Below are 115343 nucleotides of genomic sequence, written 5' to 3'. Positions count from 1 at the left end.
TCAAAGTTTTTACCGCCGTCTGTGCTTCTTGCCACCTGCCCGTTATTGCCGCTTACCCATATTACATTATCATCAACAGCGCTTAAGCCGCGTAATGAAATTTTGTCTTTTGAGGTTAATACTTTTATATGCTGCGCTTTACAAACAAATACGCATAAAAAGAAAGCAGCAAACAGTGCGAGGTTCTTCATAATATATTCTTTGATTGATGCAAGTTTGCAACCTTCGTACCATTTTAGCAAATGCTACTTATAAACATACGTGTATTACTATGCGTACAACGTTTTTTTTGAAAACTTTAAATTGCTTTGGTGCGTGTAATATTATTTTTGCCCGCATTGGTTTGTTAAAGTCTTGAGACTTTGCGCATACAACCTGCGAAGTCCGGAGACTTCACAGAGCACAAGCTTGGCAGCGTGTGAGCGTTTGCCCAATAGCATTTATGCAGTTGAAGGGAGTGACACAACCGTGATGCCACAACGTATCAACTGCTGGTATCATAACAATAAAATTGAGCCAATTGAAAATTGGCATTAAAATATTATGGCAGAGATGAATTTTGATTATACGGAAGAGAGTATTCGCAGCCTCGACTGGCGGGAACATATTCGTTTGAGGCCGGGTATGTATATTGGTAAATTAGGTGATGGCTCATCACCGGACGATGGTATTTATGTGCTGGTGAAAGAAGTGATTGATAACTGTATTGATGAGCACACAATGGGTTATGGCAAACATGTTGACATAACTATTCAGGGCAAAACGGTAACCATTCGCGACTATGGCCGTGGCATTCCGCTGGGCAAAGTGGTTGACGTGGTAAGCAAGATAAATACCGGCGCTAAATACGACAGTAAAGCGTTTCAGAAAAGTGTGGGCTTGAATGGTGTGGGCACAAAAGCAGTGAATGCTTTGAGCACTTATTTTAAAGTAGATAGTTTTCGTGAGGGTAAAGTAAAGACAGCAGAGTTTGAAAAAGGCGTTTTAATTAAAGAACATAAAGAGGCAAAAAGCACAGAAGATAATGGTACGCTGATAACGTTTATTCCTGATGAAACGGTGTTTAAGAATTTTCATTTTATACATGAATATTTGGATAACCAGCTTTGGAATTATTGTTATCTGAATGCCGGCCTGGTTATTAATTTAAACGGCAAGCGTTATGTAAGTAAAAATGGTTTGCTCGATTTGCTTACACGCAAAACCAATCCTGATGAATTGCGTTACCCGGTTATTCATTTAAAAGGTGATGATATTGAAGTAGCGCTTTCGCATAACAACGATTATGGCGAAGATTTATTTTCGTTTGTGAATGGCCAGTACACAACACAAGGTGGCACACACCAGCAGGCTTTTCGGGAAGCGTATGTAAAAACTATTCGTGATTTTTTTAAGAAAGATTATGAAGCGGCGGATATACGGCAGAGTATTGTGGCCGCTATATCTGTGCGTGTGCAGGAACCCGTTTTTGAAAGCCAGACAAAAACCAAACTGGGCTCGCAAACCGTGTATGAAGGCGGGCCAAGCATGAAGAATTTTGTGCAGGATTTTTTATCGAGGGAATTAGATAATTTTTTACACCGGAATTCGCAGATAGCTGAATCATTAAAAAAACGTATTGAGCAAAGTGAACGTGAAAGAAAGGAACTGGCCGGCATTAAAAAGCTGGCGAATGAACGTGCAAAAAAAGCCAACCTGCATAATAAAAAATTACGCGATTGTCATGTGCATTTGAATGAGGAACCGCCTGCTAAAAATAAGGATGCTTTTATTGAACAGCAGAATAATTCAACCATATTTATTACGGAAGGTGACAGTGCCAGCGGTTCTATAACCAAGGCACGCAATGTGGAAACGCAGGCTGTATTCAGTTTACGCGGCAAGCCATTGAACAGTTATGGATTGACCAAGAAGATAGTGTATGAAAATGAAGAATTCAATTTGCTGCAACATGCATTGAATATTGAAGATGGGCTGGAAGGGTTGCGTTATAATAATATCGTAATTGCCACCGATGCGGATGTGGATGGCATGCACATTCGCTTACTGATAATGACCTTCTTTTTGCAGTTCTTTCCAGATCTTGTAAAACGTGGCCATGTTCATATTTTAGAAACGCCTTTATTCCGTGTGCGTGATAAAAAGGAAACGATTTATTGTTATGATGAAAGCGAAAAACAGGCCGCTATTAAAAAGCTGGGCGGCAAACCTGAGATAACCCGCTTTAAAGGTTTGGGCGAAATATCGCCGGAAGAATTTGAACGTTTCATTGCAGCCGATATGCGCCTGCAGCCGGTAATTTTGGAACAGGGTGAACACATTCAGCAATTGCTTGAATACTATATGGGTAAAAACACGCAGCAGCGCCAGGAATTTATTATTGATAATTTGAGGGTAGAGCTGGATTTGGTAGAGGAAACTCTCACCCGCTGAATGGAGATTATGAAACTCCCGGCTTTATTATTTGAATTAAATTTGTAAAAATGTTTTGTTATGGAAGCGCTTAGAATAAGAGGTGTTGCAAAAGAAGGGATACTGACAATACCTGTTCCTGATAAGTTTGAAGGAAAAGACCTTGAAGTAATAGTTTTAACTCCTGATGAAAATGATACTGCTGCATTACAAGAAGATTTGCAAAGCAAAAAAGTAGAACGGTTATTTAAAGTTATAGGAACAGCAAAAGATACAACCACAACCTTTGATAAACACGATGTTTACAACCAGTAGAATATTTGTTGACAGCTCTGTGTTGGTAGAACCGTTACAAAACAGAAAAGTTGAGTTTTATAAAGATCTAATTTTAAACCACACATTTACATGCTGCATTAACACCATAGAAGTTAGTGAATATCTATACAAATATATTGGGTTGCAAAATTTAGGATCGCCGCAAACAGTGCAGGAAAATAAAAAAACCGCTGAAGCTTTACAGCCATATTTTATTACAAGAACGTTGGAGGAATTTCAACTGCTTGAAATAAATAGTACAGTTCTGTCCCAGGTTCCTGAACTCATGTCCAAATATAATCTTCTTCCAAACGATGCCATTATTTTAGCAACATGCAAAATACATGGTATTAAGCAGCTTGCCAGCCACGATACAGATTTTGAAGAAGCATGTAAAACAGAAGGAATTGAATTACTTACGGAAAAAGATTAATCAATCATTATTCTTTCTAACCCTTTCAAAAACGCCTCATCCACATCTGCGCCAATACCAATATCATCAGGCAGTTCCACACAAAAATTATTATAGGTAACACCGCCAATAACGGGATCTGTTTTATGACCGAGCAGGCAGGTATCCATATCATAAAATTGTACGTTATCATAAGCTGTTGCGAAATGTGCAAAAGCCGTTAATGCAACGCGGCTTTCGAGCATGCCGCCCATCATGCAGGGGATATTGCTGGCTTCACAAACTTCATTAATCTTTATAGCTTCCAGTATGCCGCCGCTTTTGGCAAATTTTATATTCACATAATCGCAGGCATTGGCGGCAATGATCCGCTCTGCATCATGATGATCGAATACGCTTTCATCTGCCATAATTTTTACAGGTGAAAGCTGTACAAGCTCAGGCAATTTACCGTCATCATAACGGCGCATAGGTTGCTCGCAAAACTCAATATTATAATCTTTAAATGCGGTTAATACTTTTAAAGCATCTTCATAAGTCCAGCCCTGGTTGGCATCAATGCGGATCTTTATATCCGGGCCAACGGTTTTTATTATCAAGCCGATGGCTTCCATATCATTCGCTGCATTTTTGCCAAGTTTTACTTTTAAAATTTCTACGCCCTGTTCCACAAATGCTTCGGCCTGCAATGCCATTTGCTGCGGCGCATTAATGCCCACGGTAACATCTGTTTTTAGTTCTTTCTTTTTTTCGCCGCCAAGAAATTTATATAAAGGAAGATTAGCATGCTTTGCGGCTATATCATATAAAGCCATATCAAAAGCGCTTTTAATGGTATAATTACCCGCAGTAAATGCATGCAGTTCATTCATTCTTGCAGTAATATCAAGCGCCTCTTTATCTTTCCATAACTGCGCAAAATCTTTCGCCATTTCAAAGCATGTGGCTTGTGTTTCACCAACGATCATTGGAAAGGCAGAACATTCTCCCACTCCAACAATATTTTCATCGGTGTAAATACGTATAAAAATGTTTTGCGCAAAATGCATGGTGCCGGTTGCAATAGTGAATGGCACCATCGGAATGCTGTATTTATAAATTTCTGTTTTGGTTATCTTCATGAATTGTAGTTATGATGCTTCATCTTTTGGTTGCCATAATTCAATTTTATTGCCTTCGGGATCCATTGTCCAGCCGAAGATTCCATAATCATAATCTTCCGTTTTATCTGCAACCTAAATGCCTTTCTCTTTTAATGATTGTAACAAGGCCTGCAAATCTTTTACACGAAAATTAATCATGAATTGGCTTTGCGATGGGCTAAAATATTCACTGCTTTCTTCAAAGAAAGAGAAAACCGTGGTGCCCGGGTTATCCGGTTTTTCATTTATCCATGGAAAGGCTGCATAATTGCCTTCCATAAAATCAATGCCCAGGTTTCCTTTATACCATTTGGCAAGGCTTTCAGGATCTTTTGCTTTTATAAATACGCCGCCAATGCCGGTTACATTTTCCATAAGTTATTATTTAAAAAATTATAGTCTTTTTTTCAAATTTTCCTTTACGCCATCAAACCATTCATCTTTTAAAATACTTAATACAATTGAATCACGCCTTACATCGCCTTCCATTGTGGGCATATTGCGGCGCAAAATGCCATCTACCTTGCAGCCAAGAGATTTCATGGCCGCAATGCTTCGTTCATTTCTTGCATCGGCGCGAAACTCAACCCTTTCCATGCTCAATTGCTCAAAAGCAAATTGCAGCAACAAGGATTTACAGTGCTTATTCAAACCCGTTCCGTGAAATTTTTTTCCATACCAGGTATAACCAAGCTGCAATGTTTTATAGGGAAAATTAATATCATAAAATCTTGTGCTGCCTGCATATTCGTTTGTTTGTTTATCAAACACGATAAAAGGAAATTCTTTTCCGGCAGCTTTTTCAGTCATTGCAATGCTGATATAATTCTTCAAGCCATCTTCCCCTTCCGGCCTCACAAGCGAATAAAACCAAAGCCCTTTTTCATTTAACGAAAACGGCAACAAATTGTTATAATCACTTTCTTCAAGCGGTCTTAATATAACACGGTCATCTTCTAACGTTATGTTGGGAAACTTTTCCGGTGATGATTGCATATTTTCGTGCTGATTATTTTTTCAAATATAATGCTAAGCACTTGTTTGAATTAATTATATGCAGGCAACTATGAACAGCACGCCTAAGCTGCCATAAAAACATGCAGCACAAGTGTTGCGATCCGCCACGTCGGACAAGCTGCAACCGTGCTCAATCTAAGTTCATTAGCTGGTTACATAAATATTCATCAAATAATTTGCGAAGCAAAGCATTTAATTATTATGTGCGGAATAGTTGGTTATATAGGTTCTAAAGATGCATACCCGGTAGTATTAAAAGGCTTGAAGCGACTGGAATACCGCGGTTATGACAGCGCCGGGGTGGCATTAATTAACGGCGGTTTAAAAGTGTATAAAAAGAAAGGCCGCGTTGCAGACCTTGAAGAAACACTGATTGGTAAAGATGTAAGCGGGCATATTGGCATTGGCCATACACGCTGGGCCACACATGGCGAACCCAGCGACCGTAATGCACATCCGCATGTAAGCAACAGCGGCAATTTTGCTATGATACATAACGGCATTATTGAAAATTATGCACAGATAAAAAATGAGTTGCTTAAAAAAGGTTACACGTTTAAAAGTGATACCGATACAGAAGTGCTGCTGAATTTTATTGAAGACATTAAAAAAAATAATGAAGGCACACTGGAAGAAGCGTTGCGATATGCTTTAAAAAGAATTACCGGCGCTTATTGTATTTTATTAATTGATAAAGATGATCCGCATACAATAATCGCGGCACGAAAAGGCAGCCCGCTGGTAATAGGTATTGGAAAGAATGAACATTTTTTGGCAAGCGATGCGTCGCCGATTGTTGAATACACCAAAGAAGTGGTGTATGTAAACGATTATGAAATTGCGATTGTTCGTGCAGATGAACTGATATTAAAAAATCTCGGCAACGAAAAACAAACACCATTTATAACAAAGCTTGATGTGGAACTGGCCGCTATTGAAAAAGGCGGGTATGACCATTTTATGCTGAAAGAAATTTTTGAGCAGCCTCAAACTATTTATGATTGTTTACGCGGAAGACTTGATGCAGATAAAGGAACGATAACCATGAGCGGCATTCAACAATATGCGGAACAAATTATGCATGCGCCGCGCATTATAATGATTGCCTGCGGCACAAGCTGGCATGCGGGTTTGGTGGCCGAATATATTTTTGAAGAACTTTGCCGCATTCCTGTTGAAGTGGAATATGCATCTGAGTTTCGATACCGCAATCCTGTAATAAATAAAGGCGATGTTATTATTGCTATATCGCAAAGTGGCGAAACAGCCGATACTTTAGTAGCAATTGAAAAAGCTAAAGAACAGGGCGCCATTATTTTGGGTGTATTGAATGTTGTGGGCTCATCCATTGCCCGCGTTTCACATGCAGGCGCTTATACGCATGCCGGCCCTGAAATTGGCGTGGCCAGCACCAAAGCATTTACAGCACAACTGGCGGTATTAACGATGATTGCTTTAAAGATTGCACATCAAAAGCAAACGATTGATGAAGAACGCTACCATGTTTTATGCAAAGAATTAATGGCTGTTCCTGATAAAGTGGCAACGGTGCTTGAACAGAATGATAACATTAAAACACTTGCTCAAAAATATAAGGATGCACATGATTTTTTATACCTCGGCCGTGGTTACAATTTTCCGGTTGCGCTGGAAGGCGCATTAAAGCTGAAAGAGATTTCTTATATACATGCCGAAGGTTATCCCGCTGCGGAAATGAAACACGGCCCCATAGCACTGGTGGATGAAACTTTACCTGTTGTTTTTGTGGCAACGAAAGATGCCTATCATCAAAAAATTGTGAGCAATATGCAGGAAATAAAAGCGCGGAAAGGAAAAGTTATTTCCGTTATAACGGAAGGCGATACGGTTTCTCCAACGCTTTCGGATGATGTGATTATTGTGCCGGAAGCTGATGAAATTGTTGCGCCAATGTTGAGCGTAATTCCATTGCAGTTGCTGGCCTATTATGTTGGCGTTGCCAAGGGTTATGATGTGGATAAACCGAGAAACCTGGCAAAGAGTGTAACAGTGGAATAAACTCTCACCATCGTTCCCTCTTCATAAATGGCGAGGGATGTCTCTGTGCGAGAAGCTTATTAATTGCTTATAAGGAACGGTTTACTTAGCCGGGCGCTTCAATTCCGTCGGCCGGGTTTTGTAAAGGCCTTACTTTAATCTTTCTGCCTGCTGCATTACAAATGCTACAATATTTTCCGTTGAATGCTGAAGCTGCAATTGTTTTGGCTGCTGTTGCTGCAACCAGTTTATGATTATTTCAACAAAGTTTTTATCAATATTCTCAATAACAGGAACATTAAAATCTTTTAAAGCAGCAGCATTGCATTTTTGTTCGTACTGGCCTTTAATGGGAATGCACAAAAGTTTTTTACCGAGATAAAGAATTTCTGCAGGCGTTTCAAAACCAGCGCCGGTAATTACACCGGAACAATTTATTATGCTTTTATTGAAGGCATCATTATCCACTGGCTGTATGGTTATGTTTTTTTTGGTTGACAGCAATTTCGCCGTTTTGGAAAAAAGATGAAACTGCACATCTTTCAGGTTTACGAAATAATTTATCAGTAAATCATCACTGTATTGCGGAAGATATACGGTTATATGATTTTTATTATCCGGCTGAGCTTTTAAAATAACATCTTTAATAACCGGGTTGAAAATAAAATTATCGTATTGTTTAAAATGCAATCCGGTATAAACAGTTGACGGCGCATAATATTTTAATATCCATTCGCCCGCCATATTTTTTGTTGCAGGCTTCGGCACTTTTGCCGATTGAAAGCTTGCCTGGTGGCCAAAGCCTATGCAAGGTATTTTTTTCAGCCTGCAGCTTAAAGCGGCTATGCTTTCAAAATCTATCAGCACACAATCATAGTTTTCAACCGGCAGGTCTTTTGCTTCTTTCCACACACGTCTTGCACTGAATTCTTTCATCATTCTTACATAATCAAGACCACCGCCCTGCGTGTAATAAAGGCTTACACCTTTGCTTTTATAACGCACGGGCAAGCTGGTTTGCAGGCTGCTGTTATTGCCGCTTAAAAAAATATCCACCGTTCCGTATTGCTGTAAATAAGGCAATAATTCTATGGCTCTTGCAATGTGCCCGTTGCCTGTGGCCTGAACCGCGTAAAAGATTTTCACGAAGAAGCTGTTTGAGTTAATAAAGCGAATATTACCATCATTTACCGGTCTGACGCCTTTAAGTGGTAAATATGAATTAAGCAATTTGCGGAAGCGCCTGGCCGTTATTTATGATCAATCTTAAAAATAACTTAAGCAGCTTCTTATAATTATCCTGTTTTTTTTCTGGGGTTATTATTGGCCGGAAAATTAAGGGAATTAATAAACATGGTTACTTCATTACTGATTACATTGAGCTCCGGTATTTTTTGTACATCGGGCTGAAAATGCTGAGCGGCATATTCACCGGCATTATACTGATATATTTTCCACTCGTTTTTATTAAATTCAAGTGCGGTTAAGTTTTCAATCCAATCGCCACTGTTCAGGTACGTAACTTTTCCTGTTTTGTTTTGAATTATTTTGTTTTGGGGCTGATGAATATGGCCGCAAATAACGTAGTCATAATTTTTTTCAATGGCCAGTTCGGCGGCCGTTTGTTCAAAATTAGATATCCATTTTACAGCTTTCTTTACGCTGTTCTTCACCCTTTTGCTGAAGCTCATTTTTTCGTGCCCGGCCAAAACCAGCCACCAGTTTATAAAGTTATTAAGTATTATCAGGAGGTCGTAGCCTTTACCGCCAAGCTTTGCCAGCAGTTTTGCGCTCCCTTTTGTAGTAGCGTCAAAAACATCGCCATGAAATATCCATGTTTTTTTGCCGTTTATTTCAAGCAATAATTTATCGGTAAGCGAAAAATTGCCCATGTTTAAAGGGCTCCACCGCCGCAGCACCTCATCGTGGTTGCCGGTTATATACACAACCTGCGTTCCCTTCGACAACATGGAAAAAATTTCCTTTATAACCTGCATGTGGGTGGGTGGGAAGTAGTGTTTGGAAAACTGCCAGCAGTCTATTATATCACCATTCAGTATCAGTATTTTTGGCTGAATACTCCGGAGATAGTTGACGGCTTCCTGTGCCCGGCAACCGTAAGTGCCTAAATGAAGATCGCTTAAAACGGCAATTTCGAGGTTTCGTTTTTGCATGAAATCGGGTTTTCCAAAGGTTGAAACCAAATGTTACCCAAGTGTAATTCCAATATGAAGAAATTATGTTCTTTTTGTAAACATTTGGTAAATGCTACATGCGTAAGCTATTAATTTTAAATTAAATTATAAGCTTAGATTGTGTTATCAAATTATTATGTAAAAAATACGCAACTTTTTCAGCTTTACAACAATTACTTTTGCGGCAAAATTCAAACGCAATGAGAAAATTTTTCCAAATTCTTTTGGTACTTCTTTTCCCTTTTTTCGTAAAAGCCCAGGTAACAACGAGTAATATTACAGGTACTGTTACCTCAACCGACAATGCAAAACTTCAGGGTGCCACGGTTACGGCTACCCACGTACCCACCGGAACCATATATAAAACGATGGTATCGGACAAAGGTGATTACGGACTCTTTAACCTGCGTTCAGGCGGACCCTATACTATAAAAGTTGATTATGTTGGGTACACATCGTCTGACAAAAAAGATATTTATTTGTCGTTGGGTGAATATTTAAACCTCGATTTTAAACTGTCGCAACAGAATACAACTTTAAACGACGTAGTTGTATCGGCTTACAGCAATCAAAAAACAGGCGCAGCAGGCGGCGACGAAACAAATATCGGACGTGATAAAATGGCTAATCTCCCAACAGTTGGCCGCAATATGAGCGATTATCTGCGTTATGTGCCGCAGGCTAAAGTAACTGCAGATGGTGGCATTTCAATTGCCGGCCAGAACAACCGGTACAATTCATTTTATATAGATGGCGCTGTAAATAATGATGCATTCGGGCTTGCCGCCAGCGGTACGAATGGCGGCCAGGCAGGCATTGCACCCATTTCAATTGACGCGATTGACCAGTTCCAGGTAGTAGTTTCTCCTTATGATGCCTCTCTCGGAAATTTTACCGGTGGTGGTATTAATGCTATTACCAAAAGCGGAACGAATAATGAAGAAGCCTCTGTTTATTATTTCTTCAGAAACCAAAACCTGTCAGGCAAAACACCCGGCGCCGATAAAGCAGATGCAACGAAGCTTCCAGATTTCAGCAATAAAACCTATGGCGCCCGTGTGGGCGGAGCCATCATCAAAAACAAATTATTCTACTTTGCCAATGTTGAATGGCAACGTGACGAAAGGCCACAACCTCAAATAGATCCTTACAGCGGGGCTATAACAAGTGCACAGATTCAGGAACTGTCAAATTATTTGCAAAAAACTTATAATTATAATCCCGGCAGCTATTTGGATAACCCCGAAAAAGTTCAGGCAAACAGGGTGGTTGCAAAAGTTGACTGGAATATTAATGATGCCAATAAGCTAAGTGTAAGTTTTCGCCATACGGATGGCTTCAGGAATAATGTTAGCCGCAGCAGCAGCAGTACAATAAATTTTTATAATGCCGGCTATGTAATGCCTAATAAAACCAATTCCGGTTCAATTGAACTGAACTCACGGTTTAGCAACAGTAACAGCAACAGGCTGTTGCTCACTTTCACAAACGTAAAAGACGACCGGGGGCCATTGGGTGGCGCATTTCCCCGTGTGCAAATAAAAGATGGATCAAATAATGTTTATTTAGGAACAGAAGAGTTTTCTACGGCCAACCTGTTAAAGCAAAATAATTATGCCTTGTTTGATGTATATAAAATATTTAAAGGCAATCACACCTTATCGTTCGGAACTGATGATGAATTAAGCTATTCCTATAATATCTTCATCAGGCAGAATTACGGGTCGTACATCTTTAACAGCCTTGATGATTTTTATGCAGGCAATGCAGCAACCTATAACAGGTCATATTCCCTGGTTGATCCAGGTGTAACTGGTGACGCTGCTGTAAATGCAGCTGCTGAATTCAATACGCTGCGGTTAGGATTGTTTGCTTCAGATGAGTTTAAAGTAAACAACAGGTTTACTTTAACTTTTGGAGTTCGTCTCGATAATACGAGCTTTCTTACCACTCCTAAAGAAGATAAATTTTTTAATGATACCGCCTTATCTAAAATATCACAATATTATGACTTGGAAGGCGCAAAATCCGGGCAAATTTCAAGCCCCAAACTGGCTATCAATCCCCGCGTAGGATTTACTTACAAAATTCCTGAATCAGGGCTCACCATTCGAGGCGGTCTCGGTACATTCAGTGGCCGTGTGCCGCTTGTATGGCCTGGCGGCGTGTACAACAACAATGGCATAAGCATAGCAGGTATCCGTGGCAGTAATGTAGAATTCAGGCCTGATCCGTTTGATCAATATACTGCTGCAGATTTTGGCGCAACTGTATCAGTGCCTTCCGGAGAAATAAACCTTATTTCAAAAGATTTTAAAATGAATAAGGTGTTTAGAACTTCACTGGCAGTAGATAAAACTTTTGGCAAAGGCTGGAGAGCTACTATTGAAGGAATATATACAGCCAATATCAATGAAATAAAATATACCCGCGTGGATATACTTCCTCCAACAGAAAAATCTGAGGGTGCAGATCAAAGGAATGTATATGCGCTTAGCGGAAGTTTCCCTCAATCAATCGGCGTGCGTGAAGATGGCAGCACACCTTATACAGGTATTTACCTGCTTTCAAATAACGATGGTAAAAAAGGTTATTCTTATAACATTTCTGCCACGCTTAATAAAAACTGGGCAAACGGTTTTTCTGCAAACGTAAACTATGTTTATGGCCGTTCCATGATATTGAACGAAGGAACAAGCTCGCAAAACAGTTCGCAATGGCGTTATATGGAAACTGTTAATGGAAGAAACTATATGGGACTTTCCCGCAGCGATTTTGATTTGGGCCATCGCGTTTTTGCTTATGTATCAAAGAAATTTACTTATGCCAATAAAGCCCTGGCTACTACTGTGTCATTGGTTTATAACGGGCAAAGTGGAGCGCCTTACAGTTTTGTAATGGCAAACGGTATGGTGCGTGATTATGATAACAGTGAATCAAACGATCTTATTTATATTCCTAAAAGCGCTTCTGAGATTACATTTGTTCAAAATGGGGATTATACACCTGAACAGCAATGGCAGATGTTTAATGATTATATCCAAAACGATAAGTATCTCAGCAAACATCGTGGTGAATATGCTGAAAGAAATGGTGCAAGATTACCTTTTGTAAATATTGTTGATTTGAAGCTGCAGCAGGATTTCAACTTAAAGATTGGAGGTAAAACATACCAATTACAGCTTACTTACGATATATTTAATCTCACTAACCTGATAAATAGAAACTGGGGCAAACAATACTTTATGTCAAACGACCAGGCTTCTATTCTGAATATGAAAGGTTATGTTTCATCTACTGACCTCACACCTACATTTACCTTTACACCGCCCACCGGCAGAGATGGTAAAGTGTACGATTTGAGCGATGGTGTTTATAACAGTTCAAGGTGGACAAGCCAAATTGGTGTAAGGCTGAGTTTATTTTAATTGTATTATTATTTATAACATTATAAGCATTTTAAAAGCCCCGCACACATGCGGGGCTTTTTCTTTATTAAAGGATCAAATATATGTTCAACAGGAAAGCCAGATGCTGATATAATAACCGGGAATGGTTTCCCTTTGAAAGAATTTCCCGATTCATTCCATTATTAACTTCTAAAAAATAACCTATGGCTTTCAAAGCAACCTTGAAAATCGGCAGCAAAGAGTTTGATGTACTCAAATGCGATTATGAATTACGCAGAGACGTTGATTCAAAAGGCAGGCCTTCTTCCGGCGTTTACGGAGGCACTATTAATCTTACAGTAGAGTCTACCGACGATACTTCTATTGTTGAATCGCTGGTAAACCAGTTTAAACCCGTTGACGGTAACATAACTTTTAAGAAAAGCGATGAAGATGCCAAAATGAAAGAATTATCCTGGGAAAAAGGGTATTTCGTTTATTTTAAAGAAGGCATTGATGTTACGGGCAAACAACCTATGCGAATTGACTTTGCAGTTTCTGCACAAACTATTAAAATGGGCAATGCAGAACACAAAAACGATTGGCCTGCATAAACCTGTTTATTACATCTTTTAAATTCCTCTCATGGTTTTGCATGAGAGGAATCAGCTTATTTGTATCAGGGCTTCTGCAGCATTTCACCTGAAATAGCAGCCTGCATTTATTTTAACCCACCGTAACATTTTTTATGGAGAAAGTAATTGCTGATATAGAAATTGAAGATCAGAAAATAGAACATTACAGCACTGTAACGATTAATCAAAAATTTAATGAGCATCATACTTTTTCCATCCGGATAAAATATGATGTGCTTGAAAAAACCGGCTCCTTCAATTTAAGCAATGCGCAAAAGCTTATTGGTAAATCGGCGGTTATTAAATTGCTGTATGCCAATACGCATGAAATTGCCTATGAATTTCATGGCCTCGTTTGCGGCATTGATATTGAGCAGGCGGATAATTTTTCCAGTGATCTTGTAATAAAAGGATTTAGCCCAACCATACTTTTGGAGAACGGCCAGAACTTCAATTCTTTTTATAATAAAAAACTGCAGCAAATTGTTGATGCTTTAACCGGCAGTTTATCGCAGGTAAACTGCAGTGTAAACAACAGCCCCCAATATAAAACGCCGATTGCTTACGTTTCCCAATACCGCGAAAGCGCTTTTCATTTTTTAAACCGGTTGTCTTCACAGTTTGGCGAATGGTTTTATTATGATGGGCAAAAATTATACTTTGGCAAGCCTTCCGGCTCCCCAAATATCGAAGTGATTTATGGCATTGATGTGCGCAGCATGCAAATGAAACTGCAGATTCTGCCATTAACCTTTAGTGGTTATTCTTATCTGTCAAAAGATGATAAGCTTATTACGGCAGATGCGCCTTCCACTATTGATGGCCTTGATCAATATGCCAGCTTTGTTTTAAATGAATCAAACAAGATTTTTTCCGAACCGGTTAGTTTTCCTGTTAAGCAAAGAATTGAAAGCAAATCAGATCTTGATGGTTTTCTTACACAAAAGAAAAAAGCTATGGCCGCCAATCTTGAAGTGCTTACTGCTACCAGCGATAATCCTGCAGTGTGCATTGGCGCTATTGCCGATTTAAAAGTATCAGTTTTATCCGGCGCAGATTTTAAAAAGGAAGATGGCGGCAAGTTTTTAATAACAGCTATTGAACATCATGTTTCAGGCAACGGGAAATATTATAACAGCTTTGAAGGTATTCCTTCAGGCATAGATGTAATACCGGTTGATAATGTGATTGTGCCACTGGCCGAACCGCAGGTGGCAACAGTAAAAGATAATAAAGACCCTGATAATATGGGCCGGGTGCGCGTGCAAATGTTATGGCAGCAGGCCGGCAATGAAATGACGGACTGGCTGCGTGTAATGACGCCCGATGCCGGCGGTGGCAAAGGCGGCGCAAAAAACCGAGGCCTTGTGGTTGTTCCTGAGCCCGGCGACCAGGTATTGGTTTGTTTCCGCTATAATGATCCGGACAGGCCTTTTGTGCTGGGCAGCATGTTTCATGGAAAAACGGGTGGCGGTGGCGGACAGGGCAATAAAGTAAAAAGCCTTACCGCGCTTTCGGGCAGTGTGGTTAGTTTAGATGGCGATGCCATTAATATAATTGATGCAGCGGGTAATAAAGTAACGCTCGATGGTGGTGGTAAAATAAATATTAACTGCACAGCAAACATTACGCTCGAATGCGGCAGTTCAAAAATAACGATGGATTCAGGTGGTAAAATTGAAATATCAGGCACTGAAATCACCGTTAGCGGCAGCACAAAAGCAGAAATGAAAAGCACCGCTTCATTTAAAGCAGAAGGCACGGCGGCAACGGTTAAAGGCGCTACTGCAGAAGTAAGCGGGGATACAAAAGTTGATGTAAAAAGTGGCGCTGCAGTTGAAGTGGGTTCACCGGCTACAACCGTTAAGGGCGATGCAAATCTTAAACTTCAAAGTGCAACCGTTGACGTGGAAGGCTCTGCCATGACTAATGTAAAAGGTGGTGTTGTAAATCTTAATTAAAGCGTATGGCCTCTGAACATAATCCAATAGCCGGGCTCATTCATCAGATACAGCAAAAATGGATAGATGAAGTTTCTCCTTATCCGCAAATAAAAATAGCACGCTGGCTTATTCAGCCTGACCAGGCAAGATTATTCGAAGGTTTTTTAAAACTTGAATCAACAGAACATGGTGCTTTGCCTGAAGTTTTGGTAACCATGTTAACGCCCTTTAAAAATGAAAGAATATATGCTGCGGATTTAATAAAAGATTGGATTGAGGCTTATACAAGAGATGAGAAAACACAGCAGAAATTAGTATCGGTTAATAAAACAATTGACTGGAATGCTGAAAGCTTTTTGCCGGAGAATGCTGAACATAATAGCATAGACCAAACTGATCAGCTTATAAAAATGCTTACGGCCTTTCATGCAAAAATGATTGGCAATAATATGCGGCTTATAGTGGCATTATTTCCTTACAGCATTCATGATATGGAAGGCTTGAAACGCTGGCTGGTTTCTCTTTTAAAAAAAGATATTCCTGAAAACATAACCTTTATGCTTTTCGACCATGTTGGCGAATATTATTTCGACAGCGTTTTTGCAAGATTCCCCGATAGCACAAAATCATTGCACATCAGTCTCGACCTTGACGGCGCCATCAACAAAATCACTAAAATGGGCGACCCCAATTCGCCCGAAATACAGTTCAGGGAATGCATGCTGGAAATGGGCAAAGCCGTTCAGCATAAGAATATAACACAAGTGAATAAATGGGGTGAAAAAGGTTTAACTGTAACGCAACGAAGTGGTATGAGAAGCATGTTTGCCACGGCGCATATTATTTATGCGGGCATGCTTTTTAATTTTAAAGTGCATGATAAAATTGATGCATTATTATCTTCAGGTTTGACAATTGCAAAACAAGGTTTACAAACAGAAGCAGCAACATGCAGGCCGCTCATCATACAGTTTTACGGATATACCGGCGCCAGTAAGCAGGTTCAGAAAAAAATGAAGGATGCTATAACCGCTTATGAAAAACAAGGTGACCTTGCAATGGAATATCAACTGGCGGCAATGGCATTAACGCCTTACTGGCAGGCATACAATCTCAGTAAAAAAAATGAACCACTTCGTTATAAAGAGCTTTTAAAGAAGGCTTATTCCATTAAAGATTTTATGCAGAAAGAAGAGCTGGAGAACAGCAGTTTTGCTGTAATAGCTTATGATTATATGAAATGGCTGGAAGATAACCAGCAATGGGAAGAGGCAAAACAAACGGATAATGAGTTTAAAGAAATTTATGGCGATGATTGGAAAGAGCAGGTTAAAAAACCTGGCGCATCATCCATAAAAATGCGGGAATCTTTTGTTGTACAGTAGATGTTAAGTTAAAAATTATGCTGCCTGCGAATAAACATTTATTACCGGTTATAGGAATTGACGTGCACATGATAGTGATACTGGGTGCACCGGTTCCTGTACCGCATCCTTTTATTGGCCTGGTATTCGACCCGATGGACTGGATACCGAAGATAGGCGCAACGGTAAACGTAAATTCTATTCCGAGGGGAAATTCGGGCACCAGCGGTATGCTTGGCACCAAAGCGCATATACCCATTGGCGGGCCTTTTGCTATGGCGCCCATGATTGGTCATGATGCAAAGAATTTCTTTGGCAGCCCGCGTGTAAAAGCAGAAGGTTCTTATTTCAGCGCAGGTGGTTTTATGCTGATGACGTGTAACGATATTGGTATTCCGCTTTCGCTTTCAGCAGGAAAAAAATTCAAACCCGTTCCATCTTTGTATGCGCCAACTTCTGCCACCATTCCTATACCCGGCGGCAAACCTGTAATTGTTGGGGGGCCTTATGTTCCCGATTTAATGGGCATGATAATGGCGCTTGTAATGTCGTATGGTTTTAGCGCGTTAATGAAAGTGGGCGGTGCATTGATAAAGAAAGCGCTGACGAAGCTTAACCAACTGCTTAAAAAGAAACTTGGTTCAACCAACAGCCTTTCAAAATTCCTTTGCAAACATGGGTTTGAACCTGTAAATCTTATTAACGGCAGTGTTTTATATGAGGGCTGCGATTTTGAACTGCCCGGCCCCATTCCAATTAAATGGGAGAGAAGCTGGTATTCAGATTCTGATTATACAGGCTTGCTCGGCCATGGCACACATTTAAGCTATGATCTTTCATTACACGTATTTGAGGAAGATAAAGGAATAGGCGTTTATTTACCTGATGGAAGGGTTACTGCTTTTCCTTTAATAGTAGCAGAAGAAGAAACATTTTATAACAGGTTTGAGAAATTAACACTCACCTGTAAAAACAGGAATAATTATGAATTGTTCGATCATAAAACTCAATTGAGATACTTGTTCAAAAGAATGCAGGCTAACGTTTTTAAACAGGTAAGTATTCGCAGCGCTACAGGCCTTTCGATAAAATTTCATTACAATGCTAATTATATACTTAATAAGATTACAGATACAGCAGGCCGTGAAATTTTACTTGAGTTAGACAACTTCAATCGCATTACAAAAGTTACAGCACAACATAAAGGTTTTAAAAGAACCATGGTTGAATATGGTTACAACGAAGCTGGCGACCTTATTGCCATAACCGATGCAAAAGAACAAACTACTTCTATTGTTTACCAAAACCATTTAATGATTGAAAAAACTGACCGGAACGGTCAAACCTTCTACTGGAAATATGATGGTTTAAAAACAGGTGCAAGATGTGTGCATACCTGGGGCGATGGCGGCATACTGGAAGGGCGTATTGAATATCATAAAGGCTTTAATGTAGTAACGAATTCTTTGGGTGAACAAAAGACTTATTACTACGATGAGAATGATTTATGTGTGCAGGAGACAGATGCATTGGGCAATTCAGTGTTTCATCAATATACAGAGTTCATGGAACCTTACCGTGATATTGATGAAGAAGGCAATATAACCGGTTATGTGTATGACGACCGTGGTAATATGATTGCTGTACAAAAGCCCGATGGCACTGCTATTAATTATTTATATGATAATAATGGCAAGCTGAAAATGATAACGGATGCTGAAGGTAAATCCACCGTATATGTAAATAAAGATGGCTTATTAAAAGCTGTTGTTGCGCCTGATAGCGCCGTTACGGCGTATGAATATGATGCTGAAGGCCTGATAAAAACAATTACAAATAATAAAGGCCAGCAAACGCAGTTGCAATATGATGATGATCACAATCTCGTTAAAATGATTTTGCCGGATAGCGTTGAAGCAAGCTGGGAATATGATGCCTGGGGAAGATGCGTTAGGGCAATAAACCCTGAAAGGCAATCTGAAGATTTTGTGTATGATGTTTTGGACCGTGTGGTAAGAATTAAAAAATATGATGGCAATAAAGTTCAGTTGCAATACAATGCTTATGAAGAAGTGTTGTATGCTGAAGATGCACACCACCGCGTAAAGTTTGAATATACGCCGTTGGGCAGTTTGCAGTCAAGGGAAGAAAATGGAACAAGGATACAATTCAATTATAATACTGAGGAACGCTTGGTTTCATTGCTGAATGAACAAAATGAAGTCTATCGTTTTAAATATGATGAAAGAGGCAAAATTGTGCGGGAGATTGGTTTTGATGGAATAGCCCGCGATTATGTTCGCGACAGGGCAGGTAAAGTTATCCGCGTAAACAGGCCCGGTAACAGGTTCACAGAATATGAATATGATGTTGCAGGCCGCCTTACCCGTGCCGAATACAGCGATGGCAGTTGGGAAATATATGGTTATAATAAAAACGGCCAGTTGATTGAAGCTGCAAATGAAAGCAGCAATGTTATAATTGAACGCGATGCGCTGGGCAGGGTTATAAAAGACAGCCAGGATGAATACTTTGTAGAAAGCATATATGACAAGCTGGGTAAGCGTATTGAAGTTAAAAGTTCTCTTGGCGCATCGATAAAACTGGAAAGAAATAAAGCCGGTTTTGTAAGCAGCATGATTGCAGGCAATGCAGCCGGTGAAAACTGGGAAGCGCAATTCAAATACAACGCACTTGGCTTTGAAACAGAGCGATTGCTGCCGGGCAATATTATTTCTTCATTTGAATACGACCATGCAGGTCGCCCGCTTGATCAGAAAGTAAGAAATAGCTCAAAGTTATTGCGGCATCGCAGCTATTCATGGAATGTGAACGACCGGCTGCAAAGCATGGTGAATAATCTTACACGAGGCACTGTGCAATATGGTCATGATGATTTCGGCAATCTTGCATGGGCCAGGTATGAAGATAATTTTTACGATTACCGCATGCCTGATAAAGTGGGCAATCTTTATAAAACAAAAGAACAGAAAGATAGAAAATATGGAAACAGCGGCAGGTTGCTTGAAAGTGATGGTGTAAAGTATAACTATGATGAAGAAGGCAACCTTATTTCAAAAACTTCACAGGATGGCGTTAAATGGTTATATAAATGGAATGGTAATGGCATGCTGAAACAGGTTATAAAACCTGATGGAAAAGAAGTTCATTTTGAATATGATGCTTTGGGCAGAAGGACTGTAAAAATTTGCAATGGCAATATTACCCGCTGGGTTTGGGATGGCAACACGCCTTTGCATGAATGGAAGTATGCTGTAAAAGAAAGGCCGCAAACAATCATTGATGAATATGGAGAAGTAAGTAAGAACAAAACGGAGCCCATTGATAATTTAATAACCTGGATATTTGATGAAGGAACATTCAAGCCTGCAGCCAAAATAGAAAATGGAAAACAGCAAAGCATTATTACAGATTATCTTGGCACGCCGGTAGAAATGTATGATGCAAACGGTAAGCAAACCTGGAGTGTTGAATATGATATTTATGGAAAGCTAAGGAAGCAGTATATTGGAGGTTTAACGGATTGCCCGTTCAGGTACCAGGGGCAATATGAAGATGAAGAAACGGGATTGTATTATAACAGGTTTAGGTATTATAGTGCGGAGGAAGGGTTGTATATTTCTAAAGACCCGATAAGAATTAATGGCGGCCTTGGATTATATAGCTATGTTGTAGATACTCTTGTTTGGTTTGATGTGATTGGGTTAATTCCCGTTTATAGAAATTTGCGGCCTGACGAAGATATAAGCGAAGGCTTATCGGCAAAAAATCCAGGGAGGGACATGTCGCCAGGCGGTCATATCATGAATGGGAGTAAAGAAAACTTTGGGGGTTCGCAATATATGTCAACGACTACAGATCCTACTGTTGCAGAAAAGTGGAGACAGGAAGGACAAACTACAGTTATGTTTGACACTGATGATGTTATTGAAGACGCTATGGGAAATAGAAGTATTGTGGATGTTTCTACTGCTGAAAAAGCAGAGCAGGCAGGATTAAAAGGAAGACCATATTCCAGAGCAGTTAATTCGCAGGAAGTTTTAGTTGAAGGTCATGTTCCTTCAACTAAAATTACAGTTATAAAATGTAGTTAAACGTAAAGGTCATGAATGAGCAGGATGCATTATTTATAGTTTATGAGAATATATTAGGGATGAATTCTTTGTCCAATAAACTTAGCGATAGATTAGGGTTGGATGAAGAACAATTTCAAGAAACGGTTCGTGCATTAGAGTTATTAATTGATCATTACAAAAATGAATTAGCTGTTCCTAAAAAATTAGCTCTTTGTATGGTTGATATTTATGGGGCATTTGATTTTGACCGAAGTTATTACACTGATAAATCTGATAGGGAAAAAATAGAAGATGCTGGGATCAAGCTTCAACAACTAGCTATGGAATTGTTTAGCTAAAAATGTTTTATTTATAACATTCCAATGTATGCGAAACATACTAATAAATTATTGCCCTGATGAACACCAAACAAATCAAAACCACTGCCATCTGTTTATTATGCATTTTGATTGTTTGGGCATGCTTTAACCAAAACGCCCGCCTCACTATAAAATATTTCTTCAGAGAATTAATAAAATCTATTACCTGATTTTTATAGGCAACTTTCTTATTCAAAAAAATAACAGGGCAAAGCAAACCATGCACAATTACTTGCCTTTTGCAAGTAAAAAAGGAGTATTCTGAAAAAATTACTTCTTAAAATTTGGTAGTATGAAACTAATAATGCGATCTTTGCAGTTGAAAAATTATCATGCAACGACAATCATTACATATTGATTTTACAAATAAGTGTAGCTCAACAATGAGCTATACCATTTGCGGGGCATGCAATTCATATAATTTGTAAAGAACGAATTAAAACATAAAAATGCCCCGCAAAAAATGCGGGGCTTTTTTTATGTTTTTTGCAGATTTGAATGGATAGTAATAATGTATAAAAAATTATAAAATATTAAAATACAAGTACTGAAACCTAAGCAACATACACGATTTACAATGTTTGATTACATGCTGTTATCAATGCAACGCTATTGGTGTATATCGCTTAACAGTAGTATTAAAAATTCAGAAAAAACATCTAAGGGCATTTATAGGCGACCGGATTATATCCAGCATAAATAACAGGTGTTTATGGAAAGGAAAACCGGTCGCAAAAACGACCGGTTTTTTTATGCTTCGCTACGGCAAAATGTATAACAAAAAAGGAGGGATTAATAATGAACAACAATTTTTTAATTAAAACGCTTGTAAAGTATTTCGGTGAAACCAAAACTATTAAGATGCTGAACCTGGTACACAGGAGGAGTATTAATAAGAGGGCAAGAAAATATAAAGCGCTGCTGAAAGGAATTTAAATAACTCCTTACAGCATAAATGAATGGTTCGCTTCAGGCAATGACACATCAGCGTTGAACGGGGTAATAATTTATTCCCAGCAACAAATGCTGTCTTTAACTTTTATAGTAAAGCGTCACAGCAGGAAAAAGAAAGGAGAAATTACGGGCGAATAAGCACGCTGCTTTCTTGTTAGTGCGTGATTATTAGATAAAAAATCGCCTTAAAATAATTTTATAAGCTTATATAATTGTTGCCATAAGATGCAGGATAAATACCTGCGTATTTATGGCAATAACTTTAATTCCCGCCTAAGCCTAAAAATCATTTTTCATCAGTTCGTCGGGAGAATAAATCATTCAACGATAAATCTGGCCCATTCAACGATTAAGATTAAGCAGGCCTCTGTGCCGGACTATTTTCGCATTACAAATTCAATAACACATGAAAATTCTGATGGTTTGTAAGGGAAATATCTGCAGGTCGCCACTTGCTGAAGGCATATTAAAAACCAAAGCCCAGGCTGAAAACTTAAACTGGTTTGTTGACAGTGCGGCTATCGCGGCTTATCATATTGGCAAAGCGCCGCATGAGCTTTCACAAAAAGTTGCTTTGATGAATAGTGTTGATATATCAGATCAGAAGGCCAGGCTTTTTACTGAAGAAGACCTTGAGAACTTTGATATTATTTATGCAATGTCTGCCGATATAAAAGATATTATTGAAACAAGATATCCTGAAAATATCAATCTCGGTAAAGTAAAACTCATAATGAATGAAATGAACGCTGGCAGCAATGAAAATGTTCCTGATCCTTTTCATTACGGCGAGAAAGAATTTCACGAAGTATTTCACATGCTTGATAAATGCAGTAATGTTATTATAGAGAAATATAACAAGGTTGCATAGCTGAAAGCGAGTAAAGCCAACTGCTCCCAAAACCAAATCTAATAACACGATAAACCAATTTCAATGGCAAAAAAACCACCCTACGGCATTGTGTTGCTTATATTAAACTTTAGCGGCATTCTCCTGTTTGCATTGATTTCTTTAAACCTAACCGGCAGCAGCGCACAGGATGTTAGCCAGGCAGCATCTGCAGCAAAATTGCTTATGTATGGTTTTAGCATAAGCCTGGTTTTCTCTTTTTTATCATACATAACTGCTATCCTGTTAAAGCCGGCTTTATCAATCAAAATAAATTTTCTGAATAAAATTTTTCTTGCAGAATTTTTTGGCTTCTTAACCATTTTTTTATCTGCCTGTTATTACTTAGTCCGTTTTTAAATCCGTACCGTTTCCATGTTATTTAGTCCGTTTTATCCGTATCCTCAAAACCACATGTAAAAGTCCGTTCTTAATCCGTATCTCCATGAAAACAAGCATTATTTATCCCGTTTTTATCCGTACAATATGAATTAAATCAATTCTTACCCTAAACATTAATTTCCGGTTATTTGAACAGGCACAGGCATTCCAAAAGGAATGCTTTGTGCTTTAATGCAATAAGAGTTAATTGCAATTCGCTAAAACATGCCTGTGCACAATAATTAAGTAAAACATATATAGTTTTATAACCACGAATTGTTTAAAAGGATAATTTTACCGCTTTGAAAAAGTTCATATTACAAGTGGCTTTGGCCTTAAAAATCCAATATTAATGACTTCGATAAACGAGCCGGAAATTGTTCTGAAACAGAAAACAAAGTTGTTTCGTTTTGCAGCTTTTGCCTTGTTTGTTATATTAATGAACGCTGGAATTAATTTTTTCAGGGGCCATATCATCTCTTTCTTACTGGGCTTATTATTTGCCCTCACATTGTGCATTGTATTATTTTTTATACGCCAGGGACAAACAAAACATATCATCAGCATCCTTATTATTTCTTCTGATATATTTATGGGCCTGCTCGTTTTTGCGGAAGGCCTTGATATGGGCGGCTTTCTTTATTATTTCGCCCTGCTTTTTGCCATCCCTTTTGTATTAAGCAACAGCAAGAGCATGCAAACAGAAACTATCATCTATCTCACTTTTACAGTTCTATCGTTTTGCATTTGCATTTTGTTTTGCAAGCGCACCAGCACCTGGCAGCATTTATCACTCAGGACTTTCCCTTCCCGTTTTACTTTTAACAGCATAACCGCTGCTATTCTATGCAGTGTTTTTGCTTATATAGGTATATATTTTGAAAGAAAAACCAAAGAAGAACTGGTAGAAGCCAAAAGCAGGGCTGAAAAGCAGGAACAGCAAGTATCTGAACAAAATGCCCGGCTTAAAGACATAGCTTATTTGAATGCGCATATAGTAAGGGCGCCCCTGGCAAACATACTGGCTTTAACCAGTTTGATTGATGAAACCAAAGTGCCCGATGAAGAAACCAAAGAACTGATACATTATTTGCAGGAATCTGCTGAGATACTCGATAATAACATTAAGGAAATTATTTCTAAAGCCACTTATATCAATTCTTAAGCTTTTGTTCTAACCAATTGTTTTAATGCGTTCTTTCAAAAATTATCAGCAGCTTTGCGGCACTTCAATTATTAAAAGCAACGCTGATGTTTAAACGTTATTCATTTCTCTTTTTCGCTATTCCTTTTTTTGCTTCAGCCCAAAACAATCATGAAAATTATGTGCAGTATGTAAAACCGATAATCGGCACACAGCGCATGGGGCATACTTTTCCCGGTGCAACTGTTCCGTTCGGCATGGTGCAGTTAAGCCCGGATACAGATACCATTCCGTATGAAATGAATGGAAAATATAATCCCGACGTGTATAAATATTGCGCCGGTTACCAATACGATGATAAAACTATTGTAGGCTTTAGCCACACGCATTTTAACGGTACCGGCCATTCTGATTTGGGTGATTTTTTGGTAATGCCAACAGTGGGCGCGTTGCAGCTAAATCCCGGCACGGCAAGCGATCCGGCATCAGGGTTTCGCTCGCCGTTTTCTCATGATAATGAAGTAGCCGAAGCAGATTATTATAAAGTAAAATTAGACCGGTATAATATTCTTGCAGAACTTACATCAACCACAAGGGTCGGCTTTCATCAATATACTTTTCCTAAAAGCGACAACGCTCATATCATCCTCGATTTAATGAGCGGTATTTATAATTATGAAGGCAAAAATGTATGGACTTATTTACGCATTGAAAACGATACATTGGTTACAGGCTTTCGCCAAACCAATGGCTGGGGCAGAACAAGGTATTTATATTTTGCCATGAGTTTTTCAAAGCCATTTATTGCTTACGGCAATAAAAATTTTTCCAAACAGCAGGTGTACCGCGGGTTTTGGAGAAGATGGGACCAGTCAAAAAACTTCCCTGAAATAGCAGGCCAGCAAATACGCGCCTATTTCGATTTTAAAACAGAAGAAGGTGAAAAAATAAAGATAAAATTTGCTTTATCGCCGGTAAGCACCAATAATGCATTAATGAATTTAAGGGCTGAAGCGCCAGGCTGGGATTTTGATGCCGTTAAAAATGCAGGACAACAACAATGGCAAAACGAATTAAGCAAAATTGCCATTCAGTCAAAAAGCAATGAGGAGAAAATAAATTTTTACACGGCTATGTATCACGCCTTCATCAATCCAACAACTTATATGGATGTGGATGGCTCTTACCGCGGGCTTGATCAAAACATTCATAAAGCAGATGGCTTTACCAACTACACTACTTTTTCTTTGTGGGACACTTACCGCGCCTTGCACCCGTTTCTCAATTTAATTCAACCCAAACGCAATGCAGATATGATCAATTCCATGCTGGCGCATTACAACCAAAGCGCCGAACACATGCTGCCGGTATGGAGCAATTCTGCCAATGAAAACTGGTGCATGACCGGCTATCACAGTGTGCCTGTAATTGCAGAAGCTATTGTTGAAGGAAACACACAAGGCTTTGATGCGAATAAAGCATTAGATGCCTGTATTGCCACCAGCAGCAACCGCAATTATGATGGTTTAAATTATTATCTTGATAAAGGCTATATTCCTATTGATAAAAACGGAACTGCTGTTTCAACAACGCTTGAATATGCTTTTGACGACTGGAGTTTGGCGCAGGCTGCAAAGAAGCTTGGCAGGATGAATGTTTACAACGAATACATGAAGCGTTCTGAAAATTTTAAAAATGTATTCGATTCTTCTGTTCATTTTATGCGGCCAAGATTAAGTGATGGAAGTTTCAGAAAAGAATTTGATGTGCTTACTACAAACGGCCAGGGTTTTATTGAAGGCAATGCATGGAATTACAGTTTATATGTGCCGCATCAGCCGGAACAATTAATAGCAATGATGGGCGGCAAAAAACGTTTTGTTGAGCACCTTGATTCTTTATTCACCATGCATTTGCCCGATGAATTTTTTGCAGAGACGGAAGATATAACCCGCGATGGCATTATCGGCAATTATGTGCATGGCAACGAGCCTTCTCATCACGTAGCTTATTTATATAATTATGCGGGCATGCCTTGGAAAACACAGGAACGTGTGCGCATGATTTTACAAAAGCAATATCACACCGGCCCTGATGGTTTGGGTGGCAATGATGATTGCGGCCAGATGAGTGCATGGTATATTTTTACTACACTTGGCTTCTATCCTATGGCACCGGGCAGCGGGCAGTATTCACTTGGCAGCCCTGCCATTGATGGTGCTGTATTGCAACTGGAAAATGGTAAAACATTCGAAGTGCAGGCCATCAATCAAAGCGATAAAAACGTTTACGTAAAAAAAGTATTATTAAATGATAAACCGCTTGACCGTTTATACATCACATACAATGAAATTATGAATGGCGGAAAGCTCGTGTTTTATATGAGTGATAAGAAATAGCTGAGCTATCAGGCTTCAGCTGTGAGCTATTGAACCGGTTGTCAAAAACCATCATTACATATACAAATTAACTATTCTTCAAATAAATTTTCAGCTATCTTCACGCATCTAAAAATGAATAATTATGGCACTTTTTCAATCAGATAATCCAACCTTATCTCAAAAAATTTTCAGCCGTTCGCTGGATCAAAGCGATACCGGCGTTATGACTGTCCGCGGCTCTATTGGAAAATTCGGGTTTCTTTTATTTATGGTGCTGGCCGCAGCTTCTTATACGTGGTATTTGTATTATAACAACCAGTCGCAAACCATGACCACTTTAATGTGGGTTGGTATAATTGGCGGTTTAATTTCTGTATTGGCTATTTGTTTTAAGCCAACACTGGCGCCTTATCTTTCACCGGCTTACGGAATATTGGAAGGCCTCTTTCTTGGCGCCATATCGGCTGTATTGAATGATGCTTTCAGCGAAAAATATCCCGGCCTTGTTATGCAGGCTGTGGGCTTAACTTTTGGCGTGGCACTCGCCATGTTCCTGCTGTATAATTTCAGGGTGATAAAAGCAACCGAAAAATTCAAATCAACCATATTTGCCGCCACTGCAGGCATTGCAATATTTTATGTTATTACATTGCTGTTAAGAGTATTTGGCGTGAATATTCCATTCATGTACGACAGCTCTTTATTAGGCATTGGCATTTCATTGTTTATTGTTGCTATTGCTGCTTTAAACCTTATCATAGATTTTGATATGATAGAAAAAGGCGCTGAGATGGGCGCTCCCAAATATATGGAATGGTACGGCGCTTTTGGTTTGCTCGTAACCATGGTTTGGTTGTACATTGAAATTTTAAAATTATTAAGCCGCTTCGCCGGCAGGAAATAAATAGTAGAAGTCTCACCAAAAACCGCGTTGAAAAACTCAGCGCGGTTTTTTATTGCGCATATTGAATGCATTAATGTGCACTAATCTTAAAGCTTTTACGCTAATCAATATTTGAGTCAATATTAACTGGCCGGTATAATTTATTTACTTAATGGTTTAACTATTTTTGCGCCGTGAAAAAATGGCTCTGCTCCATATTACTTTTATATATTTTGTTCAGCATAATTGTGCCCTGCTCTTTTTTTGACAAATGTGAAGAGAAACAGCAAATCCAACAGGCTGCAAACAATAAGCAAAAAAACAATTGCGATAATTGTTCACCTTTCTGTGTTTGCTCATCTGCACACAATTTTACCAATAATATTATCGCTGCAATAGAGCCTGCTATTTTCAGGAAAGAGATTGTTTATAACGATTACTACCTTTCTTCTTCATCAGAATATCATCCATCGCTTTTTCAGCCTCCGCGGTTAGGTTAATAATTCAGCGCAATCCAGCATTTATTAACCAACTTTTTTTACATGAAGAAACTATTATTATTAATCATGGTAATGTTATATGCGCATATAGCATATTCTCAATACACCATTAAATTATCCATACAAACTACTGAAGATAAAACGCCGCTTGCAGGCGCCACGGCTACTATTGTTCCCATCAATAAAACATTAGTAGCAGACAGCCTTGGCATGATTGCTTTTACAAACATTGCAAAGGGTGTTTACAATATTAAAATCTCTTATATAGGCTTTGAAGAAAAAACAATAAAGCTCAACGTGCCAAATGAAAATGTTGTAATGATATTGCTGGATGAAGCGGAAGAACAGGAAGATGATGTAGTGGTAACTGCAACAAGAACCAGCCGCACCATCGGCGATATTCCAACACGCGTTGAAACCATATCGGGCGAAGAACTGGAAGAAAAGGCTAATATGAAACCTGGTGATATACGCATGATGCTGAATGAAAGTACCGGCATTCAAACGCAGCAAACATCTGCCACATCTGCCAATTCAAGTATAAGGATACAAGGGCTTGACGGCAGATATACACAACTGTTGCGCGATGGTTTTCCTTTATATGCCGGATTCTCCGGGGGCTTAAGTTTGATGCAGGTGGCGCCGCTCGATCTTAAACAGGCAGAAGTAATTAAAGGTTCGCTTTCTCCTTTATATGGCGGCGGCGCTATCGCAGGCCTCGTAAACCTCGTTTCCAAAACGCCGCGTGAAAAAGGGAGCTGAGTTTTCTTGCCAACGCAACATCAGCAAAAGGCCTGGACCTCAGCAGCTTTTACAGCCAGCGGTTTAAGCATATTGGCATTACATTGTTTGGCTCGGCAAACGCAGGCGCCGCTTATGATCCAGCAGGCATTGAATTAACCGCTATTCCAAAGTTTAAACGTTACACCATCAATCCAAAGCTTTTTTTATATGGCGATAAAACCAATGCCAATATTGGGTTTAGTTATATAACCGAGAACAGAACAGGCGGCAATATGAATTATATAAAGCACAACACGCCCGGCTATTTTGAAAAGAATAATACAGACCGTTTTTCAACCCAGTTAGATATTCAGCATAAACTGAATGATAATTCAACGCTTCAATTTAAAAACAGTTATTCCGGGTTTAACCGGTTAATAGCAATTCCCGGTTACATCTTCCAGGGCAGGCAGCAATCATCTTATTCTGAATTGAATTTTACTGCAAAAAAAGAAAAGGCTTTGTGGATAGCAGGATTGAATTTCCTGACAGATGATTTTAAAGAGAAGCAGCATAACACAATGCTTTTAAGAAATTATCATTATAATACTTATGGTGTATTTGTGCAAAACACCTGGACACCGGCAAGCCACTTTAGCCTCGAAACAGGATTGCGCGGCGACTATGTAAAACAATATGGTTTTGAATTGTTGCCACGCATTTCAGCCATGTTTAAAGTATCGCCTGCATTTACAGCAAGACTGGGCGGCGGCTTGGGGTATAAAACACCAACAGTATTTACAGAAGATGCGGAGCGGATACAGTTTCAGCATATTCTTCCAATAAATGAAGCAACAGCCATTAACGAAAAATCGGTGGGCGGCAATGTTGATTTCAATTACAAAACCCATATTGGCAGGCTCGGTTTTAGTGCCAATGTTTTGTTGTTTTATACGAAGCTGCATAACCCGCAGGTATTAAAAGATACAAGTGAAGGCAATAAAGCATTTGTAAATGCCAATGGCCATATTGATACAAAAGGGCTTGAAACCAACCTGCGTTTTACATACAGCAATTTCAAACTGTTTATTGGTTATACGTATGCTGGTGTGAATAGCCATTATAACAATACTGAAAGCTGGTTTCCGCTTACGCCGAGGCATCGTTTAAATAATGTATTGATGTATGAAAAGGAAGATGATATAAAGATTGGCCTTGAAGCCTATTATTACAGCCCGCAAAAGTTAACCGATGGTGCGATGGGAAAATCATACTGGATGTGTGGCGCTATGGCTGAAAAATGCTGGGATAAGTTTTCTGTGTTCATCAATTTTGAGAATATTCTCGATGTAAGGCAAACAAAATTTGATACGATTTATACCGGGACTATCGATAACCCAATCTTCCGTGATATTTATGCACCATTGGATGGCTTTGTGGTGAATGGCGGCATTAAACTAAAATTTTAGTTATAAAGGTTTTGCCCTATTTTCGATGCATGAGGGCATTGTTCATATTCTGTTTAATGTTAATTGCACAAAGCCTTTTTGCGCAATTAACATTGCAGGGAAAGGTTATTGATTCGGCTACCAGCCAGCCACTTGCCAACGTTAGTGTTTTTATAAGCAATACCAGCGCAGGCACCATAACAAAACAGGATGGAAGTTTTAGCTTATCCATTCCGCAGGGCGCCTATCAAATAGTTTTTTCATATATTGGATATGCAACAAAAACTTATGCTACCAATACAATAAGCAACCCCTTTAATGTTTATCTTTCTCCTTCCGATCACCAGCTTGAAGATGTTGTGCTCGTACCTTTTGAAAAAGATGGCTGGGCCAACTGGGGCAAATTTTTTATTGACCTTTTTATTGGAACAACAGATGAAGCCCGGCAATGCGTTATACAAAACACCAAAACAATCAGGTTCAGGCATGATAAGAAAGCTAAAACGCTCCAGGCAATTGCATTTGAGCCATTAACCATCATTAATAAAGCGCTGGGTTATAAAATTCAATACCAGCTTGAAGAGTTTACATACGACTTTACTAACAAATATCTTTTTTACCAGGGCTATCCTTTATTTACAGAAATGCGGGGTAGCGGTTACAGGCAAAAAAGGTGGCAGGCAAAAAGAAAAGAAGTATATGAAGGGTCGCAAATGCATTTTATGCGAAGCCTGTGCAGAAATGTTATTGTTGAAGAAGGCTTTGATGTATTCAGGATGCGTAAAATAGAAAATGAAGAAAAGAAAAGAATAAGGTTGATGCTGAAATACAACCCGATGCCTGAAGACAGTTCGAAATATTATGAAAATATTCTTGCAGAACCAGATGAAAAATCAATTATATACTCAGGCAAGTTAACCGGCGACAGCATTGCGTTTGGTATTAATGATATAACCGCAGGCTTTGAATTTGATAATTATCTTTATATCAACTACAATAAAAAGAAAGTACCCGATGCTTTTCTCAGAAGTTTTCCGCGCAGCAGTGCAAACATGGCTTCAGAAATAACACTGCTGGAAAAAGTTACTTTGCAGGTTGATGCGAATGGTAATTTCCATCCGCAGTTGGCGCTGTTAAATACAGGTTATTGGGGATGGAGCGAAAAAATTTCAAGAATGCTGCCGTTTGATTATAAGTATGGCAAATAGCCATCATAAAGCGGGCGAGGTTTAATAATGATTTATTATATTACAATATGCTTTTAATTTAATACCGCCTGCCATGAAATTCTCACTGATTATAGCTGCCTTAATAATGCATTATAACATTTATTCCCAAAACAAAGAATGGCTTGTGAAGCCAGGCGAAGATGTAAAAAATGCTTTAGGTGACAGTGTTATTTATCAATACCCGCAATTTAAAGCAGGCATTGTTTATTTTAAAAATGGTACTGCTTCAAGCGGTAATCTTAATTTAAACATCTTCAACGGCGAAATGCAGTTTATACAATATTCAGGCGATACAATGGCGCTTGCCGACGAAGGGCTTATTAAATACATAACCATACAAAACGATACGTTTTATTATAATAAAGTTTATGTACAATTAATATACGGAAATGCGGCGGCCAAATTTGGAAAGATTGAGGTTTTAAAAAAAGTTGATGAAATAAAGAAAAGTGGATACGGTCAAATGACTTCAACTTCTTCTATTAGTAACATAAGCTATTATGGTGCAAACAACCAGGTTTCAAAGCTTGAAATAGCCAACAAAATTTTATTGCATAAAGAAACCTATTATTTTATAGCTGATAGATTCAACAACTTTAACCCTGCTTTAAAAAAGAATATTTTCACCATGTTCAATGCCAATAAAACAGCGATTGAAACATTTATGAATGATAATAATATTAACCTGGATAAAAAAGAAGACCTTATAAAGCTTATTGATTTTATAAAGCAAATACAACAATAATATTTATCGCAACTTGTACGTAAGCCGCTTCATTTCAATTTCAGCAGCCTTAGCAGCATAGCTCATGTTTACCAAAAGATAACCTGCATTGGCAAAACTTTCCTGCGCATTCTTTACATCAACAATAGTGGCAACACGTGCCTGGAATTTCAGTAACACAAGATCAAGCAATTGTTTGGCAAGTGCATAACTCTCCTGCTGCGTTTGCAATTGCTGCAAAGATTTCTGATAGGCCTGGTAATTCTTCACAGCATTGGAAGTGTTGTCACGCACTATAATGTCCTCCTGCAGCCGTGCATTCTCTGTATTTATCGCCGCTATTTTTTGCTGGCGTTTATAAACAGACCCATTATAAATAGGTATGGTCAGGCTCACGCCCACATACGGCCCGTATGTTTGATTAAGTAATACATTGCCCGCAGCCGTTTGCGAACGGTTATAGTTGTATCCTGCGTTGGCATACAATGAAGGATATCGCTGCGCTGCGGTTTCTTTTTCTATTAACCGGTTTATTGTAACCTGCATGCTGGCTGCCGTAATATCGGGGCTTTGATAAATATTGTTCATTACATCTTCCAGCATCAGGCTTTGGTCAACGGTTATTGAATCAGTAATTACAATATTGCTGTCTGGTTTTAAAGTAAGTGAGGTTAATAAACTTGTTTTGGCCTGTTCAATAGCAAGCTCCTGTAATTTTCTGGATTGTATCAATGCATTCAAATCAAGCTGCGATTGAAAAAGGTCCGCATTATTTGCCAGCCCAACATCTAATTGCGTTTTTATAATATCCACACGTTGCTGGCTTACTGCAATGGAAGTATCAAGCGTAGTTAAATAGCTCTGCTGGCGCACTACATCGTAGTACTGCGTCATTACCGTGGCAATGGTGTTTATAATATTTGCATTCAGGTATTCCTGGCTTTGCTTCTCCAGTTCCTCCAGGCGGTGTTTGGTTGCCACCACCTGCATGCCGTTATATAAAAGAATACTGCCCTGCACCCCAGCCGTGGCGCTGTTGCCTGCAGCAGATTTACGGTTAATATGTTCCCCGGTGCTTATTCTTTGATTTACGGCATTCAGTTGCTCCCTGTCGGTAGCCGTGCCCGTAACAACAGGCAGCCCGCCTGCCATACCATAACTGTTACTAATGTCTGCAGCTTCAACATTATTTCTTGCTATTTCAATATCATAACTGTTGCGCAATGCAATAGCTATAGCACTGTCAAGCGTTAGTGTTTGCTGCCCGAAACAAGTAATGCCTGCCGTGAACAGCAAAGCAGCCAGTAAACTTCGCTTTACTGATATAATTTTTATATAACGGGTTTTAGAGCTTTGCGGCAGCATAGTTAGCCTGTCCCGTTTTTTTCGGGAGCCACTCACTTGTACAGTTGATTTGTTTTTCGGCAAAAGGTGCATCTGTTTTGTAAAGTGTAACTATTAAACAAATAAATTCGCGGTTGCTAAAATACAATTAGTATTTACCGGCGAAATAAATTTTGTATAGCTATTCCTGTTTATTTAGGAAGCTTTAACATTAAGCAACCTGTTATTAAATTTTATGCAAACAAAAGCTTTACGCATTCACCCGAAAGATAATGTAGCCGTTGCATTAACGGTTTTGTACAAAGGAGAGCAAATTAACCAGCCTGCTTTGCCACAGGTTGAAATACAGGAGAACATTCCCGCCAAGCATAAGTATGCCCTGGTTGATTTAAATGAGGGCGATGAAATATTTATGTATGGCGTATTGGTAGGCAAAGCCATGAGCTTTATACCAAAGGGTGGCCTGCTTTCCATAAAAAATGTAAAACACGCTTCAGGCAGTTTTGAATTAAAGGAAAGGCACACAGAATGGCACAAGCCTGATGTTGCCGCTTTTGAAAACAAAACCTTTAATGGCTATCACCGCGCAGATGGCGCTGTTGGCACAAGAAATTTTTGGATAGTAATTCCAATGGTTTTTTGCGAAAACAAAAATGTGGACGTATTGCAGGAAGCCTTTATGAAAGCGCTCGGATATGCTCCAAAAGAATCGCCTTATGAAGCTATGGTGCAGCGTATGATACGCGAATATGAGAGCGGCAATAAGGAATATGATCTGATGTTTGCAGATGAAGATGAATTTGTGTTGGAAAATAAAAAGGTATTCCCAAACGTTGACGGTATAAAATTTTTAACCCACACTATGGGCTGCGGCGGCACACGCGATGATGCAAGGGCTTTATGCGGCCTGCTGGCCGGTTATATTACACATCCCAATGTGGCTGGTGCAACAGTTTTAAGCCTGGGCTGCCAAAACGCCCAGTTGGCAACGTTAAAAGAAGAAATTGAAAAACGTGATGCAAATTTTTCAAAGCCTTTAATATTACTTGAACAGCAAAAGATCGGCAACGAAAAAAAATTGTTGGGCGAAGCCATTAAAAAAACGTTTGAAGGCCTTGCAATGGCAAATGAACTCGAACGCAAACCGGCGCCTTTAAGCAAATTGTGCATTGGCCTGGAATGTGGTGGCTCAGATGGTTTTTCAGGCATTTCCGCCAATCCTGCTATCGGTTATACTTCTGATATATTGGTGGCATTGGGCGGCACTGTTATCTTATCTGAATTTCCTGAGCTCTGCGGCGTGGAACAGGAACTCAGCGACCGTTGCGTTGATGATAATACAGCAGAAAATTTCATGCAACTAATGACTACTTATAACCAGCGTGCTGTGGATGTTGGCTCCGGTTTTTATGCCAATCCTTCGCCGGGTAATATTAAAGACGGGCTTATAACAGATGCTATAAAATCTGCAGGCGCTGCAAAAAAAGGCGGCACTTCTCCTGTAACCGATGTGCTGGATTATCCCGGTAAAGTTTCGAAACCCGGTTTAAATTTATTATGCACGCCCGGCAGCGATGTGGAATCCACCACGGCAGAAGTGGGGGCAGGCGCCAATATTGTTTTGTTTACAACAGGCTTGGGCACGCCAACCGGCAACCCTGTAACGCCGGTATTAAAGCTATCTACCAATACTGCCCTGTATAATAAAATGACCGATATAATTGACATTGACACCGGCCCCATTATAGAAGGCAATGAAACGATTGAACAGGCCGGTGAAAGAATTTTGAATTACATAATTGATGTTGCCAATGGCAATGTGCAGGCTAAAGCAGAAGCAGGTTTGCATGATGATTTTATTCCGTGGAAACGCGGAATATCTTTATAAATTTAAATACGGCCAGATGCCTCCGGTGCGCCAGGCTGATAGCAGTAAATGATCAATGCTCAATATTCAATATTCATTTTGCAAAAGATTATAATTGAACATTCCTGCCTGTCCTTCAGGCGGGGATTATTGCATATTGATTATTGAATATTTCTTAAGTATACGAGATTGAGTGAATAACAATAACAACATACAGCAAACGGCCTCTCTTAAGCACTTTATTAAATAACCTATATATTTAACCATACCATATAATCAATTAGCTACAATGAAATTATTTAAAACCTCTGCCGGCATTTTTCTTCAGCGCAATGAAGAACATTTTGTATTGAACGAAGACTTTGATGCACTGATAAACCGTGATAATTTATTTGAATACCTGTCATCTGTTTCATCAGAAAAAATTACTGTAAACTGGAATGAAATAAAAATGCTTGCACCTATAGGCAGGCAGGAAGTATGGGCTGCAGGCGTTACTTATTTACGCAGCCGCGATGCAAGAATGGAAGAGAGTAAAGATGCGGGTGGTGCAGATTTTTACAGTAAAGTGTATAATGCTGAAAGGCCTGAATTATTTTTTAAGGCTTTGCCGCACAGCGTTTCAGCACCGGGTGAAGAAGTATTCATTCGTAAAGATTCCAAATGGAATGTGCCTGAGCCCGAATGCACACTGCTTATTAATTCAAAAGGAAAAATTGTTGCTTATACCATTGGCAACGATATGAGCTCCAGGGATATTGAGGGTGAAAACCCCTTGTATCTGCCCCAGGCAAAGCTGTATTACCGCAGTGCTGCACTCGGCCCTTGTTTATATGTTCCCGGGAACGAAATTTCATTGGATACAACCATCAATTTAAGTATTAAAAGAGGCGATGAAATTGTGTTTGAAGGCTCCATACAGTTAAACCGCATGAAAAGAAACTTTAAGGAGCTTGCTGAATATTTATACCGTGAAAACATTTTTGAACACGGTTGCTTTTTAATGACCGGCACAGGCATCATTCCTCCGAATGAATTTACCTTACAATCCGGCGACGAAATTTCAATTGGTATTGAAAATATTGGCGTGCTGGTGAATGTGGTGGCATACAGGATGTAATAGTTGGAATGCTTTCAAAAAGAGTTACATGAAAACACAAGATGAATTAATACAGGAAATTGTAGAATATTTTAAGGTTTATATTTTTGAAAATCATATTAACGCCTCTATAAATGTGCATTCAAAGCTGAAGAAGTATAATATAAATCCTATAGTTGTAAAATATCTATCGAAATTACTGGAAGATAATTATACGCCCATGGGTGTTGCTAAGGCACTTTATTATCCGAGAGTTTTAGGAACTTCTATTAATACTTCATTCGGAACAAGGATACAAAATATGTTCGTTGACTTGAAAATTGCAGAAGGGTCTTTGATTAAGGGCATGGATATAGAATTTACTGATAAAATTGATAACCGTAGAAAATGGTGCCAACTTAAATCAGGCCCTAACACTATAAATTCCGAAGATGTAAAACCTCTGATTAAAAAATTTACTGATACAATAAATCTTGCAAGAACAAACAAGATCTCTAAAAATATTAATAATACCGATTTTATTGTGGGCGTACTTTATGGTGAGAAAGAGGAATTAAGCATGCATTATAAAGTCATAGACAAAGTTCATCCAGTTATAATTGGCAAAGAATTCTGGCAAAGAGTTACTGGATTTCCAAAGTTCTATGAGGGCTTGGTTTCAGGACTTCATTTATTAATTGGAGGCATAGATACAAATAATGCAATTAGCAAAGGTCTTGAAGGACTTGCTAATGAAATTGAAAGCTCTCAGCTCTTTGAATTTAAATCATAGTACTTATTTAAAAACTTGATAATTGAATAACCTACTTCACATCCTAAATTAACAGGTACCGCATTCCCTATTTGTTTGTATTGCTGCGCCAAAGAACCGGAAAACTCCCAATCATCAGGAAAAGTCTGGATACGGGCATACTCTCTTATTGTAAAAGGCCTCGTCTCATCGGGATGGCAACGTTCAGTTTGCTTTTGCGCTGGACTACAGGTTAAAGTAAGGCAAGGTTCATCCCATCCAATTCTGCGCGCCATACCTGTTTTACCACCACCGAGGTAAAAACTTTTTCCCATAAATTGTTTTTGGACTTCTATTGGTAAATCGCGCCAATAACCTTTTGGTGGTACAAGATCTAACACTTGCTTTTTGCTTTCAGGATATTTAGCGCCCTTTGATTTTGGCACATTGTTACAAAACAAATCCCCTTTCTTTAAAGCATCTTCCAAATTATACACTTTTTTATAAGGTTTTGGGTAATAATATTGTAAGTCTATATCCTTTCTGATAGCAACTAAAATAAGCCGTTCCCTTTTTTGAGGCACTTTAAAATTGATTGCCTTTAAAACTTGTACAGGTGCAACGTTATATCCAATCTCACTCAATATTGAGATCATCCCTTGCAAAGTTTTTCCATTTGCGTGGCTTAATAAACCACGTACATTTTCGCCAATGCAAATGGGAGGATTTACTTCTTTTACAACCCTGGCAAACTCATAGAAAAGGGTTCCTCTTGCATCTGCAAGCCCTAATTTTTTACCCGCATAGCTAAATGCCTGGCAAGGGAAACCGCCTGTAACAACATCAACTTTATCTTTATACTCAGTGAAATCAAATGCCCTTATATCACCTTCCAAAACTTTCCAAGCAGGCCTGTTTTGACGTAAAGTTTGGCAAGCCCATTTATCAATTTCATTTAGGGCAACACATTTTAAGCCTGACTTTTCCATACCCACAGCAAATCCTCCGGCACCCGCAAATAATTCCAGTACTTTATAATCCTTTTTGGCTTTAACAAAATTGGACGTTTCTTCTTCGATATTTTCACCTAACAAGTTTGCAAATAAAGTTTGAACCTTAGCTTTTTCATAAACCCTATAATTGCTAATTGGTTCTCTTACAGCATTTAGCTTGCCATCTCTGTCCCACCGTCTTAATGTTTCTTTACTTTTTCCAATAAGTTTTGAAGTTTCTGACAATGATAAATATTCTTTCATAACCAAGTTATATAACCTTATACAATGGTTACAAATTTATAGAAACCGCCGAAAAAAAATATAGTAGATGTTATATGTGCAAAGAATGTATATATCCAAATACCATATCCAAGCAGGTTTGTGGTCTTTTAATTATTTCATTATTCCAAAACCGGAAGACCTTATACCCTAAGGCAGCAATTTTTGTGTTGTTTTCTAAATCCCGTTGCATATTCCTCTCAATCTTAGGTATCCAAAACCCCCTATTTGCCTTGATCTTGCCTTTTTTTTCATTCCATTTATAGCCATGCCAAAATTCCCCATCAATAAATATTACAAGTTTATATTTCTTTATTACTATATCAGGATTGCCCGGCAAATTTTTATTATATTTCCTGTATCGAAGACCAGAAGCCCATAACTTTTTTCGAAATAAAATTTCAGGCTTTGTATCCTTGCTCTTGATTTTCGACATTAAAGCGCTTCTAACTGGTGTTGTATAAAAACCAGCATCTTCTTCAAATCTTGGAACTTTAATGGGCGTTTGTTGTGTATAATCTGCCATCTGCATTGCTTGCGTCAAATAATAAGGAGGTTCTGCATCTTTAAGATATGAACGCCTTGCAAAGAAAAGAGTAAACTTTTTTACACCGGTTCAATCCAGGCGCCGTAATCTTTAATAAGATTGATCAGCTCATCAACTGCTACATTGCTGTCAACATTACGTTTAATAACCTCTTTGCCTTTGTATAAAGTTATTTTGCCAACGCCGCTGCCCACATAACCAAAATCGGCGTCAGCCATTTCGCCGGGGCCGTTTACAATGCAACCCATAATGGCAATTTTTACACCCTTTAAATGATTGGTTACCGCACGGATTTTTGCGGTGGTTTCCTGCAGTTCAAACAATGTTCTTCCACAGCTTGGACAACTGATGTATTCGGTTTTTGAAATGCGGGTGCGGGTTGCCTGCAATATGGAAAATGATGTTGCATTAAGGAATTGATGATTGTTGGCAACAGCAATATAATTACGGCCGCTTACCCGTGTGTTACTCATTTTTTGAGGATCATTCATCAGCCATATACCATCGCCAAAACCATCAAGCAGTAAAGCGCCTGCTTCTGCCGAAAATTGAATAAGCTGTTCATCCACCGAAGCGCAATGGCTTTCAACACAAATAATAACAGGCGCTTTTATGTTGCGTTCCATCAGTTCAATAATATTGCGGCGCACATCTGCCATGCTGTGTTTGTTGGTTGAATACAGGCAAAGAACAGCGGTTACGTCGGTGGCAACCTGGTCGAAAATCCTTTCTTTTATTTCCTTATCAATCGTATGAACATCAATCGCAATAAAATTTTGTTTAGCTGATTTTTCCGCTATATCAAGATAGTCAACGCCTTCAAACAATGGGAAAGCGGCCTCTTCCCGGCCCTCTCCAGAGGACAGAGAGTTTTTAGCTTCTAACCACGTTTTAGCATTGCATATAACTTTTAACGTGCCGGGCAAATGAAAGTCTAAGGTTTTATTTGCTGTATAAATATAATCTGCGGCGGAGTCGCCAATATTCCATTTATCCGTTGCAGCATCATAACTATAACCAATAACTTTTAAATCTTCCGCATTGATCTTTTCTTTCTGCATGAAATCAGCCACTGCAACTGGTACCAATGTGCCGCCAATATTATTTACTTCGTTTGTAATCCTGCGTTTGTACTCAAAAGGATTGTAGGGCAAGGTTAACCGGTGACTGTCAGCCGATGACCGTTGTGCAGTTGAAAGTTCTTCTGTGAACGGTTGACTGTGAACTGTGGACTTTATCTTCTGCAACAAATCAGCTACAGGTGAATGGTGCTCACGGTTTTCATAACGCTTCACCAAATCTTTACAAACCGGTATTTCAAATTCAGGGTCTTCTGTAAGTGATACACGTATCGTATCGCCTAATCCGTCTTCCATTAAAGTGCCGATGCCCACAGCGCTTTTTATTCGTCCGTCTTCGCCATCGCCGGCTTCAGTAACGCCGAGGTGTAAAGGATATATTTCGCCAAACTCTTCAAACATGGTATTCACCAGCAACCGGTAAGCCTGCACCATAACCAGTGTGTTACTGGCCTTCATGCTTAATACAATATTGTGGTAGCTTTCATTTCTCGCTATGCGCAGAAATTCCATTGCGCTTTCCACCATGCCCATGGGCGTATCGCCATAACGGCTCATGATCCTGTCGCTCAAAGAGCCATGATTGGTGCCAATACGCATAGCCGTTCCATATTCCTTACAAATTTTAACCAGCGGCGTAAAGCGGTTGCGTATGCGGTCTATCTCTTCTGCATATTCTGCATCGGAATATTCAATTTGTTCAAACTTTTTCTTGTCAACATAATTGCCTGGGTTAACCCTAACCTTTTCAACTATGCGGGCTGCAATTTCCGCTGCATTGGGTGTGAAATGAATATCTGCCACCAGCGGCGTTGTATAACCACGTTTATGCAGTTCATTTTTTATGTTGAGTAAATTTTCCGCATCTTTTTTTGAAGGCGCTGTAATGCGCACCAGTTCTGCGCCGGCTTCGATACAACGGATGGTTTGTTCAACCGTGGCAATTGTATCCATCGTATCGGTAGTCGTCATGGTTTGCACACGCACCGGGTGCAGGTTTCCCAATAAAAGATCCCCAATCTTTACTTCCCGGGTTTTTAAGCGGCTGTACGCCGTAAGTGAATTGCAATATAGCTGCATAGGCTGCAAATTTATGCAATAGGCAGGTGATGGGTTATTTTTTCAGAATTAGGATAAAATTTAACGTTAAGGCAAAGCAGTTGTAGTTAATGCGCCGCATTTTTTATAAGCGGAAAACTTCCGTAGTTTCGTTCAAAACCAATTATATGCTTAAACACCTGACTGCTGCAGCGTTGCTGCTCTTATTTATCAGTTGCAATCAACCGGAACAAGAGGCCCGCATGCCAAAACAATACACCATCCAGCAACTATATAATAACCTTTCCGTTGGCGCGGCAGGTTTTAACAGTGATGAAAGCAAGGTGCTTATAAACAATAACAGCACCGGCATTTATAATGTATATGAGCTGAACGTTGCAGATACGGCAGTAACGCCTTTAACAACATCTGCCAAAGAATCTTTTTTTGCGATTGATTATTTGCCCGGAACTGAAAAATTCATTTATTCTGCAGACCAGGGTGGTAATGAAAATTCGCATCTTTACCTCAAGAGCAAAACCGATACAGGCGCAAAAGATATTACGCCCTGGGCCGGCAGCGCTAATAATTTCTATGGCTGGAGCGATGATAAAACGGCGATGTATATTACCAGCAACCAGCGTAATCCGCAGGTATTTGACTTGTGGAAGATTGATACTGCCACCTGGAAAGCCAGCCTGCTTTATGAAAACGATTCTGCTTATGATATAGCAGGCATCAGCAAAAGCGAAAAATATATTGGTTTAAATAAAAGTATTACTACCGATAAAAACGAACTGTACCTGTATGACCGTGATACAAAGACAACCAAACGCCTGAGCAACGATAAGGAAGCTAACTGGAACCTGCAGTCTATAGAAAAAAACGACAGTATTTTATATTACACCACAAACGATGGTAATGAATTCAGTTATCTCGTAAAGTATAACATCAACAGCGGCAAGGCTGATAAAATTTATGAAGATAAATGGGATGTGGCAGGCATGAGTTTAAGCGACCATGAAAAATATCATACCATCTTTATAAACGACGATGGCAAAAACAAGGTGTTATTATTTGATCATGCTTCAAATAAAGAAATTCCTTTCCCTGAAATTAAAGATGGTGATGTGCAGAGTGTTATCATATCGCCGTCAGAAAAAAACTTATTGCTGTCTGTGGGCAGCAGTACGAGCCCTAACAATTTGTATGCTTATAATATTGAAAGCAAACAGTTAAAACAGCTTACATCAACCTTGAACAAAGAAATAGATGAAAATGATTTGGTAAAAGCAGAGGTGGTCCGCTTTAAATCTTTTGACGGTAAAGAAATTCCTGCTATTTATTATAAGCCATTGCAGGCGGGCGCCGGTAATAAAGTGGGCGCTTTGGTTTGGGTGCATGGCGGCCCCGGCGGTCAAAGCCGTATTGGTTTCAGCAATGCTATTCAATATCTTGTTAATCATGGTTATGCAGTGCTTGCTGTGAATAACCGCGGCAGCAGTGGTTATGGAAAAACGTTCTATAAAATGGATAATAAAGATCATGGTAATGCTGATCTTAAAGACTGTGTATGGGGCAGGAAATGGCTGGCTGAGCAGGATTATATTGACAGCAATGCCATTGGTATTTATGGTGGCAGTTATGGCGGCTGCATGGTGCTGAATGCACTTTGCAGTTACCCTGATGAATTTAAAGTGGGTGTTGATTTATTTGGTGTTGCCAACTGGCTGCGTACTTTGCGCAGCATACCGCCTTATTGGGAATCGTTCCGCAAGGCTTTGTATGAAGAAATGGGCGACCCCAATACCAGCGACAGTATTCATTTAAAAGAAGCATCACCTTTATACAATTATCAGAAAATAACAAAACCCTTAATTGTATTCCAGGGCATGAACGATGTGCGTGTATTGCCTGTTGAAAGTGATGAAATTGTTGAAGGTGTAAAGAAAAACGGCGTGCCGGTTGAGTATGTAACTTATCCGGATGAAGGACATGGTTTTGTAAAGAAAGAAAACCAGATAACAACATCAGAAAAAACACTGGCTTTCCTTGATAAATATTTAAAACCGCCAACAGCCGGAAAGTAATAAGATAATTGAAAACATTTTTAAGAGAGGCTGCCTGGCATAAACGGGCAGCCTCTCTTATTATCCCTGGATTACAATTTTCATCCCCGGATAATGAAATATGGCTTTAATGCATCAATTTAATTAATAAATTTACCGGCATTAACACGATATCCAAAGTACATGAAAAGTCAAACTTCAGCTAACATGCCTGTTGCTCTATATCCCGGTAAAAAAATAACCAGTTGCTTTAATATATCAACCAAGTACCAATGATAACAGTTGCTGTTGCAGACGATCATGCTTTATTTAAATCGGGCATTATTGAATTGATACAATCGCAGCCTGATATGGAAGTGTTGTTTGATGCTTCCAATGGTAAAGAGTTTATTGACCGGTTAGTTAAAAGCAAAGGGATTGACATAGCCGTTATAGATATTGAAATGCCGGTAATGAATGGCTTTGATCTTACAGATTACCTTCATAAAAATTATCCTGCTATAAAAATAATTGTATTGTCTGCATACTCGCAGGAACGCTTTGTAGTAAAGCTGATAGAATGCGGTGCTGCTGGTTTTCTATCGAAGAATTGCCAGCCTAAAGAATTGTTTGATGCCATAAGGCAAACCCATGACTGCGGGTTTTATCTTACGCCGGATGCATTTAAAGTAATGCAGCGGGCAAGAACGATATCTAAAAAATATAAAAACATCAATAACATTCCCGTAGAATTAACCGCCCGTGAAATGGAAGTGCTTAAATTAATATGCGGAGAAATGACGAACCATGAAATAGCTGATGAACTTTGTGTAAGCGTGCGTACCATAGAAGGCCATCGCAATAACCTCATTTTAAAAACCGGTAGCCGTAATACTGCAGGCCTTGTTTTATTTGCCGTTCGTTATAATATTATTGATGCACTTTCCTGAAAGCACGTAGAAATACGTGTTTTTAAAAACCCGTCTTCTTACGCTTGTAACCGGTTTTAAAGCAGTTTTATTTTGTGGCATTAATCATTCTGAAAAACATTTATTCTATGCCACTGAAAACATGGGTAACAAAATCCCGGCAACCGTTCAATTCATTCTATTATTACAATACCATGAGCCGCAATTTCGTACGCATACGGCTGGAACTGGGCAGGAAGGGCTTATATCCCAATCCCGGCATCACGGCACGGTTAAACAGGTTTATCGGCTTTGTGGATAATTTAAATGCATTCGATTTTAAAAATTTTAACCGGTGGACTGTAAACAATAAGAATGAAATTGTTTATTGTGTGGGCAATGATTTTATAACCTTGCCAAATGAACCTGTAGCAGGTAAAAAGGTTATTGATTTTTCTTTAGCCATTGATGAACTGCATCCAACATTTATTCATTTGGGCAATACGGTTGCGGAAACGCCGGGCATGCTGCCTGTAAACAGCAGGGGAAAAGAGGTTACAGAAGAAATGCTTATTACAATTGCAGAAAGCCAGTTAGGCGAATATACCAGCATTTCCCTATGCACATATGCTGCCGATGAATGCGAATTGGCTGATGCTGTTTTTAAATTACACCGGCACATTTGTTTAATGTTATTGAACTAAAGTAAGTTCTTATACTTCCGTACCCTTTGAAATTATAATTCCATACTCTCTGAAACTATAATAAAGCTGCCGGCAATTCACCCGGCAGCTTTATAGTTATCTGTTTGTTAGCGCACTGAGTTGTTTTCCCAAATCCTGCAATGTGCTTCGTAAATTTTCTGTTGCTATATTTTTAAGCTGCAGTTGCTGTAAAGTTTGCTGAAGATTTTCAACGGTTGAAGCGGCATCAGGATAAGCAGTTAAAATATCAATGGCATTTTGCAGGTAAGCAATTGCATAATCGCCCAGTTTAAAACTTACCGGCGGGTCAAGCAGGTATTGCTTTATTTCAGTGATCTTTTTAAGGTCTTCATTCTTCATCTTCATTTTGTAAAGATACTAAGGTTGAAAGCTATAACACGCTTCGGTTGTAACGTTAAACCAACCAATAATATGCCTCGAAACAATTAACGGTTATTGCAGATATTAATATTATTTTATTGCTATCATTGCCGAAATATTTTGCTTGAAATTATCTGTGATCTATAAAGCATCAGCATTTCTTTTATTGCTGCTTGCCAGCAATTCATTATTAGCTCAAAACAATGTATTGGGCGGATGGAATATTCTTAATTATAATTATTCCTTTAATAAGAAAGTGTTCCTGTACAGTGAAGCTCAGTTGCGCAGCCAGCATATAGCTAATGATTTCTATTACCACGAATTAAAGTTTGGCGGCGGATATAATATAACCGATAAAAGTTCGGCCTTTATAGGTTTGGGGAACTATGAAACCTATACTTTTCCCGGCAACTTAAAGAAACCGCTTACTTCAAATGAGTTCAGGATATGGGAGCAGTTTGTTATTTCTGCTTACATAGACCGTATTAAATTTGAAAACCGTTTCCGTATTGAACAGCGCTGGATTAACGGCGATTTCTCCAGCCGTTTTCGTTACCGCATAAATCCTATCATACCGCTTAACCATTCAAAACTTACGGCAAACACAGTTTACATACCTTTTTATAACGAGGTTTTCTTTACCAATAAAGCACCTTATTTTATACGCAACAGGGCATTTGGCGGCATTGGTTACCAGTTTACAAAAAGCATTGCATTGCAGGCTGGTTTTATAAGGCAGTTTGATTATCGTAAAGCCGATGATGGCAGCGGTAAAAATTTTATACAAATGATGCTTGTCATTAATGGCGGCCACCCGGGCAAAGAACCGCAGCATTCGAATACCGATTAACTGTTACCAGTCTTTGTCGGGTTGTATGGTACTGTTTTTATCCTGCAGTTTTTGCTGCAACTGTTTTTCCTGGTTGCGCAGCTCATTAAACTTCTGCTGCATCATATCTTTATTCAGCGGTTTTTGTTTTTGCTGTTGCTGATTTTGTTGTTGGCTCTTTGGTTTGCTTTGTTGCTGCTGCTGTTTTAATTCATTCAATGCCTTCTGAAGGTTTTCCCTTGCATCATCATCATCGGGGTTTTCTTTTAATGATTCCTTAAATGCATTAATGGCTTTTAGTAAATCTTTTCCTTTTAAATAAGCCAGCGCTTTATTATAGTTGGCATCAGATCTTAATGAATTAAGTGTTGCATCTTTTACTACTTCATCGTAATTTTTACTGGCTTCATTCAATTCATTTTGCCTTTGCAAAGCATTGGCAAGATTAAAGCGGGCCGTATTATTAGCCGGGTCTTTCCGCAATGCATTTTTATAGGCTTCAATGGCAGTTTTATAATCGCCTTTGCGATAAGCTTCATTGCCTTTGTTTATTTCACTGTTGGCCGGCTGCGCCATAATACCCGCAGTAAAAAACATTATCAATATGGTAAAAAAATATTTCAGCTTGTTTGTATTTTTCTTTTTGTTTCAGGAATAAAAATTTCTGCGATTAACAACAGCAAAGCTATCAATACAAAAATACCATACAATGAACTGTATTGTTTTTCGCCGCCTCCTGTTTCTATGGCTTTCTTTTCCATACCATCTAAAATGGCAGCAATATTGCTGGCAGAAGTACCTGCATTATCAAGATGAAAATAAGCGCCACCTGTTTGCTGTGCTATTGTGCGGAGTTCTTGTTCGTTTAATTTGCTTATAACAGTTTGCCCGTTACGGTCAACCTTATAAGCATTGGCGCCCGGTTCTGTTATGGGAGCGCCGTTTACGCTGCCCACGCCAATCGTATTTACAATAATACCTTTATCGCTTAGCTGTTGTAATATATCTTCTGTGCCGGGGTCATGATCTTCTCCATCGGAAATTAGAACAACAGCCTTGTATTTTTTTTCTTCTGAACTGAACGAACCGGCGCATAAACGCAATGCGTCGCCCACAACTGTTCCCTGTATGGGCACAGCTTCTGGTGAAGCATTGGAAACATATAATTTGGACACGGCAAAATCTGATGTAAGCGGCATTTGCAATACAGCGCGGCCTGCAAAAACCACGAGGCCAACACGGTTATCATCCAGCTTATCAATAAGGTTGTTTACAAACTGTTTTGCGGCGTCAAGCCTGGAAGGCTTTACATCTTCGGCCCACATGCTTTTACTTACATCCAATGCAATCATTATGTCAATGCCTGCACGTTTTTCATCTTTACCAATAACCGGTTTTCTTAAATTGGCCGCAGCAATAATTAATAACACTATGCTTGCGGCTATTAATATAAACTTGAGTTTATATTTTCTTCCATCATAGTTTTTGGTAAGCTGATCAATGAGTTTCTCATCGCCCAAAGCTCTTTTTACTTTCTTCTTCCATTGCAATACGGAAAATAATAGTAAAACGAGTGGAATAATTATTATTAACCCGGCAAGGTATATGGTATGTTCAAACTGAAACATAATGTGATTGCTGCAAGCTACAAGCATTAAGCCAATCGTGTATTTAAAACCTGATTTTTATGGTTTGATTAATGATTGGCAGAAATAACAATATTAAAATTGCAATTAATTATGATGCAGGAAATTTTTATAAGAAGAATGCAGATTGAAGATGCCGAGGCCGTAAATATGCTAACCGGCCAGCTTGGTTATTCCATAGATATTGCGCAGGTTAAATGCAATCTTGAATTGCTCTTAAACGATGATGATGCTGCAGCATTTGTTGCTGTATTAAATAACCGGGTAATTGGCTGGATGACAGTGGCAGGCGTTATAACACTTGAATCTTCTCCTTACTGTGAAATCCGCGGGCTCATTGTGGATGAGCAGTTGCGCAATAAACAAATTGGTAAAGCACTAATTGAAAAAACGAAACAATGGTGCCGGGATAATAAACGTGAAAGATTAAGAGTGAGGTGCAATGTTGTGAGGAATGCATCGCATGCTTTCTATCTCCATCTTGGATTTAAAGAAAAAAAGGAACAGAAAATTTTTGAGATGGATGTTTGAAATGCTTACCGCTGTCCTTTAAAAAATCCATACTGTGAAAGGATATTTTTTAAGATGGCCAGCCGTGCTGTTACCATATCCATATCATGCGGGCCTTCAATCTGCAAAACGAAAAAATAGGGATGCCTGTTTTCTTCTTCCCAGCCAACAATCCAGCCGATAGATTTTCCGTCTTCCTTATAACCCCAGCCTGTTTTATATGCAAGCGTATAGTTGGAATTCTTTTCCTGCACCATCACGTTTTTTACAACAGTCTGTACGCGTTTTTGAAAAGGCAGTTGCTCAAAGTATAATTTCTTTGCCAGGCCAAGCTGTTCATCAGCCGTAATTTTTATATTATTATCGAGCCAGAAAGAATCAAGATCATTTTTAATAACGGCGCGGTTATATTTTGAACCATAACCCAAGCTATCCAGCCAGTGCTGCATGGTATCTTTCCCAATTCTTCTTGCCACCTCCTGGTAGTAAGGAACGGCTGATAATTTAAAAGCCTGCTCCATGGTAAGGTCTTTGTTCCATTCAGCATTAGAACGTACCACGCCATCCCACGGTATAACCATTTTCTCACCGGAAATAACACCAGTTTGCAGGCCAATAAGTGAGTTAACAATTTTGAATGTGGATGCAGGCAGATAAGCGCTGTCGGTAAATCTTCTCAAATTATAAATGGTGAACTGAGCCTGCCCGTTATCAAACATGCCAAAAGTGCCTGTAACATGGTATTCATCAAAATACTTTTTCAGGCTGTCATCGCTGGTAATATTATTGCTGGAACAGGCTGCTAAAAAGAAGATGCCTAAAAGCAGGCAATAAAAACCGGGATGCCTAATTACACGCATTATTGATTGGTTTAAAAAACTAACAGCCGTTAAATTACAACGGCTGTTTATTGGTTTATAGTAACTGCTGTGGAACCAGCATACTTCATAGCGACCTTTATTTCTGCAGACGAAAGCAACGGGTATTGAATGATAATTTGCTCTTCAGTCATCCCGTTATCTAACATGTTAACCAGTTTCCAGAAAGGAAGGCCGGCTTCCATTAATTTCGGTTTTTCGCTTTCAGAACGAAGTATAGTATTCATCGGATTGCTCTTTGATTACGCCCCAAAGGTATTACCCGTTTTTTATTACACCTAACTCTTTTCCAATTTTTGTGAAAGCTGTGATTGCTTTGTCAATATCTTTTATTTCGTGCGCTGCACTTAACTGCACGCGGATGCGTGCCTGGCCTTTTGGCACCACAGGGTAAAAGAACCCAATTACATAAATGCCTTCATCCAGCAATTTGGCTGCAAACTGCTGGGCCACAACGGCGTCGTACAACATTATGGGCACAATCGGGTGTTCGCCGGGTTTTATATCAAAACCGGCTTCTGTAATTTTTTTCCTGAAATAAACAGTATTGCTTTCCAGTTTATCACGCAACTCCGTTGTTTCGGAAAGCATATCAAAAACCGCAATGGATGCGCCCACAATGGCCGGCGCCAATGTATTGGAGAAAAGATAAGGACGGGAGCGTTGGCGCAGCATTTCAATAATTTCCTTTTTGCCACTGGTAAAACCGCCATTGGCGCCGCCAAGCGCTTTGCCCAATGTGCCGGTAATAATATCAACTTTACCCATCACATTTTTGTACTCATGGGTGCCGCGGCCCGTTTTGCCAAGAAACCCGGTTGAATGGCTATCATCAATCATTACCACAGTATCATATTTTTCAGCCAGTTCGCAAATAATATCTAATTGCGCTATGGTGCCATCCATGCTGAAGGATCCGTCCGTTACAATAATACGGCTGCGCAAATGAGCAGCATCAATCAGCTTCGCTTCAAGGTCTTCCATGTTATTATGCTCGTAGCGGTAACGCTGCGCCTTGCATAAACGCACGCCGTCAATTACGGAGGCATGGTTCAAAGCATCGCTTATAATAGCATCCTGCTCATTAAATAAAGGTTCAAAAACGCCGCCATTGGCATCAAAGGCAGCACAGTATAAAATGGTATCTTCTGTGCCGAGAAAATCAGCTATTTTCTTTTCAAGTTCTTTATGAATATCCTGCGTGCCGCAAATAAACCGTACGCTGCTTAAACCGTAGCCATGTGTTTCAATGGCTTTGTGTGCTGCTTCTATAACTTTAGGATGAGAGGAAAGGCCGAGATAATTGTTGGCGCAAAAGTTCAGAACCTGCTTCCCGTTTACAGTTATTTCAGCGCCCTGCGGGCTGGTAATAATGCGTTCTTTTTTAAACAAACCGGAAGACTCTATTTCAAGCAATTCCGCCTGGATGCGGTTAGTAAAACTTTCATTCATCTGTATATTTTTTGTTTTTACATTTTTTGCCAAACAGGAATAACGCATAACATCACGTGGTATAAAATTCCCGGGAATTTTTTATGCTTTATTTCATACCTGCACAATTAAGATGAGGCAAACCTAATACAATTGTTGATAAGCCTGTACCGGTATTGTTTTGTTTTTTTTAACAGCGGGAATTTTATAAACTGATTAATTTACGACTACATTCGTAGCTAAATTAATCACCATCCGCTACTTAAGAAATATACCAGTTTTTATAGCTGCCGCATTATTGTCAGCTACGTTTTTATTTATTGCATTTACCTCGCAAAAGCAAAACCTGCAACCGGCTGCTCCCATATTAAAAACAAGCAGTCCGGGCTCGAAAATAAAAGCAGATAACAACAAGAAAAATTCAGTTATGAAGAGGTTTATTTCATGCGTGGAAATGAGAAGATATTTATATTAATTTTTCCTGTTACTGCACTGTTATTTTGCTTAAATATTTTATTCTTATTTATTAACCCGCTTTGTTTTATTTTGGGTTGATGTCAAACTTTTCTAACCGCATTACACAGCTTTTTAATATTGATTACCCTATTGTTCAGGCCGGAATGGTTTGGACAAGCGGCTGGAAACTTGCCAGCGCAGTAAGCAATGCAGGCGCATTGGGCTTAATTGGCAGCGGCAGCATGTATCCTGATGTATTGCTTCAACATATCCGCCAATGCAAAGCAGCCACGGCAAAACCTTTTGGCGTAAATATCCCGCTTTTATACCCTGACATAGAAAAGCACATCCAGATTGTAATTGATGAAGGTGTGAAAATTGTTTTTACGAGCGCCGGTAATCCTAAAACCTGGACGCCGGTTTTAAGACAACATGGTATAACGGTAGTACATGTGGTAAGCAGCAGCACATTTGCAAAAAAAGCGGAAGCTGCAGGCTGCGATGCTGTAGTGGCTGAAGGTTTTGAAGCCGGCGGTCATAATGGCCGTGAAGAAACCACTACAATGGTTTTAACCCCGCTTGTGAAAGAAGCAGTGAAAATTCCGGTGCTGGCCGCAGGCGGCATTGCAACGGGAAGGCAAATGCTGGCCGCTATGGTTTTAGGCGCCGATGGCGTGCAGGTAGGCAGCCGCTTTGTATGCAGTAACGAGGCTTCTAATCATATAAAGTTTAAAGAGGCTGTTATAAACAGTAAAGAAGGCGATACAATGCTGAGCATGAAAAAAGTGGTGCCGGTGCGGTTGCTTAAAAATAATTTTTTTGAGACGATAAAAGAAGCTGAAATGCGTGGCGCAACCAGGGAAGAACTTGCAGCAATATTAGGGCATGGCCGTGCAAAAAAAGGCATGCTGGAAGGTGAACTTGATGAAGGCGAGCTGGAAATTGGAGCGGTAAGCGCCTTAATAAACAATATAAAACCTGCTGCCGATATTGTACAGGAAATATGGAATGAATTTAGTGCAGCAGCAAACAACCCTTTTCATTTTAATCGCTGATGTTTGTTTTATTTTCATCATCTGCAGACAAAACCGCTTTAAATTTTTGATAGAAGAAAGAAAGCACGAGCAGTAATGTGCCAATGGTTATGTAAGCAATAATTTTTTGAACGGCCGTAAAGAATATGCTATCTAACAGAACCAGTTTTAACAGCGTAAGCCCTACAAGTAAAATGGCGGCAAGCCTTGGCCATATTGTTTTTGTTATAATGCCAATGATAAATACAATTATAGCAAGCAGCATCCAGAGCATGGTAATGGTTAAGCCGCTGTATTGTATGCCTATCCATAAAACAGCAAGTAAAAGTGCAGTTGCATAATGTATGCGGTTAAGCACTTTTTCATCGTGAAAGAAATTATTGCCTGCAATAGCAAAGCTAAAAAACAACAGGGCGCAAAAGGCTGTTACAGCAGCCGCATTTGCATTGGAAGAAGATGCGCTAAAAATGGCAAGCAGTGAAATAAAGAGTGAAAAGTTATTGATAAGTATATGCAGCAGTTGCTGATTGCTTAATCTCGTTTTTCTTGTTATGGTAAATGCAAAAGCGCTCAGCAGGAATAAAATATAATAAATACTCATAAAAACAACTGCATAAAACTGATAAGCTTCTTTGTACCTCGCAAGCAGCCAGCCAATGAAAAAACTCCAGGTAATAATCAGTGCAAGCAGGTTTAATAATTTCCATGAACGTTTGAAAGATATAATGAGTATGCCTGCATTCATTACAAGTATATAGCTAAACAGTAAGAGATAATTTTCATGATTGGTGCTGATGAGAATGGGTATGGCATAAGCGCCAACCATGCCAACAACAGCAATTTCCTGGCGGTTATATTGCAGCGACCTGCTTGCCGTATAAAGGGCAATCACTGCCATTATAATAAAGCAAAGTATTTGCGAAAAGAAATCGTAATACGTGAATGCGCCATACGTTGTAAAATACATGGAAGCCATTGCGCCACTGAATAAAATAGCGCTGAAGCCTTCATAGTTTTTCTTTAGCATGAACGATAACAAAAGCAATACGGCGCTTGCTGAGTAAGCAAGTATAATTCTTGCAAAAGGTGTAATGAGGTTTTTATCAATTGCATATTTTACGCCTATAGAAATACCAATCAGCAATACAACTATACCAACAAGGTTAATGATCTTTAAACCTATAAAGCTTTCAACTGAACGTTGCAAAGCAATACTCCTTTTCACCGCCTGTGCCGATGAAGCAGCAGGCTCCGGCAACTTAGCAGGACCAACAGTATGGTTATCGCTTTTATTTATCCTGCGCTGCATTTGCATTAATTCTTCCTGCACCTGTTGTAACTGCTGCGATAATTTTTTCACCTGCTGTTTCAGATCATCCATTTCGCTTAAAGCCATATTCGATGTTAAGGATTTTAAATTAAAGCAAACCCATTTATCTATACTAAAGTAATCCTTATTAATAACCAAGGCATGCATTTAATACTGCTGTAATTCTTCCTGAACTTATAATTAAGTTATTATTGTCTTGTGAAAAAACTATTTACCAATTTAACATTTTGGGTGCTTGTTGCCATAACAGCCGGCGCACTGTTAGGAAATTTCTATCCTGGCACTGCCATAAAAATGAAGGTATTCGGTGACTATTTCATCGTGCTGATTAAATATTTTATTTACCCTATAATTTTCTTAACCATATCGCTTGGCATCAGCAACATGGGCGACCTGAAAAAAACGGGCCGCGTTGGTGGCAAAGCATTATTATATTTTGAAATAGTTACAACGTTTGCATTATTAATTGGCATTATAGTTTCTCATTTTATACAACCGGGCCGCGGCGTTGACATTTCATCTATAAAAGGCGGCGATATTTCTGCATATATAAAAGAATCAAAAGAATTTAGCTGGCTCCAGTTTTTAAAAGATAATCCAACGCTCCAGATATTAATCGTTGCCATAATTTTTGGAATATGGTTAAGCAGGTATAACAAAAAAGAAATTATCATTACTCCGCTTACCAATATTTCGAGATATGTTTTTAAAGCTTTGCATTTTGTAATGCTGCTGGCGCCGCTTGGCGCTTTTGGCGGCATGGCTTATACCATTGGCAAGTTTGGCATACATACATTATTGCCTTTAATAAGGCTGATGGTATGCGTTTATATTACTTGTTTGTGTTTCATTTTTATTGTGCTTGGTTTATTGCTGCGTTATTATAATATCAGTATTCTTAAATTTTTAAAATATATACGCAACGAACTTTTAATTGTATTGGGTACCTCTTCATCAGAAGCAGCATTGCCTTCATTGATTGAAAAGCTGGAACGCATGGGTTGCACAAAATCGGTTACAGGGCTGGTGGTTCCCGCAGGTTATTCTTTCAATCTTGATGGCACAACCATTTATCTTTCTATGGCTGTAATGTTTCTTGCGCAGGTATATAATATTGAGCTTACGCTTCACCAGGTGTTTGTTATTATTGGCGTTTTACTTGTAACATCAAAAGGTGCAGCAGGCGTTACGGGCAGTGGTTTTATTGTGCTTGCATCAACCCTTACAGCTGTGAAAGTAATTCCCATTGAAGGCCTTGCATTTTTGTTAGGCGTTGACAGGTTTATGAGCGAAGCAAGGGCGCTTACCAATTTTATAGGTAACGGTGTGGCTACCATCTGGCTTTCCAATAATGAAAAAGAATTCGACAGGAGTAAGATGAACGAGGTATTATATGGGCAGGGAAATAGAGAATAGTTTTAAACCATTCCGGTGGGTGCCGTAAAAAAATAAATTCCTAAACCCCTCTGAAAGCTGGTATTATGATTGTGCTGTTTTATAAAAAATATTATGGCAAAAGCAGCATCCGCTAAAAAAACGAAAAGCACTGCGAAAAAATCTGCTTCAAAAGAAACTACCCGGAAGGCAGCACCCAAAAGATGGTCGAAAAAGGTTACGCAAACCAGCAATGCGATGGATTTGGAAAAAAATATTTTCAAATCAACAGATGCGAAAAAGATTGCTTTATCGGTAAAGCGTTCGGCAGAAAGGAGCAAACGGAGAAAAGCAGGCCCTTTTCAATCTGCCATGAGTATGATTAATTTTTACGAAAACAGAGCAGGCGATAATCTTAGCGCTGCGCAAAAGAAGGTATTGGATGATTCGAAAAACGAATTACGAAAATTATTCGGAAGAGACGAGAAATAGATACAATCCTTCTTAATTCAGTCTTTTAATTTAGGGTATAAAACCCAGGCTTTTAAACCTTGCCAGCTTTAAACATCCGGGTAAAACCATTCTTGAACCCTGCCCCGACAGATTTTTAAATCCATTCAACGATAATAATTATCATTTCACCGATATGAAATATAAAGGGCATAACCGGCTGATAATTTTGCTCTCGCAAATTAAAAATTTATATGAACATCGTAATTGTTGGCAAGCTTGCAGAAACCCAGATACTTGCCGATGAACTGGAAGCCCAAACCGCACAAAAGTGCGAACAAATGGAACTGACTGCTGATATTGTTTACCGTATTCAAAAGAAACGCTGGCATTTAATAATAATGGCAGTGAATTATGAAAACCTGGCCACAGCATGCACAACTCTTTATTCCATCAAACAAAACAATCCTTCTTCGCACGTAATATTAATATCTGCGAATAAAGATGTGGATTTAATGTCTTCAGCGCTGGATAGCGGCGTTAACCACTTTTTGGTTTACCCGCTGGCTACACAGGTTTTGCTGGAAAGGTTATCAACCGAAATAAAAACCATCCGCGAAACTTTGAATATAAAGAAAGTGCTGGCAATCGGCGCTCACCCGGATGACGTTGAAATTGGCTGCGGCGCCAGCTTAATGAAGCACGCTGAAAGAGGCGATAAGGTGCATATTCTTACACTCACCAATGGCGAACAGGGCGGCAGTATAGATATCCGTTACAAAGAATCGCTTAAAGCGGCTGAGTATGTAAATGCCAATTTATATATGAAAAACCTGAAAGATACTTTTATAACTGATGGCCCTGAAACCATTAAAACTATTGAAGAAGTTATAGCTAAAGTGCAGCCCGATATTATTTATACGCACAGCATAAACGATAATCACCAGGACCACAGGAACACTTATCATGCAACTATGGTGGCTGCACGTGGCGTTACGCAGGTGTATTCTTACTTAAGCCCATCATGCAATATCAACTTTAAGCCTTTGCGCTTTGAGCATGTTGAAAAATATATGGATGATAAAATTGAAATGATCTCATTCTTTCATTCCCAAAAAACAAAATGCGCTTACCTCGCCGATTCGTTGATAAGATCAACCGCAGAATACTGGGGCCGTTTTTCAAGGTATGGCATTGTTGAACCCTTTGAAGTAATTCGTGCCTAATAAATAACCAAACCAATTAATAAAAAATTTTAAAAAAGAAATTATGAATATCTTAATTACAGGAGCAGGCGGGCCCGCCGCAATATGCGCTTACAAATCTTTATCAGCAGCCGGTTATAATATTTTTATGGGTGATATGGATCCCATGTCTGCCGGTTTATACCTCGTTCCAAAAGGCCAGCAGTTTATATTACCTGCCGGTAAATCTGAAATGTTTGTTCCCTTCTTGCTTGAGCTTTGCCAGAAGCATAACATTGATCTTTTAATACCTACATGTGATGTTGAATTAATGCCGGTGGCAAATAACATTGAAGCATTTGAAGCTATTGATTGCAAGGTGTTGGTTTCACCTGTAGATGCACTGGAAACCTGCCAGGATAAATATCTTTTAATGGAAGCCTGCAAAAAGAATGTGCAGTTAGGTGATTATGATTTGTTTGAAAACTTTTTAGCTAACCCGCATTTTAATAATAACTGGATCGTAAAGCCAAGAAACGGCAGTGGTTCAAGGGATATATTTAAAGTAACTAACCGCGAAGAACTGGAAAACCTGGCACACCTGGAAGGAAAGAATTTTATGGTGCAGGAATTTTTGGAAGGCAAAGAATACAGCATAGATATGATGATTGATAAAAATGGTAAAGTGTGCGCTGCTGTTGCCCGTGAAAGAATGAGAACAGATTCAGGCGTTGCCGTTACTTCAAAAGTTACTAAGAAGAAAGAGATTATTGAATATGCAATAGCTGTGGCTGAAAGTTTAAACTTAAGGTTTGCCATTAATGTGCAGGTTATTGATACAGAAAACGGGCCTATGTTGCTTGAAATAAACCCGCGTTTCTCCGGAGGCCTCAGCCTCATCATTGCAGCCGGTGCAGATATACCTTTAATGTGCGCAGAAAATATTTTGTTTAACAGGCCGGTGGCTATTGTGGCCGATTATAAAGAGATTGCTATGGTGCGTTATTTCCAGGAAAAATTCTTCGACCCTTCCCTCTTTTTGAATGAAGAAGAACATGCACCCGAAACATTAGTATTGGCAGTTTAAATATTATTTGGTGAGTTGTGAAATCACTCACAACTCACAATAACACTATTACAAGCTTTTTCATGCCGCTTATATTTGATTATATCGCCATTTTTTTTGCACTGCTCGGTACTATACCTGTATGGGCGTCGCTGTACCAGTTTTTTATGATCGGCATTCATGGCATAAAGAATCATTATAAACACACGGCTGCTTATATGCCCAGGGTTGCGATAATTGTTCCGGCATGGAATGAAGGTGATGTAATTGGTAACACAATCGAGCATCTTTTATCGATGGATTATCCAAAACATGCACTAAGAGTATATGTGGTGGATGATGCCAGCACAGATCATACACCTGATGTTGTAAAAGAAAAGCATGAACAATATCCTGATAACGTTTTTCATTTAAGAAGAGAAAAAGGCGGCCAGGGAAAAGCGCATACATTAAATCACGGTATTAATATAATACTTGAAGAAAACTGGGCTGAAGCTTTATTGATTATTGATGCCGATGTTTTATTTGAAAAGAATGCACTGCGTTTAATGACGAGGCATCTTGCTGATAAAAATGTGGGTTCTGTTACGGCATATATCAAAGAGGGCAGTGCACCAGGCAATTTCATTTCAAAGTTTATTGCGTTTGAATATATAACGGCGCAGGCCGCATCGAGAAGAGCGCAGAATGTAATGGGGTCGCTGGCTTGTTTGGCAGGCGGTGCGCAATTACACAGCCGTGAAAACCTGCTGGCTATTGGCGGAAAAATAGATACATCATCACTTGCAGAAGACACATTCACCACTTTTAAAACTCAACTGAATGGCCGCAAAGCTGTGTTTGATGGCAATGCAACCGTTTGGGCTGAAGAGCCGGGCTCTGTTGTTGCAATATGGAAACAAAGATTAAGATGGGCGCGTGGCAATGTGCAGGTAACAAAAGCCTTCAAACATATATGGCTCAATAAAAAGAACGGAAAGAAATTAGGCAGCTTTAGTTTTTCTTTATTATGGTTTGCTATTTTATTGATGCCGGTATTTATGATATTGTCATCAATCGGTTTGATATGGCTGTTTTTTTCCAACTTCAGCGAATCGTGGCTGCTGTTTAAACAGTTGTGGATTGTTAATGCATTCACTTATTTATTTGTAACCATTTATTCGCTCATCATCGATAAGCAAACTGCAAAAAAAGCATGGCTGCAGGGTGTGCTGTTCCCCGGCATTATTTCGCTCACTATCATTGTGCTTTCCTGCTTTCCTGCTGCTATAGATGATTTCATTCATTTTGTAAACGGCATGACGCAGGCCGACCTTGGATTAACACAAAAAATTATTGTATTGTTTATGTATGCCTGGGCTTCATTATGCATGCTCTTTGCATATTGGGCTTACATCGCCGATAAGAACAAAAAGCCTTACTGGCTATCACTCACTTTATTATTGATTTCAGGTTTTGGCGCATTACTCTGCACCATTACGCTGTACTCTTATATAATGGAATATAAAAAAGCTGAATTAAAATGGGACAAGACTCAAAAATCGGGCAAAGTAGTTATAGCAGGTTAGCTGTACCGCTTTCAGAAGAAGAAGAAAATATGCTGCGCTATGCAGCTTTGCATGAAGCAGAAATTAAGGCGGATAAGAAAAAAGAAAAAAGACTTTTTATCTGCCAGGTTTTATTGGTAACTGCATTGATTGCAGCAGCTTTTATAAAGGAAAGGTTTTACCCAAGTGACGTGGAGTGGATCAATTGGTTGTTTAGCAAGTTTTAGTTGATGAAAATAAAGCAAAATCAACCTTAACCCTTTTAACTGTATAATATTTTTTAAAGATATAGCTCTTCAATCCTAAGCACCATTGAGTATAAAGCAAACGGCCCTAAGCCCTTTAAAAAACAATATAAAATACTATGAATGGGCTTCTTACAATTTTCTGCTTACCATTAAGCCCGGCATATAAATATTAAAATCTTTGTCGCTTTTAGAGTCCTTATAATGTTCATAAGTGAAGTGTAATTCAAGGTTCCATTTGGCGCCAACCGGTGTAGTAAATAAAGCATTTACAGTTTGTGTATTCATTTTTGATGCAGGTATATCCGTTACATTTTCGGGTTGAAAAATATTATAGCGATCGCCTATGCCATAGTTAAGTGAAAAAAACTGGTCGCCTTTAAAATAATACCGGTAATTAAAATTGTTTACAAAACTCAGTTGCTTTTTTTGTTCAACCATGTATAATGTGTAACCAAAAAAATGTTTATCAATTTGCTTGCTTACGCCAACCGGGAATACAAAACTCCTGCTATCATTTTTAGGTGCATAAACCCTGGCGCCCGCCTGCAGTTCCCAGCCTTTTCCCGGAACAAAGAAATTAGAAAATCCAGCAATAAATGCCGGAAAAAATTTACCATCAGAACCGGCCAGCAAAATATTAATGTAATCTTTCTTTGAAAAGTTATGATAGTATTCAGAAAACAACTGTGCGCTATAATCATGACCGCTGAAAGCATTATTAAACTTTAAGATCAGGTGATCATTTTTCCCTTTTATGGAATAACCTGCGCCAATTTGTGTAATGTTTACTTCCTGCGGCGAATACCGCAGTTGGTCAACAGATAATAGTAATTTTTGCTGCGGCTTTTCTTTAATTGTTGTATCGCTAAAAACCGTAACCTGTGTTACTGTATCAATAATATTACAGCTGTTTTCTGCAATTGCTTTTGTATAGAATAACTGAACAAGAATGAATAAGCCGATATATTTCATCTGTTATTTTTTATTTTAAGCAGGCCAGGTGGAACGCCTGATTAACATTCCTCTGCATATCAAAATTTTACATAGGCGTTTCATGCCGTGTTTGTAGTTTGATTTTTTTATCAGATTATATTCAGCCTGTCCATTATTACTTTGCGGTGTGCTTTACTTATGGGTATAACGTGCTTGCCTATAAGGATGGTATTATCTTCTATATCGCTTATCTTTTTTGTGTTGATGATATAAGAGCGGTGCACTTTTACAAAAGCGTCCGGGTTTAATTTTTCCTCAATGCTTTTTAAAGTGGCAAGCGATAAAAATGTTTTTTCCGTTGTTACAAATTTTACATAATCGCCCACAGCCTCAATAAAATTTATATCATTATCATGCAATCTTATGAGCTTGCCATCAGCTTTAATAAAAATATCGTTTGACACACGCGCTTTTTCGTGGTTAATGCGCGGCTTAATCTTTTCTATCGATTCTTTAAACCTCGGCAGCGTTATAGGCTTCTTTAAATAATCAACAACGTTATATTGAAATGCCGTAAAAGCATATTCCGTTTTTGAAGTGGTGAGGATAATATAAGGACGGTAAGGCAACTGGTCAAGCAGGTCGAAACCTGTTACATCAGGCATTTCTATGTCAAGAAAAATAAGGTCGATCATTTCTTTAGACAGGAAATCGAGCGCCTCCCTGGCGCTGAAAAATGTTCCGTGAAGTGCCAGTGAACTTTCCTGTTCCACAAGGCGGCGTAAATGAAACGATGAAATGTGGTCGTCTTCAATAATAATGCAATCAATCATTTTCCTTGTATGATTTTAATATCCTGGCTTTATATTTTATAACCGTTGTCATCTTGCTGCCAGATGTTGCCGTTAATCTTAGCCGGTTCAGAATTATGCATTTGCATTATTACGGGCTTCTAACAGAGAATTTCATTCATTACCTGTTATGGTTAACAACCCGCATGCCACGTAACCATCTTACATGCATTTCTTAACCGTAGTGTTTCCACATCCAGCAAACCCAACAGTCTTTATTTACGAAACTTACCGCAGGAGAAGATAATTATTATTGTTCGTTGCTTTTTCAGTTTATACTTTTTATCGGGCCTGCGTGTATCAAGTCTTTCACAATGGACTCTGTACAAAAATATATAAAAAAGATATTGTTGAAATATAAGTTGCAAACTTACCTGCAGTTTTTATGATGAATATTGATTGAAATCAATATGCCGTCTGACAGAGGATAGTTTTTTTGCTATCCCGGTATATTAAAAATAAAAATTTGATATTGTTTTCAGGCTAAAAAAATCCGGGGAAAAGGGGTAATTTTTATCGCAGAATTTTTGTTTTTTATTATCTTCCGCAGGTCAGCATCTATCTGAAATTAATACGAATAAGTATGGGCCATTTACCAAAATTGATAGAAGACTTAGCACTTATTCTTGTAACAGGTGCTATTACCACTTTAATTTTTAAGAAGATAAAACAGCCATTGGTGCTGGGTTATATTATTGCAGGCCTTTTGGTAGGGCCGCATTTTTCTATTACGCCAACTGTTGCCGATAAGGAAAACATTGAAACGCTGGCAGAAATTGGCGTGATCTTCCTTTTATTCAGCCTGGGTCTTGAATTTAGCTTTAAGAAACTCATACGCGTTGGCGGTGCTTCAACCATTACCGCATTTACAGAAATTGTTTTCATTGTAACTGCTGGTTATTTTGCCGGCAAATGGATGGGATGGTCGAAGATGGACAGCATTTTTTTAGGCGGCATGCTGGCAAGCTCATCCACTACAATTATTATTCGTGCTTTTGAAGAAATGGGTGTGAAAACAAAACGGTATGCCAATGTGGTGTTTGGCGTGCTGGTTGTGGAAGATATAGTGGTGATATTATTAATGGTGCTGCTTTCCACCATGGCAGTAAGCCAGCAATTTGAAGGCGGCGAACTTTTGCAGACTGTTTTGAAGCTGCTGTTTTTCCTGGCTTTATGGTTTATTATGGGCATATTCCTGCTGCCCACCTTATTAAAGAAAGCAAAGAATTTAATTAATGATGAGACACTGCTTATTCTTTCCATTGGCCTTTGTTTAGGCATGGTAATACTGGCAACGAAGGTTGGTTTTTCTGCCGAGCTTGGCGCATTCATTATGGGTTCCATATTTGCGGAAACCACTTCTGCTGAAAAAGTGGAGCATATTATCAAGCCTGTGAAAGATCTTTTTGGCGCTGTATTTTTTATATCGGTCGGTATGATGATAGACCCTGCCGCTATGATTGAATACAAGTGGCCCGTATTAATCGTTACACTGCTTACGGTTTTTGGTAAGCTGTTTAGTACAACAATAGGCGCCGTTCTTTCCGGCCAGTCGCTCAAGCAATCTGTACAGGTGGGCATGAGCATGGCGCAGATAGGTGAGTTTGCCTTTATCGTTGCCACGCTTGGGCTTAACCTTGGGGTCATCAGCAATTTCCTGTTTCCTGTGGCGGTGGGTGCATCGGCCATTACTACATTTACAACTCCCTATCTTATTAAATATTCAGAACCTTTTTACAATTCTTTATTACGCATACTGCCGCAAAGGTTTGTAACGGCAATTGAAAATTATTCTTCCGGTGCTCAAAAAATCCAGGCGGAAAGCACCTGGAAAAGGGTACTTGGCTCATATATAAAAATAGTCTTTATAAATGCATTTATACTCCTTGCGCTTAGCCTGATGGCATTTAATGTGCTTGTTCCATTTTTGAATAAAAATATACAAGGCAATATATGGCCTGGCATAGTTTGCCTTGTTGCTTTGCTTGGGTTGGGCGCGCCTTTCCTGCTGGCGCTAATGACGAGAAAACCCGATAGCATGGCTTACAGGGAGCTTTGGCTTGATGAAAAATATAGTAAAGGCCCATTGCTCATTATTGAAGTTGTAAGAATAATGATCGGTATTGCCCTTATAGGTTTTTGGGCTGATAAATTAATTTCGGCGAGAGCCTCTGTATTGCTGCTGGTGCCGGTTGCCATTGCTTTCTTATACCTTTTCTCTAAAAGAATACAAAGGTTTTACCAGCGTATTGAAGGCAGTTTCTTAACTAACCTCAATGCAAGGGAAACGGCCGCGTTAAAAAACAATGCACCGGAAGAAATGCTTAAAAAAGCGGCCAGCCTCCGGTCGCAGTTATTGCCCTGGTCTGCCGGTATAATTGATATGGAGGTAAACCCGAATGCTGATTACATTGGCAAAACTTTGCTGGAGCTTGGATGGCGTGAAAAGTATGGAATTAATGTGGCCTATATAAAACGCGGACAGAAACTTATTCATGCACCTAACCGGTATAACAAACTGCTTCCATACGATCATGCCGGTATTATTGCCACAGACGAACAAATGCAAATGTTTAAACCGGTATTTGAAAATGCCGATGTAACAGAATCGGAAAACTCGGAGATCGCCAATATTGTTCTGCAAAAAATTGTAGTGGACGAATACAACCGTCTTAAAGGGTTAAGCATCCGGGAATCACGCATCCGCGAAAAAACTTCCGGTCTTGTAATAGGTATTGAAAGAGGTAATGAGCGAATTCTAAACCCTGATTCTTCTACCGTATTTGAATGGGATGACGTGGTGTGGCTTGTGGTTGACAGGAATAAATTTAAAAACTGGCAGGAAAGCCTGGGAAATTCCGCATAGCTAATCAATTATTGATCAATCTTCTGACTATTTCCGTTTGCACATAATTATTTCGTAAATCGTTAATAGCCAATTAGCGCTTTGCAGGAATTTTGCAAACGGCAAATAGCTTTCATAACAGTAGCAATTCTTCATGAAATGTAAAATTGCCGGCACTGAATTTTTATATAACTAACTTTGCACCCATTTTTTTAAGAGATATGGAAAAACAAGATGTTTTGCTGAGTGACGTAGTGATTAAGTTTGCAGGCGACAGCGGTGATGGCATGCAGCTTACCGGAACCCAGTTTACCAATAACACAGCCCTTCTCGGCCTCGACCTGGCCACTTTCCCCGATTTTCCGGCAGAAATTCGTGCACCGCAAGGCACTTTGCCGGGTGTGAGCGGCTTCCAGTTGCACTTCTCTTCTGACCGCGTTTTTACCCCTGGTGATATGTGCGATGTGCTGGTGGCGATGAACGCAGCGGCGCTGAAAGCGAACCTCGCTTTTTTGAAAAAAGGAGGAAGGATCATTGCCAATATTGATGGTTTTGATGCCAAAAATCTTCGCCTCGCCAATTATATTGATGGCATTAACCCGCTGGAAAACGGAAGCCTTGATAGTTATGATGTAATTAAAATAGACGTTACCAAACTCACCCGCGAAACGCTGAAAGATTTTCCTGAGCTTGGTATGAAGGAAAAAGACCGCGCCAAAAACATGTTTGTGCTTGGTTTTTTATACTGGATGTACAATCGCAGCCTCGACAGTACTATTAATTATCTTGAAGAAAAGTTTGGAAAGAAGGAAAACATACTTGCCAGCAATATAAAAGTGTTGCAGGCCGGTTATAATTATGGTGATACCACCGAAACCTTTACAACGCGTTATAAGGTGGAGAAAGCCAGGATGCCTGCAGGCACCTATCGCAGCATCATGGGCAACCAGGCATTGGCGTATGGCTTAATTGCCGCCAGCGAAAAAAGCGGCCTGCCTTTATTTTTGGGAAGTTATCCCATTACGCCTGCATCAGATATTCTGCATGAATTAAGCCGCCATAAAGCATTTGGCGTAAGAACCTTCCAGGCTGAAGATGAAATTGCGGCCATTACATCAGCCATTGGCGCAAGCTACGGTGGAAGCCTTGGCGTAACCACAACATCAGGCCCCGGTATGGCTTTAAAGTCAGAAGCAATGGGTTTGGCAGTAATGCTTGAAATTCCGCTGGTGATAATTGATGTGCAGCGTGGCGGCCCTTCAACCGGGCTTCCAACCAAAACAGAACAAAGCGATCTGCTGCAGGCTTATTATGGCAGGAATGGTGAATGCCCCATGCCGGTGATTGCCGCAAAAACGCCAAGTGATTGTTTTAATGCTGTTTTTGAAGCAGTAAGGATTTCGCTCCAGCACATGACACCGGTTATATTTTTAAGCGATGGTTATATAGCTAACGGTGCAGAGCCCTGGCGTTTTCCAAAAAGTGAAGACCTGCAGCCGATACATGTGAAATTCAAGACAGACCTGGAAGAAGATGAGCATAAATTCCTTCCTTATAAACGGGATGAAAAGCTCGTTCGCCCCTGGGCCATACCCGGTACGCCGGGTTTGGAGCATCGGATAGGCGGCATTGAAAAGCAAAATATTACCGGGAACGTAAGCTACGATCCGGAGAACCACCAATTGATGGTAAACATCCGCGAGAAGAAAGTGGAAAATATTGCCGATTATATCCCTTTGCAAACTTTAGACAGCGGCCCTGAAAAAGGTAAAGTGCTGGTACTTGGCTGGGGAAGCACCTATGGCGCTATTGAAAGTGCAGCAAGGCAATTGCAGTGGGAAGGCCATGCAGTAAGCCATGCACATCTACGTTATCTGCGGCCTTTTCCAAAAAACCTTGGAGAGATATTAAACAATTTTGAAACAATATTAGTTCCTGAAATTAATAACGGGCAATTGATAAAAATTATCCGTGATAAATATTTAGTTGACGCCAAGGCTTACAATAAAGTAAAGGGCGTGCCCATTGCAAAGGGTGAGTTGGTGGAAGAGATAAGAAAGTATTTGTAATATCTGTAAAGCATTCATAAAAAAATCCCGCAGAATGATTTACGGGATTTTTTATTGGAATAATATCAAGGCTTTGTTACAGCTTCTTAATCATAATATTCCTGAACCAAACATCATGACCATGATCCTGCAATGCAATATGTCCTTCTTTAAAGGTACCGAAAGCAGGCCATTGTTTAAACTTGCTATTGGCAATCATCTTTGTCCAGTTATCATCAAAAATAGTAGTGTTTACAACGTGGACGCCGTTCAGGTAAAAATCAAGCTTGCCATTGTTACTTACTATTTCCACGCTATTCCATTCTTCGGCAGGCTTTACTGCACCGGGCGTTGCTTGTATCATATCATATAAACTACCAGCGCGGTGGGTGGGCGTTTTATTGTCTTCATTTCTTTCATCATCCAGCACCTGCATTTCAGGCCCGGTTTTGTAAGTGTCCTCATATTTTGCCTTATCATCCTGCACATAAAACAAAATACCGCTGTTGCCGTCTTTGGATATTTTCCAGTCGAGCTTTAAATCAAAATTGCCAAAGCTGTCGTTGCTTACAAGGTCTCCGTCTTCAGCTTTTGAAGCCGAATTAAGATAGATTGCCCCGCTGTCAGCAGACCATTTCCCGGTGCCGGTTTGCCCGAATGCATGCCAGCCATTCAAGGTAGAGCCATCAAACAAAGAAATCCATCCTGTATCGCTTGATGAAGTTTCTGTGGTTGCATCTGCCGCAGCTGTTGTATCTGTTGCTGCCGTATCGGAAGACGAAGAATTACATGCTGCAAAGAGTATGGATGCTGCCGCAATCGTTTTTAATAATCTCATGTGGTTTTATTTATTTCTTAATAATAAAATATACTTCACCATTTGTTCTGCGTCTGCCTGTGATAATGCAGGGTGCGGCGTCATAGCCACCTGGCCCCAATCGCCCACGCTGCCATTAATAACTTTCTGGGCCAGCATGCTTACATTCTCAGGTGTATTCTCAAATTTATTTGCAACATCCCTGTAAGCAGGGCCAGTAACTTTTTCATCTACTTTATGGCAGGTAAGGCAATCGTTTGAAGCAACGAGCGCCAGGCCTTTCTGATAATCAGGGTTTGATGACAGATCATTCGATGGAGCAGCCGGTGCTTCTGTTGAAGATGAATCTGATGTTTCGCTTTCTGTTCCGCTGTTATTGCAGGCTGCAATTACTGCGAGTAATGCAACTGTTACAAAATACTTTTTCAATTGATTCTGATTTTAAAAATGAAATAATAGATTGTCAAAATAATGTCACAAATTTATTGAAGCCGGTTCATGAATGGTAAATTATTTTAAAGTATCTGCATAATTCCTTAGCGATAATATGTAACGGCACATTGCTTCCGCCTCATCATTTGTTAAGCGTGGATGTGGAGTCATCGCCGCATTTCCCCATAAACCCCTGCTTCCTTTTATAACTGCAGTGGCAAGATTTTCAATATTGCCCTGGTTCAAATCATACTTTTCTGCGATTTGCCTGTAAGATGGCCCGATGCTTTTTTTATCTATCTGGTGACAGGTAAGGCAATCATTTGCTGCTATCAGTTTTCCCCCGGCATTAATATTTCCAGTATCTGAGCCAATGGCTGAACCGGTATTAATAAGATCCTGCGTTGCATTCGCACTGTCGCTTGCTTCTGTTTCTCCTGTTCCCGCGCCACACGAAGCAAACATTATTGCGGCTGCAATAATCAAAATAAATTTCATGATATAAGCTTTTGTTTGACTTATATCACTGCAATCCTAATACCAGCCTGTTTAAATTTTCATCTGCGCCTGCAGATGCAAAATCATCGAATGCCTTTTCTGTTACATGAATAATGTGGTCTTTTATGAATTTAGCGCCTTCTGTAGCACCGTCAACCGGATGTTTCAAACAGCATTCCCATTCCATTACGGCCCATCCCTTAAAATCATATTGCGCCAGCTTACTGAATACAGATTTGAAATCCACCTGGCCATCGCCCAATGAGCGGAACCTTCCGGCCCGGTTAATCCAGCTTTGATAACCGCCATAAACGCCTTGTTTGCCCGTTGGGTTAAACTCTGCATCTTTTACATGAAACATGCGGATGCGTTCATGATAATTATCAATATATTCAAGATAATTGAGGCATTGCAAAATAAAATGCGATGGGTCATACAGAAGGCAGGCGCGTGCATGGTTATTTACTTTTTCTAAAAACATTTCATAGGAAACGCCGTCATGCAAATCTTCGCCGGGGTGAATTTCATAACACAAATCCACACCGCATTCATCAAATGCATTTAAAATAGGCAACCAACGGTTGGCCAATTCTGTAAAACCTGTTTCAACGAGGCCTGCCGGACGCTGCGGCCAGGGATAAACTGTTTGCCACAGCAAAGCGCCGCTGAATGTAGCATGTGCATTCAGGCCTAAATTCTGGGAAGCTTTTGCGGCCCACTTTAATTGCTGTACGGCCCATTCTGTTCTTGCTTTTGGATTGTTATGGTATTGTTCAGGCGCAAACCCGTCAAACAAAACATCGTAAGCCGGGTGCACTGCCACCAACTGGCCCTGCAAGTGCGTGGAAAGTTCCGTTATCTCTAATCCCAGTTCGTTGATTTTTCCTTTTAATTCGTCTGCATAAGTTTTGCTTTCGGCTGCTTTCTGCAGATCAATGCAGCGTGCATCCCATGTGGGAATTTGCACACCGGCAAAACCAAGGCCTTTCGACCATTTACATATAGATTCCAAACTATTAAAAGGCGCTTCATCGCCTAAGAATTGCGCAAGAAAAATACCGGGACCTTTAAGTGTTGTCATAATGTTGAGAATTTAGCGATCATTAGATGTATTACAATAGAATATATTTTGGCTAATATAAAACTCTTTTTAAAAGAGGATTGTGTGATGCAGATTTTTTTAAAGTCCGGGGTTGTTTTATATAAGGAATGTTGAATTGTATTGCTGTCTGTAACAACAATATCATGCATGCAGTGTATGCGGATATTAATGGATTATGCGTTAGAATGTTTTTTCTCCTTTGCCCTTTCATATTGAACCGGCCATTGTACATCAGCATCTAATTCTTTTGCAGCATGCAAGGTAAAGTAAGGATCACGAAGCATTTGCCTTGCAAGAATGATGAGATCAGCCTGGCCTTTCTGCAATATATCTTCAGCCTGTTGCGGAGTTGTTATTAATCCTACAGCTCCGGTTAATATATCAGCACCTTGTTTTATTTTTTCTGCAAAAGGCACCTGGTATAAAGGCGCTGCCGGTATTTTTTGATTAGATGAATTACCGCCGGAGGAACAATCAATTAAATCAACACCTTTATCTTTTAAAAGCTTTGCCAGTGCAACAGAATCTTCAATAGACCATCCGTCTTTCACCCACTCAACTGCAGATATGCGCACAAATAAAGGCAAAGCATCTGTAAGCACAGAACGCACCACATCCACTACTTCGAGCAATAATTTTACACGGTTTTCAAATGAACCTCCATATTCATCATTGCGTTTGTTACTAAGCGGTGAAAGAAATTCATTCAATAAATAACCATGTGCTGCATGTATTTCAATCACCTTAAAGCCTGCTTGCAGTGCCCTTAAAGCCGCATTGCGAAAATCCTTTTTCAGTTGTTCAATATCGGCAACAGTCATTGCCTTTGGCAATGGATCAGTTTCTTTAAAACTGATAGAGGCTGGTGCTAATGTTGTCCATGCATTTTCTTCAGATTTTAAAGGCCGGTTGCCTTTCCATGGGCTTGTATGGCTGGCTTTTCTGCCGGCATGTGCAAGCTGTATGCCGGGTATGCTGCCCTGGGCTGCAATAAATGTGGCGATGCGGTTTAAAAATTCTATATGTTCATCTTTCCAAATACCCAAATCATCCGGCGTGATGCGGCCTTCGGGCGATACAGCCGTAGCTTCTGTAAATACCAATCCGGCTCCTCCAACGGCGCGGCTCCCGAGATGCACCAGGTGCCAGTCGTTAGCAAAACCATCAATACTGGAGTATTCACACATGGGTGATACCACTATGCGGTTCTTGAATGTTATGCTGCGTATTGTTAAAGGTTCGAAAGCGAGTGCCATTTTTATGTATGCTTATGAAAAAACCGGAGTGCCTGTAATTAATTGCTCAAGAATTAATTGTTAATATAAAATATTCAATGAGCAATTACATAAGTTTTTCATTGCCCATTGAATATTGTTTTGCTGAATATTGAGTATTGCTTCGATAAAAGTCCAGGGCGTAATATTATTTCAATTCTTCTACTTCAATATTTCTCCAGCGCACTTTAATGCCGCCGCCTTCATGTATCTGCAAGGCAATAAAACCATTGCCTTCACCAATCTTTGCATCTTTTATATAGCACATCTGGTGGCCGTTTAACCAGGTAGTTACTTCATCGCCATTTACTTTTATTTTGTAAGTATTCCATCCGCCCTGTTTTAAATATTGCTCATCTTCAGCCTTGGGTTGCACAAGCCAGCCGCGGCCATAAGATTCATAAATGCCACCGGTATGGTGCCCTGCGGGAGCCACCTCAGCCTGCCAGCCGCTTATTGTCACGCCTTCAGGAATATGGGAACGGAAAAATACGCCGCTGTTGCCATTGGCTTCCTGCTTAAACTCAAGCGTGAGTATAAAATTCTTATAGTCTTTATTGGTGGAGAGATAGCCATACTGTTTATCAGGGCCGCTTTCGCAAATCAATTCTCCATTGGATGCATACCATTTTTCGGTGCCATGAATAGTCCAGCCAGTCAGGTCTTTCCCGTTAAATAAATTTTCTTTTTTCTGCGCTGATGCAAACAAACAAAAAAGCAAGCCTGTGCAAACAAGTAATGATCTCATAATAAATTTTTTGTAACGAAGATAAGTGAACAATGCATGTTTAGCTTACCTGTCTTATTGCAGATATTTAGTAATTATCCTTTTCTTTTTAAACCACTGTTACTTCAATTCCCAGATTTTCAAGCTGCTTTACAAAATGTTCGGAAATGCCGGCGTCTGTAATAATGCGGTCCACTTTATCGAGGCCGCATATTTTTCCAAAACCCCTCTTTCCAAATTTTGTTGAATCAGAAAGCACAATTACCTTTTGAGAAGCTTCAATCATCTGCCTGTTTAAATGCGCTTCCATGGCGCTGGTGGTGCTAAGGCCAAATTCAAGATCAATTCCATCCACACCCAAAAATAATTTGGTGCACGAAAAATCTGCCAATATGCTTTGTGCGTAAGGCCCCGTAACCGAAGATGAGGTTTTGCGCAAAATGCCGCCTAACTGCAGCACTTCAATATCGGGCTGCTGTAATAGTTCCAGTGCAACATTTAAGGAGGCCGTAATAACCGTTAGGTTTTTTTTATTCTGAATTTTTTTGGCGAGCGCCAGCACCGTAGTGCCGGAAGCGATAATAATTGAATCATTATCATCTATTAGCCGGGCCGCTGCGGCGCCAATTTTTGATTTCTCGCCAGATTGTAATTTCTCTTTTTCATTTACCGGCCTGTCGATTGTATAAGGATTTTTAAGAGTTGCTCCTCCATGCGTACGGAAGAGAAGTCCCTTTTCTTCCAGCAGTTTCAAATCCTTTCGTATGGTTACGCGGCTTACCCTTAATTCTTTATATAGGCTGATAACATTCAGGTCGCCTTCCTGGTGCAATTTCTCAAGAATAAGCTGATGTCTCTCTGTACTAGTCATACAATTTAAAGGCTAAATATAAACAAAATTTTAGGTATATCAATTATCAATAATACCAGGTGTTAGTTTCTTTTTTATTAAAAATATTTTCCTTTTATTTCTTTTTTATTCTATTTTTATTCCTGAACACTCATAAATGGAAGTTAAACGAAACTAAAAGAAATAGATTGATGCAGGAAGAAAACGGGCTTCTGAATCGTAAAAAGGCATTGAAAAGGTTAGAGGATCAAGTGGTTTGGGACATAATTGTTATAGGTGGCGGCGCCACAGGGTTGGGAGTTGCTGTGGATGCGGCCAGCAGGGGTTACTCAACTTTATTACTGGAGCAATCAGATTTTGCCAAAGGAACATCAAGCCGCAGCACCAAACTGGTACACGGCGGTGTTCGTTACCTGGCGCAGGGTAATATAAAACTTGTTTACGATGCCTTGCGCGAAAGAGGAATTCTAATGAAAAATGCGCCTCATATTGTAAAAAAACAGGCCTTTGTCATTCCCTGTTACAGCCTTTGGGATAAGATCAAATATCTCACGGGTTTAAAATTGTATGACTGGCTTTCGGGACGTTTTAGTTTCGGCCGTTCAAAATATATCAGTAAAAATAAGATGACCGGTATAATGCCCGGCATCAGGCAGGAAAAATTAGTTGGCGGTATAGAATATTACGACGGCCAGTTTGATGATGCAAGGCTTGCTATAAATCTTGCTGAAACCAGCGCAGCCAATGGAGGAGTTACGTTAAATTATTTTAAGGTAAACCAGTTGCTTAAAGAAAATAATAAAATATGCGGTGTTATTGCCACTGATATTGAAACCGGTAAACCTTATCACATTCAATCAAAAACAGTTATTAATGCAACCGGCGTATTTGTAGATGATATTTTATGTCTCGATACGCCTGGAAAAAAACCAATCGTTCAGCCGAGCCAGGGTGTGCACCTGGTTTTTGATAAGTCTTTTCTAAACAGTGAGGCTGCTCTGATGATCCCTGAAACTGCAGATGGGCGGGTACTGTTTGCTGTTCCCTGGCACAACCACGTATTGGTTGGCACTACCGATACGCCATTAAATAAGCACACGCTGGAACCCAGGGCGCTGGAAGCAGAAATAGATTTTATACTGAAAACAGTGCGGCAATATTTCTCGAAAGCTATAACAAGAAAAGATGTTTTAAGTGTTTTTGCCGGTCTGCGTCCGCTGGCTGCACCGCAAAAAGAAACAGATAGCACGAAAGAAATTTCAAGAGACCACAAATTAATGGTAAGCCCGTCTGGCCTTATTACAATAACAGGGGGAAAATGGACAACCTATCGCCAAATGGCAGAGGTAACGGTGAATAAAGCAATAGAAGTAGGCCATCTTAAAAAAGCTGACTGTAAAACGGCTGCGCTGCCCATTCATGGTTCAGCAACTGTAACAGGTAATAGCGACTATAGCATTACCGTTTACGGCAGCGATTATAAGAAAATCCAGGCTTTGGCAAATGAAGATCATTCGCTGAATAATAAAATCATTGAAGGTTTTCCTTATACCTGGGCCAATGCAATATGGGCAGTGCGGCACGAAATGGCAAGAACCGTGGAAGATGTACTGGCCAGGCGGCTGCGGCTTTTATTCCTGGATGCAGCGGCGGCCCTGGATGCAGCGCCGGTTGTTGCAGATCTGATGGCCGGTGAACTGGAAAAAGATGCCAGTTGGAAAAAAGAACAACTGGAAAGTTTCAAAATACTTGCAGCAAATTATTTATTGAAAACAGATCAAAAAATGGCAATACATAAAAATTAAAATTCAACGCTTGCTATGGAAAAATATATTCTTGCACTTGACCAGGGCACTACCAGTTCCCGTGCAATAGTTTTTAATAAGACAGGAAATATTGTTGCGCTTGCACAAAAAGAGTTTACACAATATTACCCGCAGCCCGGCTGGGTAGAGCACAATGCGAAGGAAATATGGTCTTCGCAGGCTACGGTTTTGGGGGAAGCCGTTTTAAAAGCCGGGATTAATGCTACTGATATTGCCGCCATCGGCATCACAAACCAGAGAGAAACCACAATTATCTGGGACAGGGAAACCGGCGTGCCGGTTTATAATGCAATTGTTTGGCAGGACAGGCGCACCGCTGGTATCTGCGATGAATTAAAAAATAGCGGTAAAGAAAAACTTATACAGGAAAAGACGGGCCTTTTAATTGACGCCTATTTTTCTGCCACAAAAATCAAATGGATATTAGATAATGTGGAAGGCGCCCGTGAAAAAGCCGAAAAAGGCTTGCTTGCATTCGGCACTGTTGATGCCTGGCTGTTATGGAATTTTACAGCAGGTAAGGTGCATGTTACAGATATTACAAACGCTTCCCGCACCATGCTTTTTAATATTCATACCCGGCAATGGGATGATGAATTATTAACGCTGCTGGATATTCCCGCATCAATATTACCACAGGTAAAATCTTCCAGTGAAGTGTACGGAGAAACTTCCGGCCAGTTGCTGGCTGCTAAAATTCCAATTGCCGGAATAGCCGGAGATCAGCAGGCCGCCCTTTTCGGACAAATGTGTACGCAAAAAGGTATGGTAAAAAATACTTATGGCACCGGCTGTTTTATGCTGATGAATATTGGCGATAAGCCCATCATTTCCGGCAACAAATTATTAACCACCATTGCCTGGCAAATTGGTGATACCATTCAATACGCATTGGAAGGCAGCATTTTTATTGGTGGCGCTGTGGTGCAATGGCTGCGCGACGGGCTTGGTATTATTTCTTCTTCTTCGGCAATAGAAGAAAAAGCCTCAAAAGTTACAGATAATGGCGGCGTTTATATGGTTCCTGCTTTTGCCGGGTTAGGCGCACCGCACTGGAACCAGCATGCAAGGGGCATGATCGTTGGGTTAACCCGCGGCACTACAGATGAACATATTGCCAGGGCGGCATTGGAAAGCATTGCCCTGCAAACCATGGAAGTACTAAAAGCAATGGAAGCCGATGCCGGAGCAACAATTAAACAATTGCGTGTTGACGGCGGCGCTACCGCAAATAACCTGTTGCTGCAAATACAGGCCGATGTTTTAAACACAGAAGTAATAAGGCCAAAAATTACGGAAACCACGGCTATCGGCGCAGCTTACCTGGCCGGCCTGGCCATCGGCTTCTGGAAAAATATAGATGAGATACAGGCGCAGTGGGCTGCAGACCGCATATTCCAGCCATCGGAAAATAATAATTCAGCCACACTGATAGCGGGATGGCAGAGAGCTGTAAACGCTTGTAAATCATGGGCTGCGGATGTGTAAGTAATCTTTTCATAATATAAGCATAACGATTTGTTTACCATAAAAAAAATCTCATGTCTCAATTTGCCGCCGAATTAATCGGTACAATGATCTTGATTTTATTGGGCAATGGCGTAGTAGCTAATGTGGTTCTTAAAGGCACAAAGGGGAATAACGGCGGATGGATCGTGATTACTGCCGGCTGGGCTTTTGCGGTGTTTGCCGGTGTGGTAATTGCAACGCCTTTCAGCGGCGCGCATTTAAATCCTGCTGTAACCATAGGGTTGGCGCTGGCTGGTAAATTTGCCTGGTCGAAAGTGCTGTCTTTTATTGCCGCCCAGGTTATCGGCGCCATGATTGGCTCTTTTTTAGTGTGGGTTATTTACAAAAATCATTTTGATGAAACGCCGGATGCAGAAACTCAGCTGGCTGCTTTCAGCACGTCTCCTGCCATTAAAAATTTATCCTTCAATTTCATGAGCGAAGTGGCAGGCACTTTTGTGCTGGTGTTCGTGGTATTTTATTTTACCAATGCAGAAATCACTGATTCAAAAACGCCAATCGGCCTGGGTTCGCTGGGCGCACTGCCGGTGGCATTATTGGTATGGTCAATCGGCCTTTCACTGGGCGGTACCACAGGGTATGCTATTAATCCTGCAAGGGATTTTGGCCCGCGCATTGTTCACGCATTTTTACCGTTAAAACATAAAGGAAGCAGCCACTGGAAATACGCATGGGTGCCTGTTCTCGGGCCTTTTGCGGGCGCAGCTATTGCGGCAGCGCTTTATTTATTCTTACAACATTCACCAAAATAAAAGCTATGTACTCTACATTTTACATTCATTTTACAGCCAAGCTCGTCTGCAGGCAAGCAACGAGCATTCAAAGCAATTCGCCGGGGGTAAAAGTGCCGTCCGCAAGCAGTATCATTACCGGGGTTTTCCAACCCGTTCTGCCACTACCAAATAAGGGCTTAACTATTTCTCTTCTATAACTGTTTATTAAAAAAATCTACAATTACAATTATGAATTCCAAAATCAAACTTTTGGTAATGAAAGGGAAAGTGCTGAGGCTACTTGCTGCATTTATTATGCTGGCTATGGCACAGTCTCCACTTTATGCACAACAGCAAAACATTACCGGAAAAATTATTTCAGCTGCTGATCAGTCACCACTGCAAGGGGTTACTGTTACTGTTGACAATTCTAATAATGGTACGGTTTCCGGCGTGGACGGAGCTTTTACCATAAACGCCGGCATGGGCAGTACGCTCAATTTCTCTATTGCCGGCTTTGTATCAAAATCAATCAAGATTTCAGGCGCCGATTTGGGTGTAATAAGTATGGAAACTGATCTTGTTTCGCTTGATTCAGTTGTGGTTATAGGATATGGAACACAAAAGAAAGTAAACTTAACCGGTGCGGTTTCTACTGTTCCTGTGAGAACACTGCAGGAAGCGCCGGTAACAAATTTTTCCAATACACTTGCCGGCAGGTTGCCTGGCGTAATAGCCATAAATGGAAGCGGCGAGCCGGGCGAGGACGGAAGCTCTATACTGATAAGAGGCAACCACAGCCTTAACAATAATGCACCGCTTGTGGTGGTAGATGGCGTACCCACGCCCAGTGAAATACTGGAAAGGATAAATCCTAACGATATAGAAAATATCAGTGTACTTAAAGACGCCACTGCTTCCATATATGGTTCGGAATCGGCTAATGGCGTTATTTTAATTACAACCAGGCAAGGCCGCAAAAATCAACCTGCACAGGTTACGATTAATTTTAACCAGGGATATAACCAGCCTTCACGCATTCCCAAAATGGCCGGGGCTGTTGATTACATGGAAATGCTTAATGAAGCGGCTATTTATCATGGCACCACTGCCCAGTTTTCAAAAGAAACAATTGAAGCTTATAAAGATCCCAACAGAGATCCCTGGCTGTACCCAAGCACTGACTGGTTTAAAGAAGGCCTGAAAACTTTATCACCTCAAACCAATGGCAACCTCTCCGTGCAGGGTGGAACTGCTGCGCTCACTTATTTTCTTTCATTGGGGGCTCTTACCCAGGATGGGTATTACAAACAAAGCGCTACCCGCTATAACCAGTTTAATATTAGAAGTAATATTTCCAGCCAGGTTACTAAAAATATTAAAATAGGGTTGAATTTAAGTGGAAGAAAAGAAGACAGGAACTTCCCAACTGTATCCGCAGGCCAGATATTTCGTATGCTTATTAGAGGGCGCCCTACAGACCCGGCCTTTTTTCCAAATGGGCTTCCGGGGCCAGACCAGGAAGGTGGCAACCAGCCGGTTGTAACCGGAACACCCGCCACCGGCTACGATCATAATCAGCGATATTATATGACCGGGAATCTTTCGGTGGATATAACTATACCCGGTGTAGAAGGTTTGAGTATAAGGGGATTATTATCTTATAACAAACAATTCCAGGAAGTAAAAGTGTGGAATACGCCGTGGAATTTATACACTTTTGATAAGCAAGCCTATATAAACAATAATATGCAGGACCCTGAAAGTTTCCTGACCGCTTTTTCTGCAGGGCCTTCCGATCCATCTCTTTCGCAAACCTATTACCAGGAGCAAAAAATACTGGAAAACATAGTAGCTAATTACAAACGTTCCTTTGGCGATCATGATATTACCTTAATGGGCGGTGCAGAATCTCAGCGGTTTAACGATAATACTTTTAATGCGTTTCGCCGCGATTATATCTCCACCAGCATCTCCGAGTTGTTTGCAGGCAGCCAGGAAAACTGGACGAACAACGGATCCGGCGCTAAAGGTACAAGGGTAAGTTACTTTGGCAGGATTGATTATGCGTTCCGGCACAAATACCTGTTACAGGTGGTAGGCCGTTATGATGGTTCTTATCTTTTCCCCAAAGACAGCAGGTTTGGATTTTTCCCGGCCTTTTCGGGAGGATGGAGAATATCTGAAGAACCTTTCTTCAAAAACAGTATCCAGTTTGTGGACGAGTTGAAAATAAGAGCTTCATGGGGAAAAACAGGCAACGATATTACAAATCCCAACGCATTGGTGGAAGCACAGCAATACTACAGCGGCTTCCAGTTTGGTAACGGCTATGTGCTGGGCATAGACCAGATAGCGCAAAATATCGAACCCACTTATGTGGCGAATCCTTATATCACCTGGGAAAGGGCCAACCAGTTTAATGTAGGCCTCGATGGTGTGTTGCTGAAAAATAAGCTCTCCTTTACCGTGGATTACTGGAACCAGTTAAGAAGCGGCATTTTAATAGCCCGTAACGCTTCTGTACCGCAAAGTACCGGGCTTACGCTTCCAAAAGAAAACCTTGGTAAAGTAAAAAGCTGGGGATATGATGGAAATATCACCTGGAACCAAAGCGTAAACGATGACCTCTCATTCAATGTTTCGCTTAATGCAGGTTATTCCACTACCAAAATTATGTTCTGGGACGAACCGCCCGGAGCGCCGGAATACCAGGTATCTACCGGGAAAAAGATAAGCACCGGTTTATACTATAAGGCGATTGGCATTTTCCAAAATGAAAAGCAGGTGGAAGATTACCCGCACTGGAATGGCGCCAGGCCCGGCGACATAATATTTGAAGATGTGGATGGTAATGGTATTATCAATGCTGACGACAGGATCCGCGTTAATAAAAACAGCACCCCGGTATGGACAGGCGGAATAAGCCTCGGGCTGAATTGGAAACAGCTAAGCGCCCGTATTTTCTTCCAGGGTTCTGCGGGTGATGTACAATATGTATCTACAGAATCCGGCGATATAGGAAATTACCTTGCAGATTTTGCAACCCAGCGCTGGAGGCCAGACCCCGATGATCTTACAGGCATGACCGCAGCAGGCGGCGCCACTTATTCCGGCCCGAGGACATTTGACAGGGGAGATACTTACTGGACTACCAACAACAATACTTATTTCTTAAGAAGCACAAACTACATCAGGCTCAAATCTCTCGAAATAGGGTACAGCCTTCCACATTCACTATTAAAAAAATTAGGAGGATTAAACGATTTCCGCATTTATGTGAACGGGTATAACCTGCTCACCTGGGATAAGTTTAAGCTGATGGATCCTGAGGCAAGCAATGCCGCCGGTGACTATTATCCCCAGACAAGAGTGTATAACATAGGATTTAATCTAACCTTTTAAACAAACAAGTAATGAAAAAATATTTGCTTATACTTTCCGCAACCATAGCCATTAGTGTTATTGCAGGCTGTAATAAAATGTTGGATATCAAGCCATCCAATCAAATTACAAGTGCGGCCGTCTGGAGCGATGCATCGCTTATGGAAGCATACATCAATAATATCTATACTTTTCTTGGCCTGGGTGAATTTAACTCCACCAGCGGCCTGAGCTCTTTAGGCGATGAGGCTATGTGGACAAACGGCGGCGGGCCCATCGTTCAATCTACTATCACATCATCCAACCTCGATATCCTGGGCGGCTCGAGGTTCAGTTACCTGGTATGGGGAACGCTTTATTCCGGCATTCGCCAGTGTAACGATTTCCTTGCCAATGCAGTAAGTACTTCTGTAGATCAGGATAAATTGAAAAGATTAAGGGGGGAAGCTTATTTTCTAAGGGGTTATTTTTATCATAACCTCATGAAAGTTAATGGCGGCGTGCCGCTTATTACCAAGGTTTACGGATTGGAAGACAGCACCGCCATCGCCAGGAGCAGCTTTGAAGAAACCATTGATTTTATTGTAAACAATGCAGATTCTGCAGCTTTATTATTACCGGATTCTTATTCAGGTAATGATTTGGGGCGAGCCACAAAAGGTGCAGCCATGGCTTTAAAATCCCGTGTATTATTATATGCGGCCAGCGATTTGTATAACATTAATCCAAGCCACATGCCGGAAACGGGTTATACTTCGCCGGACAGGCAGGCCCATTGGACTGCTGCCCGTGATGCAGCCAAGGCCGTGATGGACCTTCATATTTACAGTCTTTACAAAGCAGACCCGGCGCCCGGCGATTCCACTGCCGAGAACTACGCCAATATTTTTCTTACAAAAACCAACGAGGAAATTATTTTCAACCGGTTTACCAGCGTTAATAATGGCGCCCCAAATGTTGGTTTATGGTTCAATCCAAATGGCTATCATGGATACGGTGAAAACTCGCCAATCCAGCAAATGGTAGATGCTTATGAAATGAAGGACGGCACAAAATTCAGCTGGAGTAATCCTGACGAAGCCGCACATCCTTACGAAAACAGGGACCCTCGTTTTTATGCCACTGTTTTTTATGATGGCACCAAATGGAAGCAACGCACTTCAGACGGGCAGGTTTATGATCCCGTGGGCGTTGTTCAGGCTTTTAAAAACCTTATACTGCCAAATGGAGATACGCTGCCTGGGATTGATACCCGTAACGGCCCCATTGAAAACTGGAACGGAAGTTATCCTAATTATTACCTGCGGAAATTTGTTGACCCCACGAATGACCACAGATCTGTTGCCCAGGAAATACCCTGGCCTTTTTTCCGCTACGCCGAAATTTTATTAAACTATGCCGAAGCCTGCATTGAACTGGGGCAGGAACAGGAAGCCAGGGATGCACTTAACCAAATAAGAAGAAGGGCGGGCATGCCTGAATTTACAGCCGCTGTTACCGGAACTGAACTAAGGGATGAATACCGCAATGAGCGCCGCATAGAACTGGCATTTGAAGAGCATCGTTTCTTCGACATCCGCCGCTGGATGATTGCCCCGCAGGTAATGAATGAAAATGCCGGTGGAATTGAAATTACAGTAAGGGGAACAGACAGGGCAGACCGCAGTACTTATTATGATTATAAATACAAAATAATCTCTGTTCAAAACAGGAAATGGGACGATAAAATGTATTTCTTACCCATCCAGTTTGAAGAAATGAAACGTAACCCGCTGTTGAAGCAAAACCCGGGTTATTAACCCCCTTTTAAATTTTTCCTTTTCAAATAATCGATATGCAAAAAAATACAACATATAATCGGAGAAATTTTATAGGAGATATTACAAAAGCAGGCCTTGTAGGCCTGCTTCCCCGGCCGGACTTTGCAGAACAAAATGATGCACCGGTTAAAAATTCGGCGGGCGCACTTTTTATTACGAAGCCTTACCTGCAAAACCTTAGCCCGACTGCCTGTACCGTTATATGGATTACCGGGAAACCCTGCAAAAGCTGGGTAGAATATGGTACGTCAGCCCCGGATAAAAAAGCTTCCCATGCAAGTATTGGCCTCATTGATGCTAATTATATTAATAAGATCACGCTCAGTAACCTGCAGCCGGGCACTAAATATTGTTACAGGATATGCTCGCATGAAATCTCGGATTTTCAACCTTATAAATTAACGTGGGGGGCCGACGAACAGAGCGAATTATATTATTTTACTACGCCGGATACACAGGAAGATAATATTTCCTGGGTGGTATTAAATGATATACACGACCGTCCTGCTTCCTTTCCTTTACTGTTTTCCCTGGTTAAGGATTTTAAATATGATTTCGTTTTTCTGAATGGCGACATGTTTGATTATCAAACCAACCAGCAGCAAATGATCGATCATCTCTTATCGCCGCTGGGAAACATTTTCAGTACTACAACTCCGTTTATATACACAAGGGGCAATCATGAAACACGTGGTGTATTTGCCAGGAACCATTACAACTATTTTGAAAATCCTGATAATCGTTATTATTTCTCTTTTACCCGCGGGCCGGTACATTTCGTAGTGCTGGATACCGGGGAAGATAAAGAAGACGATCATGCGGAATACGGAGGTCTTGCCGCATTTGATGCTTACCGTGAAGAACAGGAGAAATGGCTGGCAAAAGAAATAGAAACGCCTGCATTTAAAAAAGCACCTTTCCGGGTGGTAATGATGCATATCCCCCCATATCAGTCCGGCGACTGGCATGGAACCATGCATTGCAGGGCGTTGTTCAATCCATTGTTTAATAAAGGAAAGATAGACCTGCTTATTTGCGGCCACACACACAGGTATGGAACTTATCTGGCTGATGATGCCACGCACCATTACCCGCTGGTTATTGGCGGCGGGCCGCTGGAATCAAAAAGAACAATAATAAAGGTAAATGCCAATAGCCGCGAATTGAAACTGGTTATGTTAAGAGATGATGGTACCGAAGTTGGAAATGTTACGGTTGAAAGCCGCAAACGGCGTTAAAAAAAAGCACCGGAAAACAAGCGGGCCTGGAAAACAAGCCGGGCCCCTTTTTACATTATTGTTCAATATTTCAAGGTAGAAATGCTGAAATAAAATTCCGATTATCCAAATAAAAAAACCGAAAATTATGTATTTAACAGCGAACCGATTGCAGGCCTTTATGCCCCTGATTGTATGCATGGCCTTCTTCACGTTGCTGCAAATTCCCCTCAATGCGCAGCAACAAAACATTACCGGAAAAATTATTTCCGCCGAAAACCAGTCTCCTCTGCCGGGAGTAACTGTAACTGTTATTAATTCTTCTTCAGGCACAGTTACCAAAGATGATGGAACTTTTACTGTAAGTGCTGAAATAGGCAGTGAACTTAGTTTCTCCCTTACCGGGTATGTGCCGAAAACAATTAAAGTTAACGGCTCTAATCTTGGTAACATAAGCCTTGAAGGCAGCGTAAATGCGCTCGATTCTGTAGTGGTTGTGGGCTATGGCACACAGAAAAAAGTAAATTTAACCGGAGCAGTTACTACTGTTGATATGACGGATAAAGAAGGGCAGCCCATAACCAATGTGAGCAACGCCCTGCATGGCGCACCGGGGCTTTTTGTTAATCTCGGCAACAGCCAGCCTGGCGTTGACAGGGCAACGATACGTATTCGTGGAATGGGAACTTTAAATGATAATGACCCATTGGTATTGGTGGATGGAATTGAATATTCTATGGATGAATTAAACCCTGCTGATATTGCCAGCATTTCAGTTTTGAAAGATGCTTCTGCGGCTATTTATGGTTCAAGGGCTGCTAACGGCGTAATACTGGTTACTACAAAAACAGGACATGGTGCTTCCAAAGTAAATTACAGCTACTATAACGGCATTCAAAAGCCGACTACCATGCCCGATGCCATCTGGGACCCTATTGTATATATGAACCTGAAAAACCAGGCGCTTGAAAACATTGGCAAAGTGCATGATTATTCAGATGAAGATATTGCTGAATATGAGCAGGGAATGAAAACCGATCCGTTTACTTATCCTGCAAGCGACTGGTTTGACATAGCGCTTGATAACGGCGTTATTCAAAAACATGATGTGAGTGTTTCAGGCAGCAGCGATAAATATCAATACCGTGTTTCGCTGGGTTATTTAGACCGTAAGGGTATAATTATTGGGCCAAACGACCAGGAAAAGAAATATTCCCTGGGCGTTAATGCCAGCATGAAAGTGAGTAAACGGTTAAAAGTTGGCTTAACACTGGATGGTTATTACCGCCATTATAACGAACCTTATTATAACAGTTTCTGGCAATATTTAACCCGAACACTCCCGATTCTTACAGATACGCTGGCAGACGGGCGTTATGGTAATTCCTGGCTGCGCACACCGGGCAGGAATAACTGGGAAAACCCAAGGATGATTTCGGAAACCGGGTTTGCAAAAAAAGTGGTAAGCCGTTTTCTGGCAACAGTGTCTGCTGAATACCAGTTGCCTTTTGATATTACTTACCGGGCAAAACTTGGCGGGGATAAATATGATGGCCTTTTGGAAAATTTTACGCCGCTGTCGCAAACATTCAATCCTAAAACAGGGGCCGCGATCAACTGGAACAGCCCTTCCACCGCACCCCGCTCCAGGGCAATTGATTACAACGATCTAAATATTCATTTTTACAATACGTTTGACTGGGATAAAACATTTGCCGGCAGTCACAATCTTAATGCAATGATTGGAAGCAGTTATGATGATTTTGACAGCAGGTCTTTTTCCAGCGGATCGTATGGTTATCTTGATGGCACACTAACTGCTATAAGCGCTGGTTCGCTTCCTTATGAAGGTTATATCAGCGGTAATTCTACTGAAGACGTATTAACCTCTTATTTTGGCAGGCTTAATTATGATTTTGAAGGAAAATACCTGTTGGAAGCAACATTCCGTTATGATGGATCTTCCCGTTTTGCCAGTGGAAAACGCTGGGGCTTTTTTCCTGCAGTATCTGCCGGATGGCGTATTGATAAAGAATCTTTCTTTCATCTGGAAGATGTGTTTAACCTGCTAAAACTCCGGGCTTCTTATGGAGAACTGGGAAACCAGGCTGTAGCCTTGTATAGTTATCAAAACTCAATCAATCTTGGCCAGGATTATAGCTTTGGCGGGGCATTGTCTTCCGGGGCTGCTGCAACAGCTTACAGTGATCCGAATACTTCCTGGGAAACAACCACTACTTACAATGCAGGCCTGGATGCTGCCTTGCTCAATAATCGTATTAATTTCAGCATAGATGTTTATAAAAAATATACTACCGATATTCTGCGGGCAGTAAATATCCCTGACCAGATTGGTTTATCCGGGCCAAGCAAAAACGTAGGTTCTATGCGGAATACCGGTATAGAACTTACGTTGGGGTATCACAATAATATCGGAGAATTTAATTACGGTTTTAATGGTAATATTTCTTACAATAAGAATAAAGTGGTTGATTTAAAAGGTGAAATTTTATATAGTTTCAATACCAATCTTGCCACTATTACCCAGGCCGGCTATCCTGTTAACTCTTATTTCATTTATGATGCTATCGGTATTTTTCAAAGCCAGGAAGAAGTGGATAAAAGCCCTTTTCAAACGGCTACTACCACTGCCGGCGATTTAAAATACCGCGACATTAACGGTGACAATAAAATTACCAGCGATGACCGTGTGATTATATCAACCTCTACTCAAATACCCAAATACACTTTTGGTTTTGGTATTGATTTAGGGTATAAGGGATTTTCTTTAAATGCATTTTTCCAGGGCGTATCCGGTTTGAAAATTTATCCAACAGCAAACCTCGCCTTTCCGTTCAATAACGGCGCCAATGCAACCTGGGAATGGGCAACCGATTCATGGACGCCGGAACGCACAAATGCCCGCCTGCCGCAGGTTACGCCAAGTGATGTGGATGATGATAATTATGTGTCTTCTGATTTTTGGCTGCAGGATGGCTCCTATTTAAGAATGAAAAATATACAGTTGAGTTATGCGTTGCCTGCACAATGGTTAAGGGCAATAAAGATCAGCAGGGTTTCTATATATGTAAATGCAGAAAACATCCTCACTTTTTCAAAGTATAAAGGATTTGATCCTGAATCAATTCTTAATGCAAGTACCATATACCATTATCCGATGCTAAAAACGGTTAGCGGTGGTATAAACATTACATTTTAATCACACGAAAAAATATACAGATGAAGAATATAACAATTATAACCGCACTGTTTATTTTGCTTGCAGCGGGAAGCAGTTGCAAAAAAGATGTGCTGGACACGCAGCCAACAGATAAATATAACGAAGGCAATTTCTGGAATTCCGAGGCTGCTGTGAGTGCCGCATTATCTGGTTGTTATAACCCGCTTACTACTGATGGGTTGTTTGGCGGCGAAGCCACTCCTTTATGGGAAGAAACTGCAACGCCAAATGCTTATAATTATAGCAACGCAATGGGTTTTAATTTAATTGCCGAAGGCCGCCAGCAATCTAACGATGGCGGTATTATAGCCCAGCGCTGGCACGATAGCTATGTGGGCATTGGCCGCTGCAATGCTTTTTTTGCAAATGTGGACCAGGTAGAAATGAGTGCAGATACAAAAACCCGCATGAAGGGCGAAGTGCATTTTCTACGCGGTTTATATTATTTCATGCTGGAAAATTATTATGGCGATGTGCCGCTGATTTTAGAAGAACCGAATCTTGAAACGCAGGCGGATCTTCCACGCACGCCGCGGGAAGAAGTGGTGGCGCAAATCATAAAAGATTTAGATAGCGCTGCATTGGTTTTACCCGCAAAATATACGGGTGGTGATATTGGGCGGGCCACCAAAGGCGCCGCACTGGCATTAAAAGCCCGTATTTTATTGTATGAGGCAAGCCCCTTATTCAATACTTCAAACGATGCGGCAAAATGGCAAGCAGCCGCTGCTGCGGCCAAAGCCGTAATGGATTTTACAGAAGCCGGTTATGGGTTATATGATAATTACCGTGAATTATTCCTTCCGCAAAATGAGAATAATGAAGAGGTGATCTTCGACGTACAATATATTTTTCCTGGCCTTGGCACCTCTTTTGACCTGATTGGAAAACAATATAATACCAATGCACCTTTACTCGGCCTGGCTCAGGCTTACCAGATGAATAACGGCCTGCCAATTACTGATCCTGCTTCAGGTTATGATCCTGCCAAACCTTATGCTAACAGGGATGCACGCCTGTATGGTACTATCTTTTTCCCTGGCGATACATTAATGGAAGTTCCTGTTACAAATGATCGTTTTGCCGTAACCGGTTTCGGGATGAAAAAATATACTATTTATGATAAGGGCCCTGCGCCTGAAGGTCAATCGGATTTAAAATCCGGCCAGTCTGAAACAAATTTTATCATTTTGCGCTATGCTGATGTTCTGTTAATGTACGCCGAAGCCCAGAACGAAGCAACTGGCCCGGATGCATCGGTGTATGCAGCAATTAATGCCGTGAGGGAACGCGCCGGTATGCCTGGTATTGCCGAAACATACCCGCAATCGGAACTGAGAGAAATCATAAGATATGAGCGAAGGATTGAGTTAGCAGGCGAAGGGTTATATTATAACGATATACGCCGCTGGAAAACGGCGCAATCAGTTTTAAACGCTCCAATCAAAACGTATGACGGAAGCCAGATAGAAATAAGAACATTTGATGCCGCACGGGATTATTTCTGGCCTGTTCCATTAACACAAACCGATTTAAATCCTGCGCTTGAGCAAAACCCCGGTTATTAAAAATAGCAATGTCGTTGGCTTAGGTTTAGATTCTTTGAAATATTCAGTATTCATTTTGCGGGGGTACAATTGAGCATTGATTATTGTGTATTGGATATTGAGTGTTTCTTAAGCCTGCGACAATGAAAAAAAATAGTATAAATTGAGCCTCCCTGCTGCTGCTCAAAAAAAATCAATTTCTGATATGAATACAAGAAGAAACTTTATTAAAAATGCAATCATGCTGTCCAGCGCAGCAGGCCTTTCCGGTAAGCTGCATGCTTCTATTACACGTGCCGTTGCTATAGATCCGCAGCCCGGCAGCAGTTTCCTTGATGCGGAACATGTTGTAATACTAATGCAGGAAAACCGTTCTTTCGATCATTGCTTTGGTATGCTGCGGGGCGTTCGCGGGTTTAATGATCCGAGAGCTATAACATTGCCCGATAAAAACCTGGTGTGGCTGCAATCCAATAAAGCAGGCGAAACTTATTCGCCATTCCGTTTTGATATTCGCGATACAAAAATAACCTGGATGGGCTCTGTGCCGCATTCGCGTTCCAGCCAGGTAGATGCCGATAACCGGGGAAAGTATGACAAGTGGCTGGATGCAAAAAGATCAGGCAATCAAAAATATGCGGATATGCCACTTACACTGGGGCATTACACCCGTGAAGACCTTCCTTTCAATTATGCAATGGCTGATGCTTTCACAGTTTGCGACCAGCATTTTGCATCGGCCATGACAAGCACCTGGCCCAACCGCCTGTTTCTTTGGGGAGGCACCATACGCGAAGAAAAAAACGATACTTCAAAGGCTTACATAAGAAATGAAATACCTTATGGTGAAGCACGCTGGAAAACTTTTCCTGAAAGGCTGGAAGAAAATGGAATAGACTGGAAAGTATATCAGAATGATATTACGGCCGGCGGCGGTTTTACCGGCGATGAACGGGCATGGCTGTCTAATTTCGGTTGTAACCCGCTGGAGTTTTTAGCACAATATAATGTGCGCTTTTATCCCCGGTATGTGCAAAGCCTGCAAAAGCAGCTTGAAACACTTCCAAAGGAAATAACGGAGCTGGAAAGCAAGCTTTCGGCTACATCTTCAACTGATAAAAATTACGATAAGCTGCAAAAGGATATTGCAAAAAAGAAGGAAGTATTAGGCAGCGCAAAAGAACAGTTGCAAAAATGGAGCGCTGAAAATTTTGAAAAGTTATCTTCTTATCAAAAAAATATTTATAACAAGGCATTTAGCACGAACGCCGCCGATCCGGAATATCATGAGCTAACCACATTAAAATATGATGATAATGGGGTGGATCGTGAGTTGCCCGTTCCCAAAGGCGATGTGCTTTACCAGTTCAGGCAGGATGTTGATACCGGTAAATTGCCCACGGTTTCATGGCTGGTGCCGTCGCAGAATATTTCCGATCATCCGAGCGCACCCTGGTACGGCGCCTGGCTGGTTTCAGAGGTGTTGGATATACTTACCAAAAATCCTGATGTATGGAAGAAAACTATTTTCATTCTCACTTATGATGAAAACGATGGTTATTTTGATCATGTTCCGCCTTTTATTGCACCTGATCATAAAGAACCTTTAACCGGCAAATGCTCGCCGGGCATTAATAACACAGGTGAGGAGCATATACGGCTTGAAAATGAACTTCGTGATGGCATATCTAAAAAAGAAGCTCGTGGCGGCCCTGTTGGCCTGGGTTTCAGGGTGCCGATGATTATTGCTTCGCCGTGGAGCCGCGGCGGAAAAGTTTGCTCGCAGGTATTTGATCACACTTCTTCCCTGCAATTCCTCGAAGAATTTTTAAATAAGAAATTTAAGAAGAATATAAAGGAAACCAATATCAGTGAATGGCGCCGTGCCGTTTGCGGAAATCTTACTTCGGCGTTTACTGTTTTTGATGAAAAAGAACAGGAACGGTTGCCTTTTTTGAAAAGAGACCCATTTGTTGAAACGATTTATAACGCAAAATTTAAAGAAGAGCCATCGAACTTTAAAAAATTAACCGGTACAGAAATACAGCAAATTAATCATGATCCGTCATCTTCATCCTTGATGTCGCAGCAGGAGCCCGGGACTAAACCAGCAAACCCGCTGCCTTACCAGTTGTATGCAAGTGGCATTTTAAGTAAGGATAAAAAAAGTTTTGAAATAAAGATGGAGACGAGGAAAGATGTGTTTGGTGAAAAAACTGCAGGCTCTCCGTTCAATGTGTATGCACCCGGAGAATATATTCCGCTTGAAGCAGAGAAAAATAACCAGCGGGTTTTTGAGCCGGTGCGTGCATGGCATTTTGCAGTAAGCGCAGGCGAATCGATTTCGGAAAAATGGCCGCTGAATAATTTTAAAGACAATGAATATCATCTTCGTTTATATGGGCCAAACGGTTTCTTCCGTGAATTTACGGGCAATGCGCAAGACCCGGATATTCATGTGGATTGTGCATACGAAACTAATCCATCCAATAAAAGCAAGCTCACCGGCAATGTGGTTGTGAGTATTGTTAATCTCAGCAAAATAAATGCTTACGATATTGAGATTAAAGACAACGCTTATAAAGCAGCGGCTATTTCCAAAAAGATCGGTCCGTCTAAAACAGAAGTAGTGGTATTGGATTTATCGAAGAGTTTTAGCTGGTATGATTTTTCTGTAACTGTATCAAATAAGCAAGATTTTGTAAAGCGTTTTGCGGGCCGGGTGGAAACCGGTAAAGAAACTTCTTCTGATCCTTTCATGGGAAGAGAAGTGAAAGCCTGATTAACCAGTAAAATAATGATGTTATGAACAAAACTCTTGTTTGTATTTTTCTTTTTTGCTGCTTCAGCAGTCATGTTTTTTCGCAGCAAAAACAATGGGACAGCACATACAGGCCTGGCAATTATACTTTGATGGAAGGTTTGTTCAGGAGCTATCCCAATTCAGAAAAAGATATTATTTTTCTCGGCAACAGCATTACAGATCATGTGGATTGGGAAGAATTGCTGGGCATGCCCAATGCCCGTAACAGGGGTATTTCAGGCGATATAACTTTTGGCATATTGGAAAGATTGGATGAAGTGATCGAAGGCCACCCCGCAAAAGTGTTTGTACTAATCGGCATTAATGATATTTCCCGCAATATTCCGGATAGCGTGATATTAAATAATGACAGGAAAATTATACAGCGCATTAAAGCCGGGTCGCCGTCAACAAAAATTTATTTTCAAACATTAATGCCGGTAAACAACACATTCACACAGTTTAAAAATCATTACAACAAAGATGAACATATACAAGCCGTGAATGAAGGGTTGAAAAAAATTGCTGCCGGAGAAAACATTACATTAATTGACCTGCATCCGCATTTTTTAGATAGTGAAGGAAGGCTTGATAAAGCTTACACCACCGATGGCCTGCACCCGAATGCTAAAGGCTACGAAGTTTGGAAAAAGATATTATTGCCTTACCTGTAACAGCGGTTTGAGTTAATAAAAATAACGCCATTAAGTACCCGGTCTGATATTTTAAGTTGTAAAAATGGATTAAGCAGTTCTGAAGAGTGGTTTTTATTAAGCAATCTTAATCATGTATAGCATATAAATTCCTATCGCAAAACCATATCAGTTGTTTAATAAAAATGCCATTGTTATTAAAAGCAATGGCATTTTAATGGAATTATTTCAAGAAAAACCTACACCACAAAATCTGTCCACTTTTTATCGCTTTGCGATGAAGCCACAACCGTATCAATAAATGCCATGCCCCTTACGCCTTCTTCCACTCTCGGATAATCAAGCATGGCGCTGGTGGGTTCTTCACCATTTATTTTTGCCATTAAACTTAAAGCAAAATTGCGGTAAATGTTGCCAAACGCTTCAAGGTAACCTTCCGGATGGCCGCCCGGTGTGCGTGTATTGTGCTTGGCAATATCTGTAAGATAACCTTGTCCTGCACGGTATATTTCACTGGGTTTGTCCAGCCATTTTACGAGCAGTGTATTCGGCTCCATCTGCGCCCATTCAATGCCGCCTTCTTCACCATAAATACGAATCTTTAATGCATTCTCTTCGCCGGCTGCAATTTGGCTTGCCACCAAACAACCTGCGGCGCCGTTATCAAATTTTAATAACACATTGCCATCGTCATCAAGCGCCCTGCCTTCTACCATAATATTTAAATCGGCGCAAACTTTTGTAATTTTTAAGCCTGAAATATATTCAGCCAAATGTGCCGCATGTGTGCCTATATCGCCCATAGCACCTGCTTTACCACTACGTTTTGGATCAGTTCTCCATGCTGCCTGTGCATTACCTTCGCGTTCGCTTAATTTGCTCAGCCAGCCCTGCGGATATTCAACCATAATCTTCCTTACTTTTCCAAACATGCCTTTTTTAAACATTTCCTTCGCCTGCTTTACCATGGGATAACCGGAATAAGTATGCGTTAAACAAAGCGATAAACCTGTTTCCTCCACTTTCTTTTGCAATTGTTTTGCTTCATCCAACGTAAACGTCATAGGTTTTTCAACCACTACATTAAAACCATGTTCCAATGCTTTGACAGCAGGATCAAAATGTAAAAAGTTTGGTGTAACGATCGATACAAAATCAATACGTTTATCTTCCGGCAACTGGCTTTCTTTTTCAAACAATTCATCGTAGCTCTTATATATTCTGTCTTCCGGCAGAAACAGCATTTCGCCTGACTCCTTCGCTACTTTTGCATCGTGGCTTAAAGCGCCGCAGCTAAGTTCAATCAAACCATCCATATTTAAAGCAATGCGGTGTATGGCGCCAATAAAAGCGTCTTTGCCGCCGCCAATCATTCCCATTCTTATTTTACGATGTGCCATTACAATAAAAATTTTTAGGTAAAAAAATAAATATATGTTTTACAAGTTGAATGCAAGCCATGCAAAATAACAGGTTGTGAAAATATTTACAGAATTCGACAAAAAAAATTTCGTTTTTTATTTTGAAAAGTAATTATTCCTACATTTAGCGCGCCGATTGTTTTTCATCAGAATAGAAAATTCAACTACTTAAAAATCATCTAACGAATCATGTCAACAATTAAGCGTAATCAATTGTTTGTTGCAAGTTGCCTTGCTTTATTAGTTACTTCACTTTCGTTTGGTATTCGCGCCGGGCTTTTAAATACCTGGGCGCATGAGTTTGGTTTAACACAGGAAGAAATTGGAATTATAACCAGTACCGCATTTTGGGGCTTTCCGCTTGCCATTTTTATAGGCGGTGTGTTAGTAGATGTAATTGGTATGAAGAAATTGCTGGTTGCGGCTTTTATATTTCACGCTGCAGGTATTTTTTTAACTATTGTTGCTTCCGGGTTCTGGCCTTTGTTTATTTCCACATTATTAATTGGTATGGGCAACGGAACAGTAGAAGCTGCCTGTAACCCGCTGGTAGCAAGTTTATATCCCAACAATAAAACAACAAGGCTTAATTATTTTCATCTGTGGTTTCCCGGCGGTATTGTGATTGGTACACTGATCGTAAGCTTCTTTGGTCAATATGTTGCTGATTCAATTTATTTATCAAACTGGAGAACGCTGGTTGGCATTATGTTTTTGCCAACCCTGTTATATGGTGTAATGTTTTTTAAGTTGACCTTTCCTGTTACAGAACGTGTGGCAAGTGGTATAAGCACTTCTAAAATGTATAAGTCGCTATTCAAACCATTATTTATTGTAATGCTGATACTTATGTTAGGTACTGCCATTACAGAATTATTTACCGGGCAATGGATAGATGTGTTGCTGAAAAACGTAACCGATAATGCTATCTTGCTGCTTACGCTTGAAACCGGGGTGATGGTTTTAGGGCGGGGTTTGGCAGAGCCCGTTGTGCATAAATTATCTCCGCAGGGTGTTTTATTAATGTCGTCCATTCTCGCAGCAATAGGTTTGTATTTATTAGGCCATTCAACAGGCAATATGCTTTTTGTGGGGGCTATTGTTTTTGGAATGGGTGTTTGTTATTTCTGGCCAACCATGCTGGGTTTTGTAAGTGAAAATTTACCGGAAACAGGCGCCGTTGGTATGAATATTATTGGTGGTGCAGGCATGTTTGCGGTTTCTGTATATATGATATTTATGGGGGGGTATTATGATAAACTGGTGGCACAAAAATTGCCATCGGGGGCAGACCTTGCAGCATACAATACAGCGCCCGCAGGCTCTGATATGGCAAATGCTTTAAACAATGCTAAGTCGCTGGCCGGGCCTCAAATTATTAATGCCACTTCCATCATTCCCATAATATTAATCGTAGCATTTGCAATTCTTTTTGTGTACATGCGTTCAAGAAATACAAAACCTTTACCGGTTGCTAATGCTGCTATTGCAAATCCATACGAAGATCAATAATGACAAACAGAAGAACAGTTTTGAAAACCCTGGCTGCGGGTTCCGTTGCAATACCCGCATCAAAAATTTTTGCAGGTGAAATGAGTGAATCAACTATCAATAAGCCATTAAAGTTAAAAGGCAATATCAATCATTCCGTATGTCAATGGACGTATAATTTTCTTTCTGTTGAAGAATTATGCAAGCTTGTAAAGAGCATTGGGTTTAATGCCATTGACCTGATCTCACCAAAAGATTTCCCCACCTTGCAGAAGTATGGCATTTACAGTTCAATGTGTTATACAAACGGCGATATCAGTTTAACGAAAGGATGGAACCATACGGAAAACCATGCTTTGCTAACACAGCAGTTCACAGAAGCTATTCCCCTCATTAAACAAAACGGATATACTGATATAATTTGCTTTAGCGGCAGCCGCGATGGGATGGACGATGAAACAGGGTTAAAAAACTGCGTTACCGGTTTAAAGCCTATGGTTGAATTAGCCGAGAAACATGGCGTTACCATGCAGATGGAATTATTAAACAGCAAGGTGGACCACCATGATTATATGTGCGATAATCATAAATGGGGCGTTGAACTGTGCAAGCGTATAGGCTCTGATCATTTTAAATTATTGTACGATATCTACCACATGCAGATTGATGAAGGCGATGTTATAAGAACCATCCGCGACAACCACCAATATTTTGGTCATTACCACACAGGCGGTGTGCCGGGCAGGCATGAAATAGATGAATCGCAGGAACTGTATTATCCTGCCATTATGAAGGCGATAGTGGAAACAGGATTTAAAGGTTATGTAGCCCAGGAATTTATCCCTGCTGCAAAGGATAAAGCGGCTTCACTGAAGAAGGCGATTGAAATATGCGATGTGTAATTTAATGTTTTAAAGTTTGCAAGTTTAGGATTGTTTACAGGCTTTATAACCCGTAAACTCGTAAACCCGCGAACATTGAAACCAATAATAAGCTTGCGAACCTATGAACATTGAACGAATTTCTTAAAATTATAAAACAACGAGAATGGCTGACAATGTTTATGACGCAATTGTAATCGGCTCCGGCATCAGCGGTGGCTGGGCTGCCAAAGAACTTTCTGAAAAAGGTTTAAAAGTCATCATGCTGGAACGTGGCATGGATATTAAACACGTTACTGATTACAAAAGCACAAACAAAGACCCCTGGGAGTTTCCCCATCGCGGCGGCAGAACGCAACAGATGATAAAAGATTATCCTGTTTTGCGCAGAGATTACCCTCTTAATGAAATGAACCTTGACTGGTGGGCAAGTGATATCGACAGCCCTTATACAGAAGTCAAACGCTTCGACTGGTTCCGCGGTTATCATGTGGGTGGCCGCTCATTGATGTGGGGCCGGCAGAGTTATCGCTGGAGCGACTGGGATTTTGAAGCAAATGCCAAAGAAGGCATTGCCATCGACTGGCCCGTTCGTTATAAAGAAATAGCGCCCTGGTATGATTATGTAGAACAGTTTGCCGGTATTAGCGGCAACGCCGATGGCTTGCCTCAATTGCCCGATGGAAAGTTTATGCCGCCCATGGATATGACCTGCGTTGAAAAAGATGTGGCAGCGCGTATTAAAGATCATTACAAGGGCACAAGGGCCATGATAATGGGCCGCACCGCCAATATCACAAAGCCCATACAGGAAAGAACCAATTGTCAGTACAGGAATAAATGCTGGCTCGGCTGCCCGTTTGGCGGCTACTTCAGCACACAATCTTCTACATTGCCAGCTGCCATGAAGACCAACAACCTCACGGTTCGGCCATGGGCCATTGTTACAAAAATTTTATACGATAAAGATACAAAGCGTGCTACCGGCGTTGAGATATTGGATGCCCAGGATAATAAAACGTATGAGTATAAAGCGAAGATCGTTTTTCTTAATGCATCTGCTTTAAACAGTGCATGGATATTGATGAATTCTGCCACTGATATCTGGCCTGATGGCCTTGGCAGCAGCAGCGGCGAATTAGGCCACAATGTAATGGACCATCATCTTGGCGTTGGTGCTTCCGGGTTGGTGGAAGGCTATGAAGATAAATACTATTTTGGCCGCAGGCCGAATGGTGTTTACATTCCGCGTTACAGGAATTATTTTGGTGATAAACGCGATTACCTGCGTGGCTTTGGTTACCAGGGTGGTGGCAGCCGACAGGGCTGGAGCCGTGAGATAGCTGAACTGAATATCGGGGCCGCTTATAAAGATGCCCTGACTGAACCGGGTAACTGGACAATGGGTATTGGCGGCTTTGGTGAGATGCTGCCTGACCACAGTAACAAGATCACGCTCGATAAAAATAAAAAAGATAAATGGGGGCTGAATGTTTTATCATTTGATGTGGAACTGAAAGATAACGAACTGAAAATGCGTAAAGACATGAAGGATGATGCCATAGAAATGCTCACCGTTGCCGGCGTTAAAAATGTTTCCGGATGGGATGGCGATGGCACACCGGGCCGCGGTATTCACGAAATGGGCACGGCACGCATGGGCGCCGATCCTAAAACTTCAGTACTTAATAAATGGAACCAGGTTTGGGATGCACCTAATGTATTTGTTACCGATGGCGCTTTTATGGTAAGCTCAAACTGTTGCAATCCATCACTTACTTATATGGCATTTACAGCCCGCGCAGCCGATCATGCTGTTAGCGAATTGAAGAAACAAAATCTCTGATTCAATTTGAAAATTTGAAGATGCGCTGATTTGCAAATGCGTTCTCCGCATATCACAATTGTTCATTTTCAAATTTTCAATTGTTCAATTTTCAGATTGAAATGCCACAAGACAGCAATAAAGTAAATATTAATTCCGGAGGTGTTCAGCAAAACACATACGATGCCATTGTTATCGGCAGTGGTATTAGTGGAGGCTGGGCTGCAAAAGAATTATGTGAACAAGGATTAAAAACGCTGGTGCTGGAACGCGGCCGCGATGTAAAGCATGTAAAAGATTATCCAACAGCTAATCTTGCACCCTGGGAATTGAAGCACCGTGGTTCAATTACAAGGGAAACACAATTGCGGAACCCATTAATATCAAGGGCTGCAGGTTATGGTGAAGATGATCAGCATTTTTTTGTGAACGATGATGATCATCCTTACATACAGGAAAAGCCTTTCGACTGGATTCGCGGTTACCAGGTTGGCGGGAAAAGCTTAACCTGGGGCAGATGTACCCAGCGCTGGAGTGATTTTGAATTTACCGGCCCGCAACGTTTTGGCTATGGTTGGGATTGGCCCATTCGCTATGCAGACGTTGCTCCCTGGTATTCACACGTTGAAAAATTTATTGGTGTTTGCGGCAGTAAAGACGGCCTGGAGGCCATGCCCGATGGCGAATTCCTCCCGCCATTTGAATTGAATTGTGTAGAGAAACATTTAAAAGAAAGCATCTTAAAAAACTATGGCAACCGCCACCTCGTACATGCACGATGGGCGCATTTAACGCATCCAAACCAGGTGCATATTGACCAGGGGCGCGGCAAATGCCAGGCAAGAAATTTATGCATGCGCGGATGCCCGTTTGGCGGCTATTTCAGTTCTAATTCATCCACTTTACCCTGGGCTGAAAAAACGGGTAATTTAACCGTAAGGCCATTTTCTGTGGTTCATTCAATTATTTATGATGAACAAAAACAAAGGGCCAGCGGCGTAAGGATCATCGATACCAATACAAAACAAGCCACCGAATATTTTGCCAGGATAATTTTTGTGAACGGCTCAGCTTTAAACAGCAATCTTATCCTGCTTAATTCAACATCTGACCGTTTTCCAAATGGTTTGGGTAATGATAGCGGGTTGCTGGGAAAATATATCTGCCATCATAATTATCGCGGCTGGATGAATGGAGAAATTGATGGGTTTACAGACACCTATTATTACGGCCGTAATCCAACAGATGCAATTATTGCCAACTATCGTAACCTGCATACAATAGATACAGATTTTTTGGGTGGCTATACAACGTATTGTGGTGCTCACCGCGACAGAAATAATGGTGAAAATTGCCCGCAACAGATTGGCGCTGAATATAAAGAAAGTATGACGGAGCCGGGCGGATGGACGGTGTATGCTTACCTGCAGGGTGAAACTATTCCCAAAGAAAAAAATCATGTGCGTTTAAGTGCCGATAAAAAAGATCAATGGGGTATTCCGTTATTGATTACTTCTGTTGACTATGATGATAATGATGAAAAATTATTGAATGATTTCTTTGTTCAAACCGAAGAAATGTTTTCAAAAGCCGGTGTGAAAAACATAGAGCATTGGGACAGTAAGCAAGCGCCGGGCCTGGATATTCATGAAATGGGTGGCTGCAGAATGGGCAGCGATCCTAAAACTTCGGTTTTAGATAAGTGGAACGCTATTCATGCGTGTAAAAATGTTTTTGTTACCGATGGCGCTTGTATGACGAGTACCGGTAATCAAAGCCCGAGCATTTTATATATGACTTTAACAGCAAGGGCAGCAAATTATGCAGTGGAAGAGTTAAAAAAGCAAAACATATAATTTGAAAATTTGAAGATGTACTAATATGAGAATGTAGCATCTAATCATTCACAAAGTTCCAAATTAAAATGCCACAAGACAGCAGTATAAATATCAATACCGGTGGTGTTCAGCAAAACACGTATGATGCAATTGTAATTGGCAGCGGCATTAGTGGTGGTTGGGCTGCAAAAGAATTATGTGATAATGGTTTAAAGACCCTGCTGCTTGAACGCGGTAAAAATGTGGTGCATAAGAAGGATTATCCAACAGCAACCTTAGCGCCGTGGGAATTTCCACACCGTGGCAAAATGCCTTTGCAGGTTATACAGGAAAACCCTGTGGTTTCCAGATGCTATGCTTTTAGCGAGGCTACGGAGCATTTTTTTGTAAAAGACAAAGAACATCCATACATACAGGAAAAGCCATTCGACTGGATTCGCGGCTACCAGGTGGGCGGCAAATCTTTGCTTTGGGCAAGGCAAACACAACGCTGGAGCAAATTTGACTTTGAAGGCCCGGCGCGTGATGGCTATGCGGTTGACTGGCCAATTCGTTACAACGATCTTGCGCCCTGGTATTCGCATGTAGAAAAGTTTGCAGGCATAAGCGGTAATTATGATGGCCTTGAAACCCTGCCGGACAGCGAGTTTCTTCCTGCATGGGAAATGAATTGCGTGGAAAAAGATATAGCGCAAAAAATAAATGCAGCTTATAAAGACAGGAATGTGGTGCAGGGCCGTTGCGCTCATCTCACCAAACCTGATCAAATTCATATTGACCAGGGCCGGACACAATGCCAGGCAAGAAGTTTATGCGAACGTGGTTGCCCGTTTGGCGGTTATTTCAGCTCCAATGCTTCCACCATTCCGTGGGCATTAAAAACAGGTAATCTTACTATTCAGCCTGAATCAACAGTGCATTCTATTATTTATGATGATAAGTTGAATAAAGCTGTTGGCGTGCGTGTTATCAATACCAATACCCCGCCTGACGGCCGGGCAGGAAAACAGGCAACTGAATATTTTGCAAAAATAATTTTTGTAAATGCGGCTTGTTTCAATACAAATCTCATCTTACTGAATTCTGTTTCCAGCCGTTTTCCAAATGGTTTTGGAAATGATAATGGCCTGCTGGGAAAATATATTGCCTTTCATAATTACCGCGGCACCGTTTCGGCGAGCTATGACGGCCCGGTGGATAAATATTATTACGGCAGAAGGCCAACACAACCCATGATGCCTAACTTCAGGAATGTGTATAAGCAGGAAACAGATTTTCTGCGTGGTTATATGTGTTTTTATGGCGCAGGCCGGGGCAGGGGTTTTGGTGATGGCCTGAACGAAGAAATTGGCGGCGCTTATAAAGACGCATTAACCGAAGCCGGCAATTGGTATGTATCGATGATGATGCAGGGCGAAACCATTCCTAAACAGACAAATGAAGTTTATTTAAGTAAAGATAAAAAAGATGAATGGGGCATTCCGCAACTGGTTTTTAATGTGGATTATGATGATAACGATGTAAAATCGATGAACGATTTTTTAACACAGGCATCTGAAATGCTGGATAAGGCGGGCTGTAAAAATATTCGGCAGCGCGACAGTAAACAGGCGCCGGGTTTGGACATTCATGAAATGGGCGGCGTGAGAATGGGTAAAGATCCAAAAACGTCTATGCTGAATGCCTATAATCAATTTCATAATTGTAAAAACGTGTTTGTAACAGATGGCGCCTGCATGACGAGCACCAGCACGCAAAACCCGTCGCTTACATTTATGGCATTAACAGCAAGGGCAGCGAATTATGCAGTGGAACAATTGAAAAAACAAAATATTTAATTTGAAAATTTGAAGATGTGCTATTGAAAATGCACATGTATAAGTAAACTTTATTTTCAAATTTTCAAATTCATAAATTTTCAAATCAAATTAAATATTATGGATAGAAGAGAAGCCTTACAACGTGTGGCGCTTATTATGGGCGGCGCAGTTATCGGCGCTGAAGCCTTTCTTTCCGGTTGTAAAACCACGCCGGCAAAAGAAGGGTTGTTTTCAGTGAGCGATGTTGCTTTGCTTGATGAAGTAGGCGACACCATTTTGCCAACGACCTCTTCGCCCGGCGCCAAAGCTGCGCAAATAGGCGAGTTCATGAAAACAATGGTCACTGATTGTTATACAGAAGACGACCAGAAGATTTTTACCGATGGCATAACCAAATTACAGGATGCTGCAAAGAAGAAGTACAGCAAGTCTTTTATGGATCTTACGCCGGAACAAAGAACAGAATTTTTGATAGAGCTGGACAAGGAAGCGAAAGAAAAATCAAAAGAGATTGGTGCACGTGCTGCTAAATTAACCGATGAGCAGCGGCACCAGATTACGCTGGATAAAAACTTCGGCTCGTATAAGCGCGATCCGCAGGATGATCCTCATTATTTCACCATGATAAAGCAGTTGACGCTTACTGGTTATTTCACTTCAAAACCAGGCGCAACACAAGCGCTGCGTTATATTGCCGTTCCCGGTAAATATGAAGGCTGTATACCATATAAAAAAGGCGATAAAGCCTGGGCAACATAGTAATTGATTTGGATTGTGCATTGAATATTGAGTGGTAGTTATTTAATGCTCAATATTCAATGCACAATAATCAATGTTCAATTAAAATTGTTCAATAACCGGCTCTCATTTGGTGTTATTCCAACCCTATGCTTAAATAATCTTATTAGTGCATAACCTTTTGGCTGGTAAGTTTCTCCATTGCTATTCATGCCTGCCATTTGCACGGTGCAGGAAAAAGCCAACATTCCTTCCTGGTAATCATAAGTTTTCCGTAAACTAAATCTCTGCATTAATGCCTTTCAGGAACACCGCATAAAAACTAAAAATACATATTTCACAGTTCGCTTTTGAAAGGTTAACAACGCTTATTAACGGATACAATGTTTTGTTGTTATTAATGCATTGTAATCATTGACTGTTTCAACCTTTTGATTTCATCTATAACAATATATTTACCTTAATTCAAAACTGCTGCTTTAGTTAAACGGGTTATGCTAATCAGCAATATTGGTAGATAAAACCGGAATCTATATACAATCATGGCAAAAAAACACTGCGACCTTTGCAGGATAAAACAATGTTTATTATGAAAACAAGAATATTAGGAAAAAGCGGGCTTGAAGTTTCTGCACTTGGGCTTGGTTGTATGGGCTTAACTTTTGGTTACGGTCCTGCAACTAATGAAGCTGATGCTATTAAACTTATTCAAAGGGCAATTGAATTAGGTGTTACATTTTTTGATACTGCCGAAGCATATACACAAGGCGGTAATGAAAAATTGTTAGGTAAAGCATTGAAGCCTTACAGAAACAAGGTTGTAATTGCTACCAAATTTGGGTTTAAAAATGGTAATCCCAAAGAAGGTGTTGACAGTACGCCGCAGCGTATAAGAACGGTGGCAGAAAACTCATTAAAATATTTACAGACAGATGTGATTGATTTATTTTATCAGCATCGTGTTGACCCGGATGTTCCAATGGAAGATGTGGCAGGTACTGTAAAAGATTTAATTAAAGAAGGTAAGGTAAAACATTTTGGTATGAGCGAAGCAGGCGTTCAGTCTATTCGCAAAGCTCATGCTGTACAACCTCTTGCTGCATTGCAAAGTGAATACTCGCTTTGGTGGAAAGAACCGGAAAATGAAATCATACCAACGTTGGAAGAATTAGGTATTGGCTTTGTTCCTTTCAGTCCTTTAGGCAAAGGGTTTTTAACTGGCGCTATCAATGAAAACACGCAGTTTGATAAAACAGATTTCCGCAATACAGTTCCCCGTTTTTCAGAAGAGAACCGAAAAGCAAATGCATCATTGGTTGATGTATTGAACAAGCTTGCCAAAGAAAGAAAAGCAACAGCTGCACAAATAGCATTGGCGTGGCTGCTTGCGCAAAAGCCCTGGATTGTTCCTATTCCCGGCACAACCAAAGTGCATCGTTTGGAAGAAAATATAGCAGCAGCTGATATACAACTTAACGATAATGACCTTAAGGAAATTAATGAAGCAGTAGGAAAGATTGAAGTGCAGGGCGATCGCTATTCTGCACAGGCGCAGAAAATGGTTAACCGCTGATTAATATTAATTGTTTTAAAAATGGCATTCACCTAATCCTGTCAGGAAAAGATGAGTTTAAAAAAGCCATTTTCTTTTTATCACATCATTTATAAATAAACAAAACATGAAAGCAAAAATCATCGGGCTGTTTTTAGTAATAATAAGTGTGCAATCATCTTAAATGAAAAATGTATCTCTTTTTTTATTGATAATTATATTAAGTAGTAACGCAGGTTGCTCAAATGCACAATCTATGCCAGCAAACAAAATATTGATTGTGTATTTATCACGAACCAATAACACAAAAGCGATAGCAGAAATCATTCAAAGAAATGTTGGAGGCACATTAGTAGCGCTTGAATTAGAAAAGCCATATCCTGGAAATTATAAAGCGACAGTGCAGCAGGTTGTTGATGAAAATACAAGCGGTTATTTGCCACCCTTAAAAACAAAGATTGACAGCATAGAAAATTATGATGTTGTATTCATTGGCTTTCCAACATGGGATATGCAGATGCCACCACCTGTGAAAAGCTTTTTGCAACAATATAATTTAAGCGGTAAGAAAGTTATCCCTTTCAATACCAATGCGGGATATGGAGTTGGAAGCGGTTTTCAAACAGTTAAAAAATTATGCCCCAATAGTAAAGTGTTAGAGGGTTTTGAAATAAAAGGTGGAATAGAAAGAGATGGGATTTTATTTGTTATGAAAGATGAAAAGGCAAAAGAAGCAGAAACGGAAGTAAAGGAATGGCTGCATAGAATAAAAGTCATGTAATAAATGAAGCAATTGAATGGGGCTTGCTTTATCATGAAGGAGTGTTTCTGCACTTGTAAACGCTCACACTACCTGCCTTTCCTTCAGCTCTAAATATTTATTGATTGTATTTGCTGTAAGTTTTTGCGGAGCTGTAAGCAAGCTCATGATGCCATGCTTTTGCAGCTCTTTTACTATATGCCTTTTTTCAAAAGCAAATTTGTTAGCGATGGTTTGATAATAAATATCTTTAACTGTTTTGGCTTTGGTTTGCTGCAACGTGGTTAGTTCGGTGTTTTCAAAAAATATAACCAATAACGGGTGATGCGTTGAAAGCTGTTTTAAATACAGTAACTGCCTTTCCATGCTGTAAAGACTTTCAAAGTTGGTGAAAAGAATCAGCAGGCTCCGCTGTTTTAAATGATAGCGGGTGTGTACATATAAAGCTTCAAAATCGCTGTCTGAAAAATCTGTTTCCTGCCTGTATAATGTTTGCAGGATAAGGCTTATCTGCGAAGGCTTTTTATCGGGCTGGATAAACTGGCCTATTTTTTTATCAAAGGTTAGCAAGCCGCTTTTGTCCTGTTTCATTAAAACGATATTGCTTAATACAAGCGTTGCATTAATAGCATAATCAAGCAGCGTCATGCCTTCAAAAGGCATTTTCATACTGCGGCCTTTATCAATCAAACAAACAACCTGCTGGCTACGCTCATCCATATAATTATTTACCATCAGGCCGCTTTTACGGGCAGTAGCTTTCCAGTTTATGCGGCGGTAATCATCGCCCTGCACATATTCTTTTATCTGTTCAAACTCAAGGCTGCTGCCTATTTTGCGTAAACGCCTCGAACCGCCTTGCTGCAATTGGCTTGTAACAGCCATCAACTGGTATTTTTTCATTTGCATGAATGAAGGATAAACAGCAACCTTTTGTTCTTCACCACCTGTTGTATGACGGATAACCATATTCAGCGGCCCGCGTAAAAAAATATTAATAATACCGAAAAAATATTCGCCGCGTTCCGTTGGTTTTAAGTAATAATCAAACAAAATGTTTTCACGCTCTTTCAACGTAAAATTTCTTTTCCAGTTTCTTTGCTGAAACTGCACGGGTAGTTCATCAATAATTTCAACATGCACTTTATAGGCGCGTTGATTAGCCAGTTTAACCGTTACTTTATTATCATCACCATTGCTGAAACGTTCCGGGCAAAAACGTTGCGCCGTTACAGGTTTGTTGCCTGCAAATACAATAATAAAATCAAGCACTACTGTTAAACATAAACACAGCAAAGCAATGGCTGCAACCTGTTGCAGCGGCTCGAAAAAAAATGCAAGAATAAAGAGCGCAATTATAACAGACCCGGCTGTATAAAACAGCTTTGTGAAATAAAAACGCAGCCGGTAAAATATACGTTTCAGCATTATCTTGGCACTTCAATGGAATGAATAATTTTTTCTATCACTTCATCTTCATTGGTTCCTTCCATTTCTTTTTCAGGCGTAAGAATTATGCGATGGCGCAATACTGGTTTGGCAGTATAAATAATGTCATCAGGAATAACAAAATCCCTTCCCGATAAAGCTGCATAAGCTTTTGCAGCATTTAAAATAGCAATCGTTGCACGTGGTGAAGCGCCGAGATAAACAGCTTTATCGTTTCTCGTGGCTACAGAAATTTTTGCAATGAAATGAATGAGGTTTTCTTCAACAACAATATGTTTTATTAACTGCCTTAACCGGATAACCTGCTCATCGCTTATAACCGGTTCCACAATGTTCAGCACGTTATCTTCTGTAAATTGATGAAAGCGTTGAAGGATATTTATTTCTTCAGCTTCGTTGGGATAAGGCACAATTATCTTGAATAAAAACCTGTCTAACTGCGCTTCAGGCAGGCGGTATGTGCCTTCCTGTTCAACAGGATTTTGTGTTGCAATAACCAGGAAAGGGTTATTCATTACATGCGTAATGCCATCCATAGTTACCTGTTGTTCCTGCATTACTTCAAACAAGGCTGCCTGCGTTTTTGCAGGTGCACGGTTTATTTCATCAATCAAAATAATATTGCTGAAAACGGGCCCGCGTTTAAATTCAAACTGGCCTGTGCCGGGATTGAAAATATTGGTGCCAAGCACATCACTTGGCATAAGGTCGGGCGTAAATTGTATACGGCTAAAACCTGTTTTTAAACATTTGGCAACAAGCTTTGCCGTTAATGTTTTGGCAACGCCGGGCACGCCTTCAATTAATACATGGCCATTGGCAAGCAATGCCACCATAATTAAACGCACCATATCATTCTGCCCCACGATAACTTTTTTTATTTCGGATTGAAGTTTGAAAATTGCTTTATTCAGTTCTTCAAGATTTATTCTTTGCTCAAAAATTTCTTCACTCATTTAAAGGTTGTTTTGTTTGTCAATGATAATAATAAATTCAACATGGGCCGGGCATTGCATTAATAATTATACTGTAAATGTAAATCCGTGTGCAAAGAGTGAAGGTTAGCCGTTGGTTTTAGTTAATTTTAAACGCTCTTATACAAAACAAGCCGGCCTGCAACAGAGGCCTGGCCTTGACGCTAAAATAATATTCTATGAGTAAGTTATTCAGTATTATTCAGTTTTTTATTGCAGCAGTTGTAATTGCAGGTTGTGGCAACACCACATCAACAAAAAATCTAACGGCAACCGTCTTATATGATGCAACTATTATTGACGGAAATGGCGGTGCGCCTTTGCAGCATGCATCTGTACGTATAGAAGGCGACAGCATTACAGATGTTGATGAACATATTGATACCGCAAATGCTGCCGTTATTCACCTGGAAGGCAAAATCATTATGCCTGCACTTATCAGCGCCCATGTTCATATTGGCACATTAAAAGGTACCAGTGCAAAACCGGAAAATTATACAAGGGATAATATACTTGCCCAATTAAAGAAATACCAGGATTACGGTATAGAAAATATTTTGGTGATGGGCACCGACAGGCCAATGCTGTTTGAAAGTGGCCTGCGTGATTCTTCTGTGAATGGATTGTTGCCAGGCACCCGGTTATATTCAGCCGGTTATGGATTTAATGTGCCACAGGCCGGCGGGCCAATTACATCTGTAATGGATCAGTTATTCAGGCCTGCTTCGCCGCAACAGGTGCCTGCCGAATTAGATAGCGTTGCAGCCGTAAAGCCTACGGTTTTAAAAATGTGGGTGGATGATTTTGGCGGCTCTACTCCAAAGATGGACCCTGCTGTTTATAAAGCTATTATTGATGAAGCGCATAAGCGTAACCTGCGTGTGGCAGCGCATTTATATTATCTTTCTGATGCAAGAAAGCTTGTTGCAGACGGGCTGGATATTATTGCGCACAGCATTCGCGACAGCGTGATTGATGATGCCTTGCTGAACGAAATGAAAGCAAAGCATGTGGCTTATATCCCAACTTTATCATTAGATGAATTTGCTTTTATTTATGCTCAAAAGCCTGCATGGATAAATGATGAATTTTTTAAAGCTTCACTTGAACCGGGCGTTTACGAAATGATAACATCATCCGAATACCAGGAAGGGCTTAAAAATTCGCCTTCGTTTCAAAGAAATATGAAAGGGTTTGAAACAGCTTTAAAAAACCTGAAGAAAATATACGATGCGGGCATTCTTGTTGCGCTTGGTACAGATAGCGGTGCAACGCCTGTGCGGGCACAGGGTTTTTCAGAACATAATGAGTTGGCATTAATGGTGCAGGCTGGCTTAACGCCTATGCAGGCTATAATCACTGCAACAAAGAATGCAGCAGCATTATTACAGATTGATGATCGCTTTGGCACTATTGAAAAAGGAAAGATAGCTGACCTGGTTATTCTTAATGCCAATCCGCTTGACGATATAAAGAATACACGAAAGATTAATGCTGTATATAAGGCAGGCGTTAAGGTAAGTGATGGCGTGAAATAATAATCAATGGTTCAATTGTAAACGTCGGTAAAATGAATATTGAGCATTGATTATTGAATATTTAAAATAAAGCCTTAAGTAAATGACATTGATATATAATAATCAATTTTGAATTTAATTTTCTAACATGAATATACTTATAACAAGGAAATATCCTGAAGCTGGTTTGCAGCTTTTAAAAGATACCGGTTATACTATCACGGAATACACAGAAAGAAGAAATCTTACACAGGAAGAACTTATTGAAGCTTGTCAAACGCAGGACGCTCTGATTAGCGTTGGCGGAAATAAGCTGGACGAAACTTTTTTTAATGCCTGCGGGCATTTGAAGTTAGTGGCATTAATGTCTGTAGGCTATAATAATGTTGACATGAAGGCTGCTACCAGGGCAGGAATTCCCGTAAGCAATACGCCTGATGTATTAAGCGATGCAACGTCTGATGTGGCTTTTTTGCTGATGCTGGCAGTATCGCGGAAAGCCATTTATATGCATCAAACCATCATTGATGGCAAGTGGGATTTTTATGATCCTAATGAAAACCTCGGTATTGAATTATATAATAAAACGCTTGGCATTTTTGGGCTTGGCAAAATAGGTTTTGAACTGGCAAAGAAATGTAAGGCAACATATAACATGCAGGTTATTTATCACAACCGCAACCATAATGATAAAGCAGAACAGGAATTGGAAGCGAAGTATGTTTCGTTCGATGAATTGCTGCAGCAAAGCGATGTATTATCTGTTCATGCCAATTTATCTTCAGCAACAAAAGATATATTTAATAAAGAGGCTTTCAACAGGATGAAGCCAACATCCATCTTCATCAATACAGCCCGTGGACAGGAACATAATGAACAGGATTTAATACAGGCATTGCAGCAAAAAATTATCTGGGGCGCAGGCCTGGATGTAACGAACCCCGAGCCGATGGCAAAAGATAATCCTTTGCTTTTTATGCCAAACGTTTGTGTGCTGCCACATATTGGTTCTGCCACAACAGAAACACGCAATGCAATGGCTGCAATGGCTGCGCAGAATGTAATTGCAGGTTTGCAGGGTAAACAGCTTCCTAACATTGTAAATAAAGATGTGTATGAGACAAGCCGTTAAATGACCTGCCTCATACACATTCATGACTAATGCACCTTTACAATGTTTATATCAATCTATAATTTATATTCATTGTCGCCAGGTGTTGCATCCATAAAAATGCCACCATCCAATTTTACAGAACTTACTGCAGTTTTATTGTCTATTGTAACCGTAATATTTTTTTCATTCTTGCTCCAAACAGCCGGTGTAAAATGTTGTGTGATTTGTTTGCCGTCTTTGGTTGTAGCAATAATATCAAAAGGGATGGCGAAGCCGCCAACATTCTGAATGGTTATAACTGTTTTATTATTTTTTGGTTGGGCATTTTCAACCTTCAGGTCAATATAATTGTTGCTGAAAAACCAGTTGTTCCAAAACCAGTTTAAATTCTGGCCGGACCCTGTATTCATTGAATAAAAATAGTCCCATGGAATTGGGTGCTTGCCGTTCCAGTTATCCATGTAATGATGCAGCGCTTTCTTAAACAGGTCATCACCCAATAAATCTTTAACAGCGAGATAAGATAAAGATGCTTTGCCATAAGAGTTATTACCATACCCGGCACCGCTAACCTGTGTTGACATGCTGATGATCGGCTGGTCTTCTTCTGTTGATGGATCGTTGATATACCTTCTTATCCTGAAGGCTTTATAAACCATATCTGCAGCAGCTTTGCCATTCTCTTCAATGCCAATAAGATATTCAAACGTGGTTGCCCAGCCTTCGTCCATAAAAGCGTAACGCGTTTCATTAATGCCCATGTAAAAAGGAAAATATGTATGCGCTATTTCATGATCTGCCACCAATTGTGCAAAGTGCAAATTATTTGTGGTGCCGTCATTTATCATCATTGGATATTCCATATCTGCATAGCCCTGGAAGGATGTCATCTTTGAAAATGGATAAGGAACACCAGGCCATTGGGTTGAAAAGAAACTTAAAGCATGCTGTGCAAATTTGGTATAAGAATGAAAATCTTTTGCCGTATCGTTATAAGCGGATTGCACACTTGCACGGCGGTTATTTTTTGCATCAACCATTACACTTGCCGCATCCCAAACATAATTTTTACTTGCTGCAAAACATACGTCTGTAATATGATCGGCTTTAAACTTCCATGTATTCCAATCGTTTTGCAGGGTTATTTTCCCCTCCCGCATTTCATCAAAGCTTGCAATTTGTATAACACTGTCTGAAGTATAAGATGCTTTCAAACGCTGTGCTATGGCGGGTTGCAGCACTTCACTAGGATTTAAAAGATCACCGGTTGCCCATACAACAAAATTTTTTGGCGCTGTTACATTTAGAGTATAATCATTAAAATCATTATAAAATTCCTGCCTGTCGGTGTGTGGTATCATGTCCCATCCATTATAATCATCATATACCGAAACACGCGGATAGCTGTAAGCGCAATAAAAAGTAGTTGAATCAATCTGGCCTTCCCTGCCGCTTTGTTTGGATAAAGGATAGCTCCATTCAATCTCCAGGGTTGCATTACTATGTGGCCGCATTGAAGATTTTAAACGGACTGCGTTAATAGTGCTCCAGTTATCACTGTTAATGTCATATACGGTTCCGTTAATTTTAAATGAAGAAATATGCAAACCTGAATCAAGAAAATCATTACTGTGAAAGCCTGAACGTGGCGCCTGGGGTTTGTGAATATTATTTACAAAACGAATGGCCAGCGATTTTAAAGTATCGGGGCTGTTGTTTGAATACACAATTTTTTCTGTTCCTGATATAGACCTTGTATCCGCATGCACGGTAATGCTAATGTCATACACACCTTTATTTTGCCAGTAGTTAGAGCCGGGTGCGCCGGTTAATGAACGTATGCCTTCTGTATAAGCATTTTTAATGTTGCGCGGCATATAAAGGTCTTGCGCATTGATAAAAGAATTGGATAGGGCAATCAGGATACAAAGCAGGCAAATGCGTCTCATGAATTTTTATTTTATTGTGAATAATTGTTTATGATAAATACTCTCTTACACTTTTTTGGATAGCCTTTTTTACAGAATCCCATGTTTGATTTTTGAGGCTTACAGGCTCTTCGCTATCTTCTGCATCATCAAAATAGGTGATGGCCTGGGGAATAGTTATTAAAAGATTTTGCGAAGCATATTTTTTATTATAAAAGGAAATTAATTCAGCTAATTTGTAATGCTGTAAAAGTTCTAATAAATCCCAGAAATAATTTTTCTTCCCTCTTCCTAAAATTGCATTTATTTTCATAGCAGCAATATCAGGTGTACTGTATATGCGTATGTTTTCAATAGTATCAGGCTGATAAATAGTTGGATGTTTATAGTGTATTATGTCAACTTTTATATCTTCTATAAAACAAAAAAGCCCCCATTTTAAATTCTTACTTTCTATAAGGAAATTGCTGGTGAATTCTGTTTGTAATGCTTTTGTAATATTTTCAATATCAAAATCTTTGTTTGAAAAAAAATCAAGATCAACAGAAATCCTATGGCCGAATTTTAATGCCAATGCTGTCCCTCCCACAAGGGAAAAATTATTAAATTCTTTTAATTTCATTACCCGTTTTAGTACGGATAAAGCGCCGGGTTTAATTGCCTTAGTTTGTAGCATCTAAAATCATTAACGGGTATATTTATTATGGCAGAGGCAAGGTGCAATCTCCTTTCAGGAAGATATTTTGCAGTAGTCAATATTTCTTTTATCAGCTTATCTCCATAATATCTTCTGCATTGACGTATGTCATCTACATCGCCGCGTTCAAACACGCGTTCAATTACAAACCTTGCCCGTTTGTCATAATCCAGGGCATCAAAATTCACATCCCAGAAAATACGCCGGTTAAAAACAGGTTTTGAACTTGCTGTATTCATTTTGTAAAGTTACGGTTTGAATTTTTCAAGCGGTTTTATTTGCGAAAATCGATGTCAACTATTTGCATTTCTTTAAAAAGAATAAATGATTCCGCTTACTTTTATCCGCAAATTTTTTGCAACCTTTTACCGAATCAAAATATTAATAAATGGAACCCGTAATAAGTATAAAAAACCTTCGTAAAAGTTATGGCAGCAGGCAGGTATTGAAGGGAATTGATCTTGATGTATATGCAGGGCAGGTGTTGGGTTATATTGGCCCTAACGGAGCAGGTAAAAGCACTACCGTAAAAATTTTATGCGGGCTTTTGGATGATTATGAAGGTGAAGTGCAGGTGAAAGGCCTGGACTTAAAAAGTGATGCGCTTGCTGTAAAAGCCATGATAGGTTATGTGCCGGAGCTGGCTGAATTGTATGACGTGCTTACGCCTATGGAATTTTTAAAGCTGATGGGAAGCTTATATAATCTTGATGAGATCGTTTGTGTGAACCGGATTGAAAGAATGATGACAGCATTCGGATTGCAGCAGCAATTGAACCAGCGCATGGATACGTTCAGCAAGGGCATGAAACAGAAAGTGCTTATTGCAAGCGGGCTGCTGCATAATCCTGATATCATTATTTTAGATGAACCTTTAAGCGGCCTCGATGCCAACAGCGTTATCATTATAAAAGATCTTATTAATAAACTTGCAAAAGAAGGTAAAACCATTTTCTATTGCAGCCACATGATGGATATTGTTGAAAAGGTGAGCGACCGCATTATTCTTATTAACGAAGGCGTTATTGTGGCTGATGGCAGCTTTGAACAACTTAAACAGCAGGAAGGCAATAATAGCCTTGAACAAATATTTGCGCAGCTTACCGGCAACACTTCCGGTGTGCAGGTAGCGGAAGATCTCTTGCGTGCATTTGATAAATAATTTACTTGTATGAATTTTTTTAACCGCGCTTTATTGAGGTTTGTACTGCTTCCTCAAAAATTGTACAGCAGTAATGGCATTAATGCGGCGCAACTGCAAAGTATATTAACTGCCAAGTTAACTATGGACGACCGCAGGCCTGCATCGTTCATGCAAAACAGGCGCAGGCAAAAAGCGAAGAAAGAAGTAAGCAATGCTACTTTATCCACTATGTTCATCAGCGCTGTAACGGGTTGCGTATTTCTTTTCTGCTTTGCATTAAATGCTGTTGCTATTGCCCAGCTTACTTTTTATTTCAGCTATTTTATTTTTATGCTTGCTTCTACATTAATCGCAGATTTTACTTCCGTATTGATTGATGTGCGTGATAATTATATCATCCTGCCAAAACCTGTAAACGACAGAACCTTATTACTGGCAAGATTGCTGCATATTTTTATTCATCTCTGCAAGATAGTAGTACCTATGTTATTACCGGGGTTAATATACATCGGCATAAACTACAGCATTGCAGGCTCTCTTTTTCTTTTATTAGCCGGGCTGCTTACTGTTATCTTTTGTATATTTTTAGTGAATGCGGTTTATATATTTATATTAAAGATCACAAAGCCTGAAAAGTTTAAAAACATTATCAGTTATATCCAAATTGCTTTTGCCATTGTTTTATATGCAAGTTTTCAGTTGCTGCCCAGGTTAGTCGGAGAGGTCGAGAATTTTGATTTTCATTTTACTAACAGCAACTGGCTTATAATTCTACCTCCATATTGGTTTGCCGCTGCATGGAATGTATTATACACTTTGCATGGTATGGCGCTTGAATATAGCGCCGCAGCCTGTGCGCTTTTATTGCCTTTTATATGTTTATGGCTGGTTATAAAATTCCTGGCGCCATCATTCAACCGTAAATTATCACTTATTTCAAATACAGGCGAAGGCACCGCACAGCTAACGCAGCAAGCGTTTAAAGTAAGGAAAACGAAAAACACAAGTTTTATTGATGTTATTGCAAAAATGATTACAAGGCCGGGCGGAGAACGCATGGGTTTTATTTTTACATGGAATATGATGAGCCGCAGCCGCGATTTTAAAATGAAAGTATATCCAGGCATTGGTTACCTGCTCGTGTATGTATTCATTATTTTTTTCAGCAGTAAAAAGTTAAGCCTTGCAGATGTTCAGCAGCATACTACAACCGGAAACGTTATTATTATAACAGCATTATATTTTTCCAGCCTTTTATTATCTATGGCAATAGCGCAGCTCACTTATTCAGAAAAATATAAAGCTGCATGGATATATTTTATTACACCCCTGCATGTGCCCGGCAATGTTATAAATGGTTCTGTAAAAGCGGCAACCGTAAAGTTCTTTTTACCTGCCATTGCTGTATTAAGTATTGCAGGCATTGCGTTTACCGGTGTTTCATTTTTGCCTAACCTGTTGCTTGCAATGGTAAACCAATTGATTATTTGTTATGCGCTTGTATATATGGGCCGTAAAGATTTGCCTTTTTCAAAGAATCAAAGTATTGATGTGAAAACGGGCAATTTTATGCGTAATATTTTCAGGATGATCATTCCGTTTTCAATAGCCGTCCTGCATTATTTTATAATCAGCAGTTTGCCGTTAATTATACTTGCTTTAATTGTGGGCGCTGCCGCACTCTGGCTGCTGATGGGTTCGGTAAATAAATTTTCCTGGGGCGTTATCAACACAAGTTATACTGAGGATTAACGAAATTTAGCGGTAAAAGAATATTGCCTGTTTTTTACTTTATAAGATGTGCTGCTTTCAATTTTTTCTTATAAGCGGCCAATACTTCTTTACGGTTTTTATCGTTCAGTTTAAGAGCATTTGTGCACCCTTCTGCCAGCGGGCTATGTTTCTCCATCCATTGCCTTAATTCAATTACAACGGGTAAAAGATCAATGCCTTTTTCAGTAAGATAATACAAACAGCGGCGGCCATTTTCAGGGTCAGCCGTTTTCCGCACCAGGCCATTGGCTTCAAGCGATTGCAATCTTGCGGCAAGTATGTTGGTGGCAATCTTTTCGTCAGATGACTGCAATTCTCCGTAAGAACGTTTGTCTGTAAACATAAGGTCGCGTAAAATAAGCAGCGACCATTTATCTCCAATCGCATCTAATGCCATGCTGATAGCGCATGCTGAACGGCGGCATAATTCCTCATCATTTTTTTTCATAAAAAAATACTTGCATTTTGAAAGTAATTATCTATGTTTGCACTTGCAAAATGCAAGTAAAGGTACGGTTTTCTTTTTTTTCGAAAGTTAATTACCCTTTAAACACTATAAGATTCTGTGTTGCTTTTGTCAAAATTTATTTATTAAAGCTACAAAACAAAATTATTATGAGCCAGTCATACCCGATATTATTCAGTGAGTATAAGCTTGGCAGCCTCACACTTAAAAACAGGATTGTTATGGCGCCAATGACGCGCAGCCGTGCCATTGGTAACTTACCCAATGACCTGATGGCGAACTATTACAGTAAACGTGCAGAAGCAGGCCTGCTTATTACAGAAGGCGTTGCGCCATCGCCTGATGGTCTTGGTTACGCCCGTATTCCAGGCCTGTTTAATGATGGGCAGGTAAAAGCGTGGAAGAAAATTACCGATGCCGTTCATGCAAATGGCGGGCGCATATTCGTGCAATTAATGCATACAGGAAGAATATCCCATCCTTTAAACCTGCCGGATGAAGGCGTAGTTAGAGGCGTCTCTGCCATTGCTGCTGCAACAACACAGATGTACACCGACCAGGAAGGATTGCAATCTTTGCCGGTGCCGGAAGAAATTGCTACAGCACAAATCCCGGCGTTAATTGATGAATTTGTACAAAGCGCGAAATATGCAATTGAAGCAGGTTTTGATGGTGTTGAACTGCATGGTGCCAATGGTTATTTGCTCGACCAGTTTTTAAATTCAGCTTCCAATCACCGCACAGATAAATATGGCGGTTCTCCTGAAAACCGCAACCGTTTTGTACTGGAAGTGGTTACAGCCGTTGCTAACGCTATTGGGAAAGATAAAACCGGCATTCGTTTATCGCCTTATGGTGCTTTCAACGATATGCATGCCGATGAAAACACCGAACAACAATATATTCAGCTTGCAGCAGCGTTGAACGAAATTGGTATTGTATATATACATATTGTAGATCATGCTACAATGGGTGCACCTGCCGTACCATTATCCGTTAAAGATGGCATCCGCCATGCATTTGGAAGCACGGTTATTTTATCAGGAGGTTATGATGCGCCGCGTGCTGAAGCTGAACTTGAAGAAGGCCGTGGTGAACTGGTTGCTTTTGGCAGGCCGTTTATTTCAAATCCTGATTTGGTAAAACGCATTGCATTGCATGCAGAACTTGCACAACCTGACTTTGGTACATTTTATACGCCAGGCGAGAAAGGCTATACAGATTATCCCATATTGGATAAACAGTTACAGGCGAATTAAGATTGATGGAAAGGATTTAAGTTATAAGTTA

At 40.2% G+C, this 115343-nt stretch carries 93 protein-coding genes (1 of these 93 only partly in view); 60 read left to right on the top strand and 33 right to left on the bottom strand.

The window, feature by feature from the left end; genetic code table 11:
- On the bottom strand, positions 1-191 hold the start of the coding sequence (locus tag BM015_RS01945; RefSeq protein ID WP_090653954.1) for a WD40/YVTN/BNR-like repeat-containing protein. It extends 826 nt beyond the left edge of the window; the window shows 191 of its 1017 coding nt (coding positions 1-191); it begins with the start codon at positions 189-191; its stop codon lies beyond the left edge, outside the window.
- Between the two features lie 352 nt (positions 192-543).
- Here BM015_RS01945 and BM015_RS01940 point away from each other — a divergent pair, with 352 nt between their 5' ends.
- Genes BM015_RS01940 through BM015_RS01930 form a run of 3 tightly spaced genes read left to right on the top strand, consistent with a single transcriptional unit; the run spans position 544 to position 3160 of the window.
- A complete protein-coding gene (locus tag BM015_RS01940; protein WP_090653952.1) occupies positions 544-2433 on the top strand; it encodes a DNA topoisomerase IV subunit B in 1890 nt (629 codons plus the stop codon).
- 60 nt (positions 2434-2493) lie between these two features.
- Positions 2494-2727, top strand: coding sequence for a hypothetical protein (locus BM015_RS01935; protein WP_090653951.1), 234 nt, complete (start codon positions 2494-2496; stop codon positions 2725-2727).
- A complete protein-coding gene (locus BM015_RS01930; RefSeq protein WP_090653949.1) occupies positions 2711-3160 on the top strand; it encodes a type II toxin-antitoxin system VapC family toxin in 450 nt (149 codons plus the stop codon). The genes BM015_RS01935 and BM015_RS01930 overlap by 17 nt, the downstream gene beginning before the upstream one ends.
- Here BM015_RS01930 and BM015_RS01925 read toward each other — a convergent pair.
- The 3 genes from BM015_RS01925 to BM015_RS01915 form a co-directional block, all read right to left on the bottom strand.
- Positions 3157-4260 (bottom strand): mandelate racemase/muconate lactonizing enzyme family protein, encoded by a 1104-nt coding sequence (locus BM015_RS01925; RefSeq protein WP_090653947.1) that lies wholly within the window; start codon positions 4258-4260, stop codon positions 3157-3159. The genes BM015_RS01930 and BM015_RS01925 overlap by 4 nt on opposite strands.
- A gap of 114 nt (positions 4261-4374) precedes the next feature.
- Positions 4375-4656 (bottom strand): VOC family protein, encoded by a 282-nt coding sequence (locus BM015_RS01920; protein ID WP_218148413.1) that lies wholly within the window; start codon positions 4654-4656, stop codon positions 4375-4377.
- 18 nt (positions 4657-4674) lie between these two features.
- On the bottom strand, positions 4675-5277 hold the full coding sequence (locus tag BM015_RS01915; RefSeq protein WP_090653945.1) for a GNAT family N-acetyltransferase: 603 nt from the start codon (positions 5275-5277) through the stop codon (positions 4675-4677).
- 222 nt (positions 5278-5499) lie between these two features.
- Here BM015_RS01915 and glmS point away from each other — a divergent pair, with 222 nt between their 5' ends.
- The gene (gene glmS / locus BM015_RS01910; RefSeq protein ID WP_090653944.1) at positions 5500-7335 is read left to right on the top strand and encodes a glutamine--fructose-6-phosphate transaminase (isomerizing); all 1836 of its coding nucleotides are present in this window, start codon (positions 5500-5502) and stop codon (positions 7333-7335) included.
- 129 nt (positions 7336-7464) lie between these two features.
- Here the strand turns inward: glmS and BM015_RS01905 are convergent, their stop codons facing one another.
- Both BM015_RS01905 and BM015_RS01900 read right to left on the bottom strand, forming a co-directional pair.
- Positions 7465-8460, bottom strand: a complete 996-nt coding sequence (locus BM015_RS01905) for a glycosyltransferase family protein (RefSeq protein ID WP_090655159.1) — start codon at positions 8458-8460, stop codon at positions 7465-7467.
- Positions 8461-8609: 149 nt separating this feature from the next.
- Complete coding sequence (locus BM015_RS01900) at positions 8610-9488, bottom strand: UDP-2,3-diacylglucosamine diphosphatase (RefSeq protein ID WP_090653942.1); 879 nt, start codon at positions 9486-9488, stop codon at positions 8610-8612.
- 221 nt (positions 9489-9709) lie between these two features.
- Between BM015_RS01900 and BM015_RS01895 the strand changes: the two genes are divergently transcribed.
- From BM015_RS01895 to BM015_RS01820, 16 genes are all read left to right on the top strand, one after another.
- Positions 9710-12937: a TonB-dependent receptor gene (locus BM015_RS01895; RefSeq protein WP_090653940.1), complete on the top strand. Its 3228-nt coding sequence runs from the start codon at positions 9710-9712 to the stop codon at positions 12935-12937.
- A 185-nt stretch (positions 12938-13122) separates the two neighbouring features.
- Entirely contained in the window at positions 13123-13512 is a 390-nt protein-coding gene (tssD, locus tag BM015_RS01890; RefSeq protein WP_090653938.1) for a type VI secretion system tube protein TssD, read from the top strand.
- A gap of 134 nt (positions 13513-13646) precedes the next feature.
- Positions 13647-15494: a type VI secretion system Vgr family protein gene (locus BM015_RS01885; protein WP_090653936.1), complete on the top strand. Its 1848-nt coding sequence runs from the start codon at positions 13647-13649 to the stop codon at positions 15492-15494.
- Between the two features lie 5 nt (positions 15495-15499).
- On the top strand, positions 15500-16861 hold the full coding sequence (locus tag BM015_RS01880; protein WP_090653934.1) for a hypothetical protein: 1362 nt from the start codon (positions 15500-15502) through the stop codon (positions 16859-16861).
- Between the two features lie 17 nt (positions 16862-16878).
- Positions 16879-20955 (top strand): DUF6531 domain-containing protein, encoded by a 4077-nt coding sequence (locus BM015_RS01875; RefSeq protein ID WP_090653932.1) that lies wholly within the window; start codon positions 16879-16881, stop codon positions 20953-20955.
- Between the two features lie 11 nt (positions 20956-20966).
- Entirely contained in the window at positions 20967-21275 is a 309-nt protein-coding gene (locus tag BM015_RS01870) for a hypothetical protein (protein WP_090653930.1), read from the top strand.
- Positions 21276-22656: 1381 nt separating this feature from the next.
- Positions 22657-23121 carry a low molecular weight protein-tyrosine-phosphatase gene (locus BM015_RS01860; protein WP_245751167.1) on the top strand — a complete coding sequence of 155 codons (465 nt, stop codon included), beginning with the start codon at positions 22657-22659 and terminating at the stop codon, positions 23119-23121.
- Between the two features lie 63 nt (positions 23122-23184).
- Positions 23185-23499, top strand: coding sequence for a hypothetical protein (locus BM015_RS21335; protein ID WP_143075725.1), 315 nt, complete (start codon positions 23185-23187; stop codon positions 23497-23499).
- Positions 23500-23872: 373 nt separating this feature from the next.
- Positions 23873-24685, top strand: coding sequence for a hypothetical protein (locus BM015_RS01850; protein WP_090653924.1), 813 nt, complete (start codon positions 23873-23875; stop codon positions 24683-24685).
- 86 nt (positions 24686-24771) lie between these two features.
- Complete coding sequence (locus tag BM015_RS01845; protein ID WP_090653922.1) at positions 24772-27063, top strand: GH92 family glycosyl hydrolase; 2292 nt, start codon at positions 24772-24774, stop codon at positions 27061-27063.
- A gap of 124 nt (positions 27064-27187) precedes the next feature.
- Positions 27188-27949 (top strand): Bax inhibitor-1/YccA family protein, encoded by a 762-nt coding sequence (locus BM015_RS01840; protein ID WP_090653920.1) that lies wholly within the window; start codon positions 27188-27190, stop codon positions 27947-27949.
- A 173-nt stretch (positions 27950-28122) separates the two neighbouring features.
- Entirely contained in the window at positions 28123-28428 is a 306-nt protein-coding gene (locus tag BM015_RS21330; RefSeq protein ID WP_143075724.1) for a DUF6660 family protein, read from the top strand.
- Positions 28429-28470: 42 nt separating this feature from the next.
- Positions 28471-29190, top strand: coding sequence for a TonB-dependent receptor (locus BM015_RS21785; RefSeq protein ID WP_245751166.1), 720 nt, complete (start codon positions 28471-28473; stop codon positions 29188-29190).
- Positions 29191-29273: 83 nt separating this feature from the next.
- Positions 29274-30620: a TonB-dependent receptor plug domain-containing protein gene (locus BM015_RS21780; RefSeq protein ID WP_245751165.1), complete on the top strand. Its 1347-nt coding sequence runs from the start codon at positions 29274-29276 to the stop codon at positions 30618-30620.
- A gap of 56 nt (positions 30621-30676) precedes the next feature.
- Entirely contained in the window at positions 30677-31807 is a 1131-nt protein-coding gene (locus BM015_RS01825; protein ID WP_177191782.1) for a carboxypeptidase-like regulatory domain-containing protein, read from the top strand.
- A 73-nt stretch (positions 31808-31880) separates the two neighbouring features.
- Positions 31881-32573: a hypothetical protein gene (locus BM015_RS01820; protein ID WP_090653914.1), complete on the top strand. Its 693-nt coding sequence runs from the start codon at positions 31881-31883 to the stop codon at positions 32571-32573.
- Between the two features lie 3 nt (positions 32574-32576).
- Here the strand turns inward: BM015_RS01820 and BM015_RS01815 are convergent, their stop codons facing one another.
- Entirely contained in the window at positions 32577-33953 is a 1377-nt protein-coding gene (locus BM015_RS01815; protein ID WP_218148412.1) for a TolC family protein, read from the bottom strand.
- A gap of 178 nt (positions 33954-34131) precedes the next feature.
- Between BM015_RS01815 and BM015_RS01810 the strand changes: the two genes are divergently transcribed.
- The 3 genes from BM015_RS01810 (at position 34132) to BM015_RS01800 (ending at position 37634) form a co-directional block, all read left to right on the top strand.
- Complete coding sequence (locus tag BM015_RS01810; RefSeq protein ID WP_090653910.1) at positions 34132-35784, top strand: UxaA family hydrolase; 1653 nt, start codon at positions 34132-34134, stop codon at positions 35782-35784.
- A 268-nt stretch (positions 35785-36052) separates the two neighbouring features.
- A complete protein-coding gene (locus BM015_RS01805; protein WP_090653908.1) occupies positions 36053-36883 on the top strand; it encodes a fumarylacetoacetate hydrolase family protein in 831 nt (276 codons plus the stop codon).
- Between the two features lie 28 nt (positions 36884-36911).
- Entirely contained in the window at positions 36912-37634 is a 723-nt protein-coding gene (locus BM015_RS01800; RefSeq protein ID WP_177191781.1) for a PmeII family type II restriction endonuclease, read from the top strand.
- On the opposite strand, the gene dcm is transcribed toward BM015_RS01800, so the two are convergent.
- The 3 genes from dcm to ispG all read right to left on the bottom strand — a co-directional run bounded on the left by dcm (position 37610) and on the right by ispG (position 41572).
- Positions 37610-38848, bottom strand: a complete 1239-nt coding sequence (gene dcm / locus BM015_RS01795) for a DNA cytosine methyltransferase (RefSeq protein ID WP_090653903.1) — start codon at positions 38846-38848, stop codon at positions 37610-37612. The genes BM015_RS01800 and dcm overlap by 25 nt on opposite strands.
- A gap of 70 nt (positions 38849-38918) precedes the next feature.
- Complete coding sequence (locus BM015_RS01790; protein WP_090655153.1) at positions 38919-39392, bottom strand: very short patch repair endonuclease; 474 nt, start codon at positions 39390-39392, stop codon at positions 38919-38921.
- A gap of 80 nt (positions 39393-39472) precedes the next feature.
- Entirely contained in the window at positions 39473-41572 is a 2100-nt protein-coding gene (gene ispG, locus BM015_RS01785; protein ID WP_090653901.1) for a (E)-4-hydroxy-3-methylbut-2-enyl-diphosphate synthase, read from the bottom strand.
- A gap of 146 nt (positions 41573-41718) precedes the next feature.
- Between ispG and BM015_RS01780 the strand changes: the two genes are divergently transcribed.
- The 3 genes from BM015_RS01780 to BM015_RS01770 all read left to right on the top strand — a co-directional run bounded on the left by BM015_RS01780 (position 41719) and on the right by BM015_RS01770 (position 45190).
- Positions 41719-43620, top strand: a complete 1902-nt coding sequence (locus tag BM015_RS01780) for a S9 family peptidase (RefSeq protein WP_090655150.1) — start codon at positions 41719-41721, stop codon at positions 43618-43620.
- A 251-nt stretch (positions 43621-43871) separates the two neighbouring features.
- Entirely contained in the window at positions 43872-44528 is a 657-nt protein-coding gene (locus tag BM015_RS01775) for a response regulator transcription factor (RefSeq protein WP_090653899.1), read from the top strand.
- Positions 44529-44635: 107 nt separating this feature from the next.
- The gene (locus BM015_RS01770) at positions 44636-45190 is read left to right on the top strand and encodes a hypothetical protein (RefSeq protein WP_143075723.1); all 555 of its coding nucleotides are present in this window, start codon (positions 44636-44638) and stop codon (positions 45188-45190) included.
- A gap of 96 nt (positions 45191-45286) precedes the next feature.
- Here the strand turns inward: BM015_RS01770 and BM015_RS01765 are convergent, their stop codons facing one another.
- Complete coding sequence (locus BM015_RS01765) at positions 45287-45556, bottom strand: hypothetical protein (protein ID WP_090653894.1); 270 nt, start codon at positions 45554-45556, stop codon at positions 45287-45289.
- 139 nt (positions 45557-45695) lie between these two features.
- Here BM015_RS01765 and BM015_RS01760 point away from each other — a divergent pair, with 139 nt between their 5' ends.
- Positions 45696-46421 (top strand): DUF2490 domain-containing protein, encoded by a 726-nt coding sequence (locus BM015_RS01760; protein ID WP_177191780.1) that lies wholly within the window; start codon positions 45696-45698, stop codon positions 46419-46421.
- A 3-nt stretch (positions 46422-46424) separates the two neighbouring features.
- Here BM015_RS01760 and BM015_RS01755 read toward each other — a convergent pair whose 3' ends face one another.
- Positions 46425-46997: a tetratricopeptide repeat protein gene (locus tag BM015_RS01755; RefSeq protein WP_090653891.1), complete on the bottom strand. Its 573-nt coding sequence runs from the start codon at positions 46995-46997 to the stop codon at positions 46425-46427.
- Between the two features lie 23 nt (positions 46998-47020).
- Positions 47021-48028: a VWA domain-containing protein gene (locus tag BM015_RS01750; RefSeq protein WP_090653889.1), complete on the bottom strand. Its 1008-nt coding sequence runs from the start codon at positions 48026-48028 to the stop codon at positions 47021-47023.
- 111 nt (positions 48029-48139) lie between these two features.
- On the opposite strand from BM015_RS01750, the gene BM015_RS01745 reads away from it, so the two are divergent.
- Positions 48140-48577, top strand: coding sequence for a GNAT family N-acetyltransferase (locus tag BM015_RS01745; RefSeq protein WP_143075722.1), 438 nt, complete (start codon positions 48140-48142; stop codon positions 48575-48577).
- Positions 48578-48582: 5 nt separating this feature from the next.
- Here BM015_RS01745 and BM015_RS01740 read toward each other — a convergent pair whose 3' ends face one another.
- Genes BM015_RS01740 through kbl form a run of 3 tightly spaced genes read right to left on the bottom strand, consistent with a single transcriptional unit; the run spans position 48583 to position 50886 of the window.
- Positions 48583-49416 carry a penicillin-binding transpeptidase domain-containing protein gene (locus BM015_RS01740; protein WP_090653886.1) on the bottom strand — a complete coding sequence of 278 codons (834 nt, stop codon included), beginning with the start codon at positions 49414-49416 and terminating at the stop codon, positions 48583-48585.
- A gap of 47 nt (positions 49417-49463) precedes the next feature.
- Entirely contained in the window at positions 49464-49661 is a 198-nt protein-coding gene (locus BM015_RS01735; protein ID WP_090653884.1) for a DUF433 domain-containing protein, read from the bottom strand.
- A gap of 31 nt (positions 49662-49692) precedes the next feature.
- Entirely contained in the window at positions 49693-50886 is a 1194-nt protein-coding gene (kbl, locus tag BM015_RS01730) for a glycine C-acetyltransferase (RefSeq protein ID WP_090655147.1), read from the bottom strand.
- Positions 50887-51419: 533 nt separating this feature from the next.
- On the opposite strand from kbl, the gene BM015_RS01725 reads away from it, so the two are divergent.
- On the top strand, positions 51420-52376 hold the full coding sequence (locus BM015_RS01725) for an NAD(P)H-dependent flavin oxidoreductase (RefSeq protein ID WP_090653882.1): 957 nt from the start codon (positions 51420-51422) through the stop codon (positions 52374-52376).
- On the opposite strand, the gene BM015_RS01720 is transcribed toward BM015_RS01725, so the two are convergent.
- Positions 52366-53751, bottom strand: coding sequence for a DUF2339 domain-containing protein (locus BM015_RS01720; protein WP_177191779.1), 1386 nt, complete (start codon positions 53749-53751; stop codon positions 52366-52368). The genes BM015_RS01725 and BM015_RS01720 overlap by 11 nt on opposite strands.
- Before the next feature lie 132 nt (positions 53752-53883).
- Here BM015_RS01720 and dctA point away from each other — a divergent pair, with 132 nt between their 5' ends.
- The 6 genes from dctA to BM015_RS21325 all read left to right on the top strand — a co-directional run bounded on the left by dctA (position 53884) and on the right by BM015_RS21325 (position 59533).
- Positions 53884-55101, top strand: coding sequence for a C4-dicarboxylate transporter DctA (dctA, locus tag BM015_RS01715; RefSeq protein WP_090653878.1), 1218 nt, complete (start codon positions 53884-53886; stop codon positions 55099-55101).
- A gap of 93 nt (positions 55102-55194) precedes the next feature.
- Positions 55195-55551, top strand: coding sequence for a DUF3175 domain-containing protein (locus tag BM015_RS01710; protein WP_090653876.1), 357 nt, complete (start codon positions 55195-55197; stop codon positions 55549-55551).
- 212 nt (positions 55552-55763) lie between these two features.
- Positions 55764-56735: a PIG-L deacetylase family protein gene (locus BM015_RS01705; protein ID WP_090653873.1), complete on the top strand. Its 972-nt coding sequence runs from the start codon at positions 55764-55766 to the stop codon at positions 56733-56735.
- A gap of 43 nt (positions 56736-56778) precedes the next feature.
- On the top strand, positions 56779-57780 hold the full coding sequence (locus tag BM015_RS01700) for an ATP-grasp domain-containing protein (RefSeq protein WP_090653871.1): 1002 nt from the start codon (positions 56779-56781) through the stop codon (positions 57778-57780).
- A 17-nt stretch (positions 57781-57797) separates the two neighbouring features.
- Positions 57798-59327 carry a glycosyltransferase family 2 protein gene (locus BM015_RS01695; RefSeq protein WP_218148411.1) on the top strand — a complete coding sequence of 510 codons (1530 nt, stop codon included), beginning with the start codon at positions 57798-57800 and terminating at the stop codon, positions 59325-59327.
- Positions 59282-59533, top strand: a complete 252-nt coding sequence (locus BM015_RS21325) for a hypothetical protein (RefSeq protein ID WP_143075721.1) — start codon at positions 59282-59284, stop codon at positions 59531-59533. Before BM015_RS01695 ends, BM015_RS21325 begins: the two co-directional genes overlap by 46 nt.
- A 150-nt stretch (positions 59534-59683) precedes the next feature.
- Here BM015_RS21325 and BM015_RS01690 read toward each other — a convergent pair whose 3' ends face one another.
- A complete protein-coding gene (locus tag BM015_RS01690) occupies positions 59684-60526 on the bottom strand; it encodes a YaiO family outer membrane beta-barrel protein (protein ID WP_090653867.1) in 843 nt (280 codons plus the stop codon).
- A 110-nt stretch (positions 60527-60636) separates the two neighbouring features.
- Positions 60637-61320, bottom strand: coding sequence for a LytR/AlgR family response regulator transcription factor (locus BM015_RS01685; RefSeq protein WP_090653865.1), 684 nt, complete (start codon positions 61318-61320; stop codon positions 60637-60639).
- A 601-nt stretch (positions 61321-61921) separates the two neighbouring features.
- On the opposite strand from BM015_RS01685, the gene BM015_RS01680 reads away from it, so the two are divergent.
- Positions 61922-64204: a cation:proton antiporter domain-containing protein gene (locus BM015_RS01680; RefSeq protein WP_090653863.1), complete on the top strand. Its 2283-nt coding sequence runs from the start codon at positions 61922-61924 to the stop codon at positions 64202-64204.
- 200 nt (positions 64205-64404) lie between these two features.
- Entirely contained in the window at positions 64405-66252 is a 1848-nt protein-coding gene (locus BM015_RS01675) for a 2-oxoacid:acceptor oxidoreductase subunit alpha (RefSeq protein WP_090655143.1), read from the top strand.
- A gap of 76 nt (positions 66253-66328) precedes the next feature.
- Here the strand turns inward: BM015_RS01675 and BM015_RS01670 are convergent, their stop codons facing one another.
- The 7 genes from BM015_RS01670 to BM015_RS01640 all read right to left on the bottom strand — a co-directional run bounded on the left by BM015_RS01670 (position 66329) and on the right by BM015_RS01640 (position 71952).
- A complete protein-coding gene (locus BM015_RS01670) occupies positions 66329-67069 on the bottom strand; it encodes a 3-keto-disaccharide hydrolase (protein ID WP_090653861.1) in 741 nt (246 codons plus the stop codon).
- A gap of 6 nt (positions 67070-67075) precedes the next feature.
- Entirely contained in the window at positions 67076-67477 is a 402-nt protein-coding gene (locus tag BM015_RS01665; protein WP_090653859.1) for a c-type cytochrome, read from the bottom strand.
- A gap of 81 nt (positions 67478-67558) precedes the next feature.
- Complete coding sequence (locus BM015_RS01660) at positions 67559-67978, bottom strand: c-type cytochrome (RefSeq protein WP_090653857.1); 420 nt, start codon at positions 67976-67978, stop codon at positions 67559-67561.
- A 25-nt stretch (positions 67979-68003) separates the two neighbouring features.
- On the bottom strand, positions 68004-69059 hold the full coding sequence (locus BM015_RS01655; RefSeq protein WP_090653855.1) for a sugar phosphate isomerase/epimerase family protein: 1056 nt from the start codon (positions 69057-69059) through the stop codon (positions 68004-68006).
- 194 nt (positions 69060-69253) lie between these two features.
- Complete coding sequence (locus BM015_RS01650; protein ID WP_090653850.1) at positions 69254-70336, bottom strand: NADH:flavin oxidoreductase/NADH oxidase; 1083 nt, start codon at positions 70334-70336, stop codon at positions 69254-69256.
- Between the two features lie 166 nt (positions 70337-70502).
- Complete coding sequence (locus BM015_RS01645; protein WP_090653849.1) at positions 70503-71102, bottom strand: 3-keto-disaccharide hydrolase; 600 nt, start codon at positions 71100-71102, stop codon at positions 70503-70505.
- An 88-nt stretch (positions 71103-71190) separates the two neighbouring features.
- Complete coding sequence (locus tag BM015_RS01640) at positions 71191-71952, bottom strand: DeoR/GlpR family DNA-binding transcription regulator (RefSeq protein WP_090653847.1); 762 nt, start codon at positions 71950-71952, stop codon at positions 71191-71193.
- A 209-nt stretch (positions 71953-72161) separates the two neighbouring features.
- Here BM015_RS01640 and BM015_RS01635 point away from each other — a divergent pair, with 209 nt between their 5' ends.
- From BM015_RS01635 to BM015_RS01590, 10 genes are all read left to right on the top strand, one after another.
- A complete protein-coding gene (locus BM015_RS01635) occupies positions 72162-73736 on the top strand; it encodes a glycerol-3-phosphate dehydrogenase/oxidase (RefSeq protein ID WP_245751164.1) in 1575 nt (524 codons plus the stop codon).
- Positions 73737-73751: 15 nt separating this feature from the next.
- Complete coding sequence (gene glpK / locus BM015_RS01630; RefSeq protein WP_090653842.1) at positions 73752-75245, top strand: glycerol kinase GlpK; 1494 nt, start codon at positions 73752-73754, stop codon at positions 75243-75245.
- 53 nt (positions 75246-75298) lie between these two features.
- Positions 75299-76039 (top strand): MIP/aquaporin family protein, encoded by a 741-nt coding sequence (locus BM015_RS01625; protein ID WP_090653840.1) that lies wholly within the window; start codon positions 75299-75301, stop codon positions 76037-76039.
- Positions 76040-76249: 210 nt separating this feature from the next.
- Entirely contained in the window at positions 76250-79405 is a 3156-nt protein-coding gene (locus BM015_RS01620) for a SusC/RagA family TonB-linked outer membrane protein (protein ID WP_090653838.1), read from the top strand.
- An 11-nt stretch (positions 79406-79416) separates the two neighbouring features.
- The gene (locus BM015_RS01615) at positions 79417-81183 is read left to right on the top strand and encodes a RagB/SusD family nutrient uptake outer membrane protein (RefSeq protein ID WP_090653836.1); all 1767 of its coding nucleotides are present in this window, start codon (positions 79417-79419) and stop codon (positions 81181-81183) included.
- Positions 81184-81218: 35 nt separating this feature from the next.
- Positions 81219-82442, top strand: a complete 1224-nt coding sequence (locus BM015_RS01610; protein ID WP_090653834.1) for a purple acid phosphatase family protein — start codon at positions 81219-81221, stop codon at positions 82440-82442.
- Positions 82443-82569: 127 nt separating this feature from the next.
- Entirely contained in the window at positions 82570-85641 is a 3072-nt protein-coding gene (locus BM015_RS01605; protein WP_090653832.1) for a SusC/RagA family TonB-linked outer membrane protein, read from the top strand.
- Between the two features lie 20 nt (positions 85642-85661).
- Positions 85662-87230: a RagB/SusD family nutrient uptake outer membrane protein gene (locus tag BM015_RS01600; protein ID WP_090653830.1), complete on the top strand. Its 1569-nt coding sequence runs from the start codon at positions 85662-85664 to the stop codon at positions 87228-87230.
- Positions 87231-87414: 184 nt separating this feature from the next.
- Complete coding sequence (locus tag BM015_RS01595; RefSeq protein WP_090653828.1) at positions 87415-89991, top strand: phosphocholine-specific phospholipase C; 2577 nt, start codon at positions 87415-87417, stop codon at positions 89989-89991.
- Between the two features lie 23 nt (positions 89992-90014).
- The gene (locus BM015_RS01590) at positions 90015-90686 is read left to right on the top strand and encodes a GDSL-type esterase/lipase family protein (protein ID WP_090653825.1); all 672 of its coding nucleotides are present in this window, start codon (positions 90015-90017) and stop codon (positions 90684-90686) included.
- A 218-nt stretch (positions 90687-90904) separates the two neighbouring features.
- On the opposite strand, the gene BM015_RS01585 is transcribed toward BM015_RS01590, so the two are convergent.
- The gene (locus tag BM015_RS01585) at positions 90905-92065 is read right to left on the bottom strand and encodes a Gfo/Idh/MocA family protein (RefSeq protein ID WP_090653823.1); all 1161 of its coding nucleotides are present in this window, start codon (positions 92063-92065) and stop codon (positions 90905-90907) included.
- Positions 92066-92275: 210 nt separating this feature from the next.
- Between BM015_RS01585 and BM015_RS01580 the strand changes: the two genes are divergently transcribed.
- The 8 genes from BM015_RS01580 (at position 92276) to BM015_RS01540 (ending at position 103012) form a co-directional block, all read left to right on the top strand.
- Complete coding sequence (locus tag BM015_RS01580; protein ID WP_090653821.1) at positions 92276-93598, top strand: MFS transporter; 1323 nt, start codon at positions 92276-92278, stop codon at positions 93596-93598.
- The gene (locus BM015_RS01575) at positions 93598-94479 is read left to right on the top strand and encodes a hydroxypyruvate isomerase family protein (RefSeq protein WP_090653819.1); all 882 of its coding nucleotides are present in this window, start codon (positions 93598-93600) and stop codon (positions 94477-94479) included. The genes BM015_RS01580 and BM015_RS01575 overlap by 1 nt, the downstream gene beginning before the upstream one ends.
- A gap of 145 nt (positions 94480-94624) precedes the next feature.
- Positions 94625-96304 (top strand): GMC family oxidoreductase N-terminal domain-containing protein, encoded by a 1680-nt coding sequence (locus BM015_RS01570; protein WP_090653817.1) that lies wholly within the window; start codon positions 94625-94627, stop codon positions 96302-96304.
- 101 nt (positions 96305-96405) lie between these two features.
- The gene (locus BM015_RS01565; protein ID WP_090655140.1) at positions 96406-98139 is read left to right on the top strand and encodes a GMC oxidoreductase; all 1734 of its coding nucleotides are present in this window, start codon (positions 96406-96408) and stop codon (positions 98137-98139) included.
- 68 nt (positions 98140-98207) lie between these two features.
- Positions 98208-99959, top strand: coding sequence for a GMC oxidoreductase (locus BM015_RS01560; RefSeq protein WP_090653815.1), 1752 nt, complete (start codon positions 98208-98210; stop codon positions 99957-99959).
- A gap of 99 nt (positions 99960-100058) precedes the next feature.
- Positions 100059-100700, top strand: coding sequence for a gluconate 2-dehydrogenase subunit 3 family protein (locus tag BM015_RS01555; RefSeq protein ID WP_090653812.1), 642 nt, complete (start codon positions 100059-100061; stop codon positions 100698-100700).
- Between the two features lie 568 nt (positions 100701-101268).
- On the top strand, positions 101269-102252 hold the full coding sequence (locus tag BM015_RS01545) for an aldo/keto reductase (RefSeq protein ID WP_090655136.1): 984 nt from the start codon (positions 101269-101271) through the stop codon (positions 102250-102252).
- Between the two features lie 163 nt (positions 102253-102415).
- The gene (locus BM015_RS01540; protein WP_090653808.1) at positions 102416-103012 is read left to right on the top strand and encodes a flavodoxin family protein; all 597 of its coding nucleotides are present in this window, start codon (positions 102416-102418) and stop codon (positions 103010-103012) included.
- Positions 103013-103075: 63 nt separating this feature from the next.
- Here the strand turns inward: BM015_RS01540 and BM015_RS01535 are convergent, their stop codons facing one another.
- Both BM015_RS01535 and BM015_RS01530 read right to left on the bottom strand, forming a co-directional pair.
- On the bottom strand, positions 103076-104419 hold the full coding sequence (locus BM015_RS01535; protein ID WP_090653806.1) for a DUF58 domain-containing protein: 1344 nt from the start codon (positions 104417-104419) through the stop codon (positions 103076-103078).
- Complete coding sequence (locus BM015_RS01530; RefSeq protein WP_090653804.1) at positions 104419-105396, bottom strand: AAA family ATPase; 978 nt, start codon at positions 105394-105396, stop codon at positions 104419-104421. The genes BM015_RS01535 and BM015_RS01530 overlap by 1 nt, the downstream gene beginning before the upstream one ends.
- 197 nt (positions 105397-105593) lie before the next feature.
- Here BM015_RS01530 and BM015_RS01525 point away from each other — a divergent pair, with 197 nt between their 5' ends.
- Together BM015_RS01525 and BM015_RS01520 are read left to right on the top strand one after the other, a co-directional pair.
- On the top strand, positions 105594-106952 hold the full coding sequence (locus tag BM015_RS01525) for an amidohydrolase family protein (RefSeq protein ID WP_090653802.1): 1359 nt from the start codon (positions 105594-105596) through the stop codon (positions 106950-106952).
- A 127-nt stretch (positions 106953-107079) separates the two neighbouring features.
- On the top strand, positions 107080-108063 hold the full coding sequence (locus BM015_RS01520; RefSeq protein WP_090653800.1) for a 2-hydroxyacid dehydrogenase: 984 nt from the start codon (positions 107080-107082) through the stop codon (positions 108061-108063).
- 56 nt (positions 108064-108119) lie between these two features.
- Here the strand turns inward: BM015_RS01520 and BM015_RS01515 are convergent, their stop codons facing one another.
- From BM015_RS01515 to BM015_RS01505, 3 genes are read right to left on the bottom strand one after another with little or no spacing between them, the layout of a single operon-like run.
- On the bottom strand, positions 108120-109994 hold the full coding sequence (locus tag BM015_RS01515) for a M1 family metallopeptidase (protein ID WP_090653797.1): 1875 nt from the start codon (positions 109992-109994) through the stop codon (positions 108120-108122).
- A 28-nt stretch (positions 109995-110022) separates the two neighbouring features.
- On the bottom strand, positions 110023-110595 hold the full coding sequence (locus BM015_RS01510; protein ID WP_177191778.1) for a nucleotidyl transferase AbiEii/AbiGii toxin family protein: 573 nt from the start codon (positions 110593-110595) through the stop codon (positions 110023-110025).
- Between the two features lie 8 nt (positions 110596-110603).
- Complete coding sequence (locus BM015_RS01505) at positions 110604-110909, bottom strand: DUF6922 domain-containing protein (RefSeq protein WP_090653793.1); 306 nt, start codon at positions 110907-110909, stop codon at positions 110604-110606.
- 149 nt (positions 110910-111058) lie between these two features.
- Here BM015_RS01505 and BM015_RS01500 point away from each other — a divergent pair, with 149 nt between their 5' ends.
- Together BM015_RS01500 and BM015_RS01495 are read left to right on the top strand one after the other, a co-directional pair.
- Positions 111059-111832, top strand: a complete 774-nt coding sequence (locus BM015_RS01500; protein WP_090653791.1) for an ABC transporter ATP-binding protein — start codon at positions 111059-111061, stop codon at positions 111830-111832.
- 9 nt (positions 111833-111841) lie between these two features.
- On the top strand, positions 111842-113566 hold the full coding sequence (locus BM015_RS01495) for a hypothetical protein (protein WP_090653789.1): 1725 nt from the start codon (positions 111842-111844) through the stop codon (positions 113564-113566).
- 34 nt (positions 113567-113600) lie between these two features.
- Here the strand turns inward: BM015_RS01495 and BM015_RS01490 are convergent, their stop codons facing one another.
- Positions 113601-114035 carry a winged helix-turn-helix transcriptional regulator gene (locus BM015_RS01490; protein ID WP_090653787.1) on the bottom strand — a complete coding sequence of 145 codons (435 nt, stop codon included), beginning with the start codon at positions 114033-114035 and terminating at the stop codon, positions 113601-113603.
- A 167-nt stretch (positions 114036-114202) separates the two neighbouring features.
- On the opposite strand from BM015_RS01490, the gene BM015_RS01485 reads away from it, so the two are divergent.
- On the top strand, positions 114203-115312 hold the full coding sequence (locus tag BM015_RS01485; protein ID WP_090655133.1) for an alkene reductase: 1110 nt from the start codon (positions 114203-114205) through the stop codon (positions 115310-115312).
- Positions 115313-115343: the final 31 nt, after the last annotated feature.

The sequence above is a fragment of the Parafilimonas terrae genome (genome assembly GCF_900115755.1).
Classification (GTDB): domain Bacteria; phylum Bacteroidota; class Bacteroidia; order Chitinophagales; family Chitinophagaceae; genus Parafilimonas; species Parafilimonas terrae.
The sequence above is the reverse complement of the archived record's forward strand: the minus strand, read 5'-3'. Positions and strand labels throughout refer to the sequence as shown.

Excerpts from the sequence above, each read along its gene's own strand:
- BM015_RS01525 (WP_090653802.1), top strand. The coding sequence starts at position 105,594 with ATGAGTAAGTTATTCAGTATTATTCAGTTTTTTATTGCAGCAGTTGTA.
- BM015_RS01585 (WP_090653823.1), bottom strand. The coding sequence starts at position 92,065 with ATGGCACATCGTAAAATAAGAATGGGAATGATTGGCGGCGGCAAAGAC.
- BM015_RS01845 (WP_090653922.1), top strand. The coding sequence starts at position 24,772 with ATGTTTAAACGTTATTCATTTCTCTTTTTCGCTATTCCTTTTTTTGCT.
- BM015_RS01790 (WP_090655153.1), bottom strand. The coding sequence starts at position 39,392 with ATGGCAGATTATACACAACAAACGCCCATTAAAGTTCCAAGATTTGAA.
- ispG (WP_090653901.1), bottom strand. The coding sequence starts at position 41,572 with ATGCAGCTATATTGCAATTCACTTACGGCGTACAGCCGCTTAAAAACC.
- BM015_RS01610 (WP_090653834.1), top strand. The coding sequence starts at position 81,219 with ATGCAAAAAAATACAACATATAATCGGAGAAATTTTATAGGAGATATT.
- BM015_RS01580 (WP_090653821.1), top strand. The coding sequence starts at position 92,276 with ATGTCAACAATTAAGCGTAATCAATTGTTTGTTGCAAGTTGCCTTGCT.
- BM015_RS01650 (WP_090653850.1), bottom strand. The coding sequence starts at position 70,336 with ATGGCACTCGCTTTCGAACCTTTAACAATACGCAGCATAACATTCAAG.
- BM015_RS01825 (WP_177191782.1), top strand. The coding sequence starts at position 30,677 with ATGTTAATTGCACAAAGCCTTTTTGCGCAATTAACATTGCAGGGAAAG.
- BM015_RS01625 (WP_090653840.1), top strand. The coding sequence starts at position 75,299 with ATGTCTCAATTTGCCGCCGAATTAATCGGTACAATGATCTTGATTTTA.
- BM015_RS21335 (WP_143075725.1), top strand. The coding sequence starts at position 23,185 with ATGGCAAAAAAACCACCCTACGGCATTGTGTTGCTTATATTAAACTTT.
- BM015_RS01885 (WP_090653936.1), top strand. The coding sequence starts at position 13,647 with ATGGAGAAAGTAATTGCTGATATAGAAATTGAAGATCAGAAAATAGAA.
- BM015_RS01820 (WP_090653914.1), top strand. The coding sequence starts at position 31,881 with ATGAAATTCTCACTGATTATAGCTGCCTTAATAATGCATTATAACATT.
- BM015_RS01705 (WP_090653873.1), top strand. The coding sequence starts at position 55,764 with ATGAACATCGTAATTGTTGGCAAGCTTGCAGAAACCCAGATACTTGCC.
- BM015_RS01780 (WP_090655150.1), top strand. The coding sequence starts at position 41,719 with ATGCTTAAACACCTGACTGCTGCAGCGTTGCTGCTCTTATTTATCAGT.
- BM015_RS21325 (WP_143075721.1), top strand. The coding sequence starts at position 59,282 with ATGGGACAAGACTCAAAAATCGGGCAAAGTAGTTATAGCAGGTTAGCT.
- BM015_RS01735 (WP_090653884.1), bottom strand. The coding sequence starts at position 49,661 with ATGAATACTATACTTCGTTCTGAAAGCGAAAAACCGAAATTAATGGAA.
- BM015_RS01535 (WP_090653806.1), bottom strand. The coding sequence starts at position 104,419 with ATGCTGAAACGTATATTTTACCGGCTGCGTTTTTATTTCACAAAGCTG.
- BM015_RS01495 (WP_090653789.1), top strand. The coding sequence starts at position 111,842 with ATGAATTTTTTTAACCGCGCTTTATTGAGGTTTGTACTGCTTCCTCAA.
- BM015_RS01690 (WP_090653867.1), bottom strand. The coding sequence starts at position 60,526 with ATGAAATATATCGGCTTATTCATTCTTGTTCAGTTATTCTATACAAAA.
- BM015_RS01700 (WP_090653871.1), top strand. The coding sequence starts at position 56,779 with ATGAATATCTTAATTACAGGAGCAGGCGGGCCCGCCGCAATATGCGCT.
- kbl (WP_090655147.1), bottom strand. The coding sequence starts at position 50,886 with ATGAATGAAAGTTTTACTAACCGCATCCAGGCGGAATTGCTTGAAATA.
- BM015_RS01615 (WP_090653836.1), top strand. The coding sequence starts at position 79,417 with ATGAAAAAATATTTGCTTATACTTTCCGCAACCATAGCCATTAGTGTT.
- glpK (WP_090653842.1), top strand. The coding sequence starts at position 73,752 with ATGGAAAAATATATTCTTGCACTTGACCAGGGCACTACCAGTTCCCGT.
- BM015_RS01555 (WP_090653812.1), top strand. The coding sequence starts at position 100,059 with ATGGATAGAAGAGAAGCCTTACAACGTGTGGCGCTTATTATGGGCGGC.
- BM015_RS01530 (WP_090653804.1), bottom strand. The coding sequence starts at position 105,396 with ATGAGTGAAGAAATTTTTGAGCAAAGAATAAATCTTGAAGAACTGAAT.
- BM015_RS01490 (WP_090653787.1), bottom strand. The coding sequence starts at position 114,035 with ATGAAAAAAAATGATGAGGAATTATGCCGCCGTTCAGCATGCGCTATC.
- BM015_RS01895 (WP_090653940.1), top strand. The coding sequence starts at position 9,710 with ATGAGAAAATTTTTCCAAATTCTTTTGGTACTTCTTTTCCCTTTTTTC.
- BM015_RS01520 (WP_090653800.1), top strand. The coding sequence starts at position 107,080 with ATGAATATACTTATAACAAGGAAATATCCTGAAGCTGGTTTGCAGCTT.
- BM015_RS01560 (WP_090653815.1), top strand. The coding sequence starts at position 98,208 with ATGCCACAAGACAGCAGTATAAATATCAATACCGGTGGTGTTCAGCAA.
- BM015_RS01640 (WP_090653847.1), bottom strand. The coding sequence starts at position 71,952 with ATGACTAGTACAGAGAGACATCAGCTTATTCTTGAGAAATTGCACCAG.
- glmS (WP_090653944.1), top strand. The coding sequence starts at position 5,500 with ATGTGCGGAATAGTTGGTTATATAGGTTCTAAAGATGCATACCCGGTA.
- BM015_RS01805 (WP_090653908.1), top strand. The coding sequence starts at position 36,053 with ATGAAATTATTTAAAACCTCTGCCGGCATTTTTCTTCAGCGCAATGAA.
- BM015_RS01755 (WP_090653891.1), bottom strand. The coding sequence starts at position 46,997 with ATGTTTTTTACTGCGGGTATTATGGCGCAGCCGGCCAACAGTGAAATA.
- BM015_RS01750 (WP_090653889.1), bottom strand. The coding sequence starts at position 48,028 with ATGTTTCAGTTTGAACATACCATATACCTTGCCGGGTTAATAATAATT.
- BM015_RS01915 (WP_090653945.1), bottom strand. The coding sequence starts at position 5,277 with ATGCAATCATCACCGGAAAAGTTTCCCAACATAACGTTAGAAGATGAC.
- BM015_RS01590 (WP_090653825.1), top strand. The coding sequence starts at position 90,015 with ATGAACAAAACTCTTGTTTGTATTTTTCTTTTTTGCTGCTTCAGCAGT.
- BM015_RS01565 (WP_090655140.1), top strand. The coding sequence starts at position 96,406 with ATGCCACAAGACAGCAATAAAGTAAATATTAATTCCGGAGGTGTTCAG.
- BM015_RS01870 (WP_090653930.1), top strand. The coding sequence starts at position 20,967 with ATGAATGAGCAGGATGCATTATTTATAGTTTATGAGAATATATTAGGG.
- BM015_RS01510 (WP_177191778.1), bottom strand. The coding sequence starts at position 110,595 with ATGAAATTAAAAGAATTTAATAATTTTTCCCTTGTGGGAGGGACAGCA.
- BM015_RS01500 (WP_090653791.1), top strand. The coding sequence starts at position 111,059 with ATGGAACCCGTAATAAGTATAAAAAACCTTCGTAAAAGTTATGGCAGC.
- BM015_RS01720 (WP_177191779.1), bottom strand. The coding sequence starts at position 53,751 with ATGGCTTTAAGCGAAATGGATGATCTGAAACAGCAGGTGAAAAAATTA.
- BM015_RS01940 (WP_090653952.1), top strand. The coding sequence starts at position 544 with ATGGCAGAGATGAATTTTGATTATACGGAAGAGAGTATTCGCAGCCTC.
- BM015_RS01680 (WP_090653863.1), top strand. The coding sequence starts at position 61,922 with ATGGGCCATTTACCAAAATTGATAGAAGACTTAGCACTTATTCTTGTA.
- BM015_RS01900 (WP_090653942.1), bottom strand. The coding sequence starts at position 9,488 with ATGCAAAAACGAAACCTCGAAATTGCCGTTTTAAGCGATCTTCATTTA.
- BM015_RS21785 (WP_245751166.1), top strand. The coding sequence starts at position 28,471 with ATGAAGAAACTATTATTATTAATCATGGTAATGTTATATGCGCATATA.
- BM015_RS01860 (WP_245751167.1), top strand. The coding sequence starts at position 22,657 with ATGAAAATTCTGATGGTTTGTAAGGGAAATATCTGCAGGTCGCCACTT.
- BM015_RS01505 (WP_090653793.1), bottom strand. The coding sequence starts at position 110,909 with ATGAATACAGCAAGTTCAAAACCTGTTTTTAACCGGCGTATTTTCTGG.
- BM015_RS01575 (WP_090653819.1), top strand. The coding sequence starts at position 93,598 with ATGACAAACAGAAGAACAGTTTTGAAAACCCTGGCTGCGGGTTCCGTT.
- BM015_RS01800 (WP_177191781.1), top strand. The coding sequence starts at position 36,912 with ATGAAAACACAAGATGAATTAATACAGGAAATTGTAGAATATTTTAAG.
- BM015_RS01935 (WP_090653951.1), top strand. The coding sequence starts at position 2,494 with ATGGAAGCGCTTAGAATAAGAGGTGTTGCAAAAGAAGGGATACTGACA.
- BM015_RS01540 (WP_090653808.1), top strand. The coding sequence starts at position 102,416 with ATGAAAAATGTATCTCTTTTTTTATTGATAATTATATTAAGTAGTAAC.
- BM015_RS01605 (WP_090653832.1), top strand. The coding sequence starts at position 82,570 with ATGTATTTAACAGCGAACCGATTGCAGGCCTTTATGCCCCTGATTGTA.
- BM015_RS01675 (WP_090655143.1), top strand. The coding sequence starts at position 64,405 with ATGGAAAAACAAGATGTTTTGCTGAGTGACGTAGTGATTAAGTTTGCA.
- BM015_RS01545 (WP_090655136.1), top strand. The coding sequence starts at position 101,269 with ATGAAAACAAGAATATTAGGAAAAAGCGGGCTTGAAGTTTCTGCACTT.
- BM015_RS01840 (WP_090653920.1), top strand. The coding sequence starts at position 27,188 with ATGGCACTTTTTCAATCAGATAATCCAACCTTATCTCAAAAAATTTTC.
- BM015_RS01875 (WP_090653932.1), top strand. The coding sequence starts at position 16,879 with ATGCTGCCTGCGAATAAACATTTATTACCGGTTATAGGAATTGACGTG.
- BM015_RS01570 (WP_090653817.1), top strand. The coding sequence starts at position 94,625 with ATGGCTGACAATGTTTATGACGCAATTGTAATCGGCTCCGGCATCAGC.
- BM015_RS01850 (WP_090653924.1), top strand. The coding sequence starts at position 23,873 with ATGACTTCGATAAACGAGCCGGAAATTGTTCTGAAACAGAAAACAAAG.
- BM015_RS01725 (WP_090653882.1), top strand. The coding sequence starts at position 51,420 with ATGTCAAACTTTTCTAACCGCATTACACAGCTTTTTAATATTGATTAC.
- BM015_RS01810 (WP_090653910.1), top strand. The coding sequence starts at position 34,132 with ATGCAAACAAAAGCTTTACGCATTCACCCGAAAGATAATGTAGCCGTT.
- BM015_RS01515 (WP_090653797.1), bottom strand. The coding sequence starts at position 109,994 with ATGAGACGCATTTGCCTGCTTTGTATCCTGATTGCCCTATCCAATTCT.
- BM015_RS01880 (WP_090653934.1), top strand. The coding sequence starts at position 15,500 with ATGGCCTCTGAACATAATCCAATAGCCGGGCTCATTCATCAGATACAG.
- BM015_RS01685 (WP_090653865.1), bottom strand. The coding sequence starts at position 61,320 with ATGATTGATTGCATTATTATTGAAGACGACCACATTTCATCGTTTCAT.
- BM015_RS01920 (WP_218148413.1), bottom strand. The coding sequence starts at position 4,656 with ATGGAAAATGTAACCGGCATTGGCGGCGTATTTATAAAAGCAAAAGAT.
- BM015_RS01645 (WP_090653849.1), bottom strand. The coding sequence starts at position 71,102 with ATGAGATCATTACTTGTTTGCACAGGCTTGCTTTTTTGTTTGTTTGCA.
- dcm (WP_090653903.1), bottom strand. The coding sequence starts at position 38,848 with ATGAAAGAATATTTATCATTGTCAGAAACTTCAAAACTTATTGGAAAA.
- BM015_RS01740 (WP_090653886.1), bottom strand. The coding sequence starts at position 49,416 with ATGCGTGTAATTAGGCATCCCGGTTTTTATTGCCTGCTTTTAGGCATC.
- BM015_RS01770 (WP_143075723.1), top strand. The coding sequence starts at position 44,636 with ATGCCACTGAAAACATGGGTAACAAAATCCCGGCAACCGTTCAATTCA.
- BM015_RS01655 (WP_090653855.1), bottom strand. The coding sequence starts at position 69,059 with ATGACAACACTTAAAGGTCCCGGTATTTTTCTTGCGCAATTCTTAGGC.
- BM015_RS01595 (WP_090653828.1), top strand. The coding sequence starts at position 87,415 with ATGAATACAAGAAGAAACTTTATTAAAAATGCAATCATGCTGTCCAGC.
- tssD (WP_090653938.1), top strand. The coding sequence starts at position 13,123 with ATGGCTTTCAAAGCAACCTTGAAAATCGGCAGCAAAGAGTTTGATGTA.
- BM015_RS01670 (WP_090653861.1), bottom strand. The coding sequence starts at position 67,069 with ATGAGATTATTAAAAACGATTGCGGCAGCATCCATACTCTTTGCAGCA.
- BM015_RS01765 (WP_090653894.1), bottom strand. The coding sequence starts at position 45,556 with ATGAAGATGAAGAATGAAGACCTTAAAAAGATCACTGAAATAAAGCAA.
- BM015_RS01710 (WP_090653876.1), top strand. The coding sequence starts at position 55,195 with ATGGCAAAAGCAGCATCCGCTAAAAAAACGAAAAGCACTGCGAAAAAA.
- BM015_RS01660 (WP_090653857.1), bottom strand. The coding sequence starts at position 67,978 with ATGAAATTTATTTTGATTATTGCAGCCGCAATAATGTTTGCTTCGTGT.
- BM015_RS01600 (WP_090653830.1), top strand. The coding sequence starts at position 85,662 with ATGAAGAATATAACAATTATAACCGCACTGTTTATTTTGCTTGCAGCG.
- BM015_RS01485 (WP_090655133.1), top strand. The coding sequence starts at position 114,203 with ATGAGCCAGTCATACCCGATATTATTCAGTGAGTATAAGCTTGGCAGC.
- BM015_RS01745 (WP_143075722.1), top strand. The coding sequence starts at position 48,140 with ATGATGCAGGAAATTTTTATAAGAAGAATGCAGATTGAAGATGCCGAG.
- BM015_RS01925 (WP_090653947.1), bottom strand. The coding sequence starts at position 4,260 with ATGAAGATAACCAAAACAGAAATTTATAAATACAGCATTCCGATGGTG.
- BM015_RS01775 (WP_090653899.1), top strand. The coding sequence starts at position 43,872 with ATGATAACAGTTGCTGTTGCAGACGATCATGCTTTATTTAAATCGGGC.
- BM015_RS01930 (WP_090653949.1), top strand. The coding sequence starts at position 2,711 with ATGTTTACAACCAGTAGAATATTTGTTGACAGCTCTGTGTTGGTAGAA.
- BM015_RS01620 (WP_090653838.1), top strand. The coding sequence starts at position 76,250 with ATGAATTCCAAAATCAAACTTTTGGTAATGAAAGGGAAAGTGCTGAGG.